The organism is Nocardia sp. NPDC050697, from assembly GCF_040654395.1.
Taxonomy (GTDB): Bacteria; Actinomycetota; Actinomycetes; order Mycobacteriales; family Mycobacteriaceae; genus Nocardia.
Map to the genome: position 1 here is coordinate 1 of NZ_JBFAHY010000006.1, position 115,343 is coordinate 115,343.

Annotated in this window: 96 protein-coding genes (1 of these 96 running past the window's edge); 40 read left to right on the forward strand and 56 right to left on the reverse strand. The window is 73.4% G+C overall.

The window, feature by feature from the left end:
* The first annotated feature begins 429 nt into the window (after positions 1-429).
* Positions 430-1,230: an SGNH/GDSL hydrolase family protein gene (locus AB0H71_RS20975; protein WP_357023334.1), complete on the forward strand. Its 801-nt coding sequence runs from the start codon at positions 430-432 to the stop codon at positions 1,228-1,230.
* Between the two features lie 234 nt (positions 1,231-1,464).
* Here the strand turns inward: AB0H71_RS20975 and AB0H71_RS20980 are convergent, their stop codons facing one another.
* Positions 1,465-1,815 carry a hypothetical protein gene (locus tag AB0H71_RS20980; protein ID WP_357023337.1) on the reverse strand — a complete coding sequence of 117 codons (351 nt, stop codon included), beginning with the start codon at positions 1,813-1,815 and terminating at the stop codon, positions 1,465-1,467.
* A gap of 34 nt (positions 1,816-1,849) precedes the next feature.
* A complete protein-coding gene (locus AB0H71_RS20985) occupies positions 1,850-2,440 on the reverse strand; it encodes an HdeD family acid-resistance protein (RefSeq protein ID WP_357023340.1) in 591 nt (196 codons plus the stop codon).
* 198 nt (positions 2,441-2,638) lie between these two features.
* Between AB0H71_RS20985 and AB0H71_RS20990 the strand changes: the two genes are divergently transcribed.
* Complete coding sequence (locus AB0H71_RS20990) at positions 2,639-3,625, forward strand: glycosyltransferase family 9 protein (protein WP_357023343.1); 987 nt, start codon at positions 2,639-2,641, stop codon at positions 3,623-3,625.
* A 3-nt stretch (positions 3,626-3,628) separates the two neighbouring features.
* Here the strand turns inward: AB0H71_RS20990 and AB0H71_RS20995 are convergent, their stop codons facing one another.
* Positions 3,629-3,925 carry a metalloregulator ArsR/SmtB family transcription factor gene (locus AB0H71_RS20995; protein ID WP_357024491.1) on the reverse strand — a complete coding sequence of 99 codons (297 nt, stop codon included), beginning with the start codon at positions 3,923-3,925 and terminating at the stop codon, positions 3,629-3,631.
* 208 nt (positions 3,926-4,133) lie between these two features.
* Here AB0H71_RS20995 and AB0H71_RS21000 point away from each other — a divergent pair, with 208 nt between their 5' ends.
* Both AB0H71_RS21000 and AB0H71_RS21005 read left to right on the forward strand, forming a co-directional pair.
* Complete coding sequence (locus AB0H71_RS21000) at positions 4,134-4,769, forward strand: M23 family metallopeptidase (RefSeq protein WP_357023346.1); 636 nt, start codon at positions 4,134-4,136, stop codon at positions 4,767-4,769.
* Between the two features lie 76 nt (positions 4,770-4,845).
* A complete protein-coding gene (locus AB0H71_RS21005) occupies positions 4,846-5,847 on the forward strand; it encodes a hypothetical protein (protein ID WP_357023349.1) in 1,002 nt (333 codons plus the stop codon).
* Here the strand turns inward: AB0H71_RS21005 and AB0H71_RS21010 are convergent.
* Entirely contained in the window at positions 5,798-6,118 is a 321-nt protein-coding gene (locus AB0H71_RS21010; RefSeq protein ID WP_357023352.1) for a hypothetical protein, read from the reverse strand. The genes AB0H71_RS21005 and AB0H71_RS21010 overlap by 50 nt on opposite strands.
* Positions 6,119-6,326: 208 nt before the next feature.
* On the opposite strand from AB0H71_RS21010, the gene AB0H71_RS21015 reads away from it, so the two are divergent.
* Positions 6,327-6,662 (forward strand): RNA polymerase-binding protein RbpA, encoded by a 336-nt coding sequence (locus AB0H71_RS21015; protein WP_067659014.1) that lies wholly within the window; start codon positions 6,327-6,329, stop codon positions 6,660-6,662.
* Between the two features lie 69 nt (positions 6,663-6,731).
* Positions 6,732-7,157: a hypothetical protein gene (locus tag AB0H71_RS21020; RefSeq protein ID WP_357023355.1), complete on the forward strand. Its 426-nt coding sequence runs from the start codon at positions 6,732-6,734 to the stop codon at positions 7,155-7,157.
* On the opposite strand, the gene AB0H71_RS21025 is transcribed toward AB0H71_RS21020, so the two are convergent.
* The 8 genes from AB0H71_RS21025 to AB0H71_RS21060 form a co-directional block, all read right to left on the reverse strand.
* Positions 7,154-7,936, reverse strand: coding sequence for an ABC transporter permease (locus AB0H71_RS21025; RefSeq protein ID WP_357024493.1), 783 nt, complete (start codon positions 7,934-7,936; stop codon positions 7,154-7,156). The two genes, AB0H71_RS21020 and AB0H71_RS21025, sit on opposite strands and share 4 nt — an antisense overlap.
* Positions 7,937-8,034: 98 nt before the next feature.
* A complete protein-coding gene (locus AB0H71_RS21030; RefSeq protein WP_357023358.1) occupies positions 8,035-9,030 on the reverse strand; it encodes an ATP-binding cassette domain-containing protein in 996 nt (331 codons plus the stop codon).
* Complete coding sequence (locus tag AB0H71_RS21035) at positions 9,027-22,610, reverse strand: amino acid adenylation domain-containing protein (RefSeq protein WP_357023360.1); 13,584 nt, start codon at positions 22,608-22,610, stop codon at positions 9,027-9,029. Before AB0H71_RS21035 ends, AB0H71_RS21030 begins: the two co-directional genes overlap by 4 nt.
* Before the next feature lie 371 nt (positions 22,611-22,981).
* A complete protein-coding gene (gene lnt, locus AB0H71_RS21040; RefSeq protein ID WP_357023363.1) occupies positions 22,982-24,541 on the reverse strand; it encodes an apolipoprotein N-acyltransferase in 1,560 nt (519 codons plus the stop codon).
* Between the two features lie 433 nt (positions 24,542-24,974).
* Entirely contained in the window at positions 24,975-26,573 is a 1,599-nt protein-coding gene (locus AB0H71_RS21045; RefSeq protein ID WP_357023366.1) for an amidohydrolase family protein, read from the reverse strand.
* A 39-nt stretch (positions 26,574-26,612) separates the two neighbouring features.
* Positions 26,613-27,101, reverse strand: coding sequence for an FxsA family protein (locus AB0H71_RS21050; protein ID WP_357023369.1), 489 nt, complete (start codon positions 27,099-27,101; stop codon positions 26,613-26,615).
* 62 nt (positions 27,102-27,163) lie between these two features.
* Positions 27,164-27,823: a response regulator transcription factor gene (locus tag AB0H71_RS21055; protein WP_357023372.1), complete on the reverse strand. Its 660-nt coding sequence runs from the start codon at positions 27,821-27,823 to the stop codon at positions 27,164-27,166.
* Positions 27,824-27,844: 21 nt separating this feature from the next.
* Entirely contained in the window at positions 27,845-29,005 is a 1,161-nt protein-coding gene (locus AB0H71_RS21060) for a sensor histidine kinase (RefSeq protein WP_357023375.1), read from the reverse strand.
* 42 nt (positions 29,006-29,047) lie between these two features.
* On the opposite strand from AB0H71_RS21060, the gene AB0H71_RS21065 reads away from it, so the two are divergent.
* Positions 29,048-29,815 carry a TSUP family transporter gene (locus AB0H71_RS21065; protein WP_357023378.1) on the forward strand — a complete coding sequence of 256 codons (768 nt, stop codon included), beginning with the start codon at positions 29,048-29,050 and terminating at the stop codon, positions 29,813-29,815.
* Position 29,816: 1 nt separating this feature from the next.
* Here the strand turns inward: AB0H71_RS21065 and AB0H71_RS21070 are convergent, their stop codons facing one another.
* Positions 29,817-30,443: a helix-turn-helix domain-containing protein gene (locus AB0H71_RS21070; RefSeq protein WP_357023380.1), complete on the reverse strand. Its 627-nt coding sequence runs from the start codon at positions 30,441-30,443 to the stop codon at positions 29,817-29,819.
* A gap of 109 nt (positions 30,444-30,552) precedes the next feature.
* On the opposite strand from AB0H71_RS21070, the gene AB0H71_RS21075 reads away from it, so the two are divergent.
* Positions 30,553-32,094 (forward strand): TldD/PmbA family protein, encoded by a 1,542-nt coding sequence (locus AB0H71_RS21075; protein ID WP_357023383.1) that lies wholly within the window; start codon positions 30,553-30,555, stop codon positions 32,092-32,094.
* Positions 32,091-33,494 carry a metallopeptidase TldD-related protein gene (locus AB0H71_RS21080; protein ID WP_357023386.1) on the forward strand — a complete coding sequence of 468 codons (1,404 nt, stop codon included), beginning with the start codon at positions 32,091-32,093 and terminating at the stop codon, positions 33,492-33,494. Before AB0H71_RS21075 ends, AB0H71_RS21080 begins: the two co-directional genes overlap by 4 nt.
* Here the strand turns inward: AB0H71_RS21080 and AB0H71_RS21085 are convergent, their stop codons facing one another.
* On the reverse strand, positions 33,495-33,890 hold the full coding sequence (locus AB0H71_RS21085; protein WP_357023389.1) for a PPOX class F420-dependent oxidoreductase: 396 nt from the start codon (positions 33,888-33,890) through the stop codon (positions 33,495-33,497).
* Between the two features lie 23 nt (positions 33,891-33,913).
* Positions 33,914-34,468 carry a helix-turn-helix transcriptional regulator gene (locus AB0H71_RS21090; protein WP_357023392.1) on the reverse strand — a complete coding sequence of 185 codons (555 nt, stop codon included), beginning with the start codon at positions 34,466-34,468 and terminating at the stop codon, positions 33,914-33,916.
* 74 nt (positions 34,469-34,542) lie between these two features.
* Between AB0H71_RS21090 and AB0H71_RS21095 the strand changes: the two genes are divergently transcribed.
* The 3 genes from AB0H71_RS21095 (at position 34,543) to AB0H71_RS21105 (ending at position 37,016) form a co-directional block, all read left to right on the forward strand.
* Positions 34,543-35,256, forward strand: a complete 714-nt coding sequence (locus AB0H71_RS21095) for a glyoxalase (protein WP_357023395.1) — start codon at positions 34,543-34,545, stop codon at positions 35,254-35,256.
* A 39-nt stretch (positions 35,257-35,295) separates the two neighbouring features.
* Positions 35,296-36,297 (forward strand): hypothetical protein, encoded by a 1,002-nt coding sequence (locus tag AB0H71_RS21100; protein ID WP_357023398.1) that lies wholly within the window; start codon positions 35,296-35,298, stop codon positions 36,295-36,297.
* A gap of 74 nt (positions 36,298-36,371) precedes the next feature.
* Positions 36,372-37,016, forward strand: a complete 645-nt coding sequence (locus tag AB0H71_RS21105) for a dihydrofolate reductase family protein (protein ID WP_357023401.1) — start codon at positions 36,372-36,374, stop codon at positions 37,014-37,016.
* 3 nt (positions 37,017-37,019) lie between these two features.
* Here the strand turns inward: AB0H71_RS21105 and map are convergent, their stop codons facing one another.
* The gene (map, locus tag AB0H71_RS21110; protein ID WP_357023404.1) at positions 37,020-37,784 is read right to left on the reverse strand and encodes a type I methionyl aminopeptidase; all 765 of its coding nucleotides are present in this window, start codon (positions 37,782-37,784) and stop codon (positions 37,020-37,022) included.
* 98 nt (positions 37,785-37,882) lie between these two features.
* Here map and AB0H71_RS21115 point away from each other — a divergent pair, with 98 nt between their 5' ends.
* On the forward strand, positions 37,883-38,146 hold the full coding sequence (locus tag AB0H71_RS21115) for a helix-turn-helix transcriptional regulator (RefSeq protein ID WP_357023408.1): 264 nt from the start codon (positions 37,883-37,885) through the stop codon (positions 38,144-38,146).
* A gap of 14 nt (positions 38,147-38,160) precedes the next feature.
* Here AB0H71_RS21115 and cobN read toward each other — a convergent pair whose 3' ends face one another.
* On the reverse strand, positions 38,161-41,937 hold the full coding sequence (gene cobN, locus AB0H71_RS21120) for a cobaltochelatase subunit CobN (RefSeq protein WP_357023410.1): 3,777 nt from the start codon (positions 41,935-41,937) through the stop codon (positions 38,161-38,163).
* A gap of 197 nt (positions 41,938-42,134) precedes the next feature.
* On the opposite strand from cobN, the gene cobG reads away from it, so the two are divergent.
* The 4 genes from cobG to AB0H71_RS21140 are packed head-to-tail and all read left to right on the forward strand — an operon-like array spanning position 42,135 to position 46,287.
* On the forward strand, positions 42,135-43,427 hold the full coding sequence (gene cobG / locus AB0H71_RS21125) for a precorrin-3B synthase (protein WP_357023413.1): 1,293 nt from the start codon (positions 42,135-42,137) through the stop codon (positions 43,425-43,427).
* A 25-nt stretch (positions 43,428-43,452) separates the two neighbouring features.
* The gene (locus AB0H71_RS21130) at positions 43,453-44,088 is read left to right on the forward strand and encodes a precorrin-8X methylmutase (protein WP_357023415.1); all 636 of its coding nucleotides are present in this window, start codon (positions 43,453-43,455) and stop codon (positions 44,086-44,088) included.
* Entirely contained in the window at positions 44,085-45,728 is a 1,644-nt protein-coding gene (locus AB0H71_RS21135; RefSeq protein ID WP_357023420.1) for a precorrin-2 C(20)-methyltransferase, read from the forward strand. Before AB0H71_RS21130 ends, AB0H71_RS21135 begins: the two co-directional genes overlap by 4 nt.
* A gap of 25 nt (positions 45,729-45,753) precedes the next feature.
* Positions 45,754-46,287 carry a PadR family transcriptional regulator gene (locus AB0H71_RS21140; RefSeq protein ID WP_357023423.1) on the forward strand — a complete coding sequence of 178 codons (534 nt, stop codon included), beginning with the start codon at positions 45,754-45,756 and terminating at the stop codon, positions 46,285-46,287.
* A 40-nt stretch (positions 46,288-46,327) separates the two neighbouring features.
* Here the strand turns inward: AB0H71_RS21140 and AB0H71_RS21145 are convergent, their stop codons facing one another.
* The 4 genes from AB0H71_RS21145 to AB0H71_RS21160 form a co-directional block, all read right to left on the reverse strand.
* A complete protein-coding gene (locus tag AB0H71_RS21145) occupies positions 46,328-47,059 on the reverse strand; it encodes a cobalt-precorrin-6A reductase (RefSeq protein WP_357024496.1) in 732 nt (243 codons plus the stop codon).
* Positions 47,056-47,661, reverse strand: a complete 606-nt coding sequence (locus AB0H71_RS21150; protein ID WP_357023426.1) for a hypothetical protein — start codon at positions 47,659-47,661, stop codon at positions 47,056-47,058. Before AB0H71_RS21150 ends, AB0H71_RS21145 begins: the two co-directional genes overlap by 4 nt.
* 78 nt (positions 47,662-47,739) lie before the next feature.
* Positions 47,740-48,990: a precorrin-6y C5,15-methyltransferase (decarboxylating) subunit CbiE gene (gene cbiE, locus AB0H71_RS21155; RefSeq protein WP_357023428.1), complete on the reverse strand. Its 1,251-nt coding sequence runs from the start codon at positions 48,988-48,990 to the stop codon at positions 47,740-47,742.
* Positions 48,991-49,015: 25 nt separating this feature from the next.
* A complete protein-coding gene (locus AB0H71_RS21160; protein ID WP_357023430.1) occupies positions 49,016-49,765 on the reverse strand; it encodes an SDR family NAD(P)-dependent oxidoreductase in 750 nt (249 codons plus the stop codon).
* A 52-nt stretch (positions 49,766-49,817) separates the two neighbouring features.
* On the opposite strand from AB0H71_RS21160, the gene AB0H71_RS21165 reads away from it, so the two are divergent.
* On the forward strand, positions 49,818-50,219 hold the full coding sequence (locus AB0H71_RS21165; protein ID WP_357023433.1) for a PPOX class F420-dependent oxidoreductase: 402 nt from the start codon (positions 49,818-49,820) through the stop codon (positions 50,217-50,219).
* Between the two features lie 5 nt (positions 50,220-50,224).
* Here AB0H71_RS21165 and AB0H71_RS21170 read toward each other — a convergent pair whose 3' ends face one another.
* Positions 50,225-51,346, reverse strand: coding sequence for a Xaa-Pro peptidase family protein (locus AB0H71_RS21170; RefSeq protein WP_357023436.1), 1,122 nt, complete (start codon positions 51,344-51,346; stop codon positions 50,225-50,227).
* Between the two features lie 142 nt (positions 51,347-51,488).
* On the opposite strand from AB0H71_RS21170, the gene AB0H71_RS21175 reads away from it, so the two are divergent.
* Positions 51,489-52,448 carry a 5'-3' exonuclease gene (locus AB0H71_RS21175; RefSeq protein ID WP_357023439.1) on the forward strand — a complete coding sequence of 320 codons (960 nt, stop codon included), beginning with the start codon at positions 51,489-51,491 and terminating at the stop codon, positions 52,446-52,448.
* 187 nt (positions 52,449-52,635) lie between these two features.
* Here the strand turns inward: AB0H71_RS21175 and AB0H71_RS21180 are convergent, their stop codons facing one another.
* The 11 genes from AB0H71_RS21180 to dop form a co-directional block, all read right to left on the reverse strand.
* Positions 52,636-53,310, reverse strand: a complete 675-nt coding sequence (locus AB0H71_RS21180; RefSeq protein WP_357023442.1) for a DUF4333 domain-containing protein — start codon at positions 53,308-53,310, stop codon at positions 52,636-52,638.
* Between the two features lie 117 nt (positions 53,311-53,427).
* Positions 53,428-56,133 (reverse strand): RNA helicase, encoded by a 2,706-nt coding sequence (locus AB0H71_RS21185; protein ID WP_357023445.1) that lies wholly within the window; start codon positions 56,131-56,133, stop codon positions 53,428-53,430.
* Positions 56,134-56,136: 3 nt separating this feature from the next.
* Positions 56,137-57,090: a twin-arginine translocase subunit TatC gene (gene tatC, locus AB0H71_RS21190; RefSeq protein WP_357023448.1), complete on the reverse strand. Its 954-nt coding sequence runs from the start codon at positions 57,088-57,090 to the stop codon at positions 56,137-56,139.
* An 88-nt stretch (positions 57,091-57,178) separates the two neighbouring features.
* On the reverse strand, positions 57,179-57,442 hold the full coding sequence (gene tatA / locus AB0H71_RS21195; RefSeq protein ID WP_357023451.1) for a Sec-independent protein translocase subunit TatA: 264 nt from the start codon (positions 57,440-57,442) through the stop codon (positions 57,179-57,181).
* A 93-nt stretch (positions 57,443-57,535) separates the two neighbouring features.
* Positions 57,536-58,516 carry a YafY family protein gene (locus AB0H71_RS21200; RefSeq protein ID WP_357023454.1) on the reverse strand — a complete coding sequence of 327 codons (981 nt, stop codon included), beginning with the start codon at positions 58,514-58,516 and terminating at the stop codon, positions 57,536-57,538.
* Entirely contained in the window at positions 58,513-59,508 is a 996-nt protein-coding gene (locus AB0H71_RS21205) for a YafY family protein (RefSeq protein WP_357023457.1), read from the reverse strand. Before AB0H71_RS21205 ends, AB0H71_RS21200 begins: the two co-directional genes overlap by 4 nt.
* A 24-nt stretch (positions 59,509-59,532) precedes the next feature.
* Complete coding sequence (gene pafA, locus AB0H71_RS21210; protein ID WP_357023460.1) at positions 59,533-60,891, reverse strand: Pup--protein ligase; 1,359 nt, start codon at positions 60,889-60,891, stop codon at positions 59,533-59,535.
* A gap of 433 nt (positions 60,892-61,324) precedes the next feature.
* Positions 61,325-62,095, reverse strand: coding sequence for a proteasome subunit alpha (prcA, locus tag AB0H71_RS21215; RefSeq protein WP_357023463.1), 771 nt, complete (start codon positions 62,093-62,095; stop codon positions 61,325-61,327).
* On the reverse strand, positions 62,092-63,009 hold the full coding sequence (gene prcB, locus AB0H71_RS21220) for a proteasome subunit beta (protein WP_357023466.1): 918 nt from the start codon (positions 63,007-63,009) through the stop codon (positions 62,092-62,094). Before prcB ends, prcA begins: the two co-directional genes overlap by 4 nt.
* Positions 63,006-63,200: a ubiquitin-like protein Pup gene (locus tag AB0H71_RS21225; protein ID WP_067659108.1), complete on the reverse strand. Its 195-nt coding sequence runs from the start codon at positions 63,198-63,200 to the stop codon at positions 63,006-63,008. Before AB0H71_RS21225 ends, prcB begins: the two co-directional genes overlap by 4 nt.
* A gap of 104 nt (positions 63,201-63,304) precedes the next feature.
* The gene (dop, locus tag AB0H71_RS21230; RefSeq protein ID WP_357023469.1) at positions 63,305-64,804 is read right to left on the reverse strand and encodes a depupylase/deamidase Dop; all 1,500 of its coding nucleotides are present in this window, start codon (positions 64,802-64,804) and stop codon (positions 63,305-63,307) included.
* 93 nt (positions 64,805-64,897) lie between these two features.
* Here dop and AB0H71_RS21235 point away from each other — a divergent pair, with 93 nt between their 5' ends.
* From AB0H71_RS21235 to AB0H71_RS21250, 4 genes are all read left to right on the forward strand, one after another.
* Positions 64,898-66,046 (forward strand): DUF418 domain-containing protein, encoded by a 1,149-nt coding sequence (locus tag AB0H71_RS21235; RefSeq protein WP_357023472.1) that lies wholly within the window; start codon positions 64,898-64,900, stop codon positions 66,044-66,046.
* 19 nt (positions 66,047-66,065) lie between these two features.
* Positions 66,066-66,362 carry a DUF6412 domain-containing protein gene (locus AB0H71_RS21240; protein WP_357023473.1) on the forward strand — a complete coding sequence of 99 codons (297 nt, stop codon included), beginning with the start codon at positions 66,066-66,068 and terminating at the stop codon, positions 66,360-66,362.
* Between the two features lie 68 nt (positions 66,363-66,430).
* Entirely contained in the window at positions 66,431-66,676 is a 246-nt protein-coding gene (locus AB0H71_RS21245; RefSeq protein WP_357023476.1) for a hypothetical protein, read from the forward strand.
* On the forward strand, positions 66,669-67,208 hold the full coding sequence (locus tag AB0H71_RS21250) for an NUDIX domain-containing protein (RefSeq protein WP_357023479.1): 540 nt from the start codon (positions 66,669-66,671) through the stop codon (positions 67,206-67,208). The genes AB0H71_RS21245 and AB0H71_RS21250 overlap by 8 nt, the downstream gene beginning before the upstream one ends.
* Here AB0H71_RS21250 and AB0H71_RS21255 read toward each other — a convergent pair.
* Both AB0H71_RS21255 and AB0H71_RS21260 read right to left on the reverse strand, forming a co-directional pair.
* Positions 67,192-67,872 carry a TIGR00266 family protein gene (locus AB0H71_RS21255; protein ID WP_357023482.1) on the reverse strand — a complete coding sequence of 227 codons (681 nt, stop codon included), beginning with the start codon at positions 67,870-67,872 and terminating at the stop codon, positions 67,192-67,194. The two genes, AB0H71_RS21250 and AB0H71_RS21255, sit on opposite strands and share 17 nt — an antisense overlap.
* Positions 67,873-67,883: 11 nt before the next feature.
* Positions 67,884-68,264, reverse strand: coding sequence for an arsenate reductase family protein (locus AB0H71_RS21260; RefSeq protein WP_357023486.1), 381 nt, complete (start codon positions 68,262-68,264; stop codon positions 67,884-67,886).
* A 182-nt stretch (positions 68,265-68,446) separates the two neighbouring features.
* Here AB0H71_RS21260 and AB0H71_RS21265 point away from each other — a divergent pair, with 182 nt between their 5' ends.
* Positions 68,447-69,145: a peptidylprolyl isomerase gene (locus AB0H71_RS21265; protein ID WP_357023488.1), complete on the forward strand. Its 699-nt coding sequence runs from the start codon at positions 68,447-68,449 to the stop codon at positions 69,143-69,145.
* A 121-nt stretch (positions 69,146-69,266) separates the two neighbouring features.
* Here the strand turns inward: AB0H71_RS21265 and arc are convergent, their stop codons facing one another.
* Positions 69,267-71,027 carry a proteasome ATPase gene (arc, locus tag AB0H71_RS21270; protein ID WP_357023491.1) on the reverse strand — a complete coding sequence of 587 codons (1,761 nt, stop codon included), beginning with the start codon at positions 71,025-71,027 and terminating at the stop codon, positions 69,267-69,269.
* Positions 71,028-71,235: 208 nt separating this feature from the next.
* On the opposite strand from arc, the gene AB0H71_RS21275 reads away from it, so the two are divergent.
* A complete protein-coding gene (locus AB0H71_RS21275) occupies positions 71,236-71,742 on the forward strand; it encodes a hypothetical protein (RefSeq protein ID WP_357023494.1) in 507 nt (168 codons plus the stop codon).
* A gap of 121 nt (positions 71,743-71,863) precedes the next feature.
* Here AB0H71_RS21275 and AB0H71_RS21280 read toward each other — a convergent pair whose 3' ends face one another.
* The gene (locus tag AB0H71_RS21280; protein ID WP_357023497.1) at positions 71,864-72,697 is read right to left on the reverse strand and encodes a tRNA (adenine-N1)-methyltransferase; all 834 of its coding nucleotides are present in this window, start codon (positions 72,695-72,697) and stop codon (positions 71,864-71,866) included.
* An 87-nt stretch (positions 72,698-72,784) separates the two neighbouring features.
* Between AB0H71_RS21280 and AB0H71_RS21285 the strand changes: the two genes are divergently transcribed.
* Positions 72,785-73,678 carry a PD-(D/E)XK nuclease family protein gene (locus tag AB0H71_RS21285; RefSeq protein ID WP_357023500.1) on the forward strand — a complete coding sequence of 298 codons (894 nt, stop codon included), beginning with the start codon at positions 72,785-72,787 and terminating at the stop codon, positions 73,676-73,678.
* On the opposite strand, the gene AB0H71_RS21290 is transcribed toward AB0H71_RS21285, so the two are convergent.
* The 10 genes from AB0H71_RS21290 to metH all read right to left on the reverse strand — a co-directional run bounded on the left by AB0H71_RS21290 (position 73,646) and on the right by metH (position 87,129).
* A complete protein-coding gene (locus tag AB0H71_RS21290) occupies positions 73,646-74,785 on the reverse strand; it encodes a putative sulfate exporter family transporter (protein ID WP_357023503.1) in 1,140 nt (379 codons plus the stop codon). The two genes, AB0H71_RS21285 and AB0H71_RS21290, sit on opposite strands and share 33 nt — an antisense overlap.
* A complete protein-coding gene (locus tag AB0H71_RS21295) occupies positions 74,785-74,913 on the reverse strand; it encodes a hypothetical protein (protein ID WP_357023506.1) in 129 nt (42 codons plus the stop codon). The genes AB0H71_RS21290 and AB0H71_RS21295 overlap by 1 nt, the downstream gene beginning before the upstream one ends.
* Positions 74,914-74,989: 76 nt before the next feature.
* Positions 74,990-75,841, reverse strand: coding sequence for an ATP phosphoribosyltransferase (gene hisG, locus AB0H71_RS21300; RefSeq protein WP_357023508.1), 852 nt, complete (start codon positions 75,839-75,841; stop codon positions 74,990-74,992).
* A gap of 64 nt (positions 75,842-75,905) precedes the next feature.
* The gene (locus AB0H71_RS21305; protein ID WP_067659283.1) at positions 75,906-76,169 is read right to left on the reverse strand and encodes a phosphoribosyl-ATP diphosphatase; all 264 of its coding nucleotides are present in this window, start codon (positions 76,167-76,169) and stop codon (positions 75,906-75,908) included.
* A 70-nt stretch (positions 76,170-76,239) separates the two neighbouring features.
* A complete protein-coding gene (locus AB0H71_RS21310) occupies positions 76,240-78,057 on the reverse strand; it encodes a choline/carnitine O-acyltransferase (protein WP_357023511.1) in 1,818 nt (605 codons plus the stop codon).
* Positions 78,054-78,881 (reverse strand): class I SAM-dependent methyltransferase, encoded by an 828-nt coding sequence (locus AB0H71_RS21315; protein ID WP_357023513.1) that lies wholly within the window; start codon positions 78,879-78,881, stop codon positions 78,054-78,056. Before AB0H71_RS21315 ends, AB0H71_RS21310 begins: the two co-directional genes overlap by 4 nt.
* A gap of 27 nt (positions 78,882-78,908) precedes the next feature.
* Complete coding sequence (locus tag AB0H71_RS21320) at positions 78,909-79,772, reverse strand: arpA protein (protein ID WP_357023516.1); 864 nt, start codon at positions 79,770-79,772, stop codon at positions 78,909-78,911.
* A gap of 114 nt (positions 79,773-79,886) precedes the next feature.
* Complete coding sequence (locus tag AB0H71_RS21325) at positions 79,887-80,576, reverse strand: HAD family phosphatase (RefSeq protein WP_357023519.1); 690 nt, start codon at positions 80,574-80,576, stop codon at positions 79,887-79,889.
* Between the two features lie 56 nt (positions 80,577-80,632).
* Complete coding sequence (locus AB0H71_RS21330) at positions 80,633-83,167, reverse strand: protein kinase (RefSeq protein ID WP_357023522.1); 2,535 nt, start codon at positions 83,165-83,167, stop codon at positions 80,633-80,635.
* A gap of 374 nt (positions 83,168-83,541) precedes the next feature.
* Complete coding sequence (gene metH, locus AB0H71_RS21335; protein WP_357023525.1) at positions 83,542-87,129, reverse strand: methionine synthase; 3,588 nt, start codon at positions 87,127-87,129, stop codon at positions 83,542-83,544.
* Positions 87,130-87,229: 100 nt separating this feature from the next.
* Between metH and AB0H71_RS21340 the strand changes: the two genes are divergently transcribed.
* Positions 87,230-88,114 (forward strand): PAC2 family protein, encoded by an 885-nt coding sequence (locus AB0H71_RS21340; protein WP_357023528.1) that lies wholly within the window; start codon positions 87,230-87,232, stop codon positions 88,112-88,114.
* A gap of 48 nt (positions 88,115-88,162) precedes the next feature.
* On the opposite strand, the gene AB0H71_RS21345 is transcribed toward AB0H71_RS21340, so the two are convergent.
* Positions 88,163-88,468, reverse strand: coding sequence for a hypothetical protein (locus AB0H71_RS21345; protein ID WP_067659166.1), 306 nt, complete (start codon positions 88,466-88,468; stop codon positions 88,163-88,165).
* A 353-nt stretch (positions 88,469-88,821) separates the two neighbouring features.
* Between AB0H71_RS21345 and AB0H71_RS21350 the strand changes: the two genes are divergently transcribed.
* The gene (locus tag AB0H71_RS21350) at positions 88,822-89,961 is read left to right on the forward strand and encodes an XRE family transcriptional regulator (protein WP_357023531.1); all 1,140 of its coding nucleotides are present in this window, start codon (positions 88,822-88,824) and stop codon (positions 89,959-89,961) included.
* Between the two features lies 1 nt (position 89,962).
* Here the strand turns inward: AB0H71_RS21350 and AB0H71_RS21355 are convergent, their stop codons facing one another.
* Together AB0H71_RS21355 and AB0H71_RS21360 are read right to left on the reverse strand one after the other, a co-directional pair.
* On the reverse strand, positions 89,963-90,376 hold the full coding sequence (locus AB0H71_RS21355) for a M15 family metallopeptidase (protein WP_357024499.1): 414 nt from the start codon (positions 90,374-90,376) through the stop codon (positions 89,963-89,965).
* A 208-nt stretch (positions 90,377-90,584) separates the two neighbouring features.
* On the reverse strand, positions 90,585-92,261 hold the full coding sequence (locus tag AB0H71_RS21360; RefSeq protein WP_357023534.1) for a fumarate hydratase: 1,677 nt from the start codon (positions 92,259-92,261) through the stop codon (positions 90,585-90,587).
* Positions 92,262-92,426: 165 nt separating this feature from the next.
* On the opposite strand from AB0H71_RS21360, the gene AB0H71_RS21365 reads away from it, so the two are divergent.
* The 3 genes from AB0H71_RS21365 (at position 92,427) to AB0H71_RS21375 (ending at position 95,469) form a co-directional block, all read left to right on the forward strand.
* Positions 92,427-92,891, forward strand: a complete 465-nt coding sequence (locus AB0H71_RS21365; RefSeq protein ID WP_357023537.1) for a MarR family transcriptional regulator — start codon at positions 92,427-92,429, stop codon at positions 92,889-92,891.
* A gap of 215 nt (positions 92,892-93,106) precedes the next feature.
* Entirely contained in the window at positions 93,107-94,219 is a 1,113-nt protein-coding gene (locus AB0H71_RS21370) for a ferredoxin reductase (protein WP_357023540.1), read from the forward strand.
* An 8-nt stretch (positions 94,220-94,227) separates the two neighbouring features.
* Positions 94,228-95,469 carry a fatty acid desaturase gene (locus AB0H71_RS21375; protein WP_357023542.1) on the forward strand — a complete coding sequence of 414 codons (1,242 nt, stop codon included), beginning with the start codon at positions 94,228-94,230 and terminating at the stop codon, positions 95,467-95,469.
* Here AB0H71_RS21375 and mftD read toward each other — a convergent pair whose 3' ends face one another.
* Together mftD and mftE are read right to left on the reverse strand one after the other, a co-directional pair.
* Positions 95,470-96,681, reverse strand: a complete 1,212-nt coding sequence (mftD, locus tag AB0H71_RS21380; protein ID WP_357023545.1) for a pre-mycofactocin synthase MftD — start codon at positions 96,679-96,681, stop codon at positions 95,470-95,472. It lies immediately after the preceding gene.
* Positions 96,678-97,373 carry a mycofactocin biosynthesis peptidyl-dipeptidase MftE gene (mftE, locus tag AB0H71_RS21385; RefSeq protein ID WP_357024502.1) on the reverse strand — a complete coding sequence of 232 codons (696 nt, stop codon included), beginning with the start codon at positions 97,371-97,373 and terminating at the stop codon, positions 96,678-96,680. Before mftE ends, mftD begins: the two co-directional genes overlap by 4 nt.
* A gap of 93 nt (positions 97,374-97,466) precedes the next feature.
* On the opposite strand from mftE, the gene mftR reads away from it, so the two are divergent.
* The 6 genes from mftR to AB0H71_RS21415 all read left to right on the forward strand — a co-directional run bounded on the left by mftR (position 97,467) and on the right by AB0H71_RS21415 (position 102,851).
* On the forward strand, positions 97,467-98,120 hold the full coding sequence (gene mftR, locus AB0H71_RS21390) for a mycofactocin system transcriptional regulator (RefSeq protein WP_357023547.1): 654 nt from the start codon (positions 97,467-97,469) through the stop codon (positions 98,118-98,120).
* A gap of 82 nt (positions 98,121-98,202) precedes the next feature.
* Positions 98,203-99,108 (forward strand): STAS domain-containing protein, encoded by a 906-nt coding sequence (locus AB0H71_RS21395; RefSeq protein WP_067659190.1) that lies wholly within the window; start codon positions 98,203-98,205, stop codon positions 99,106-99,108.
* A gap of 16 nt (positions 99,109-99,124) precedes the next feature.
* On the forward strand, positions 99,125-99,511 hold the full coding sequence (locus AB0H71_RS21400) for an STAS domain-containing protein (RefSeq protein WP_357023549.1): 387 nt from the start codon (positions 99,125-99,127) through the stop codon (positions 99,509-99,511).
* Complete coding sequence (locus tag AB0H71_RS21405; RefSeq protein ID WP_084505862.1) at positions 99,501-99,914, forward strand: ATP-binding protein; 414 nt, start codon at positions 99,501-99,503, stop codon at positions 99,912-99,914. The genes AB0H71_RS21400 and AB0H71_RS21405 overlap by 11 nt, the downstream gene beginning before the upstream one ends.
* Positions 99,907-100,539, forward strand: coding sequence for a SpoIIE family protein phosphatase (locus tag AB0H71_RS21410; protein WP_357023552.1), 633 nt, complete (start codon positions 99,907-99,909; stop codon positions 100,537-100,539). Before AB0H71_RS21405 ends, AB0H71_RS21410 begins: the two co-directional genes overlap by 8 nt.
* Positions 100,536-102,851 (forward strand): SpoIIE family protein phosphatase, encoded by a 2,316-nt coding sequence (locus AB0H71_RS21415; RefSeq protein WP_357023555.1) that lies wholly within the window; start codon positions 100,536-100,538, stop codon positions 102,849-102,851. The genes AB0H71_RS21410 and AB0H71_RS21415 overlap by 4 nt, the downstream gene beginning before the upstream one ends.
* On the opposite strand, the gene AB0H71_RS21420 is transcribed toward AB0H71_RS21415, so the two are convergent.
* From AB0H71_RS21420 to AB0H71_RS21435, 4 genes are all read right to left on the reverse strand, one after another.
* On the reverse strand, positions 102,839-103,660 hold the full coding sequence (locus AB0H71_RS21420) for a TIGR03619 family F420-dependent LLM class oxidoreductase (protein ID WP_357023558.1): 822 nt from the start codon (positions 103,658-103,660) through the stop codon (positions 102,839-102,841). The genes AB0H71_RS21415 and AB0H71_RS21420 overlap by 13 nt on opposite strands.
* A gap of 69 nt (positions 103,661-103,729) precedes the next feature.
* Complete coding sequence (locus AB0H71_RS21425; RefSeq protein ID WP_357023560.1) at positions 103,730-103,873, reverse strand: hypothetical protein; 144 nt, start codon at positions 103,871-103,873, stop codon at positions 103,730-103,732.
* Between the two features lie 151 nt (positions 103,874-104,024).
* Complete coding sequence (locus tag AB0H71_RS21430) at positions 104,025-104,843, reverse strand: mycofactocin-coupled SDR family oxidoreductase (RefSeq protein WP_357023562.1); 819 nt, start codon at positions 104,841-104,843, stop codon at positions 104,025-104,027.
* A 10-nt stretch (positions 104,844-104,853) separates the two neighbouring features.
* A complete protein-coding gene (locus AB0H71_RS21435; protein WP_357023565.1) occupies positions 104,854-105,513 on the reverse strand; it encodes a TetR family transcriptional regulator in 660 nt (219 codons plus the stop codon).
* Positions 105,514-105,631: 118 nt separating this feature from the next.
* Between AB0H71_RS21435 and AB0H71_RS21440 the strand changes: the two genes are divergently transcribed.
* The 3 genes from AB0H71_RS21440 to AB0H71_RS21450 form a co-directional block, all read left to right on the forward strand.
* Positions 105,632-106,051: a DoxX family protein gene (locus AB0H71_RS21440; RefSeq protein ID WP_357024505.1), complete on the forward strand. Its 420-nt coding sequence runs from the start codon at positions 105,632-105,634 to the stop codon at positions 106,049-106,051.
* 169 nt (positions 106,052-106,220) lie between these two features.
* On the forward strand, positions 106,221-106,622 hold the full coding sequence (locus AB0H71_RS21445) for an AMP-binding protein (protein ID WP_357023568.1): 402 nt from the start codon (positions 106,221-106,223) through the stop codon (positions 106,620-106,622).
* A gap of 42 nt (positions 106,623-106,664) precedes the next feature.
* A protein-coding gene (locus AB0H71_RS21450) for an amino acid adenylation domain-containing protein (RefSeq protein WP_357023571.1) crosses the window boundary here: on the forward strand, positions 106,665-115,343 show its 5' portion. 4,227 nt of this gene lie beyond the right edge of the window; the window shows 8,679 of its 12,906 coding nt (coding positions 1-8,679); the start codon lies at positions 106,665-106,667; the stop codon falls past the right edge of the window.

A 115,343-nucleotide genomic window follows, 5' to 3' on the forward strand; every position in this document is an offset into this window, starting at 1 on the left:
GACCCTCACACGGGGGTGCAAGAAGCCGGGCACCAAATAATCTTTGGCACTGACATTCATCGACACACTATTGAGTTCTCAAAGAACACACGCACCAACATCCGACACCGGCATTCAACCGGTTCTTCCGTAGGGCAACTGTTCCAGGCTAAACCCGAACATCCAAGATGTCAACCAGGCCAGCCAACCACCAGGCGCTCAACCGTCCAACCTCGTGTCCCGGTCTCCCGGGTCGGTGTCCGTGTCGCTCTGACGTTGAATAAGTTACGCGGCGGAAAACGCAACGTCAAATCGCCTGGTGGACACAGGGAATGCCCAGGTCAGAGCGGTGCAAACCGGGCCGAATCACAACCGTGTGACCCAGCACACGACGACTGACCGTCCCTATGGGTAAACCGCCTGTTCATCCGGTGCTCCTAGCCTCGGGACGTGCAGTGCTACACGCGCTTCGTCGCCATCGGGGACAGCCAGACCGAGGGGGTCGGCGACCCCGACGATTCCGGCGGGCTGCGGGGCTGGGCGGATCGCTTCGCCGACATGCTCGGCGGCGAGGCGCCGGAGTTCCGCTACGCCAATCTGGCGATCCGCGGCAGGCGCGCGGGGCAGATCCGCGCGGAGCAGCTGGAGCCGGCGCTGGCCATGCAGCCGGATCTGGCCGCGGTGCTCGCGGGGCTGAACGATCTGATCCGGCCGCGCTTCGACCGGGAGGCGCTGCTCGCCGATCTGGCGGCGCTGATCGAGCCGTTCCGGGCGGCCGGTTCGACGGTGGTCACCTTCACCTTCCCCGATATCGGGGCGATCGCGCCGGTGGTGCGGCCGCTGGCGGGGCGGATCCGGCAGTTCAATGCCGGTATCCGGGAGCTGGCGGCGCGCTACGAGGCGGTGCTGGTGGATTTCGAGCCGGTGCCGGTGGCCGCGCATCGGCTGCTGTGGGCGCAGGACCGGCTGCACCTGAGCCCGCTGGGGCACGAGATGGTGGCGCGGGCGGTGGCCGAGGCGCTGCGGGTGCCCGGCGCGGACGGGTCGTGGCGGCAGCCGCTGCCGCCGGTGCGGCAGCGGCGCGGTGAGCAGGTGTTCGACGAGATGCGCTGGGCGACGGTGCACATGGTGCCGTGGCTGGTGCGCCGGGCGCGCGGCATCTCGACCGGGGATCGGGTGACGGCCAAGCGGCCGCAGCTCTCCCCGCTGCGCGGCCAGGCCGAGCCGCTGCGGAGGTCCGCGGCGCGTTGATCTCTCACACGCGGTAGCAAGATTGCCGCCGCGCCGGATCGGAGGACGCCCGTCGCGCCGTTGCGCGGGGCCTTCGTCGGGTCCGGGGCGGCGGCGGCGGCGGGCCGGGCAACCCGGGGTCTGCGGAGCTGGACGGGCCGGCGTGCCTGCCCCCGGCGGCTGCCTGGGGCAGCCGCTCTTCGAGCGCTGGAACGGGCGCCGCTCCCGCCGGGCCGGCGGGGGCGGCATCCGGGCTCAGCTCCAGAGCGTGGCGACCAGGACGTTGACCACGGCGAGCCCGCCCGCCGCGTCCGACATCCAGGCGACCCGCTTCCCGCGCTCGGGATCGGCGTACCCGACCTCGGCGAAGCCGGCGACCGCGACGGCGATCACGAGCTTCACCCCGATCTTGACCATGTTCGGGTCCTTGCCGAGCGAGTCGATCGACTCGGCCAGCCCGACCAGGACGATGCCGGTGACGAGCTGGGCGCGGGCGCCCCACACCATCACCGAGTTCACCTCGGGGCGGCACGCCACCCAGCCGCCGACCACAGCGGCCATCCCGAGCAGGTGCGCGACGACGAGCACTTTGTAGACGAAATCCATGGATACGCAGCCTAGTTGACGCGGAGCACATCTACTACAGAGCGTCGTGCAACGCGGCGGAGCGCGCGCTGTCGCGCTTGACGCCGAACGCTGTGGCGATCTCCAGCAGACCGATCACCACCAGCCAGATCCCCGCCACCCAGGCCAGCGTGGCCACCGAGCCGACCGGCCAGATCACCAGCACCACCCCGGCGAGCGCGGTGATCACGCCGAAGAAGCCCTGGACGCCGCGGCCGGGCAGGTTCGGGTCGGAGACGGCGGCCATGACGGCGCCGATCCCGCGGAAGAGCCAGCCGATGCCGATGAAGATGCCGAGCAGCAGCAGCGAGGCGATCTCGTCGCGGAAGCAGAAGACGCCGAGCACGATCGAGAGCACGCCGCTGATGAAGGCGAGCACGCGCAGCCCGGTGCTCGCGGGCGCGCCGAAGGCCGCGAGCAGCTGCAGTACCCCGCTCACCACCAGGTAGATGCCGAAGAGCACCCCCGCGACGGCGAGCGTGGCGTGCGGCCAGACCAGGATGAGCACACCGAGGATCACCGAGAGGATTCCGGTGACGAGAATGGTTTGCCAGGCGGCGCGCGCGAGGGCCCGAGCCGGGCCGCCGACCGCTTCGGTAGTCGTCATGACGTGATGTTATGCCCGTTGTCGCAAGGCGCCGCGCAGATTTGCCGGGAGTTTCTCGTTCCGTGATCCGCGGCCCGGCGGCGGCGTTTACCCGAAGGCGGCGGCGGGTATTCGGGTGCGAGTGACTTCGGCCCGGCGGCTCCGCTTTCCCGCACCGGAGCCGTCCGGCGACCACGGTGGAACGAGGGGACTTCTCAGGTGGCGGTTGTACTCGCGGCGCAGGCAGGCGGGATCGGTGAGCTGCTCACCGCGGTCCCCGCGCTGCGTGCCCTGCGCCGGGCCAGGCCGGACGATCAGCTGGTGCTGGCCGCGCCGCGCAGGCTGAAGCCGATCGTCGACCTGATCGCCTCCGTGGACGCCATCGCCCCCACCGGCCCCGGCGGCGAGCTGCGCTGGGACGGCCCGCGCCCCGGCCTCGCGGTGCACCTGCACCGCCCGGCCCCGGCGAGCCTCCGCGCGCTGGCCGGGACCGGCCCGGACCGGCTGCTCACCTACCGCAGCGCCGCGCTGCCGCAGTGGGACGGCCCGGAGTGGGATCCGCTGACGCACCGGGTGGATCGCTGGTGCGCGCTGCTGGAGTGGGGCGGGATCGCCGCCGATCCGCGCAATCTGGGGCTGGTGCCGCCGGTCTCGACGGTGAGCAGGCGGGACTGCGTGGTGGTGCACGTCGGCGCGGGCGCCCCGGCCCGGCGCTGGCCCGCCGACCGGTTCGCCGCCGTGGTCCGGCACCTGCTGGTGCTGGACCGGGAGGTGGTGCTCACCGGCGACGAGCACGAGCGCGAGCTCGCGCTGCGGATCGCGGCCCGCGCCGGGCTGCCGATCGGGCAGGTGCTCGCGGGTACGCAGACCCTGCTGGAGTTCGCCGCCACGGTGGCCGAGGCCGCGCTGCTGGTCTGCGGCGATACCGGGGCGGCGCAGCTGGCCACCGCCTTCGGGACCAGGACGGTGCTGCTCTTCGGCCCGACCTCGCCGCGCACCGATGGCCCGCCGCCGCACCTGCTCGGCAGGCACGCCGTGCTGTGGGCGGGCGACAGCGGCGACCCGGAGGCGCCGGAGCCGGACCCGGGGCTGCTCCGGCTGGGCAGCACCGAGGTCATCGAGGCGGTGGACAGGCAGCTCGGCAAGCGGCGCTGGCCCGGGATCGGGCCGGAGCGCAGGCGGGCGCCGTACCGCCGGGTGGGCTGAGCGTCAGGGCTCGGCGCTCCACGCGTCGTCGATGGCGGCCGCGTAGGCGGCGAGCGCGCTCGGCCAGTACTGCTCCACGTAGTCCCTGACGTCGGCGAGGCCGCGCGGGTCCAGGTGGTAGAGGCGGCGGTTGCCGTCCGGCCGCATCCGCACCAGCCTGGCCTCGCGCAGCACCCGCAGGTGCTGGGAGACCGCCGAGCTGGTGACGCCGACCCGCTCGGCCAGCTCGCCGACGGAGCGCGGGGCGGCGGGCAGCGCCTCGAAGATGGCCCGCCTGGTGGGGTCGGCGAGCGCGACCATGGCGCGCACTCCATTAGTCGGCACTAATCCAGTGTGCGCGCCCGCGGCCGGTTCCGTCAACCGGAAGGGGTGCGGCGCAAAGCCAGGTCGTCCGGGAGCGCTGCGCGTGACCAAGATCGAGGGTAGGGTTTCTACCTGCGATTTCTCCGACCGTGAAGGTTGCCACAGGATTGCGGCCCGAGGTTTGCGCTGTCGTACGTTCGACGCCATGCCCGTAACCTCCTCGTTATCCGCGCGCCGCACCGTAACCCGGGCGGCCGCCGCTACCACCGCCGTGGGCGCCGCGCTCGCGGTGATCGCGGTGGCCGGCCACGACCCGGCCCCCGCCGCCGCCCCGCCCGCGCTCGCCGCCGCCGTGACGCCGTGGGAGGCGCAGCGGCCGCAGACCGTGCCCGCCGCGGTGGTCGAGGAGCAGCACCGCTTCGCGGTGGAGGCGGCGAGGCCGCGCACCGTTCGCCCGGTGGCGGGCAGCCTGACCTCGCTGTTCGGCGCACGCTGGGGTGCCGTGCACGCCGGGCTCGACTTCGGCGACCCGATCGGCGCGCCGATCGCCGCGGTCACCGACGGCACCGTGCTCGAGGCCGGGCCCGCCTCCGGCTTCGGGCTGTGGGTCCGGGTGCAGCAGGACGACGGGACGGTCGGCGTCTACGGCCACGTGAACGACATCCTGGTGACCGTCGGGCAGCCGGTGCGGGCGGGCGATGTCATCGCCACCGTCGGCAACCGCGGCTACTCCACCGGCCCGCACCTGCATTACGAGGTGCACGCGCCGGACGGCGCCAAGCTGGATCCGCTGCCCTGGCTCGCCGCGCGCGGCGTGGACGCGCACCGCCCCGCGGGCTGACCCCTACCCGGGTACGACAGCGGGATCACCCGCGAGCGGGAGGCCGGGCGGCGCCGCGCATTCCTACCGTCGACGCATGACGCAGCTCGAGCAAAGCTCCACGCTCCCGGCCGGATTCGCGGATCGGCGCCCGCACTACCCACTCCTGATCGCCTGCGGGCTGATGGCCGCGCTGCTGCTCTGGTCGCTGGCCGGGCTGGTCGTGGACGATCGGCTGATCGGCGGCGAACCCGCCTGGGCCAAGCCGGCGAAGTTCGCCGCGGCCTTCGTGCTCTACACCGCCACCCTGGCCTGGCTGCTGAGCCTGCCGCACCGCGGCTCGCGGCTGACCCGGTGGATGGGCACCGTCTTCGCGGTGACCACCGTGGTGGACGTGGGATTCGTGGTGGTGCAGGCCGCGCGCGGGACGTTCAGCCACTTCAATACCGAATCCGACGCGGTGAACACGGCGGGGCAGCTGATCTTCGCCTCCGGGGTGCCCGGGCTCTTCGCGGCGAACCTGGTGATCGCGGTGGTGGTGCTGTGGCAGCGGGTGGCGGATCGGCCGGTCACGCTGGCGATCAGGGCGGGGCTGGTGCTCGCCGTCGCCGGGATGGCGCTCGGCTACCTCATGGGGTTCACCGGGGGGCGTGATGCGGAGACCGCGGACGGCAGAACCGTCGAGCTGGTCGGCAGCCACACCGTCGGTGACCGGGGCGTCCGCGACGACCCGGCCGGGTTGCCGGTGACGCACTGGAGCACGGCCGGCGGCGACCTGCGGGTGCCGCACTTCGTCGGGCTGCACGGCATCCAGGTGCTGCTGCTCGCGGCCGTCGCGCTCGCCTTCGCGGCGCACCGCTACCCCGCACTGCGCGCGGAGCGCACCCGCGCCCGGCTGGTCGGGGTGCTGGCGGCGGCCTGGACCGGGCTGCTCGCGCTGACGCTGTGGCAGGCGCTGCGCGGGGTGCCGCCCGCCGCCCCGGACGGCCCGGTGCTGCTGGCGGGCGCGGCGCTGCTCGCGGCGACGGCGCTCGGGGTGGGGGCGGTACTCAGCGCAGCCGCTCGGCGTCCCGGGCCAGCGACACGAGTTTCGCACTGAGCGCGGCCAATTCGACCGCGCCGGCGCCCTCGTCGACGGCGGTCGCGACATCCTCGGCGGCGCAGCGGGCGGCGAACCAGCGGTCGGCGAGGGCGGCCGCCTCCTGGGCGCTGAGCACCACCGAGTCGGCCGGGATTCCGGTGCCCTTGAGGCTGTTCCGGTGTTCGTAGGCGCGCTGACGGCACGACTGACGGCAGTACCGGCGCCTGCGTCCGGCCTCCGACTCGACGATCTCCCGCCCGCACCACAGGCAGGACAGCAAGCGGCGCATGGGGCAGAACACTAGCCGCACGGCGGCCCCGGCGAGAACTCTTGGCCGGAGCGCGCGGTGCGGGCACGGGGCGGTGCGGGCACCGGGAGCGAGGCACTATCATGGAAGGGTTAGCCGGTTGCCCCGGGAACACCGGCTCGTCCCCGAGCGTTGTACCGTGCGGCACCGGCCACGTTCGACACGACTGGGACTCGAGGGAGAGGCACACATGGCAGATCGCGTACTCCGGGGCAGCAGGCTCGGAGCGGTGAGTTACGAGACCGATCGCGACCACGACCTCGCGCCGCGCCGGATCGCTCGCTACCGCACCGACAACAACGAGGAATTCGACGTCCCGTTCGCCGACGACGCCGAGATCCCGCCCACCTGGCTCTGCCGCAACGGCCAGGAGGGGGTGCTCCTCGAGGGCACCGCGCAGGAGGCCAAGAAGGTGAAGCCGCCGCGCACGCACTGGGACATGCTGCTGGAGCGGCGCTCCAAGGACGAGCTCGAGGAGCTGCTCAAGGAGCGGCTCGAGCTGCTGAAGACGCGCCGCCGGGGCTGAGGCAGGTCACGACGAAGGCTCCCACCCGCGACGGGTGGGAGCCTTCGTCGTCCCCTAGGCTCGGCGATCGTGAGCGTGTACAACGAGCGGCTCCAGCGGCTGGGGCAGCGGGCGGCGGAGCTGCTGGAGAATGCCGACGAACTCGACGAGTACCGCCGTGACCTGGCCTATCTCACCCTGCTGGCGGCGGAGTTCGACTACCAGGTGAAGAACGGCGGCTTCGCGCAGCTGATCTACAACTTGGGCGGCGAACGGCTGGAGGACCTGGACGGCATGCTTCGCGCGGTGGACGCGCCGGTCGCGCTCTCCTTCTACCTGCGCGCCGTCACCCGCTGCACCGAGCTGCTCGACGACTACCACCGGCTGATGGCCGACTTCACCGCGCCGACGCGGCTGGCGGTCGAGCTGACCGGGATCAGCGTCGACTACCTGCGCGGCGAGGTCGGCTTCGACACCGAGATCGCGCCCTTCCTCGCGGTCGCCGACGCGCTCTAGCGGCTCGCGACCTTGCGGTAGCGCAGCAGCGCCAGCGGCATGGCGACCGCGAGGATGGCGAGCGAGCAGCCGATGGAGTAGAGCACCGCGTTGTCCGCGACCCAGCCGGTGGCCGGGATGAAGGTCGGCGGCGAGCTGTTGTCGAAGAGCTGCCGCCCGGCGGTGGAGACCGCGGTGATCGGGTTCCACTCGGCGATGGTCTTCAGCGGGCCGGGCAGCGTCTCCCCGGAGATGAACGCCGAGGAGATGAAGGTCAGCGGGAAGAGCCAGATCAGCCCGGCGCTCTGCGCCACCTCGACGGTGGGCGAGAGCAGCCCGGTGAGCGCGCCCACCCAGGACATGGCGAAGGCGAAGAGCAGGATCACGCCGAAGGCGAGCACGGCGTCGCCGAACGACCCGTTGATCCGCCAGCCCACGATCAGCCCGCAGACCACCATGACGAACAGGCTGAGCACGTTCACCACGAGGTCGGAGAGGGTGCGGCCCATGAGCACCGCGAGCCGGGACATGGGCAGCGCCCGCATCCGGTCGATGATGCCCTTCTGCAGGTCGCCGGCGAGCCCGACGGTGGTGAAGGCGGCGTTGAAGGCGACGGTCTGGGTGAAGATGCCGGCCAGCAGGAACTCGCGGTACTGGTCGCCGCCGAGCGAGGCGCCGAAGATGTAGGCGAAGACGAAGACGAACATGAGCGGCTGGATGGTCGCGGTCACCAGCAGCGTCGGCACCCGCAGGATGGTGAGCAGGTTGCGGTAGGCGACGATCGCGCTGTCCCGGAAGATCCGGCCGCGGGGCTCCGGCTCGGCTGCCGGGGGCGCGGCGGAGGCGGGCTCGGTGCGGGCGTGCTTGCCCCGCTTCTCCAGGACCTGGGTACTGCTGGTCACGACAGGATCTCCTCGGGAACGTCGTCGGTTTCGGGCTCCGGCTCGCTCTCCGCGGCGGGCGCGGTGCCGGTCAGGGAGAGGAAGACGTCGTCCAGGCTGGGGCGGTGCACCTCGGCGTCGACCACGCAGACCCCGGCGTCGTCCAGCCGGCGCAGCGCCTCGACCATGGTGCGCGAGCCCTCCCCCACCACGATCGACACCTGGTCGGTGCCGGATTCGTGCTGCGGCTCGCCGAGCCCGACCTGCCCGAGCACGGACTTGGCCAGCGCGGTGGCCTGGCCCGCGGCCAGCGTGACGGTGAGCCGGTCGCCGCCGATCGCGGTCTTGAGCTCGTCGGCGGAGCCGCGCGCGATCACCCGGCCGCGGTCGATCACGGTGATCCGGTCGGCCAGCTGGTCGGCCTCCTCCAGGTACTGGGTGGTGAGCAGCACGGTGGTGCCGTCGTCGACCAGGTCGCCGATCACCTGCCACATGTCGAGCCGGCCGCGCGGGTCGAGGCCGGTGGTGGGCTCGTCCAGCACCACCACCGGCGGCCGCGCCACCAGCGCGCCGGCCAGGTCGAGGCGGCGGGCCATGCCGCCGGAGTAGGTGCCGGCGCGGCGCGCGGCGGCGTGCTCCAGGCCGAAGGCGCCGAGCAGCTCCGCGGCGCGGGCGGTGGCGCGCTTCCCGGACATGCCGTAGAGCCGGGCCACCATGCGCAGGTTCTCGAAGCCGGTGAGGTTGGCGTCGACGGCGGCGTACTGGCCGGAGAGCCCGATCAGTCTCCGCGCCGCGGCGGGGTCACCGAGCACGTCGACCCCGGCCACCCGCACGGTGCCCGCGGAGGGGCGGAGCAGCGTGGTGACGATCCGCACGGTGGTGGTCTTGCCCGCGCCGTTGGGGCCGAGCAGCCCCATCACGGTGCCGGCCGGGATCTCCAGATCGATCCCGTCGAGCACGCGGATCTTGCCGTAGCTCATGCTCAGGTCGCTGACTTCGACGGCGAGGCTCACCGGCTCACCTCTGCTCGGGCACTCATCGTTTCTCCTGTCCCCCCGCCGCCGCCGAGCCGGGCCCGCAGGACCGGGCCGATCACGGCGAGCGCTTCGGGTGTGGTCATGTCCGCGTGCCTGCACGGCAGCGCGTGATCGTGGATGTCGCCGGCCACGAACGGCCGCCAGGCCGCCGCGTTCCGGTCCGGGTCGGCGCGGTTGATCTCGTCCTCGGCGGCGGTGAAGAAGAGCAGGTCACCGTCGAAGACCCGCGGCCGGAAACCGTGCGCCATCACGGTTCCCGCGCGGTACCCCTCGTACAGCCGTTCCAGGTGCTCTCCGGTGAGCGCCGCGAACGGCCCGTTCTCCTCGCGCAGCAGCGCGGCGGCCCCGGCCAGGTCGAGCTCCGGGTCCAGGTCGCCGGCGGCGACGCCGCCGAACTCGGCGACGATCTCCGCCACGCTCGGCATGGCGAGGTCGAGCAGGTCGTCGGAGAGCCGGTAGCTGTCCAGCAGCCCGAGCAGCGCGACCTCCTCGCCCTGCTGCCGCAGCCGGGTCGCGATCGCGTGCGCGATGAGCCCGCCCAGCGACCAGCCGAGCAGGTGGTAGGGGCCGCTCGGCTGCACCGAGCGGATGTGCTCGATGTAGCGGTTCGCGGCCTCGGAGATGCTGCCGAACGGCTCGTCGCCGGTGACGTGCGGCGCCTGCAGCCCGTACACCGGGCGGTCGGCGTCCAGGTGCGCGAGCAGCCCGGAGTAGCACCAGGAGAGCCCGATCGCGGGGTGCACGCAGAACAGCGGCTCGGCGGCGCCGGTGCTCCGGATGGGCAGCAGCGGGGCCAGCGGGTCGATGCTCGCGCCGCCGGAGAGGCTCGCGGCGATGGCGGCCGGGGTGGCCGCGCCGAACATCTGCTGCACCGCAACCTCGATCCCGGCGTCGCGCAGCAGCCCGACCACCCGGGTGGCGAGCAGCGAGTTTCCGCCGAGCTCGAAGAAGCCGTCGTCGGCGCCGACCCGGTCCACCCCGAGCACCTCGGCGAAGGCGGCGGCGATCGCCGTCTCCAGCGGGCCGAGCGGGGCGCGGTAGCCGTGCGCGCCGCCGAAGACCGGCTCCGGCAGCCGGGCCCGGTCCAGCTTGCCGACCGGGGTCAGCGGCAGCTCGTCGAGCAGCATGATCGCCTGCGGCACCATGTAGTTCGGCACCCGGGCGGCCACGTGCGCGGTGAGCTGGGCCGCGGTCGGCGCGGCGCCCGCGCGCGGCTTGACGTAGGAGACCAGCGCGGTGGCGCCCGCCTCGGTGACGTGCCCGATGGTGAGCGAGTAGTCGACCTCGCCCTGGCTCGCCAGCGCGGCATCGATCTCGCCGAGCTCGATCCGGAAGCCGCGGATCTTGACCTGGTGGTCGGAGCGGCCGACGTACTCGATCTCCCGGCTGGAGCGCCTGCCGGGCAGCTCGGGGGCGCCGCTCTCGCGCCAGCGCACCAGGTCGCCGGTGCGGTACATGCGCTCGCCGGGCTTGCCGTACGGGTTGGCGACGAAGCGCTGCGCGGTGAGGCCGGGGCGGTTCAGGTAGCCGCGGGCCAGCGCGTCGCCGGCCAGCTGCAGCTCACCGGTGACGCCGACCGGCGCCGGGTGCAGCCGGGAATCCAGCACGGTGGCGGCGACGCCGCGGATCGGGCCGCCGATGGTGATCGGCGCGCCGGGCGCCATGGGCTGCGAGATGACGGTGACGATCGTCGTCTCGGTGGGGCCGTAGACGTTGTAGAGGTTGCGCCCCGGCGCCCAGCGGGTCACCAGGTCCGGCGGCAGCGCCTCGCCGCCGACCAGGATGTGCGCCAGGTCGACCACGCCGCCGGGGTCGACGGTGCCGAGCGCGGCGGTGGTGATGAAGGCGTGCGTGATGCGCTCGCCGATGAAGACCTCGCGCAGCCCGTCGCCGCCGACCACGTCCGGCGGTGCGATGACGAGGGTGGCGCCGCCGCCGAGCGCGAAGAGCAGGTCGAGCATGGCGGCGTCGAAGCTCGGGGTGGCGAAGTGCAGCACCCGGGAGCCGGGCCGCACGTCGAAGCGCTCGGCCAGCTCGGCGGCGAAGTTGGAGAGCCCGCCGTGCGTGACCACGACGCCCTTGGGGGTGCCGGTGGAGCCCGAGGTGTAGATGACGTAGGCCGGGTTCTCCAGCCGCAGCGGGGCGGGGCGCTCGGCCTCGGCCAGCGGGCTGTCCTCGGAGGCGAGGACCGCCGCCCTGGTGTCCGGGTCGTCCAGGACCAGCCAGTCGACCAGGTTCGGCAGGTCGTCGCGGTGCGCGGCCAGGGTGAGGCCGAGCGCCGCGCCGGAGTCGGCGAGCATGTGCGCGATCCGGGCGGCCGGGTAGCGCGGGTCGACAGGGACGAAGGCGGCGCCGGTCTTGACCACCGCCAGCACCGTCGCCACCGACTCCACCGAGCGCGCGATGCCGAGCGCGACCAGCGTCTCCGGGCCGACGCCGCGACGGATGAGCAGCCGGGCCAGCCTGCTGCTCCAGCGGTCCAGCGCCTCGTAGGTGACGTCGGTGCCGTCGGCGCGCAGCGCGACGGCGTCCGGCTCGGCGGCGACCGCGGTGGCGAAGACCTCGGGGAAGGTGAGCGGGCGGGCGGGCTCGGCGCCGTGCACCGGGGCCAGCCCGGACCACTCCGCCGGGTGCAGCAGGTCCAGGTCGCCGACGGCGGCGGCCGGGTTGGCCGCGACCGCGGTGAGCAGCCGGACCAGCCGCTCGCCGAGGCCGAGCGCGCTGTTGTGGTCGAAGAGGTCGGCGGCGTAGTTGACGCCGACGGTGATGCCGCCGGGCTCGGCGTCGCCGTGCTCGGTGAGGGTGAACTGCAGGTCGAACTTGGCGATGCCGGCGTCCAGGTCGACCGGCTCGATCTGCAGCCCGGGCAGCTCCAGCGGGCCCACCGGCTCGTTGCGCACCGAGAGCATGACCTGGAAGAGCGGGTGGTGCGAGCGCGAGCGGACCGGGTTGAGCACCTCGACCAGCCGCTCGAAGGGCAGCTCGGCGTGGTCGAAGGCGTCCAGGTCGGTCTCCCTGACCCGGGCGAGCAGGTCGTCGAAGCGCAGCCCCGGCTCCACCCTGGTGCGCAGCACGAGCGTATTGACGAACATGCCGATCAGCCCGTCGAGCTCGCGGTCGCCGCGGCCCGCGTGCGGGGTGCCGACGGTGACGTCGCCGGTGCCCGCCATCCGGTGCAGCAGCACCGCCAGCGCGGCGTGCAGCACCATGAACATGCTGACGCCGCCGCGCTCGGCGATCCGCCGCAGCTCGCGGTGGGTGAAGGCGTCCACCTCGACCTCGGCGGTGCCGCCGCGGTGGCTCGGCACCGGCGGGCGCGGCCGGTCGGCGGGGAGCGCGAGCAGCTCGGGCAGCTCGGCCAGGGTCTCCCGCCAGTAGGCGAGCTGGCGGTGCGCGGGCGCGGCCGGGTCGTCCTCGGCGCCGAGCGCGTCGCGCTGCCACAGCGTGTAGTCGGCGTACTGCAGCGGCAGCGGCTCCCACTCCGGCGCGGTGGCGAGCCGGGCCGCCCGGTAGGCGATCGCGATATCGGCGGCGAGCGGGCCGAGCGACCAGCCGTCCACCGCGATGTGGTGCACCACCACGGCGAGCACGTACTCCTCGATCGGCCCGCCCGCGGCGACGTGCAGCAGCGCGGCCCGCACCGGGACCTCGGTGGCGAGGTCGAAACCCGGTGCGGTGAACCGGGTTATCGCCGCGACCACCTCGGCGGGCCGCACCGAGTCGAAGGCGACCGGGACGGTGGTGGTGGCGGGCCCGAGGATGCGCTGCACCGGCTCGCCCTCGTGCTCCGGGAAGATCGTGCGCAGCGTCTCGTGCCGCTCCTGCACCGCGACCAGCGCGGAGGCGAGCGCCTCCAGGTCCAGGCTGCCGCGCAGCCGGAGCACCAGCGGCACGTTGTAGGCGCCGCGCGAGCCGCCCTCCTCGAACCGGTCCAGGAACCACAGCCGGCGCTGGGCGGCGGAGAGCGGAATGTGCGCCGGACGCACCGCCGCGACCGGGCGGGCCACCCGGCCGGCCGGTTCGGCGCGGTCGATGCGGGCGGCGAGCGCGGCGACGGTGGGCTCGGCGAAGACCGTGCGCACCTCCAGCCGGACCCCGGTCTGCTCGGCGAGCCGGGCGACCAGCCTGGTGGCGAGCAGCGAGTTGCCGCCGATGTCGAAGAAGCCGTCGTCGGCGCGCACGGTGTCCTGGCCGAGCAGCTCGGCCATGGCGGCGGCGACCAGCCGCTCGGTGCCGGTCTCGGCCGCGCGGCCGCTGCCGGTGCCCGGAAGCGGTTGCGGCTCCGGCAGTCTCGCGATGTCGAGCTTGCCGACCGGGGTCAGCGGGATCTCGTCGAGCACGGTGAGCGCGGAGGGGACCATGTGCGCGGGCAGGCTGCGGGCGACGTGGCCGCGCAGCGCCTCCACGTCGATCCCGGCGGCCGGGTCGGCGGGGTGCACGAAGGCGGCGATCCGGTCGGCGCCGGCGATCGAGCGCACCTCGGTGTGCGCGAACCGCACCGAGGGGTGCGCGGTGAGCGCGCCGGTGATCTCGCCGAGCTCGATCCGGAAGCCGCGCATCTTCACCTGGTGGTCGCTGCGGCCCAGGTAGCGCAGCGCGCCGTCGGGGGTCCAGCGCACCACGTCGCCGGTGCGGTAGAGCCGGGCGCCGGGCTCGGTGGGGTCGGCGACGAAGCGCGCCGCGGTCAGCCCGAAGCGGTCCAGGTAGCCGCGGGCCACGCCGTAGCCGCCCAGGTACAGCTCGCCGGGGACGCCGACCGGCACCGGCCGCAGCCGGTCGTCGAGCACCAGCGCGCGGGCGCCGCGCACGGGGGTGCCGATGTCGATCGGTCCGCCGACGGTGAGCGGGCGCGAGATGGTCGCCACCACCGTGGTCTCGGTGGGGCCGTAGACGTCGAACATGCGGCGGCCGGGGGCCCAGCGGGCGACCAGCTCGGCGCCGACCGCCTCGCCGCCGACCATCAGCGAGCGCAGCGCGGGCAGCGGCCAGCGCTCGTGGTCGACGGTGGCCAGCGCGGCCGGGGTGAGGAAGCAGTGCGTCACCCGTTCCCTGGTCAGCAGCGCGCCGAGCTCGTCGCCGCCGAAGACATCGGTCGGGCAGAGCACCATGGCCGCGCCCGCGTTGATGGTGAGCAGCAGGTCGAGCATGGCGGCGTCGAAGCTGGGGGTGGAGAAGTGCAGGGTGCGCGAGTCCGGGGTGACCTCGGCGCGGGCGCCGAACTCCGCGGCCAGCCCGGCCAGCCCGGTGTGCGTGACCGCGACGCCCTTGGGGGTGCCGGTGGAGCCCGAGGTGTAGATGACGTAGGCGAGGTCGTCCGGGCGGGCCGGGCGGTCGCGCTCGGCGTCGGTGAGCGGGCGGCCGGAGTGCGCGGCGAGCTCGGCGGTGAGCGCGGGGTCGTCGAGCAGCAGCCAGCCGGTGCCGCCGCCGTCCGCGGCGGCCAGCGCGGCCGCGTGCGCGGAGCGGGTGAGCCCGACCCGGCAGCCGGAGTCGGCGAGCATGTGCCGCAGCCGGTGCGGCGGGTAGGCGGGGTCCAGCGGGACGTAGGCCGCGCCCGCGGTGACCACGGCCAGCGCGGCGGCCACCGAGTCGATGGAGCGGGTCAGCCCGAGCGCGATCCGGTGCCCGGAGCCGATGCCGCGGGCGCGCAGCATGCGGGCCAGCTTGTTGACCCGCTCCGCGAGCTCGAAGTAGTCGAGGACGGTGTCCCCGGCCCGCACGGCGATGCGGTGCGGGTGCTCGTGGGCGGTGCGCTCGAAGTACTCGGCCAGGGTGACCGGGGCGTCGGCGGGGCCGCCGTGCGCCGGGCTCAGCGCGCTCCGCTCCCAGTCGGTGCGCAGGTCGATGCGGTGCACCGGGCGCTCCGGGTCGGCGGCGACCGCGGCGAGCACGGTGAGCAGCCGGTGCCCGACCGTCTCGACGGTGCCCGCGTCGAAGAGCTCGGTGGCATAGACCAGTTCGAGTTCGTCGCCGAGCCCGGCCGGGGCCCGCAACTCCAGGTCGAACTTGGCGCGGGCGATGTCGAGCGCCCGCGCGGTGACGGTGAGCCCGGGCAGCGCGAGGTCGGGGTGCGGCTCGTCCTGCACGGTCAGCGCTACCTGGAAGAGCGGGTGCCGCCCGCTGCCGCGCACCTCGGCGCCGAGCTCGGCGACCAGCAGGTCGAAGGGCAGGTCGGCGTGCTCCATGGCGGCCAGCTCGGACTCCAGGTCCGCGGCGAGCAGCGCGCCGAAGCCGGCGTCCGGGTCGACGTCCGAGCGCAGCACGACGGTATTGACGAACATCCCGACCAGCTCGTGCAGCTCCGGCGTGGAGCGGCCGGCGACCGGGGTGCCGATCACGACGTCGCGGCCGCCGGTGAGCCCGCGCAGCAGCACCGCCAGCGCGGAGCGCAGCACCATGAACGGGCTGACGCCGCGCTCCCTGGCCAGCCGCTCCAGCGCGGCGCGCAGCCCGGCGGGCAGCGGCACCCGCACGGTGCCCGCGCGCTGGGTGGGCTCGGCCGGGCGCGGCCGGTCGTAGGGCAGCGGGAGCTCGTCCGGCAGGTCGGCCAGCGCCGCGCGCCAGTGCGCGAGCTGGGCGGCGGCCGGGCTGGCCGGGTCGTCGGTGGCGCCGAAGCGCGCGCGCTGCCACAGCCCGAAGTCCGCGTACTGCACCGGGAGCGGTTCCCAGCTCGGCGCGTTCCCGGCCGCGCGGGCCAGGTAGGCGGTGCCGAGATCGCGGGTCAGCGGGGCGAGCGAGGCGCCGTCGGCGGCGATGTGGTGCAGCACCACGGCGAGCACGTGCTCGTCCGGGGCGGTGCGCAGCAGCGCGACCCGCAGCGGCGGCTCGGTGCCGAGGTCGAAGCCGCGCTGCGCGAGCGCGGTCAGCGCCTGGGTGGCGTGCTCGGCGTCGACCGCGTTCTCCGGCACCGGCAGCGCCGGGGTGGCCGCCACCGTGGGCAGGATGCGCTGGATCGGGCCGTGCTCGTCCTCCGGGAAGACGGTGCGCAGCACCTCGTGCCGCTCCACCAGGTCGCCGAGCGCGGAGCGCAGCGCGGCGACGTCGAGCGCGCCGCTGATGCGCAGCGCCACCGCGATGTTGTAGGCGCTGTTCGCGGGGTCGAGCCGATTCAGGAACCAGAGCCGCTGCTGCGGCAGCGCGAGCGGGAGCCGCTCCGGGCGCGGGCCCGCGGTCACCCGCTCCCGCTCGCTGCGCGGCGAGACCGCGAGCGCGGCGGCGATATCGGCGACCGTCGGCGCCTCGAAGACGGCACGCACCGGGAGTTCGACGCCGAACTCGTCGTGCAGCGCGGCCACCAGCCGGGTGGCGAGCAGCGAGGTGCCGCCGATCTCGAAGAAGCCGTCCTCGGCGCCGGTCACCGGCTGCCCGAGCACCTCCCCGAAGAGCGCCGCGACCCGGCGCTCGGTCTCGGTGCGCGGTGCGCGCGAGCCCGCGGCGGCGTCGAAGACCGGGTTGGGCAGGGCGCGGCGGTCCAGCTTGCCCGCGCCGGTGACCGGCATCCGGTCCAGGACCAGCAGCGAGGCGGGGACCATGTAGCCGGGGAGCCGGCCGCGCACGCCGGAGAGCACGTCGCCGGGGGTGAGGTGCTCGGCGCCGGTGACGTAGGCGGCGAGCCGGGTGTGCCCGGCGGAGTCGGTGTGCGGCACCGTGACCGCGGCGGTGACGCCGGGCTGGGCGCGCAGCGCGTGGTCGACCTCGCTGAGCTCGACCCGGAAGCCGCGGATCTTGATCTGGTCGTCGGCGCGGCCGAGGAAGCGCAGCGCGCCGGTGCGGTCGGCGACCACCAGGTCGCCGGTGCGGTACATGCGCTCGCCGCGCCTGCCGTACGGGTTGGCCGGGAAGCGCGCGGCGGTCAGGCCGTGCTTGCCGAGGTAGCCGCGGGCGACGCCGGGGCCGGAGAGGTAGAGCTCGCCGGGGGTGCCCGGCGGGACCGGGCGCAGCCGCCCGTCCAGCACGAACAGCCGCATGCCGCGCACCGGCATGCCGAGCGGCACCGGCGCGCCGGGCACCATGGGCGCGGAGGCGGTGGCGGCAACGGTGGCCTCGGACGGGCCGTACATGTTGTGCATGCGGTAGCGCGCGCCCCAGGTGCGCACCAGGTCGGCAGAGACCGCCTCGCCGCCGACGATCACGGTCCCGAGCTCGGCGAAGGGCTCGGTGGCCGGCACGGTGGCCAGCGCGGCCGGGGTGACGAAGGCGTGCGTCACCCGCTCGCCGCGCAGCAGCTGCGCCAGCTCGGCGCCGCCGTAGATGTCGTCGGGGGCGACGACGAGGGTGGCGCCCGCGGCGAAGCCGAGCAGCAGCTCCAGCACCGAGGCGTCGAAGCTGGGTGAGGAGAAGTGCAGCGTGCGGGAGCGGTCGGTGACGCCGAAGAGGTAGCGCTGCTCGGCGGCGAGCGAGGCGATCCCGGCGTGCGTGACCACCACGGCCTTGGGCTTGCCGGTGGAGCCGGAGGTGTAGATCAGGTAGGCGGGGTGCGCGCCGCGCAGCGGGCGCTCGCGGTCGGCGTCGGTGAGCGGGCGCGGGGAGGCGGCGGCGCAGGTCTGCTCCACCTCCGCGGAGTCGAGCACCAGCCACTCCATCTCGGCCCGGTGGTGCCTGCCCTGCACCGCGAGGGTGCGGCGCGGCAGCCCGTCGGCGCTGCGCGCGACGGTCAGCCCGAGCGCGGCGGCCGAGTCGGTGAGCATGTGCTCGATCCGGTCCGCGGGGTAGCGCGGGTCGACCGGGACGTAGGCGGCGCCGGTCTTGGCCACCGCCCAGATCGCCACGATCGCCTCCGGGCTGCGCGGGATGGCGACCGCGACCACCATCTCCGGTCCGGCGCCGTGCCCGGCCAGCACCCGGGCCAGCCGGTTGGCGCGGGATTCCAGCTCGCCGTAGCTCAGACCGGTGCCGCGGTAGCGCAGCGCGATCGACTCGGGGGCGCGCTCGGCGACCGCGCCGAACAGCCCGGCCAGGGTGATCGCGGGCTCGGCCGGGCCGCCTGCCAGCGGCAGGAAGCGGCCGGTCTCCCTGAGGTCGAGCAGGTCGATGTCGCCGACCGGGCGGGCGGGGTCGGCGACGGCCGCGGTCAGCACGGCGACGAAGCGGCGCGCGATCGCCGCGACGGTGGCGTGCTCGAAGACGTCGGCGGCGTAGCCGAATTCGCCGGTGAGCGGGGCGCCCTCACCGCCGTCGTGCACCTCCAGCCGGAGGTCGAACTTGGCGACGTCGGCATCGAGGTCGATGCGCTCGGTGCGCACCGCGGGCAGCTCGACGGTGAGCTCGGGGCCGTTGTCGTAGGCCAGCATCACCTGGAAGAGCGGGTGCCGCGCGGTCGTGCGCTCCGGGTTGACCAGCTCGACCAGCCGCTCGAACGGGACGTCGGCATTGGCGAAGGCATTGAGGTCGGTGTCGCGGGCGTGGTCGAGCACCCGGGTGAAGCCGGCGGCCGGGTCGACGGCGGTGCGCAGCACCAGGGTGTTGACGAACATGCCGACCAGCTCGTCCAGCTGCGGGTCGGAGCGGCCCGCGATGGGGGTGCCGACGGCGATGTCGCGGGTGGCGCAGATCCGGGCGAGCAGGGTGGCGAGCGCCGCGTGCAGCACCATGAACATGCTGACCCCGCGCTCGGCGGCGAGCGCGGCCGCGGCGGCCCTGGTCGCCGCCGGGACGGTGAACGGCACCCGGCCGCCCTCGGTGCCGCGCCGGCGCGGGCGCGGGCGGTCCAGCGGCAGGTCGAGCTGGTCCGGGAGCCCGTCGAGCGCCCCGCGCCAGTGCGTGAGCTGCCTGCTCAGCGCGCTGCCGGAGTCGGATTCCTCGCCGAGCAGGGCGCGCTGCCAGAGCGCGAAGTCGGCGTACTGCACCGGCAGCGGGCTCCAGCGCGGCGCCCCGCCCGCGGCCCTGGCCGCCACCGCGACGGTGAGATCGCGGGAGAGCGGCGCCAGCGACCAGCCGTCGCCGCAGATGTGGTGCAGCACCGCGACGAAGACGTGCGTCTCCGGCCCGGTGCGCCAGAGCGCGACCCGGATCGGGGCCTGCTCGCGCAGGTCGAAGCCGTACCCGGTGAACTCGGCGACCAGCGCGGCCACCTGCTCGGGCGGGGCCGGCACCGGGTCGAGGGTGAGCGGGATGTCGGCGGCGGGGTGCACCCGCTGGGCCGGGCCGTCCGGGGTCTCCGGGAAGGTGGTGCGCAGGCTCTCGTGCCGCTCCAGCACGTCGCGCAGCCCGGCGCGCAGCGCGGCGACGTCGAGCGGGCCGTCGATCCGCAGCGCCAGCGGCATGTTGTAGGCGGCGGCCTGCTCATCGATCCGGTTCAGGATCCAGAGCCGCTGCTGCGCCGGGGAGAGCGGCACGTACTCCGGGCGCGGACCGGCGGCGAGCACCGGCGCGGCGCGCTCGTCGGTGTGCCCGGCGCAGCGCTCGGCCAGCGCGGCGACGGTATCCGCCTCGAAGAGGTCGCGGATGGTGAGCCCGGTGCCGAGCAGCGCGTTGATCCTGGCGATGGCGCGGGCGGCGATGAGCGAGTTGCCGCCGAGCGCGAAGAAGCTCTCGGTGACGCCGATCTCGTCCAGCTCCAGCAGCTCGGCCACGATGCCGGCCACCGCGCGCTCGACCTCGGTGCGCGGCCGCGTGCCGCCGGCCGGGCGCTCCGGGGCGGCGGGCGCGGGCAGCGCCTTGCGGTCGATCTTGCCGTTGGCGCTGAGCGGCAGCTCGTCCAGCTCGACCAGCTGCGCGGGCACCATGTAGGCGGGCAGCAGCGCGCGCACCCCGGCCAGCAGCGCGTCCCGGTCCAGCGGGCGGGGCGCGCCGGGCGCGGCCACCACGTAGCCGACCAGCTCGGCCCCGACCCGGCCGGTGTGCGCGACGCAGACCGCGCGCGCCACCGCGGCGTCGGCGAGCAGCGCGGCCTCGATCTCGCCCAGCTCGATGCGCTGGCCGCGGATCTTCACCTGGAAGTCGCTGCGGCCCAGGTACTCCAGCGCGCCGTCGGCGCGCCACCGGGCCAGGTCACCGGTGCGGTAGAGCCGCTGCCCCGCGGTGAAGGGGTCGGCCACGAAGCGGTCGGCGGTGAGCTGCGGGCGGCCCAGGTAGCCGCGGGCCAGCTGCACCCCGGCCAGGTACAGCTCCCCGGAGACGCCGGGCGGCACCGGCCGGAGCCTGCCGTCGAGCACGTAGGTGCGGGTGTTCCAGACCGGCGAGCCGATCGGCACGCTCGCCGGGTTCGGCGGGCAGTCCCAGGCGGTGACGTCCACCGCGGCCTCGGTCGGGCCGTAGAGGTTGTGCAGCCGCACCCGCGGCAGCGCCGCGGAGAAGGCGCGCACGGTGGCGGCGGGCAGCGCCTCGCCGCTGCAGAACACCCGGCGCAGCCCGGCGCAGCCGCGCACATCGGTGTCGGTGACGAAGACCGAGAGCATGGACGGCACGAAGTGCGCCGTGGTGACCGACCGCTCGGCAATGGTCCTGGCCAGGTAGTCCGGGTCGCGGTGGCCGTCCGGCGCGGCGATCACCAGCCGCGCCCCCACCTGCAGCGGCCAGAAGAACTCCCAGACCGAGACGTCGAAGGTGGCCGGGGTCTTCTGCAGTACCGCGTCGGTGTGGTCCATCGGGTACTCGTGCTGCATCCAGCGCAGCCGGTTCACGATGGCGGCGTGCGTCACCGTGACGCCCTTGGGGCGGCCGGTCGAGCCGGAGGTGAAGAGCAGGTAGGCGGGGTTGCCCGGGCGCAGCGGCGACCGGCGGTCCCGGTCGGTGACCGGGGCCGGCGACTCGGCGCCGAGGTCGGCGGTGTCCAGCGCGATGCGGGGGGTGCCGGCGGGCAGCGGCACCGCGTCCCGCTCGGTGGTGAGCACCGCGACCGGCGCAGCCTGCTCCAGGATGCCCGCCAGCCGCTCGGCCGGGTGGTCGGGGTCGAGCGGCAGGTAGGCGGCGCCCGCCTTCATCGCCGCGTACATCCCGACCACCAGCTCCACGCTGCGCCGGATGGCCAGCGCCACCACGCGCTCCGGGCCCGCGCCGCGCGCGATCAGGAAGCGGGCCAGCCGGTTCGCCCTGCGGTCCAGCTCGGCGTAGCTCAGCAGCTCGTCGCCGAACTCCAGCGCGGGCGCCGCCGGGCTCGCGGCCACCGCGCCGTCGAAGAGCTCGGCGAGCGTGCCGGGCCGCAGCGGCATCGCGGTGTCGTTCCAGCCGTGCAGCACCCGGTGCCGCTCGTCGGCGGTGAGCGCGGAGAGCGCATCCGCCCCGGTCTCCGGGGGCGCGGCCAGGAAGCGGCCGAGGAAATCGCGGAAGCGGGTGTGCTGGGCGGCGACCTCGGCGGCCTGGTAGCGCGCCGGGTTGGCCTCGAAATCCAGGTGGATCTGGCCGTCGATGCCGTTGTAGACATTGATCGACAGATCCTCGACCGGCCCGGTGGCCAGCACGTGCATGGAGCCGAGCATCTCGCCGAGGCGCAGCTCGTTCTTGAACAGCATGATGTTGACCATCGGCCCGAAGAAGCCGCGCGATGCCCGCGAGTAGCCGCCGTCGCGGCGGATGTCGTCGTGCCGGTACAGCTGGTGCCGCAGCGCCGCGGTCACCTGCAGCTCGGTCGCCCTGACGACGTCGGCGAGCGTGGTCTCCGGCGTGAACTCGATGCGCAGCGGCACCACGTTCGAGACCACGCCCGCCGAGCGGCGCAGCGCCATCGTGGTGCGGCCGGAGACCGGCAGGCTGAGCAGCACATCGGACCGGCCGGTCACGGCATGTGCGTAGCAGGCGGCGGCCGCGACGAAGAGCACGGCGTTCTTCGCGTCGTGCGCGCTGCCCGCGGCGGCCAGCGCGGTGGCGGTGGGCTCGTCCAGCACGGCGGCGGTCAGGTGCCTGCCCGGCGCGTCCGGCACCTCGGCGAGCGGGTTGCCGTCCAGGCTCACCGGCTCGCCCACGCCGGCCAGCTGTGCGCGCCAGTGCTCGCGGTCGGCCAGGAAGCGCGCGGAATCGCGGTAGCGGGACTGGTTCTCGTAGATCTCGGTGAGCGGCGCGGCCCGCGAGACGGTGGGCTCGGTGCCGTCGGTCGCGGCGGTGTAGATCTCGGCCGCCCTGGTCAGCACGTTCATCGCGCCGTAGCCGTCGACCAGGATGTGGTGCGCGCGGACGTACCAGAGGTAGTGCGCGTCGCCGATCCGCAGCACCGCGTTGGTGGAGAGCGGATCCCGCTCGATATCCACCGGCGCGGCGGCATGCTCGGTCATCCAGCGGAAGGCGGCGGCGCGCGGGTCGGGCTCGCCGCGCAGGTCCAGCCGCAGCCACTCCGGCCCCACCTCGGGGTCGACCACCTGGTAGGGGACGCCGTCCTCCTCCAGCAGCCGGACCCGGCCGACCTCGGCCTCGGCGCCGCACCGCTCGATGGCGTAGTGCAGCCGTCCGGTGTCCAGCTCACCCCGGAGCTCGACGTACTGCGCGATGATCAGCGGCACGTCCGGGCGCAGCCGCTGCGCGTAGTAGAGCGCGCTCTGCGCGGGCGAGAGGGGGAACGGCTCGGCGCCGTCCCGGGTATCACAGGGGGAGGTGCATTGGTCGACCCGGTCGGTGGCCAATGAACTCATCAATCACTCCGTTCTGCCGCACATGTCGCATCTCCCCGAGCAGACCTTCAGCGGATGCATCGAGACGGTTCCCGAGGCCGCCTCGCCCGCCCATTGATTCGGTGCATCACATCCGGCGGATTGCCGACCGGATGGATGCGTTGCACTCCCGAGTCACCCGAACTGTCGTCGAAGTGCTCAGCAATGTTTCCGCAAACGTCGATTAGGTGCAGCTTTTTATCGAAAAAAGACCGGCAGTTCAGAATTCGCGCGCCAAGGCGGCGAGACACCCGCTAATAGCGGGTGAACCGGTTTGCTGGAAGTCTTCCAACCCCCGCGAAGTGGGTGCGGCGCAGCGATCTATACCTACAATGCCACCTATGTGGGGCTCGTCACACTCGCGGTGCGACGGCGTTCTCGCGGCGCCGGAGCACCGCGGCGGCGGCCAGGCCGAGCCCGCACAGCGCGACGGCGAGGTACTCGGGGGCGGGGCCGAGCCGGGTGGCGAGGGTGCGGTCGGTGCGCAGCGGGAGCCGGGCGGTGAGCGCGGCGGGCACGAAGAGCTCGCTCTGCTCGGTGACGGCACCGTCGGCGGCGACGACGGCGCTGACGCCCGAGGTCGCGGCCACCACCAGGGCGCGGCCGTGCTCCACCGCGCGCACCCGGCTCATGGCGAGCTGCTGGTAGGTCATCTCGCTGTCGCCGAAGGTGGCGTTGTTGGTCGGCACGGTCAGCAGCTGGGCGCCCGCGGCGAGGGAATCGCGGAAGGCGCGGTCGAAGGCGACCTCGTAGCAGGTGGCCACGCCGATCGGGATGCCGGCGGCGTGCACGACGCCGGTGCCGTCGCCGGGGACGAAGTAGCCGGCGCGGTCGGCGTAGTCGGAGAAGAGGCGGAAGAAGCCGCGCAGCGGCAGGTACTCGCCGAAGGGCTGGATGATCTTCTTGTCATGCCGCTCGCCGGGGCCGGTGGCGGGGTCCCAGACGATCACCGAGTTGGTGGTGGTCGTGCGGTCGGCGTTGACGAGCACCGCGCCGACCAGGATCGGGGCGCCGACCGCGCGGGCGGCGGCGGTGATCGCGGCGGCGGCGTCCGGGTTGCGCAGGGGGTCGATGTCGGAGGCGTTCTCCGGCCAGATCACCACGTCCGGGCGCGGGGCGCGGCCCGCGGCGATCTCGGCGGCGAGCTGCTCGGTGCGGCGCACGTGGTTGTCGAGGACGGCTCGGCGCTGGGCATTGAAGTCGAGGCCGAGGCGGGGGACGCTGCCCTGCACCGCGGCGACGGTGATCGTGCGGTCGCCGTCCGCCGGGGCGGGGAGGGTCGCGCGTAGCGCGAGGCCGATGAGCGGGAGGAGGACGACGGCGGTTGCCGCTGCCGCGAGGGCGGTCGTCCGGGGGCGCGGACTCGACGTGGGCCCGGCCTCGGCCTGCGCGGTCACGGCACGGCGGGCGAGGGCGGTGAGCAGGTAGGCGAGGCCGGTGCCGGTGAGGGCTACGGCGAAGCCGATGAGGGGGGCGCCGCCGAGGGCGGCCAGCGGGAGGTACCAGCCGTCGGCCTGGCCGAAGGCGAGGCGGCCCCAGGGGAAGCCGCCGAAGGGGAAGCTGGAGCGGGCCCACTCGCAGGCCGTCCAGGCCAGCGCGATCCAGAGCGGGCGCGCCGGGAGCGGCGCCGTCCAGCGGGTCAGCGCGCCGAAGAGCGCGAGGAAGGCGGCGCACGCGGTGGAGAGCGCGAGCCACGGCACCGGGCCGACGTAGATGCCGGTCCACGGCAGCAGCGGGAGGAAGAAGCCGAAGCCGGCCAGCAGCCCGTACCCCGCCGCGCCCCGCGCCGTCCCGGCGCGCTCGAGCACCAGGGTCAGCAGTGCGATGCCGAGCGGGGCCAGGAACCACAGCGGGCGCGGGGGGAAGGAGCCGAACAGGAGCACTCCGGCGAGCAGCGCCGCGGCGGCGCGCAACCAGAAGGAGCCGCCCGGAAAGCGGAACCGGCGGCCGCCGGTCGCGGAATCGCCGGTCCCCGCCGCAGCCGCGCTCGGCCCGCTACCACCGGGCTGGTCGGCGGCCCGATCGGCAGCGTCGGCCGCGGCTTCGCGTTTTACGGCAGCGTCCGGCCCGGCAGCGTCCGGCCCGGCAGCGCCCGACCCGGCAGCGCCCGACCCGGCAGCGCCCGACCCGGCAGCGCCCGACCCGGCAGCGCCCGACCCGGCAGCGTCCGGCCCGGCAGCGTCCGGCCCGTCGGCGTGCGGTCCGGCAGCATCCGGCCGAGCGGCGCGCGACTGGGTGGCGCCCGACTGCCGGGCGGGCTGCCCGGTCCGGGCCGAATCGGAGCGCTCGGGCGGGCCCGGCTCACTCCGCGAAGCGGTGGTTCCCGGGTCCTGGACCCGGACTTCCTCAGGCTTCATAGATCGTCACACCCCGGTGCACGGTCCGCAGGCAGCGCGGGAGCTTCGCGCCGGGGTCGAGGGGTGGCAACCCGGGGACCCGGGAGCGGGGGTCGGTGGACCAGCGCTGCACGGTGTCGGCGGCGGCCGCCACGACGAGCTCCTCCGCCTCCCAGACGGCGTAGGAGGCGGGGGCGCCGGGGACCAGCGTCCCGGCGACCCCGTCGCGGACCCCGCCCGCCCGCCAGGCCCCGCGGGTGGCGGCGGCGAAGGCGGCGCGCGGCGAGAGCCCGTGCCCCGGCGTCCGGTGGTGCACCGCGGCCCGCACCGCCGACCAGGGGTCGAGCGGCGTGACCGGCGCGTCCGAGCCGATGGCGAGCGCGACCCCGGCGGCGGCCATGGCGGCGAAGGGGTTGAGCGCGGCGGCTCGCTCGGCGCCGAGCCGGGTGGCGTACATGCCGTCCGGCCCGCCCCAGGCGGCGTCGAAGCCGGGCTGCACGCTGGCGATCACCCCCCAGCTCGCGAGCGCGGCGATCTGCTCCGGCGAGATCATCTCGGCGTGCTCCACCCGGTGCCCGCGGGCGGCGACGGCGGGCGCTCCGAGCTCGGCGGCGACCCGCCCGATCCCCTCGACCACCGCGTCCATCCCGGCATCGCCGATCACGTGGAACCCGGCCTGCACCCCGGCCACCGTGCAGGCCCGCACGTGCGCGGCGACCCCGGCGGCATCCAGGTACCCGACCCCGTGCCCGCCGCCGTCGGCGTAGGGCGCGCGCAGCAGCGCGGTGTGCGAGCCGAGCGAGCCGTCCACGAAGAGGTCGCCGCCGAGCGCGTGCACCCCGAGCTCGGCGACCAGCGCCCGCGCCTCGTCCGCGTCGTGCACCGCCTCGCCCCAGTAGGCGCGCACCGAGACGCCGTGTTCGAAGGCGAGCAGCTCGGCCAGGTCGGTGCGGCCCGCGATCTCCGGCCCGCCGCACTCGTGCACCTCGGCGACGCCGTGCGCGGCGGCGGCGTCCAGCGCCGCGGCGCGGGCCCGGTCGCGCAGCCCGCGGTCGGCGCGCTCCAGCGCGGCGGCGCGCACCAGGTGGTGTGCTTCGGCCCGGAGCGGCTCGCCCCGCACGAAGCCGGCGGCCGCGCGCACCCCGGGCACCGCGTCCAGCAGCGCGGTGGAGACGGCGGCGGAGTGCACGTCGACCCGGGAGAGGTAGACGGCCCGGCCCGGCCCGGCGGCTTCATCGATCTCGGCGGTGCTCGGCGGCCGCCGCTCCGGCCAGCCGGTGTCGTCCCACCCGTCGCCGAGCAGCACCCCGGACGGGTGCGCGGCGGCGAAGGCGGTGAGCAGCTCCAGGCAGTGCGCCAGCGAGCGGGCGGTGGAGAGGTCGAGCCCGATCAGCTTCAGCCCCAGCGCGGTCACGTGCACGTGCGGATCGACGAAGGCGGGGGCGACGAAGGCGCCGTCCACATCGATGATCTCCGCCCCCGGGTGCAGTGCCCGCCCCGGCCGCTCCGCGCCCAGCCAGACCACGGTGCCGTCGGTGACCGCCATGGCGGTGGCATCGGGCGAACTCGCGCTGTAGAACCGACCGCCGATCAGCAACTGCGTAGCCACGGAGCACCAGTCTGCCGTACCCGGCGGCACCGGGCGGGGTCAGCCCTTGGTGAGCGCGCGGCCGCCGGAATCGCCGGGCGCCGGTTCCCACACGGTGCGCACCACCGCGCCGTCGACCACGGTGCCGTCGGCGTCGATGATCACCCGATTCGCCCGCACGCCGTCGAGGACCCGCGCGGCCCGGCGGGCGGCGAAGGCGGTGAGCGCCGGGCGCAGCAGTGCGCGGGTGGGCGGCAGCAGCACGAGCAGCCCGAGCACCGAGGTGAGCAGCCCGGGCACCAGCACGAGCAGCGCGCCGGTGGCGACGAGCGCGCCGTCCGCGACGGCGCTGCCCGCGGTCAGCTCGCCGCGCCCGACCCGGCGGAACCCGTCCAGCACCTTCCGGCCCTGCCCGGCCACGAGCAGGACCCCGGCGGCGGAGCAGGCGATGAGCAGCAGGATGGCGGCCACCACTCCGGCGAAGTGTGCGACCGCGACGAACGTAGCGATCTCGGCGACGAGGTAGACGGCGAACAGTACGGCGGGCATGGCGTTCCTTCCGGGACGATCTACCGGTACCAACGCGCGAGCGCCCGATTTTTCTCCCGGCGCTACCCGCCCGGGCGTACCAGTCCGGTCTCGTAGGCCAGGACGACGGCCTGCACCCGGTCGCGCAGCCCGAGCTTGGTGAGCACCCGGCCCACGTGCGTCTTCACCGTCGCCTCGGAGAGGAAGAGCTCGCCGGCGATCTCGGCATTGGAGCGGCCCGCCGCGATCTGCTCCAGCACCTCGCGCTCGCGGGCGGTGAGCGCGTCGAGCAGCGCCGGATCGCGGGAGGGCACCGGGTCCTCGGCGATCAGCCGGTCCAGCAGCCGCTTGGTGACCTTGGGCGAGACCACGGCGTCCCCGGCGGCGACGCTGCGGATGGCGGAGACCAGGTCCTCCGGCGGGGTGTCCTTGAGCAGGAAGCCGCTGGCCCCGGCGCGCAGCGCGCCGAGCGCGTGCTCGTCCAGGTCGAAGGTGGTCATGACCAGCACCTTGCAGCCCGCCCCCGCCGCCAGGATGCGGGCAGTCGCGGTGACCCCGTCCACCACCGGCATCCGGACGTCCATGAGCACCACGTCCGGGCGCAGCTCCGCGGCCTTGCCGATGGCGGCGGCGCCGTTCTCCGCCTGCCCGACCACCTCGAGGTCGTCATGCGCGCCGAGCACCATCTTGAGGCCCATGCGCATGAGTTCCTGGTCGTCCACGACGAGCACGGTGATCGGCACGATCCCACTGTATCGGCGGTGTCACGGGGTTTCCCGGCTCACCGGGAGCTCCGCCACCACCCGCCAGCGCCCGGACGGCTCCCGCCCGGCCTCAATCACCCCGCCGAGCACCGCGATCCGCTCCCGCATCCCGACCAGCCCGAGCCCGCTGCCGGTGATCGCGGTGTGCACCGGGACGCCGCCGGTGTCCACCACCTCGATGTGCACCCGATCCCCGGTGCGGCGCACGGTGACCCACGCCTTGGGGTGCGCGCCGGCGTGCCGCAGCGTGTTGGTCAGCGCCTCCTGCACCACCCGGTGCACGCCGAGGCTGACCTCGGGCGGGACATCGTCGAGCTCGCCGCTGAGCTCTAGGTCGACCGCGAGCCCGGTGTCCCGCATCATCGCCACCACCGTGGCGATCCCGGCGGTGCCGTGCTGCGGCAGGTCGTCGGGGGCGTGCTCGGTGCGCAGCAGCGCGACGGTGCGGCGCAGCTCGCGCAGGGCGTCCCGGCCGGTGCCCGCGATGGTGGCGAGCGCGCGCTCGGCGGCGTCGGGGTCGCGGTGCAGGGTGTAGCGGGCGCCGTCGGCCTGCACGATCATCACGCTCACCGCGTGCGCCACCACGTCGTGCAGCTCCCTGGCGATCCGGGTGCGCTCGGCGGCGACGGCGTCGTGCGCGCGGCGCTCTCGGTCGTAGTCGGCGACCGCGAGCCTGGCCTGCACCTCGGTGTCGTAGGCGTGCCTGGCGCCGGTGAACTCGGCCAGCGTCCAGCACAGCGCGTAGAAGGTGAGCGTGAAGGCGACCACCGAGGCCGGGTCCTCGCCGAGGACCAGCATGGTGGTGACGCCGTCGGCGAGCAGCAGCGCGAGGTAGAACAGCCCCTGCCGCCTGCCCACGTACGCGACCAGCGTGTACAGCGCCAGCCCGAGCCCGAGCGAGCTGGGGTGCAGGGTGTGGTCGCCGAGCGCGCCGGAGACCCCGGTGCTCAGCTGGGAGAACACGAACAGCGCCAGCGCGGCGCTGCGCGGGTAGACCCGCCGCACCACCACCGGCAGCGGCAGCAGCAGCGCGAAGACCAGGAAGACCGGCTTCTGTGTGCTGTTCTGCAGCGCGGTCAGGTCGAGCAGGAAGAGCGCGAGGGCGAGCACCGAGTCGGCGACGACCGGGTTGTCTCGGACCCACAGGCTGAACCGGCGCACGCCGCCCACCCTAGGCCGGGCGGCGTCTGCTTGGCTGATGGCGTGCAGGCGACGGACTGGCTGGTGCTGCTGACGGCGGCCGCGGCCGCGGGCTGGGTGGACGCGGTGGTCGGCGGCGGCGGGCTCATCATCCTGCCGATGCTCTTCCTGGTGTCGCCGGGGATCGCGCCGCAGACCGCGCTCGCCACCAACAAGATGGCGGCGGTCGCGGGCACCTTCGCCTCGGTGCTGACCTTCGCCCGCCGGGTCCCGCTGCGCTGGCCGGTGCTGATCCCGGCGGCGCTGCTGGCCGCGGTGACGGCGGCGGCCGGGGCCGCGGCGGTCGCGCTGATCGACCGCGACCTGTTCATCCCGATCGTGCTGGTGGTGCTGGTCGGGGTGGCGATCTTCGTGACGCTGCGGCCCGCGATCGGCGTCACCATGGCGACCGACCCGCCGTCCCGGCGGCGCACGCTGCTGGTGATCGGGCTCGCGGCCGGGCTGATCGGCTTCTACGACGGCATTCTCGGCCCCGGCACCGGGACCTTCCTGATCATCACCTTCGCCACCCTGCTCGGCACCGAGTTCGTGCGCGCGGCGGCCATGGCCAAGGTGATCAACTGCGGCTCCAATGTGGGCGCGCTGCTCTACTTCACGCTCACCGGGCACATCCTGGTGGCGCTCGGCGCGGCCATGGCGGTGGCGAATATCGCGGGCGCGGTGGCGGGGTCGCGGATGGCGCTGGCCAGGGGCGCCGGGTTCGTGCGGATCGTGCTGCTGGTGGTGGTGATCGGGATGGTGCTGCGGCTGGGGTGGCAGCAGTTCGGCTGAGTCAGCGGTGCCCGGCCAGCCACGGGCGCAGCACCCGGGTGGTGGTCTCGTGGATGCGGCGCTGCAGCCGCTCGCCATCGGCCGGGTTGCCCTCCTGGAAGACCACGGTGAGCGCGCCGGAGACCGCCCCGACCACGCCGCCGACCAGCGCGGCGGCGCCCACCTCGTCCAGCTCGTCGGGGTAGGCGCGGTGCAGGTGCCTGGCGATCTCGCGCTGCGCCACCAGCTGGGCGTGCGCGGCGCGGCCGCTCACCGCCGGGACGGTGCGCGAGATCCGGGCGCGGAGCAGCGCGAGGCGGGCGGCGAGGTCGTCGATGAGGTGCTCGCCGGGGGTGTCGCCGACGGCGCGCAGCGCCCGCAGCACCACCTCGATCGGCTGCTCGCCCGGGCGGCGCGCGGCCACCGCGGCGATGGCGGCGCGCACCCGCTCCTCCGGGTCCGGGAAGAGCAGCTCCTCCTTGGAGCCGAAGTAGTTGAAGAAGGTCCTGGTGCCGACCTCGGCGGCGGCCGCGATATCGGCCACCGTCGTCTCCTCGTAGCCGCGCTGCTCGAAGAGCTCCGCGGCGGCGGCGAGCAGCGCGCGGCGGGTGCGTTCGCGTTTGCGGTCACGGAGGGCGGAGGGCGGCACGAGCGCACCGTACGACACCGTCCGGTCCGGACGCGGGAGGCGCGACACGGCGGCGGAACGCGGCGCGTTCGGATCGGCGGGAGCGCGACCTACCGGCTAGCGTGGGCGCGTGAGCATTTCGCCCTCCCCCGGCGCACCGCACGAGGTGGACGCCGAATTCCTGGCGCTGCCGCTGCGCCTGCTGGCCGACGCGGCGCTCGGCGCGGCCCGCGCCGCCGGCGCCGAGCACGCCGATCTGCGGGTGCACCGGCTGGTCACCCAGTCGATCCGGCTGCGCGACGGCCGGGTCGAGGCGATCACCGACGGCACCGAGCTCGGCTTCGCGGTGCGGGTGATCGTCGACGGCACCTGGGGCTTCGCCTCGCACGCCGTGCTGACCGCGGAGACCGCGGCCGAGGTCGCCCGGCGCGCGGTCACCGTGGCGACGGCGCTGCGGGCGCTGAATCGCGAGCGGGTCGAGCTCGCCGACGAGCCGGTGTACGCCGACGCGCGCTACGTCTCGGACTACGCCGTCGACCCGTTCGCGGTGCCGACCGGCGACAAGGTCACCCTGCTGCAGGAGTACTCGGAGCGGCTCGCCGCCGCCGACGGCGTCGACCACGTGACCGCCTCGGTGCTGCAGGTCAAGGAGCAGACCTTCTACGCCGACACCGCGGGCTCGGCGATCACCCAGCAGCGGGTGCGGCTGCATCCGCAGCTGGAGGCGGTCACGGTGGACGCGGGCTCGGGGGTCTTCGAGTCCATGCGCACCCTGGCCGCCCCGGCCGGGCGCGGCTGGGAGTACGTCACCGGCGCGGACGGGGTCTGGGACTGGGACGACGAGCTGGCCCGGATCCCCGGCTGGCTCGCCGAGAAGGTGAAGGCGCCGAGCGTGACCGCCGGCCCCGCCGACCTGGTGATCGACCCCACCAACCTGTGGCTCACCATCCACGAGTCGATCGGCCACGCCACCGAGTACGACCGCGCCATCGGCTACGAATCCGCCTACGCCGGAACCTCCTTCGCCACCCCGGACAAGCTCGGCACGCTGCGGTACGGCACCGAGGTCATGCACGTCACCGGCGACCGCACCGAGCGCTTCGGGCTGGCCAGCACCGGCTGGGACGACGACGGCGTGGCCGGGCAGCGCTGGGACCTGGTGCGCGACGGCATCCTGGTCGGCTACCAGCTGGACCGGGTCTTCGCGCCGCGGCTCGGGCTGGCGCGCTCGAACGGCTGCTCCTACGCCGACTCCCCGCACCACGTGCCGATCCAGCGCATGGCGAACGTCTCGCTGCAACCCGACCCCGAACGGGATACCAGCACCGCCGAGCTGATCTCCCGGGTCGAGGACGGCCTCTACATCGTCGGCGACCGCTCCTGGTCGATCGACATGCAGCGCTACAACTTCCAGTTCACCGGGCAGCGCTTCTTCCGGATCCGGAACGGCGAGCTCGCCGGGCAGCTGCGCGATGTCGCCTACCAGGCCACCACCACCGACTTCTGGGGCGCGATGGAGGCGGTGGGCGGGCCGTCCACGGTCCGGCTCGGCGGCGCCTTCAACTGCGGCAAGGCGCAGCCCGGCCAGATCGCGGCGGTGAGCCACGGCTGCCCGTCGATCCTGGTGCGCGGCGTCAATGTTCTGAACACCCGAGCGGAGGCGGGGCAGTGACCGCGAACGAGACCGTCCCCGGCGGCGACCTGGTGGAGCGCGCGCTCGCGCACTCCACCGCGGACGAGACCATCGTGCTGGTCACCGACGCGCACGAGGCCTCGCTGCGCTGGGCCGGGAACTCCATGACCACCAACGGCTCGTCCATCTCCCGGAGCTGGTCGGTGGTGGCGATCGTGCGCGAGGGGCCGAACGCGGCCCGCGTCGGCGTGGTCGGCTCGACCAGCATGGACCCGGCCGAGATCGCCCCGGTGGTGCGCGCCGCCGAGGCCGCCGCGCGCGGCGCCACCCCCGCCGGTGACGCGGTGCCGCTGCTCGAGGCCGCCGCCACCCGCGGCACCGGCGACGACGACTGGGCGGCCGACCCCGCCGGCACCGACATCGAGGTCTTCGCCGGGCTCGCCCGCGACCTGGCCACCGGCTTCGACGGCGCCGACCGGCTCTACGGCTTCGCGCACCACCAGGTGCACACCACCTGGCTCGGCACCTCGACCGGCGTGCGCCGCCGCTTCACCCAGCCCACCGGCTCGGTGGAGATCAACGGCAAGCGCGGCGACGGCGACGAGGTGGCCAGCGCCTGGGTCGGGGTCGGCACCACCGACTTCGCCGACGTGGACACCCCCGGGCTCCTCGCCGACCTGGGCCGCAGGCTGGACTGGGCGGGCCGCCGGGTCGAGCTGCCCGCCGGGCGCTACGAGACGCTGCTGCCGCCCTCGGCCGTCGCCGACCTCATGATCTACCTGGCCTGGTCCATGGAGGGCAGGGCCGCGCACGAGGGGCACACCGCCTTCTCCAGGGCGGGCGGCACCAGGATCGGCGAGCAGCTGACTCCGCTGCCGCTCACGCTCTACTCCGACCCGCGCGCCGCCGGGCTGGAGTACCGGCCCTTCGTGGCGACGCCCGCCTCCTCGGAGCTGCTCTCGGTCTTCGACAACGGGCTGCCCGCCGAGCGGGTGGACTGGGTGCGCGAGGGCGCCGTCCGCTCGCTGGTCTACCCGCGCGCCACCGCCGCCGAGTTCGGCACCGCGCCCACCGTGCCCGGCGACAACCTGCTGCTCACCGGCGGCTCGGCGGCCACGCTGGACGAGATGGTCGCGCGCACCGAGCGCGGCCTGCTGCTCACCACGCTCTGGTACATCCGCGAGGTCGACCCGGCCACGCTGCTACTGACCGGGCTCACCCGCGACGGCGTCTACCTGGTGGAGGACGGCGCGGTCACCGCGGCGGTGAACAACTTCCGGTTCAACGAGAGCCCGCTGGACCTGCTGCGCCGCACCGCCGAGGCGGGCGCCACCGAGATCACGCTGCCGCGCGAGTGGAAGGACTGGTTCACCCGCACGGCCATGCCGCCGCTGCGCATCCCGGACTTCCACATGTCCTCGGTGAGCCGGGCGACCTGATCAGGCCGGGGCCGGCGCCGGGGTGATGGCCAGCCCGATGGTGCCGTCCTTACCGCGCCGGATATTGCTGCCGAGGATGAGCAGCGGCGCGGTGAGCCAGTACTTGCGGCGCAGCAGCGAGCGCACCTTCTCGGTGCCCGCGGCATCCAGCACCCGGGCGGTGCCGTGCTCGATCGCGTCGCCGCTCGGCTTGCCCGTGGCCGAGCAGGGCTGCAGGGTGACGGTGCCGTCCCGGCGGATCCGCTTGACCTTGCCCGCGTTGGTCTCGGTCCACACGTAGAGCGTGTCGCCCTCGGAGACCGCCCAGACCGGCGTCGCCACCGGCGTGCCGTCCTTCCGGAACGTGGTCAGCAGAACGTAGTTCGCGGTGGCGACGGCGCCGAAGCTTGTGCTCATGCCCGGCAGCGTAGCCGGGAATGTCAGCGATCGTCCGCCATGCGGTACTCCCCCGCTTCGAGCCGCGCGATCACGCCGTCGGTCCAGCGGGTCAGGTTGCCGAAGACGCCGCTCCAGAGTTCCAGCAGGTCGGTGGTGTGCGGGGTCTCGTAGCGGCCGGGGAAATCCGGCACCATGCCGAGCAGCTCGCGCCGCACCTCGGCGCTGCGTGTTCGCTGCTCGCGTAATCGTGCGAGCACGTGCGCGCGGGGCAGCGCGTCCATGAAGGCGATGGCGGCCCCCAGCTCCTCCATGTCGATGCTGACCAGCGCCTCGTCCATGAGCGCGCGGAATTCCCGCTCCCCCGCCGGGGTCAGCGCGTAGAGGGTGCGGCCGGGGCCGCGGTCGCCCGGCTCGGTGCCGAGCTCGCGCAGCTTGCCCTCGCCGGTGAGCTGCTTGAGCGCGTGGTGGATCGAGCCGGGGCGCACATTGGTCCAGGTCTCGGCGCGCCAGTCGAGCAGCTCGCGGCGCACCGCGTAGCCGTGCGCCGAGCCGCGCGCGCGGATCACCCCGAGCACCAGCAGGCGTACCGCGGCCATCCGCGCCCCTTCCTTGACGAGCCGAGTGGCCTCACCCTAGCCTGGTAATCAAATTTGACTACCTAGGAGGGGTTGTGGCGGATTTCGCCGTACCGGTCATGTGGGCGGGCGAGCTGGGCGAGACGCTCGAGTTCTACAAGACGCTCGGATACGAGGTGACCCACGAGCAGAGCAGGCCGTACAGCTACGGTGCGATCCACCGGCCCGGCTACGACCTGCACTTCTTCGCCCCGCCGAAGGCCGGGGAGCGGAGCACCGAGAACGTCGGCTGCCTGGTGCTGGTCGCTGAGGTGGAGCAGCTGCACGCGGGCTTCAGCGCCGCGCTGCGCGCGAAGTACGGGAAGGTACCCGCGCGCGGCCTCCCCCGGATCACCCGGATGCGGCCCGGCCAGACCCGCTTCACCGTCTACGACCCGGCCGGCAATGGCGTCACCTACATCCGGCACGACGAGCCGGAGATGGAATACGGCGGCTCGTCGAGGCTCACCGGCCTCGCCAAGGTCATCGACAACGCCCGCATCCTGCGCTTCTCCAAGCAGGACGACAAGGCGGCGCGGCGTGCGCTGGAGTCCGGGCTGCGCAGGCACGGCGCCACCGCGACCGCGCTGGAGCGCGCGCACGCCCTCGCCGACCTGGTGGAGATCGCGGTGGCCGAGGAGGATTCGGCGCGCGCCGCCGAGCTGCGTGGGACGATCGCGGAGCTGCCGCTGAGCGCCGAGGAGCAGCGGGTGATCGCCGAACACCTGCGGATCGCCACCGACCTGGCGGAGTGGCTGGACGCCGACTGAGGTTTGCGCCCCGGCACCACGGCGGGGAGGATCGCGGCCATGGCCACGGATGTGCAGCTGATCGGTGACGCGCTGGAGTTGCCCGGCGGGGTCCGGGTGACCTTCGTCCGGACGCTGCGGCTCCCCGAGGAGGGCACCTTCCCGCTCCCGCCCGGGCTCGGGTCATTCCCGCTGCGCTGGGTGGCCGACTACCCGGAGACGGTGCCCGCCGAGTGGCGCGAGCGCGGCGGCGTGATGCTGCCGGTGTACCAGCGGGAGGCCATGTGGCTGCGGTTCTCGGCGGCCGCGCCCGCCGCGCTGCGGGTCGGGATCGGCAAGGTGTGCGCCGTCTCCGGGAAGCCGTGGCGGGACGCGCTGGACCGGAAGCCGCAGAACTACCTCGCGCTGCCGCGCCAGCCCTGGCTGGACGGGATCAACTCCGGCACCGGGACGGTGCGGCAGTTCGTCGCGGTGCCGCTCGGGCTCGGCGCCACCGTCGAGGGGCAGGTCACCGGGCGCGAGGAGTGGGGCGGGGTGCAGCTCGCGGTGCATCCGCTCACCGAGGCGGCGCGGGCCGCGTGGGACGCCGAGCAGCGGGCCCGGCCGCCGGTCGCCAGGGCGGGCGGGCCCATGCCCGCCATGCCCGCGGCGTACTCGGCACCCGCGCCCGCCGGTGGCGCGCCGAAGCGGCGGGCCATGGGGCTCGGGGCCGGCGGCACCATGCGGCAGGAGATCGTCGCCGACACCCGCCCGGTCACCGACTACCGCCCCGACCCCGCCGCGCGGGTCTTCGTGCACCTCGCCTCGGCGGCGGAGTGGCGGACGATCACCGGCGAACCGGCCCCCGCCACCCCGATCACCGCGCACGCCTACGCCGAGCACGGCCTGCCCTGGTTCGACTACTACGACGCCGACGCCGCCGACCTGCCCGCCGCCGGCACACTCGCCGGGGTCCGCCCCACCGGCGACTGGCTGGCCGACGAGGGCGCCGACCCCGCGCCCACCAAGCCGCTCCCGGTGATCCAGCTCGGGGACAAGCCGGTGGCCGACGGCGAGTGGTGACCGGCTTCCCCCGGGGTGTCACCGGGTCGCGGTAGCGTGCCCGCCATCGACGTCCCCGACCGGGAGGAGCCCCCGTGCCACCCATCGTGCGTGTCCAGAACTTCGGCGTCTCCGCCGATGGCTTCGGCGCAGGCGAGGGCCAGAGCCGCGACCGTCCCTTCGGCCACGCCGACCCGGGGAGACTCCTGGGCTGGGCCGGTGCCACCGCGCACTGGGTGAACCGCACCGACCCCGGCGGCAGCTACGGGCTGGACGACTACTTCACCCGCGATTTCGCCCGCAATATCGGCGCCGAGATCATGGGGCGCAACAAGTTCGGGCCGCAGCGCGGGCCGTGGGCGGATTACGAGTGGGAGGGGTGGTGGGGCACGGAGCCGCCGTTCCGCACCCCGGTCTTCGTGCTCACCCACCACCCCCGGCCGTCCATCACGCTCGGGGAGACCACCTTCCACTTCCTGGACGCCACGCCGCGGGAGGCGCTGGATCGCGCGCTCGAGGCCGCGGACGGGCGGGACGTGCGGATCGGCGGCGGCGTGCAGACCGTGCGCGAGTTCCTGGCCGCCGACCTGATCGACACCCTGCACATCGCCGTCGCGCCGATCGAGCTCGGCCGCGGTGAGCGGCTGTGGAGCGGGCCGGAGGAGCTCACCGACCGGTTCCACCTGGAGAAGGTGCCGAGCGCGAGCGGTATCGAGCACCACCTGTTCTGGCGGCGGTAGCGCTCAGGCGGCGGTGAGGATGCGCGGGCCGTCCGGGGTGACGGCGACGGTGTGCTCGGTGTGCGCGGTGCGGGAGCCGTCGGCGGAGCGGATGGTCCAGCCGTCCGGGTCGGTGACGATGCGGTCGGTGCCGCGGGCGAACCAGGGCTCGATGGCGATGGTCAGCCCCGGGCGGAGCTTGTAGCCGCGGCCGGGGCGCCCCGCGTTGGGGATGTGCAGGTCCTCGTGCATGGTGCGGCCGATGCCGTGGCCGCCGTACTCGGTGTTCACCGGGTAGCCGGCGGCCCGCGCGACCGCCTCGATGGCGGCGGAGACGTCGCCGATCCGATTGCCGGGCTCGGCGACCTCGATGGCGGCGGCCAGCGCCTCCTCGGTGGCCCGGATCAGCCGCAGGTCCTCGGCGTCCGCGGTGCCCACCGCGATGCTGACGGCGGCGTCGGCGGCCCAGCCGTCGATGGTGACGGCGAGATCGGCGGTGAGCAGGTCGCCGTCGCGCAGCGCGTAGTCGAAGGGGAGGCCGTGCAGCACGGCGTCGTTCACCGAGAGGCAGACGGTATTGCGGAACGGGCCGCGGCCGAAGGACGGCGCGTAGTCCCAGTAGCAGGAGACGGCGCCGCGCTCGGCGATCCGCTCGCGCACGTACAGCTCCAGGTCGAGCAGGTTCACCCCGACCCGGGCGCGGTCGCGGACCCCGGCCAGCACATCGGCGACGAACGCGCCGGTGACCCGCATGCGCGCGATCTCCGCGGGGGACTTCAACTCGACCATGGACACCTCCGGTATAGGAATACCGGGCCAACGGTAACCCAGCCGGTATTTGAATACCAATTCTTGCGGTATTTCAATACCGACTCTAGGGTGGCCGCATGGTTCGCCTCCCCCTGACCCCGGCCCAGCTCGAAGCGGGGCGCAGGCTCGGCGCCCGGCTGCGCGCGGCCAGGGCCGAGCGCGACCCCGCCGCGATCGCGCACGCCGCCGGGATCTCGCCGGAGACGCTGCGCAAGATCGAGACCGGGCGGCTGCCCTCGCCCGGCTTCGGCACCGTCGTCGCGCTCTGCCACGCACTCGACCTGCCGGTGCAGGAGCTGGCCGAGGTCTGGCGCTCGGCCGGGCTCGCGGAAACCGCCTGAGGCGGCCGCCCGCCCTACTCCAGTTCGCCCTCGGTCTCCAGGTAGACCTCGCGCAGCCGGTCCAGCGTCTCCTGCTCGGGCTGCGCCCACATGCCGCGCTCGGCGGCCTCCAGCAGCCGCTCCGCGATGCCGTGCAGCGCCCACGGGTTCGACTGCGTCATGAACTTGCGGTTCACGTCGTCGAAGACGTAGCTCTCGCTGAGCTTCTCGTACATCCAGTCGGCGACCACGTCGGTGGTGGCGTCGTAGCCGAAGAGGTAGTCGACGGTCGCGGCCATCTCGAAGGCGCCCTTGTAGCCGTGCCTGCGCATGGCCTCCAGCCAGCGCGGGTTCACCACGCGGGCGCGGAAGACCCGGGTGGTCTCCTCGGAGAGGGTGCGGGTGCGGACCGCGTCCGGGCGGGTGCTGTCGCCGATGTAGGCCTCCGGGTTCTTCCCGGTGAGCGCGCGCACGGTGGCGACCATGCCGCCGTGGTACTGGAAGTAGTCGTCGGAGTCGGCGATGTCGTGCTCGCGGGTGTCGGTGTTCTTCGCCGCCACCGCGATCCGCCGGTAGGCGGTGCGCATGTCGTCGGCGGCCGGGGCGCCGTCCAGGTCGCGGCCGTAGGCGAAGCCGCCCCACGCGGTGTAGACCTGCGCGAGATCGTCGTCGGTGCGCCAGCTCTTGGAATCGATGAGCTGGAGCAGCCCGGCGCCGTAGGTGCCCGGCTTGGAGCCGAAGATGCGGGTGGTGGCGCGGCGCTCGTCGCCGTGCTCGGCGAGGTCGGCCGCGGCGTGCGCGCGGACGTAGTTCTGCTCGGCGGGCTCGTCCAGCCCGGCCACCAGCCGCACCGCGTCGTCCAGCAGGGCGAGCACGTGCGGGAAGGCGTCCCGGAAGAAGCCGCTGATCCGGACCGTGACGTCGATGCGGGGGCGGCCCAGCTCGGCGAGGTCGAGCACCTCGAGCGCGGTGACGCGGCGGCTCGCCTCGTCCCACACCGGGCGCACGCCGAGCAGCGCGAACACCTCGGCGATGTCGTCGCCGGAGGTGCGCATGGCGGCCGTGCCCCACACCGAGATCCCCACCGAGCGCGGGTACTCGCCGTGGTCGGCCAGGTACCGCTCCAGCAGCGAGTCGGCCATGGCCTGGCCGGTCTCCCAGGCCAGGCGGGAGGGGACCGCCTTGGGGTCGACCGAGTAGAAGTTGCGGCCGGTCGGCAGGACGTTGATCAGGCCGCGCAGCGGCGAACCGCTCGGCCCCGCCGGGACGAAGCCGCCGTTCAGGGCGTGCAGGACGCGGTCCAGCTCGATGCCGGTGCCGCGCAAGCGGGGGACGACTTCGCTCGCCGCGAAGCGGAGCACGGTGCGCACCGGTCCGGTGTCGGTGACGCCCTCCAGCGCGGCGCGGATCGCGCCCGTGCCGGCCGGCGCGGCCGCTGAGACCGCGCCCACCGGCGTGGTGGTTGCGCTGCCCGCGGAGATCGCGCCGTTCGACGCGGTGGCGGGGGCGGGGGCGGGGGCGTCCGCCGTACCCGTCGGCGCGGCGGCGGTGTCCGTCGTCGTGACGGCGGCGGTGTCCGTCGTCGCGGCGTCGATGATGGCGTCGACCGCGTCGACGGACCAGTTCGCGGCTTGCAGCGCGGCGACCAGCGCACGCGCCCGCTCCTCGACCTCGTCCACGCGGGAGCGCGATTCACTCCCGGACTCGTCCAGCCCGAGCGCCTCGCGCAACCCGGGCACCGACTGCTCCCCACCCCAGAGCTGGCGGGCGCGCAGCATGGCGAGCACCAGGTCCAGCTCGGTCTCCCCGGCGGGCGCCTGCCCGAGAATGTGCAGCCCGTCCCGGATCTGCACATCCTTGATCTCGCAGAGCCACCCGTCGACGTGCAGCAGCATGTCGTCGAAGACGTCCTCCTCCGGACGCTCCGCCAGCCCCAGGTCGTGGTCCATCTTGGCGGCGCGCATGAGCGTCCAGATCTGTTGCCGGATGGCGGGCAGCTTGGCCGGGTCCAGCGCGGAGATATTGGCGTGCTCGTCGAGCAGCTGCTCCAGCCGGGAGATGTCGCCGTAGGTCTCGGCGCGCGCCATGGGCGGGATCAGGTGGTCGACCAGGGTCGCGTGCGCGCGCCGCTTGGCCTGGGTGCCCTCGCCGGGGTCGTTCACCAGGAACGGGTAGATGAGCGGCAGGTCGCCGAGCGCGGCATCGGTGCCGCAGGCGGCGGACATGCCGAGCGTCTTGCCCGGCAGCCACTCCAGGTTGCCGTGCTTGCCGAGGTGCACCACGGCGTCCGCGCCGAACCCGTCCGCCAGCCAGCGGTACACCGCCAGGTAGTGGTGGCTGGGCGCGAGATCCGGGTCGTGGTAGATGGCGACCGGGTTCTCGCCGAACCCGCGCGGCGGCTGCACGATCAGCACCACATTGCCGAAGCGCAGTGCGGCGATGACGATCTCGCCCGCCGGATCGGCCGAGCGGTCCACGTAGAGCTCGCCCGGCGGCGGGCCCCACGCCTCGATCACCGCCGCGCGCAGCTCGTCCGGGAGCGTCTCGAACCAGGCGGTGTAGGCGGCGGCGCCGATCCGCACCGGGTTGCCCTCCAGCTGCTCGGCGGAGAGCCAGTCCGGGTCCTGCCCGCCGGCCGCGATGAGCGCGTGGATGAGCGCGTCGCCGTCCCGCTCCTCGAGCCCGGGCACCTCGCCGGGGGCGCCGAGGTCGTACCCGGCGGCGCGCAGCTCGGTGAGCAGCCGGATGGCGCTGGCGGGCGTGTCGAGGCCGACCGCGTTGCCGATCCTGGCGTGCTTGGTCGGGTAGGCGGAGAGCACGAGCGCCAGCTTCTTCTCGGCGGCCGGGATGTGCCGGAGCCGGGCGTGCCTGGTCGCGATCCCGGCGACCCGGGCGGCGCGCTCCGGGTCGGGCACGTAGGTGGAGAGCCCGTCGGCGTCGAACTCCTTGAAGGAGAACGGGACCGTGATGATCCGGCCGTCGAACTCCGGCACCGCCACCTGGGTCGCGACATCCAGCGGGGAGAGGCCGTCGTCGTTCGCCGCCCACTGCGCGCGGCCGGAGGTCAGGCAGAGCCCCTGCAGGATCGGGACGTCCAGCGCGGCGAGCGCGGCCACGTCCCACGCCTCGTCGTCACCGCCCGCGGCGGCGGTGGCCGGGGTGCTTCCGCCCGCCGCGAGCACGGTGACGATCAGGGCGTCGGCGGCGCGCAGGGTGTCGAGCAGCTCGGGTTCGGCGGTGCGCAGCGAGGCGCAGTACACCGGAAGCGGCCTGGCGCCCGCGGCCTCGAGGGCCTCGCAGAGCGCGGCGATGTAGCCGGTGTTCCCGGCCAGGTGCTGGGCGCGGTAGTAGACCACCGCGACGGTCGGGCCGTCGACCGGGGCGGCCGCACGCTCCAGCACGCCCCAGGCGGGCAGCTGCACCGGCGGGGCGAAGCCGTGGCCGGTGAGCAGCACGGTGTCGGAGAGGAAGTGGTGCAGTTCGCGCAGGTTGTCCGGGCCGCCGGCGGCGAGGTAGTTGTGCGCGTCGGCGGCGACGCCGCCCGGCACCGTGGAGAGCTCCATGAGCTCGGCGTCCGGGGCGTTCTCGCCGCCGAGCGCGACCAGCGGCACGCCCGCGGCGCCGAGCGCCGCCAGCCCCTCCTCCCAGGCCCGCTTGCCGCCGAGGATGCGGACGATCACCAGGTCGGCGCCGTCCAGCAGCCCGGGCAGGTCGTCGACGAGCAGCCGGGCGGGGTTGGCCCACCGGTAGCCCGCGCCGCTGGCGCGGGCGCTCAGCAGATCGGTGTCGGAGGTGGAGAGCAGCAGGATCACGAACGACCTTCCTCGGGAGACGCGCCCAGCGGGATGTGGCGCTCGCCGGAGAGGGTCTGGCTGTGAACAGTGGCGCGACCGCACCGGAGTTGCACCGGTTTCCTCTGCGCTTCCCGCGAGCACCGGGGATGCTACCGGGGGCGCCCGGTCCCGCCCGAACCGGCGTCGGCGCGCGGATTTCGTAGGCTGGGGTGGTCATGACGCGATCGAATGCTGATTCCTGTCCCGGGGTGCTGCGGCTGCACGAGGCCGCCGACGGCCCGTTGGCCCGGGTGCGGGTGCCGGGCGGGCAGCTCGGCGCCGCCGGGTTGCAGGCGCTGGCCGAGGCGGCGGCGGAGCTCGGCGACGGCGCGCTGGAGCTGACCTCGCGCGGCAATATCCAGCTGCGCGGCATCCGGGACGCCGCCGCGCTCACCGAGCGGCTCGGCGCCGCCGGGCTGCTGCCGAGCGCCACCCACGAGCGGGTGCGCAATATCGTCGCCTCGCCGCTCTCCGGGCTGGCCGGCGGGGTGGCCGATGTGCGCGAGCTGGTCCCGGCGCTCGACGCCGGGCTGCGGGGAGCCCTGGAGCTGGCCGCGCTGCCGGGGCGGGTGCTCTTCACGCTGGACGACGGGCGCGGCGATGTCAGCGGGCTCGGTGCCGATATCGGGCTGCACGCGGTGGAGCCCGGGGTCTTCGCCATGCTGCTGGCCGGGGCGGACAGCGGGATCCGGGTGGCGGCCGGCGACGCGGTCGGGCTGGTGCTCGCCGCCGCGCGCGCCTTCGCGGAGATCCGCGGCGGCGGGTGGCGGCTCGCCGAGGTGCCGGACGGGGCCGCGCGGGTGCGCGAGCTGCTCGGGTTCGCGGGCACCGCCGCGGGTCCGGTGGTGCCGGATCCTGCGGAGCAGCCGCCGATCGGCTGGCTGCCGCAGGACGACGGGCTGGTCGCGCTCGGCGCCGGGGTCCGGCTCGGGGTGCTGCCCGCGCGCACCGCGCTCTTCGTGGCGGCGGTGGAGCGGGACGTTCTCGTCACGCCGTGGCGTGGGCTCGTCCTCCCCGGCCTGGACGAATGGACCGCCGAGCAGGTGGTGCGGGTGCTCGCCCCGATGGGGCTGATCTTCGACGCGGAGTCGCCGTGGGTGCGGGTCAGCAGCTGCGCCGGGGCGCCCGGGTGCGCGAAGTCGCACACCGATGTGCGGGCGGATGCCACCGCCGCCGTGGAGTCGGGTCGCGTGCTCGACGCCGCGCGGCAGGGCGATCGCGGTGGAGCCGACACCGCCGACGAACGAGCTTCGGCGCCGCAGGGGCGTGCCGACGTCGCCGCTGCCGCTGCGACCGCCCCTGCCTCGACGACCGACACTCCCGCGGCGACCGGCCCGGTACCGGCCGAGGAGGTCGAGGCATCCGGGCGCCAGCACTGGTCCGGGTGCGAGCGCCGCTGCGGGCACCCGCGCGGCCCGGCCACCGATATCGTCGCGGGCCCGGACGGCTACCGGGTGACCGAGCCGTGACCGGCCACGTCCTACTGTTGACCCCATGTCCGTAACCCGTGCCGGCTACCTCACCGATGGCGCCGAGATCTACCGGCGATCCTTCGCCACCATCAGGGCGGAGGCGAACCTGGACCGCTTCCCCGCCGACGTCGCGCAGGTGGCGGTGCGGATGATCCACGGCACCGGCCAGGTCGATCTCGCCGACGACATCGCCTTCTCCCCCGGCGTCGTCACCGCGGCCCGCACCGCGCTCCGGGCGGGCGCCCCCATTCTCTGCGATGCCACCATGGTCGCCGCCGGCGTCACCCGCAAGCGCCTCCCCGCCGAGAACGAGGTGCTCTGCACCCTCGGCGACCCGCGCACCCCCGCGCTCGCCGCCGAGCTCGGCACCACCCGCTCCGCCGCCGCGCTCGAGCTCTGGCGGGACCGGCTGGCGGGCGCCGTCGTCGCCATCGGCAACGCCCCCACCGCGCTCTTCCACCTCTTCGACATGCTCGACGCCGGCGCCCCGCGCCCCGCCGCGATCCTCGGCATCCCGGTCGGCTTCATCGGCGCGGCGGAGTCCAAGGAGGCGCTGATCGGCTACGGCGGGGTCGAGTACCTGACCGTGCGCGGCAGGCGCGGCGGCAGCGCCGTCACCGCGTCCGCGCTCAATGCCATCGCGAGCGAGGCGGAGTGAGCGGCAAGCTGTGGGGCATCGGGCTCGGCCCCGGCGACCCGGAACTCGTCACCGTCAAGGCGGCGCGGATCATCGGCGCGGCCGAGGTGATCGCCTTCCACAGCGCCAGGCACGGGCGCAGCATCTCGCGCGCGATCGCCGCGCCGTACATGCGGGCGGGCCAGCTCGAGGAGCACCTGGTCTACCCGGTGACCACCGAGACCACCGACCACCCCGGCGGGTACCAGGGCGCCATCGACGAGTTCTACGAGCAGGCCGCCGAGCGGCTCGCCGCGCACCTGGCCGCCGGGCGCTCGGTCGCGCTGCTCGCCGCGGGCGACCCGCTCTTCTACAGCTCGTACATGCACATGCACCGGCGGCTGGCCGACCGCTTCGAGGCCGAGATCGTGCCCGGCGTCACCTCGGTGAGCGCCGCCTCCGCCGCGCTCGGCACCCCCCTGGTCGAGGGCGAGCAGGTGCTCACCGTGCTCCCGGGCACCCTGCCCGCCGCCGAGCTCGCCGAGCGGCTGCGCGGCACCGAGGCGGCGGCCGTCCTCAAGCTCGGCCGCACCTACCCCGCCGTCCGGCAGGCGCTCGCCGACGCCGGCCGGCTCGGCGACGCCTTCTACGTCGAGCGCGCCAGCACCGGGCGCCAGCGCGTCCTGCGCGCCGCCGACGTGGACGAGGGCTCCGTCCCGTACTTCGCCATCGCCGTCGTACCGGGGCCGAAGCCGGAGACGCCCGTTCCGCTCACCGCGGAGGGGGTTCGCGCGGAGCCACCGCGCCCGGCGTCGAACGGTGTGGGCGACACCCGATCCGGTCCGGCAGCTCGGGCACGCACCACGACCGGCGGCGCGCTTACAGCGGATGGGGCCGGTCCGCTCGGCGCACCGGCGCGGAGCAGCGCCGAGCATTCCGCGATGGGCGAGGTCGTCGTCGTCGGCCTCGGGCCCGGCGATCCGAACTGGACCACCCCGGAGGTCACCGCCGCCCTGGCGGAGGCCACCGACCTGGTCGGCTACACCACCTACATCGACCGGGTCCCGGCCCGGCCGGGCCAGCACCGCCACGCCAGCGACAACCGGGTGGAGTCGGAGCGCGCCGCCATGGCACTCGACCTGGCCCGGCGCGGCGCCCGCGTCGCCGTCGTCTCCTCGGGCGACCCCGGCGTCTTCGCCATGGCCGCCGCCGTCCTGGAGGAGGCCGCCGACCCGCGCTGGGCGGGCGTCCCGGTGCGGGTCCTCCCCGGCGTCACCGCCGCGCACGCCGTCGCGTCGCGGGCCGGCGCCCCGCTCGGCCACGACTACGCGACCATCTCGCTCTCCGACCGCCTCAAGCCCTGGGAGGTCGTCGCCGAGCGCCTCGCCGCGGTGGCCGCCGCCGACATGGCCATCGCCGTCTACAACCCCGCCTCCTCGCAGCGCGCCTGGCAGGTCGCCGCCATGCGCGACCTGCTGCTCGAGCACCGCGCCCCGGACACCCCGGTGATCCTCGGCCGCGATGTCGGCGGCCCCGCCGAATCGGTCCGCATCGTGCCGCTCGCCGACCTCGACCCCACCGAGGTCGACATGCGCACCCTGCTGATCATCGGAGCCTCCACGACCGCGGTGCACGGCCCCCGGGTCTTCACCTCGCGCCGCTACGCCACCCTGCCGCGCTAAAATTCCACAAAGGAAGGTGCGCCGCATGAGTGAACCCAAGCCCAAGCCGCTGAACGCGACCGCCGCCTCGCTGCTCGGCTTCCTGCACGAGGGCCCGCGCTCCGGCTGGGACCTGGTGACCGAGGCCCAGCACCGGATCGGCGACTTCTGGACCGTCACCCAGAGCCAGGTCTACCGCGAACTCGCCGCCATGGACACCGCGGGCCTGGTCGAGAAGGGCGAGGCAGGCGCCCGCGAGCGCACCCCGTACCGGATCACCGAGGCGGGCAAGGCCGCCTTCGGCGCGTGGATCGCCCGCGACCCCGGCGCCGAGACCATCCGCGTCCCGCTGCTCCTCACCCTGAACTTCGGCGAGCACCTCGACCGCGCGCACGTGGACCGCATCGCCGCCGCCAACCGCGCCGTCCACCAGCAGCGGCTGGACGGCTACCTCGCCCAGGAGTGCCCCCCGCAGGCCCGCTACCAGCGCGCCACCCTGGAGTTCGGCATCCGCTACGAGCGCGCCGTGCTCTCCTGGTTCGACGATCTCGCCGCGATCCTGGACGGCCGACTGGAGTAGCCTGAATCTCCGCACCCGCTGCGGAGATGTCCGCACGACATCACCGCCCCCGCAGCCACGCGAGCGCGTCGTCCACGGCCGCGACGACCGGCGCGCCACCGGCGGGCAGCGGCGGCCGGTCGACCACGATCACCGGCACCCCCAGCTCGCGGGCGGCGATCAGCTTACCCTCGGTGTCCGGCCCGCCGCTGTCCTTGGTGACGAGCACCTCGATCCGGTGCGCGCGCAGCAGCGCGATCTCGTCATCGACGGCGAAAGGCCCACGGGCGAGCAGAATCTCGCGCGAAGCGGGCAGCGGCGGGTCCGGCGGATCGATGGCCCGGATCAGGAACCAGGCGTCCGCGACGCCGGCGAAGGCGGAGACGCCCTGCCTGCCGATGGTCAGGAAGACGCGGCCGCGCAGCCCGGCGGCGGCGGCCGGCAGCGACGGCACGCGGGTCCACGAATCACCTTGCGCGGCAACCCAGCCCGGGCGCCGCAGGTGCAGCAGCGGAACCCCGGCGGCAGCGGCCGCCGCGGCGGCGTGCGAACTCATGACCGCGGCGAAGGGGTGCGTGGCATCGACGAGCACGTCGATCGCATTGTCCCGCAACCACTCCCGCAACCCCTCGACCCCGCCGAACCCCCCGACCCGCACCTCCCCCTCCGGCAGTACGGGCGCACGAACGCGGCCGGCGAGCGAGGACACGATATCGAGTCCGCGCTCGCCGGCCGCGAGACGGGCGAGGCTCCGCGCTTCGGCGGTGCCGCCCAGGATCAGAACCCGGGTCAGGGCTGGCCGCTGAAGTAGGCGGCGCCCGCGTTCAGCAGGGACGGGCCGCCGGCCACGAGCAGGCCGATGACGCCGCCGATCACGGCGCCCGGGATGATGGTGACGATGCCGACCAGGCCGAGCAGCGCGCCGATCACGGCGCCGACGGCGGCACCGAGCGAGGCGCGCTGCAGCTCGGCGAAGAACCAGTCCTGCGAGGAGATGTCCTTGATGCCGCCGACCGATCCCGCGACCGGGGTCAGGGTGAGGGCGGTGCCGTCCGCGCTGACGGCGGCGCCGATCGCGACATCCTTGTCCTGCGCCTTGCCGCTGAGCGGGATGGTGGTGACGACCTCGCCCGCCGCGTTGGTCAGGGTGACCGCGCCCTTGTCGGCGTCCAGGCTGAACGCGCCGCCGGTGACCGTGGTGACGATCGACTTGCCCGCGTCCGCGAGCGCGACGGCGTAGTCGACGCCCCTGTCCTGGCCCTGCACCGAGGGCGAGGTGGCCTGCTGCTGCTCGGCCGGCGCGGCGGGGACCGGGGCGGCGTAGCCGGTGCCGGAGGCGATGCCGGTGGCGGCGGCGGCCAGCAGCGCGGTAGCGGCGAACTTGCTGTACTTCATCTGTCTCCCCATCAGGAAAATCCGGTTTCCGGGTGACCGGAACTCGGGGCCGACCCTACCCCGTCGCGCTCCCCGATTTCAGGGTCCCGCTGGTGATTCGCGGGTTTTCCGCGCCGCCCAGTGCGTCACCGGCAACTGTGGCGACCACGTGGTGAACCCGCCCAGCGGCTTCCCGCGATACACCTGGTAGCGGCGCAGCGTGCCACCGTACCGGTGGGAGTTCTCCAGGAGCAGGGCCTCGGATTCCGCCGTCACCGCCGCCGCGACCAGGCGGCCGCCGGGCGGCAGCGCGGCCCAGCACGCCTCCAGCAATCCGGGTTGGGTGATTCCGCCGCCGATGAAAACGGCGTCGGGGGTCCCGTCCCACGGCTGGAAATCGGGGGCGGCGCCGCGCACGGCGATGCCGGGGACGCCGAGTGCGCGGGCATTGGCGGTGATCCGGGCGCGGCGGTCGGCGTGCTGCTCGAAGGTGACCGCGCGGCAGCTGGGGTGGGTGCGGCACCACTCGATGGCGATGGTGCCGGAGCCGCCGCCGACGTCCCAGAGCAGCTCGCCGGGGGCCGGGGCGAGCGCGGCCAGGGTGAGCGCGCGGAGCTCGGCCTTGGTGAACTGGCCGTCGCCGCCGAAGACGGCGTCCGGGAGGCCGGGGGTCCTGGTCAGGCGGGGCTGGTCGCCGTCGGCGACGGCCTCGATCGCGACGATATTGAGCGGGTCGCAGGCCGGGTGCGGCCAGGCGGCGGCGGTGCCGGTGCGCCGGTGCTCCGCGGGGCCGCCGAGCTGCTCGAGCACGGTCAGCGTGGAGCCGCCGAAGCCGTTGTCGCGCAGTAGGTTCGCGAGTGCGTCCGGCGTGCCGCCGTCGGCGCTGAGCACGAGGATCCGGCGGCGGTCGGTGAGCTCGGGCAGCACCGTCTGCACGGGCCGCCCGACCGCGCTCACCACCGGAACGTCCTGCGCGGGCCAGCCGAGCCGGGCACACGCGAGCGCCACCGACGAGGGCTGCGGCCGCACCCGCAGCGCCTCCGGGCCGAAGAGCCCCGCGAGCGTGCTCCCGATCCCGAAGAACATGGGGTCACCGCTCGCCAGCACCCCGATCCGCGCCCCGGCGTGCTCGGCGAGCAGCCCGGGCAGGGCGGGCAGCAGCGGCGAGGGCCAGGCGATCCGCCGCGCCCGCACCTCGTCGGCGGGCACCAGCTCGAGCTGCCGGGCCGAGCCGAACAGCACCGCGCACGCCGCGAGTTCGGCGCGCACGCCGGGCCCGATCCCGGCCCACCCGTCCGCCCCGATCCCGGCGACCAGGATGGGCGCGCCGCGCCAGGCCGGGGCGCTCATGCCGCGCCCGCCGCCGCTGCGCGGCTCACCGCGGCATCCGCCGCCACACCGCCTGCGGCAGCTGCCTCATGACGGCGATCATCGGCCGCAGCACCCACGGCACCCAGACCCGCCCCCTTCCCTTCCGCAGCGCGCGCACGACGGCCGCCGCGACCTGGTCGGGCGTGCTGGAGAACGGCGCGGGGCGCATCCCCTCGGTCATCCGGCCGATCACGAACCCGGGCCGCACCAGCAGCAGCCGCACGCCGGTGCCGTGCAGCGCGTCGGCGAGCCCGGAGGCGAAACCGTCCAGCCCGGCCTTGGCCGAGCCGTAGACGTAGTTCGCGCGCCGCACCCGCGCCCCGGCGATCGAGGAGAAGACCACGAGCTCCCCCGCCCCCTGCGCGCGCATGAGGTTCGCCAGCGTGGTGAGCACCGAGACCTGCGCGACGAAGTCGGTGTGCACGACGGCGACCGCGTGCGCCGCCTCCCGCTCGGCGCGGGGCTGATCGCCGAGGACGCCGAAGGCGAGCACCGCGGTGCCGATCGGCCCGTGCTCGGCGGCGGCCTTCTCCAGCAGCGGCTGGTGGCTCGCGATGTCGTCGGCGTCGAACTCGATCGGGTGCACGGCGGTCGCGCCCGCCGCGGTCACCCGCTCGGCCTCGGCGGCCAGCTCGGTGCTGCGCCGGGCGGCGAGCAGCACGGTGCGGCCGGGCGCGAGCCGCTCCGCGACCTCGAGCCCGATCTCGCTGCGTCCCCCGAGCACCAGCACGGTTCCTTCTCCCATGCGGCCCATCCTGTCAGGCACCGGGCGCGGCGCCGGAGCGCGCCCCGGCTACCGTCGTGCCATGACGACCGGCATCACGCAGCTCTCCCCCGCCGCCAGCGAATTCGTCACCGAGCGGCACCTGGCCACGCTCACCACGCTCCGCGCCGACGGCACCCCGCAGGTGACCGCGGTCGGCTTCACCTGGGATCCGGAGGCCGGGCTGGTGCGGGTGATCACCGACGGCGGCTCGGTGAAGGCGCGCAATGCGCGCCGCTCCGGCTACGCCGCGGTGAGCCAGGTCGAGGGCCCGCGCTGGCTCACCCTGGAGGGGCCCGCCGAGGTGCTGGACGATCCGGCGAGCGTCGCCGAGGCCGAGCGGCGCTACGCCGTCCGCTACCGGGTCCCCCGGGAGAACCCGACCCGCGTCGTCCTGGTCATCCGGGTAGCGCGAGTGCTGTCGAGCCGCACCCTGCGCGAGTAGACCGCTCAGAGCACGGTGAGCCCGTGCGGCTGCTGGTTCACCGCTTCGCACCCGTCCGCGGTCACCACGACGATGTCCTCGATCCGCGCACCCCACTCGCCGGGGAAGTAGATCCCCGGCTCCACACTGAACGCCATTCCGGCCCGCAGTTCCAGCTCGTTTCCGGCCACGATGTAGGGCTCCTCGTGCACCGAGAGCCCGATCCCGTGCCCGGTGCGGTGCACGAACGCCTCCCCGAAGCCGGCCTCGGTGAGCGGGTTCCGCGCGGCGGCGTCCACCGATTCGGCGGTCACCCCCGGCCGCACCGCGGCCACCGCCGCCGCCTGCGCGGCTTCCAGCGCGGCGATCCGCTCGGCGACCTCGGCCCGCGGCTCGCCGAGCACGTAGGTGCGGGTGCTGTCGGAGTAGTAGCCGGGCTCCACCGGGCCGCCGATATCGATCACCACCACGTCGCCGCGCTGGATCACCCGGTTCGAGACCTCGTGGTGCGGATCGGCCCCGTGCGGCCCGCTGCCCACGATGATGAAGGCCGCCTCGGTGTGCCCCTCCTCCTGGATGGCCCGGTCGATATCCGCGGCGACCTGCGCCTCGGTCCGCCCGGCCATGAGGAAGTCGCCCATTCGGGCGTGCACCCGGTCGATGGCGGCGCCGGCCCGGCGCAGCGCCTCGATCTCCGCCTCGTCCTTGATCATGCGCAGCTCGCGCAGCACCGGGGTGGCCGAGACCGGCAGCCCGGAGAACGACTCGGCGAGCGGGATCAGGTGCAGCGCGGGCATGGCGTCGGCCACCGCGACCCGCGATCCGGCGTGCAGCGCGGAGCGGACCAGCTTATAGGGGTCGGTGCCGTCCACCCAGTCGAGCACGCGCAGCCCGAGGTCGGACACCGCGGAGCCGTGCAGCGAGGCCAGCTCCAGCTTCGGCACCACGACCGAGGGGGTGGCGCCGTCGGCATTGATCACCAGGCAGGTGAGCCGCTCGAAGGACTGCGCCGCCGACCCGAGCAGGTAGCGCAGGTCCGGACCCGGGGTGACCAGCAGGGCGTCCAGGTGCGCGGCGCGCATGGCCGCGACCGCCCGCTCCAGCCGGTCACCGTAGACCTCCGCCGCGAACCGCGTGTCCTCGCTCATGGGACGACCGTACCCGGCCCGCGCCCGCCCCGCGTGCAACGCCCGGAACGCCCACCCGCGCCCGCGACGCGCGCACCGCCCGCCGCCGGACCGGGCGCGCGTCGCACACCGGGTGTCGGAGCCGCCCGGTACCCTTCGGCGCGTGAGCGATCCCGACCGGCCCCTGCTGCTGCTCGACGGCGCGAGCCTGTGGTTCCGCGCGTTCCACGCCATCCCGGACAAGCTGACCGCGCCGGACGGCCGCTCGGTGAACGCGGTGCGCGGCTTCACCGACATGGTGGCCTCGCTGATCACCAAGCACACCCCGCGCCGGCTGGTCGTCGCGCTGGATTTGGATTGGCGCCCGGCCTACCGGGTCGAGCTGGTGCCGAGTTACAAGGCGCACCGGCTGGATACCGCGGCCGCCCCCGGCACCGAGGCGGTGCCGGACCGGCTGACCCCGCAGGTGGCGATGATCCTCGAGGTACTCGCCGCGGCCGGCATCGCCACCGGCGGCGCCGAGGGCCTGGAGGCCGACGACGTGCTCGGCACGCTCGCCGACCGCGAGCGCACCGACCCGGTGGTGGTGGTGAGCGGCGACCGCGACCTGCTGCAGCTGGTGCGGGACGAGCCGGAGCCGCGGGTCCGGGTGCTCTACGCCGGGCGCGGGCTGGCCAAGGCGGAGCTCTTCGGGCCCGCCGAGGTGGCGGCGAGGTACGGGGTGCCGGTGCCGAACGCGGGCCCGGCCTACGCGGATATGGCGACGCTGCGCGGCGACGCCTCGGACGGGCTGCCCGGCGTCGCCGGGATCGGCGACAAGTCGGCGGCCACGCTCATCCAGCGCTTCGGCTCGCTGGAGGCGCTGCGCGCCGCCGTCGAGGATCCGGCGGCCGATCTGGCCGCCGGCGTCCGCGCGAAACTCCGCGCAGCCGCCGACTACCTCACCGCCGCGGCCCCGGTGGTGCGCGTCGTGCGCGACGCCGACGTCGCGCTCTCCAAGGACGACGCCCTCCCCGCCGAGCCGGCGGATCCGGAGCGGCTGCGCGAGCTCGCCGCCACGTACAACGCCGAGAGCCCGATCGACCGGCTGATCAAAGCACTCGCCGCCGCGCACGCCGGCTGAGCCGGGCGGGCGCCCGCGCCGCGGCGTCGCTGCGCCGAGGCCAGGGCCGGGCACGGTCGACGGCGCTCGAGCTGCTACCGGACGGCGCGCCCGCGCCACGACTCCGGACATCAGAAACCGGGCGACGCCCCTCGTCGGCGCCGCCCGGAACCACCCGGACACCCGGCGGAACCCGCCGGGACCGGTCTCAGCTGGGGCGACCGACCTCGTAGGTCCCGTCGTCCCTGGTGATCTTGACCTGGACCGTCTTCTGCTCACCGCTCACATCGACGGTGCAGGAGAAGGTGGCGTCCACCTCGACCTTCTGCCCGGAGGGGCAGGAGACCGAGCCGACGTCGGAGATCCCGTAGGAATCGCCGAGCACCTTCTTGACGCCGTCCTGCACGGCCGCCTGGTCCAGCTTGTCGGTCGCGGTGACGGCGAGCACCAGCGCGGCGATCAGCCCGACGACGACGAGCCCGCCGAGGATCAGCCCGATCAGCAGCCCCTTGCCCTTGCCGCCCTGCTGCGGCTGCTGGGGCTGCCCCCACTGCTGCTGCGGCTGGCCCCACTGCTGCTGGGGCTGCTGCGGCTGCGGTTGCTGCCCCCACTGCGGCTGCGACTGCTGGGGCTGCTGGCCCCACTGCGGCTGGGACTGCTGCGGCTGCTGCCCCCACTGCGGCTGCGACTGCCCCCACTGCTGCTGCGGTTGCTGCGACTGGTCACCCCCGCCCCACTGCTGGGTCGGCTGGGCCTGCGAGGGAGGCTGACCGGTCCACTGCTGCGTCGGCTGCGCGCCGCTCACCGGCTGCTGTCCACCCCACTGCTGGGTGGGATCGTTGCGTCCCTGGTCGGGGCCGCTCGGTCCGTACGGGCCGCTCATCGGTTTGCCTCCACTCGCATCGTTGTACACACGGTAGCCCCCCGTGCGCGACCCGTCGCGTGGCGACGGCTGCGTACACGGTCGGTACGCGAGGAAATCAAATCACACACGGTTCGGTCACGCGGCGTCCACGGCGACGACACCCCGCCGGATGGCCCGCACCGCCTTGGCCGCGGTCGCCGCCACCTCGACATCGTCGGCGGTGCTGTGGATCTGGTCCAGCAGATCGATGACCTGCCTGCACCAGCGCACGAAATCACCGGCCGAGAGCGGCGAGCTCTGCTCGCCACCGGCCAGCAACGCGTCGGCCAGCCCGTCGCCGCGCGCCCACAGGTAGACGGTGCCGACGAAGCCGGGGTCCGGCTCCCTGGTCGGGGTGAGCCGGTGCGCCGCCTCGTCGGCGCGCAGCTCGGACCAGACCGCGAGCGTGGCGTTCAGCGCCCGCCGGATGGGCTGCGTGGGGCCGCTCGCCCCGATCACCCCGACCTCCTGGCGCGATTCGTACACCAGCGCGGAGACCACCGCGGCCAGCTCGGCCGGGCCGAGCCCGCGCCAGCTGCCCTGCCGCAGGCACTCCGAGACCAGCAGATCGCTCTCGGTGTAGATCCGGGCCAGCCGCCTGCCGTCCGCGGTGACCTCGCCGTCGGCGACGTACCCGCGTTCGGCCAGCAAACCGACGATCCGGTCGAAGGTGCGGGCCAGCGAGTTGGTGGTGGCGGCGACCTTCTGCCGCATGGACTCGGTCTCCCGCTCCAGCCGGCTGTACCGCTCCCCCACCCGGCACAGCTGCTCGCGGTCCGGGCGGTGGTGGGCCGGGTGCGCGCGCAGCGTGCGGCGCAGGGTGGCGAGCTCGCGGTCGTCGGCGGCGTCGGCCCGGTTGCCGTTGCGCCTGCCCCGGCCGGGCGCGGCGATGCCGGTGCTGCGCAGCGCCGAGGCCAGGTCGCGGCGGGTCCGCGCGGTGCGGTGGTCGACCCGGCGCGGCAGCCGCATGTGGCCGAGCGCCTCGGCCGGAACCGGGAAGTCGGCGACCGAGACCCGGCCCGCCCACTTGTCCTCGGTGAGCACCAGCGGGCGCGGGTCGCCGGGGGTGGCGTCCGGCTCCAGGATCACCGCGAGCCCGGCCCTGCGCCCGGTGGGAATCGCCACCACGTCGCCCCGGCGCAGCGCGACCAGCGCCTCCGCGGCGGCGCCGCGGCGATCGGCCCTGCGCTGCTGGTTGAGCTGCCGCTCGCGCTGCGCGATCCGCTCGCGCAGCTCGATGTACTCCAGCATGCCGCCGCCCGCGCCGCCGAGCTGCTCGCGCAGCTTGGCGAGCTGCCCTCGATTGCGCTCGATGCCGCGGACCAGCCCGACCACCGAGCGGTCGGCCTGGAACTGCGCGAACGAGCGCTCCAGCAGCTCCCGCGATTCGGCCGCGCCCATCCGGTCGATGAGGTTGATCGACATGTTGTAGCCGGGGCGGAAGGAGCTGCGCAGCGGGTAGGTGCGGGTGGAGGCGAGCCCGGCCACCGCGCTGGCGTCGACCTGCGGCTGCCAGAGCACGACCGCGTGCCCCTCGACGTCGATGCCGCGCCGCCCGGCCCGGCCGGTGAGCTGGGTGTACTCGCCGGGGGTCAGCTCGGCGTGCGCCTCGCCGTTGAACTTGACCAGCCGCTCCAGCACCACGGTGCGGGCGGGCATGTTGATGCCGAGCGCCAGCGTCTCGGTGGCGAAGACCGCGCGGACCAGGCCGCGCACGAAGAGCTCCTCCACGGTGTGCCGGAAGGCGGGCAGCATGCCGGCGTGGTGCGCGGCGAGCCCGCGGTGCAGCGCCTCGCGCCACTCCCAGTAGCCGAGCACCTCCAGGTCGCCGCGGGGCAGGTCGCCGGTGTGCCGCTCGATGATCCGGTCGACCTCCTCGAGCTCGTCCGGGCGGCCGAGGTCGAGGCGGGAGCGCACGCACTGCGCCAGCGCGCCGTCGCAGCCGGCCCGGCTGAAGATGAAGGTGATCGCCGGGAGCAGCCCCTCCTCGTCCAGCTGGGCCAGCACCTCGGGGCGGGGCAGCGGGCGGAAGTCGCGGCGCGGCCCGCCGCCGCGGCCGCGCGGGGAGCCCCAGTTGTTCATCCGGTCCGCGCTCTCCCGCTGCCGGATGTAGCGCACCAGATCCTCGTCCACGATGATCTTCTGCTCGCTGGACGAGGTGTCGAAGAGGTCGAAGAGCCTGCGCCCGACCATGACGTGCTGCCAGAGCGGCACCGGCCGGTTCTCGTCGACGACCACGGCGGTGTCGCCGCGCACCGTCTCCATCCAGGCGCCGAACTCCTCGGCGTTGCTCACCGTCGCCGAGAGGCTGACCAGCCTGACCTCGGCGGGCAGGTGCAGGATGACCTCCTCCCACACCGCGCCGCGGAAGCGGTCGGCCAGGTAGTGCACTTCGTCCATGACGACGTAGGAGAGGCCGCGGAGCGCGTCCGAGGAGGCGTAGAGCATGTTCCGCAGCACCTCGGTGGTCATCACCACCACCGGGGCGCCCGGGTTCACCGACTGGTCGCCGGTGAGCAGCCCGACGCTCTCCCGCCCGTGCCGCTCGACCAGGTCGGCGAACTTCTGGTTGGAGAGCGCCTTGATCGGCGTGGTGTAGAAGCACTTGCCGCCGGAGGCGAGCGCGAGGTGGACGGCGAACTCGCCGACCACGGTCTTGCCCGCGCCGGTGGGCGCGCAGACCAGCACGCCGTGCCCCGCCTCCAGGGCGGCGCAGGCATCCCGCTGGAAGGGGTCGAGCGCGAAGGAGAGGTGAGCGGCGAAGCGTGCCAATTCGCCCGTCAGCGACCGGTCGTGTGTCACTCCTCAGAGCGTATCGGAGTAGTCCGACACCGAGCGCGGAGTTTTTGCCGGCTGCGCGATGGGGCCCGCCACGTCCACGCCGGACGGCCCGTCGATGGCCGAGGCCTCCTCGTCGTCGAGCCCGGCCAGCCCGGCGTCGGACTCGCGGCGGGCCCGGCGGCCGTCGTTGAAGCGGGAGAGCTGCACCGCGACCTCGAAGAGCACCGTCAGCGCGAGCGCCAGCGCGAGCATGGAGAACGGGTCCTGCGGGGTGACGATGGCGGCGAAGACGAAGAGCGCGAAGACGATGCCGCGGCGCCAGGCCTTGAGCTTGACGTAGCTGAGCACGCCGACCAGGTTCAGCCCGAGGATCAGCAGCGGGAACTCGAAGCTCACCCCGAAGATGACGAGCAGCTGGATGATGAAGCCGAAGTACTGCGAGCCGCTCAGCGCGGTGATCTGCACATTGTCGCCGATGGTGAGCAGGAAGCTCAGGGCGTGCGCGACGATCACGTAGGCCAGCACCGCGCCCGCGGCGAAGAGCACGCTGCCGGTCACTACGAAGCCGACCGCGTAGCGCCGCTCCTTGGCGTAGAGCCCGGGGGTGATGAAGGCCCAGATCTGGTAGAGCCAGAGCGGCGCGGAGAGCACGATGCCCGCGGTCATGCCGACCTTGAGCCGCAGCATGAACTGCTCGAACGGCCCGGTGGCGAGCAGCCGGCAGGCGCCGTCGGTGGTCAGCGCGGCGCGCGCCTCCGGCGGCAGCGAGCAGTAGGGGCCGCGCAGCAGCTCGCCCAGGCTCTCCAGCCCGAAGACGGAGTGCGAATACCACAGGAAGCCGATGACGGTGCCGAGCGCGATGGCCGCGATCGCCTTGAGCATGCGGCTGCGCAGTTCGTGGAGGTGCTCGACCAACGACATGGTGCCGTCGGGGTTCGTCCGGCGTCGGCTGCGCCGCGGATCGAACGGGATTCGCATGATCGGTGAGGCCCCTGGCTGACCGCGCGGCGCGGCACCTGCCGGCTGCGTCGTGGATGCGGAGTGGTGCGGCGGCGCGTGCCCCCGCTCAGAGCGACTTGGACTGCGTCTTCGGCTCGGCGCTCGGCGCGGGCTGCGGCGCCGCGGCGGGCAGCTGCTGGGCCGGCTCGGCGGCCTGCTGCGGCGCGGCCTGCTGGTTCCCGCTCTCGTTCTGCATCTGGCTGACCTCGCTCTTGAAGATGCGCAGCGAGCGGCCCAGGCCGCGCGCGGCATCGGGCAGCCGCTTCGCGCCGAAGAACATCACGAAGAGCGCGGCGATGATCAGCCAGTGCCAAATGCTCAGACTGCCCATTGTTCTACCTCCCGAAGCTGTGGTAGGTCCGATGCTACCGGACCCGGATAACGGTGACCGCGTGTTGCGGCCACCAAATGAAGGCGACCGCCCTCAGATGTCGGAGCCGGCCAGCCCGGCCTCGGCGTACGCGGCGAGCGCGGCGGTGGAGCGCTCGCGCACGGCGGCCACCAGCTGCGGCGGGCCGAGCGCGGTGACCCCGGCCCCGAAGCCGAGCAGCAGCCGCGCCATCCAGTCCAGGGTGGCGAAGCGCATGGTGGCCTCCAGCCCGCCGTCGGCGTTCGAGCGCACCCGGTGCATGGGGTACTGGTCGAGCACCCAGGCGTGGTCGGCGCGGATGAGCAGCCGGGCCAGCGGCACCGAGGGGTCGTCCTGGAAGAGGTCGAGCCCGGCGGCCCGGTCGGTGGCGTCGCGCGGCGGCGCCGCGGGTTCGTCCAGCTCGGTGGCGCCCTCGATGCGGTCGAAGCGGAACAGCCGCACCCCCTCGGCCTGCCTGCACCACGCCTGCAGGTAGCTGTTGTCGTCCACCAGCACGATCCGGATCGGGTCGACCACCCGCTCGGCGACCTCGTCCCGGCTCGCCGAGTAGTAAACGAGCCGCAGCGCGCGGCCGTCGGCGAGCGCCGCGCGCACGGTGGCGACCTCCGGCGGCTCCACCGGCGGCTCGGCGCCGGGCAGCACCGAGGGCGCGGGCGCGGCGCCGGTGATGGCCGCCTCCAGCTTGGCGATGGCGGCGTAGGCGGCGCTCGGGTCGACCATGCCCGGCATGTCCACGATCGAGCGCAGCGCCACCAGCAGCGCGGTGGCCTCGGTGGAGGTGAGCCGGAGCGGGCGGTCCATGCCCGCGGAGAAGGTGACCTCGATACTCTCCTCGGAGAAGGAGAGGTCGATCAGGTCGCCGGGGCCGTAGCCGGGCAGCCCGCACATCCAGAGCTGGTTCAGGTCGCTCATCAGCTGCTTGGTGGTGACGCCGAGGTCGGCGGCGGCCTCGGCCGCGCTGATCCCCGGGTTGGCGATCAGGTACGGCACCATGTTCAGCAGCCGGGCGAGCCGCACGGAGAGCCTGCTGGTCACAGCGGTACCTCGGTGCGGTCGAGGACCGAGCGGAGCCGGGCCACCACATCGGTGCGCAGCTCCTCCGGGTCGAGCACCAGCGCGTCCGCGCCGAGCCCGGTGATCAGCCTGGCCAGCCAGCCCAGCGAGCGCACCGGCAGCTCCACCACCTCGCCCGAACGGCCCGCGAGCACCTTGGTGCCGGTCACGGTGCCACGCCTGCGCAGCTCCCGGCCGCGGCCAGCGGCCACCCACACCGTCGCGGTGCCGACCACCGGGGCATCCTCGGTGACCCGGCCGACCACCTCGCGCAGGTCGACCCCGTCCGGTTTGCGCACGGTGTTCTCCGCGCCGTACGCGGTGATGTCGTCGCCGATCCGGGAGAGCCGGAAGGTGCGCACGGCGTCCCGGTCGCGGTCGTGCCCGACCAGGTACCAGCGGCCCCGGTGCGTGACGACGCCCCACGGCTCGACATCGCGCATGAGGTAGGGGGCGTTGATCTGCGTCCGGTGCTCGAACCGCACCGCGCGCCCCGCGTCCACCGCGGCGAGCAGCTTGTTCAGCACCGGCTCGGAGCCGCGGGTGCGGGCGGGGACGGCGGGCACCGAGGCGATGGCGGCGTCGGTCTCCACGTGCACGCCGGCCGCGCGCAGCTTGAGCAGCGCGCCCTCGGCCGCGGCGGCCAGCTCCGGCGACTCCCACATCTGCACGGCGACCGCGACGGCCGCCGCCTCCTCACTGGTGAGGTCGATCTCCGGGAGCTCGTAGGCGTCGCGGTTGATCCGGTACCCCTCCACCGAGGTGAACCGGCCGACCGGCCCGACCTCCAGCGGGATGCCGAGATCGCGCAGCTCGTTCTTGTCCCGCTCGAACATCCGGCTGAACGCTTCGTCGCTGGCCGAGTCCTCGTACCCGGCGACGCTGGTCCTGATCCGCTCGGCGGTGAGGAACTGCCTGGTCGACAGCAGCGCGATGACCAGATTCATCAGCCGTTCGACCTTGGATATCGCCACCCGATAGAGGGTAATGGACGCCCGTCACATGGATGCGATGAGCCGATCCACGCGCTCGTCCACCGAGCGGAACGGATCCTTGCACAGCACGGTGCGCTGGGCCTGGTCGTTCAGCTTGAGGTGCACCCAGTCGACGGTGAAGTCGCGCCCGGCCTCCTGGGCGGCGGTGATGAAATCGCCGCGCAGCTTGGCCCTGGTGGTCTGCGGCGGGGTGTCCACCGCGGCGTCCACCGCCTCGTCCTCGGTGACCCGCTTCGCCAGCCCCTTGCGCTGCAGCAGGTCGAAGACGCCGCGGCCGCGCTTGATGTCGTGGTAGGCGAGGTCGAGCTGGGCGATCTTGGGGTCGGAGAGCTCCATGCTGTAGCGGTCCTGGTAGCGCTGGAAGAGCTTGCGCTTGATCACCCAGTCGATCTCGGTGTCGACCTTGGCGAAATCCTGCGCCTCCACCGCGTCCAGGGTGCGGCCCCAGAGGTCGACGACCTGGTCGACCTGCGGATCGCGGTCGCGGTTGCGCAGGTGCTCGACGGCGCGGGCGTAGTACTCGCGCTGGATGTCGAGCGCGCTGGCCTGCCTGCCGCCCGCCAGCCGCACCGGGCGGCGGCCGGTCAGATCGTGGCTGACCTCCCGGATGGCGCGAATCGGATTGTCCAGGGCGAAGTCACGGAAGGAGACGCCGGCCTCGATCATCTCCAGCACCAGCGAGGCGGTGCCGACCTTGAGCATGGTGGTGGTCTCGGCCATGTTGGAGTCGCCCACGATGACATGCAGCCGGCGGTACTTCTCCGCGTCGGCGTGCGGCTCGTCGCGGGTGTTGATGATCGGGCGCGAGCGGGTGGTCGCCGAGGAGACGCCCTCCCAGATGTGCTCGGCGCGCTGCGACAGGCAGAAGGTGGCCGCCTTCGGCGTCTGCAGCACCTTGCCCGCGCCGCAGATCAGCTGGCGGGTGACCAGGAACGGCAGCAGCACGTCGGAGATCCGGGAGAACTCGCCGGCCCGCACCACGAGGAAGTTCTCGTGACAGCCGTAGGAGTTGCCTGCCGAGTCGGTGTTGTTCTTGAACAGGTAGATGTCACCGCCGATGCCCTCCTCGGCGAGGCGCTGCTCGGCGTCGATGAGCAGGTCCTCCAGAACGCGCTCACCGGCCCGGTCGTGCGTCACCAGCTGGGCGAGGCTGTCGCACTCGGCGGTCGCGTACTCCGGGTGCGACCCGACGTCGAGATACAGCCGGGCGCCGTTGCGGAGGAACACATTGGAACTCCGGCCCCAGGAAACCACCCGGCGGAACAGGTACCGGGCCACCTCGTCGGGGGACAGCCGACGGTGACCGTGGAAGGTGCACGTGACACCGAACTCGGTCTCGATCCCCATGATTCGTCGCTGCACCCCATCGACATTACAGCTCTTTGTGCCGGTGGCGGGGGTGTCGCGAGAAGCCCGTTGCCTACGTTCTCGCAACGATGCCCCGGCTGGGGCGGGGAAAGAACGCCCCGTAGCGCCGTCGACACGAAAAATTTCCGGTGCGGAAACGGTCGCGGAGCGGCCGCCCGGCGGCTCCCGCTACCGCGGCCCCGGCGGGCCCGCTCGGCTCGGCGCCGGCCGCGGAGGGCGTACACGGCCGCCCGCTCCGCGCTCGATTTAACGCGGCCCGGCCGACCACCCGGGCCGGACGAACCGGGCCGACCACCCCGGCCGATTCTCCGGGCCAGGCGAACCAAGCCTGCCACTCCGGCCGATTTTCCGGGCCAGGCCAACCAGGCCGACAATCCGAGCCGGACGAGCCGGCGTGGGGACGCACCCGGGGTGCGTCCCCGCGCGGTCAGGACGGCGAGCCGTTGCCCTCGGCGGGCTTCTCGTCGCCCCCGGGAGCGGATTCCGCGGTGGCGGAGAGCAGTTCCTGGAGCGCCGCGTCGGCGATCCGGCGGAAGGTGCGGCGCGGCCGCGCCTGCTCCAGGCTGGCGACCTCGAGCGAGCTGACGCCGAGCACCCGCTTCTCCTTGTCGGCGCCCTCCGGCTGCCCGGCCTGCAGCGCGTTCACCGCGATCCGGACCGCGGCGGCCAGGTCGAGCCCGGCCCGGTACGACTCCTTGAGCGCGCCGACGATCGGCTCGGTGGTGCCGCCCATGACGACGAACTCGCGCTCGTCGACGATCGACCCGTCGAAGGTGACCCGGTAGAGCACCGACTGCGGGTGCTGCTCCGGGTAGCCGACCTCGGCCACGCAGAGCTCGACCTCGTACGGCTTGAGCTGGTCGGTGAAGATGGTGCCGAGCGCCTGGGCGTAGGCGTTGGCCAGGGCCCGGCCGGTGACGTCGCGCCGGTCGTACTGGTATCCGCGGACGTCGGCCTGCAGGATGCCCGCGCGCCGCAGGTTCTCGAACTCGTTGTACCGCCCGACGGCCGCGAAGCCGATCCGGTCGTACAGCTCGCTGACCTTGTGCAGCGTGGCGGAGGGGTTCTCCGCGACGAAGAGCACGCCCTTGTCGTAGACCAGCACGATGACGCTGCGCCCGCGGGCGATGCCCTTGCGCGCCAGCTCGGTCTTGTCCCGGACGATCTGTTCGGCGGAGGCGTAGTACGGCAGGGTCATGCCCCGGAGCTCCCTTCCCCGGCACCGCGGCCGGCCCCGTCCTCGATCGCGGCCCGCCCGGCGACCGACTCGGCGGCCTCCCTGGCGGCGACGATCTCCCTGGTGATCTCGGCCAGCCGTTCCTCGGTCACCTCGACGGCGCCCTCGGCGTCGATCACGACCGCGGTCGGGAAGATCCCGCGGATGAGATCGGGGCCGCCGGTGGCGGTGTCGTCGTCGGCGGCGTCGAAGAGCGCCTCCACCGCGATGCGCAGCGCCCGCGCCTGGTCGATGCCCTTGGCGTACAGCTTCTTCAGCGACGACTTGGCGAAGGTGGAGCCGGAGCCGACGGCGGCGTAGCCGAAGCGCTCGTCGCTGCGCCCGCCGACCACGTCGTAGGAGACGATGCGGCCGGCCCGGTCGGCGTCGGTGGCGTACTCGTCGAAGCCGACCAGCATCGGCACCACCGCGAGCCCCTGCATGGCGGCGGGCAGATTCTCCCGCACCATCTTGGAGAGCTTGTTGGCCTTGCCGTCGAAGGTGAGCGAGACGCCCTCGAGCTTCTCGTAGTGCTCCAGCTCGACGGCGAAGATGCGCACCATCTCGACCGCGAGCCCCGCGGTGCCCGCGATGCCGGCCGCGGAGAACGAGTCGGTGATGTGCACCTTCTCGATATCCCGGCTGGCCAGCAGGTTGCCCATGGTGGCCCGGCGGTCGCCCGCGATGAGCACGCCGCCGCGGAAGCTGACCGCGACGATGGTGGTGCCGTGCGGGGCGAGCTCCGACGCGCCGGTGCCACCGGCATGGCCGGTGGCACCGGTGGACGCGGTGAAGCCGTTGCCGGGCAGCAGCTCCGGTGCGGTCGCGCGCAGATGGTCGGTGAACGACGAGGTCACGTATCCGAGCCGGAGCCGTGACGGATCACCTGCGGTCACTGGCCACCTTTCTGCACGTAGGCGCGGACGAAGTCCTCGGCGTTCTCCTCGAGCACGTCGTCGATCTCGTCCAGCAGGTCGTCGGTCTCCTCCGCGAGCTTCTCGCGACGCTCCTGGCCCGCGGCGTCGACGCCGTCCGGGCCCTCGTCCTCGCCGCCGCCCCCGGCGCGCTTGGTCTGCTCTTGTGCCATGGCAGCCGACCTCCCTCTTCCTCGTCACGGCCGAAGCCGCCTCCGCACTGTGCGTGCGCGTGTCTCAACACTACCCAGCCCCGCCGACAGCAGGGACCTTTTACCTACGTGGTGAGCTGTTCCACCAGGTCGGCGGCGGTCTCCACGCCGTCGAGCAGCTTCCCGACGTGCGCCTTCGTACCGCGCCGCGGCTCCAGCGTCGGGATCCGGACCAGCGAATCGCCGCCCAGGTCGAAGATCACCGAATCCCAGCTCGCGGCGGCGATATCGGCGCCGAAGCGGCGCAGGCACTCGCCGCGGAAGTAGGCGCGGGTGTCGGTCGGCGGCTCGGTCATCGCGGCCAGTACCTGCTGCTCGGTGACCAGGCGCTTCATCGAGCCGCGGGCGACGAGCCGGTTGTAGAGCCCCTTGTCCAGCCGCACGTCGGAGTACTGCAGGTCCATCAGGTGCAGCTTGGGCGCGGCCCAGCCGAGCCCCTCACGGCTGCGCATGCCCTCCAGCAGCCGCAGCTTGGCCGGCCAGTCCAGCAGGTTGGCGCATTCCATCGGGTCGCGCTCCAGCAGATCGAGCACCATGGCCCAGTTCTCCAGGATGTCGCGCACCCGCGGGTCGTCGTCGCCGGTGTGCTCGACGAAGGCCGAGACCCGGTCCAGGTAGATCCGCTGCAGCGCGAGGCCGGTGAGCTCGCGGCCGTCCTGCAGCGCGACGGTGGCGCGCAGCGTCGGGTCGTGGCTGATGGTGTGCACGGCGGTCACCGGGCGGGCCAGCTGCAGGTCGGAGAGGTCGGCGCCGCTCTCGATCAGGTCGAGGACCAGCGCGGTGGTACCCACCTTCAGATAGGTCGACATCTCGGCCAGGTTGGCGTCACCGATGATGACGTGCAGCCGGCGGTACTTGTCGGCGTCGGCGTGCGGCTCGTCGCGGGTGTTGATGATGCCGCGCTTGAGCGTGGTCTCCAGCCCGACCTCGACCTCGATGTAGTCGGCGCGCTGCGACAGCTGGAAGCCGGCGTGGTCGCCGGACTGGCCGATGCCGACCCGCCCCGAGCCGGAGATCACCTGGCGGGAGACGAAGAACGGGGTGAGCCCGACGATGATCTGGTTGAACGGGGTGGCCCGGTTCATCAGGTAGTTCTCGTGGGTGCCGTAGGAGGCCCCCTTGCCGTCCACGTTGTTCTTGTACAGCTGCAGCCGCGGCGCGCCGGGGACGCTGGAGGCATGCCTGGCGGCGGCCTCCATGACCCGCTCCCCCGCCTTGTCCCAGATCACCGCGTCCAGCGGGTCGGTGACCTCGGGGGCGGAGAACTCCGGGTGCGCGTGGTCGACGTAGAGCCGGGCGCCGTTGGTCAGGATCATATTGGCCGCGCCGACCTCGTCGGCGTCGATGACCGGCGCCGGGCCGCTCATCCGGCTCAGGTCGAAGCCGCGCGCGTCCCGCAGCGGCGACTCCACCTCGTAGTCCCAGCGCGTGCGCTTGGCGCGGGGCACACCCTCGGCCGCCGCGTAGGCCAGCACGGCCTGGGTGGAGGTGAGGATCGGGTTGGCCGACGGCTCGGTGGGGGTCGAAATGCCGTACTCGACCTCGATTCCGATGATGCGCTGCATCCTTCGAGCGTAGGCGAGGAAACGCCGATCTCCTCCCGAGGGTCGTCCTTCCGGCGGTCGCGGTGGCACCGCAGCCCGCGGGATCGTCGAACCATGACGGAGACGGTGTACCCGCGCCGCGGCGCGGCCGTGGACCCGGCGCGCCGCCTGGTGGCGCTGGACGTGCTGCGCGGTATCGCGATCCTGGGGACGCTCGGCACCAATATCTGGATCTTCACCGATCCGGACGGGCTGCTCGGCTACCTGCACGGGATCGGCGCCGCGGGCTGGGTGGAGCGGGTGCTGCAGCAGCTCGCGCAGGGCAAGTTCCTCGGGCTGCTGACCGTCATGTTCGGCATCGGGCTCGCCATTCAGCAGGGTTCGGCCCGGCGCTGGCCGGGCCGGTACCCGGTGCGGGCCGGGCTGCTCCTCCTGGACGGGCTGGTGAACTTCGTCTTCCTGGCCGAGTTCGACGTGCTCATGGGGTACGCGGTGACCGGGCTGGTCGTGGCGTATCTGCTCGCCACCGGCGAGCGGGCGCGGCGGCGGTGGCTGGCGGGGGCCGCGGCGGTGCACCTCGCGCTGCTCACGCTGATCGCCGTCGCGCTCGCCACCGCGGGGCCGGCGGCGCCCGGCCCGGTTCCGCCGAACCCCTACGCCGATGGTTCGTTCCTCGAGCTGGCGGCGTTCCGGGTGCAGAACGCGCTCGCCTACCGCACCGAGACGCTGTTCATCTTTCCGCTCTCGATCGCGCTGTTCCTGCTCGGTGCGCGGCTCCACCGGGCGGGGGTGTTCGAGCCGGAGGGTGCCCGGCTGCGCCGCCGGTTGCTGCTGCTCGGATTCGGGATCGCAGCGCCGATCGACCTGGTCGCCGGGGTCTGGATCGGCGGGGACGCGGTGCTCTGCACCCGCTACGGGACCGCGCCGCTGGTGGCGCTGGGAATCCTGGCGCTCGGCGCCGAGCTGTACCTGCGCCGCCCGGCGCCCGGCTTCGCGGGCAGGCGGCTGGCCGAGGTCGGGCGCACCGCGCTGAGCTGCTACCTGCTGCAGAACCTGCTGGCCTCGGCGCTCTGCTACGGCTGGGGGCTCGGGCTGGCGGCCCGGGTCGAGCCGGGGGCGCGGGTGCCGTTCACCGTCGGCCTCTACCTGGCGGTGGTGCTGGCGGTGCTCGCGGGCGCGCACCTCTGGCTGCGGTTTTTCGCGCGCGGGCCGGTGGAGTGGCTGTGGCACAGCGGGTACCGCGCGCTCACCGGTGCGCGCTGAGCGGCCGTACACTGTGCGCATGCGCTCCGACCACCGTGTGCTGCCCGCGTTGCTCGCGGCGCTCGCCACCGTGGCCGTGCTCGTCCTGCCCATCGGGCTGAGCTCCCCGGCCCCGCAGGTCGCGGCGCTGCTGGCCGCGGTGCTGGTGGTGGCGCTGCTGGTCACCCGCGGTGACCGCGCGCCGCTCCTGCCGATCCCGCGCACCGGTCCCCCGCCCGCCGCGCAGCAGCGCAGGCGCGGCGATTTCCTGCGCCAGAGCAACCCCGGCACCCCCGGCCGCCCGCGGCCACGGGCACCGGGAGCGGCGCGCGCCTGAGGTTCGGCGCCCCGCTCTCGGCGGCGCTCGCCGGTGCCGCGGCGCCGCTGACGATCGCACTGGTCGCCGTGCCGCTGGCGCTGATCGCGGCGATCGCGGCGCACGGCACCGCGCGGATGACGCTGCGCCGCGGCGCGGGTCAGCCCACGCTGCCGATGCTGCGCCCGCTCACCCTGTGGGTGCTGCCCGGCACCGCGTTGGCCGGTGCGGCGCTGCTGCCGGTCGTCGTGCTGGTCTACCTGACGACCAATGCGCTCTGCACGGTGGCGCTGCAGTTCCTCGCGTACCGCGGGCTACCCTCGATCGGTGGGTGAGGGAGCGGGAGCCGAGCGGATCGCGGTGTACGACGCACAGGGCCGGGTCACCGGCGCCGCCGACCGGGCCACCGTCTACCGGGAGGGGCTCTGGCACGCCAGCGCGGGCGTGCTGGTGCGCTCCGGCGACGGCAGGCGGGTCTACGTGCACCGCAGGACCGACAGCAAGCTGGTCTTCGCCGGTCTGCACGACTGCCTGGCCGGGGGCGTGGTCGGGCCGGGCGAGACCCCGGCCCGCACCGCCGAGCGGGAGCTGGCCGAGGAGCTCGGCATCGTGCTCGCTGGCGGCGTCGGGGCGCAGCCCGCGGCCCGGGTCTCCTGGGACGGGCGGTGGCGGGGCGCGCCGATGCGCTGCCACCTCTTCGCCTACGCGGTGCGCTGGGACGGCCCGATCCGGCACCAGCCGGAGGAGGTCGCCGACGGCTGGTGGTGGACCGATGCCGAGCTCCGCGCGCACCTGGCCGATCCGGCCTGGCCGTTCGTCCCAGACACCCGGCTGCTCGTCGACGACCTGCTCAGGACGCCGAGCTGACCGACCCGGCCCAGGCCGCGAAGGCGCCCGGGTTGCGGGTCTGCAGCAGCACCCGGCCGGGGCCGACGAAGTCGAAGACGAACCCCTCGCCGGACTTCAGCGACTGGATGGAGCGACCGGAGACCGCGCGCCGGATGGTGAAGTTCATCGCCAGGTCGTAGGCGACGACGTGCCCGGTGTCGATGGTCACCGGCTCGCCCGGCTGCAGGTCGATGATGTCGATGGCGCCGAAGACGCCGACCACCACCTCGCCGTCGCCGTGCGCGCGCAGCCCGAAGCCGCCCTCGCCGCCGAAGAGGTTGGCGAAGCCGCCCCACTTGCTCTCCACCTGCACCGCGTGCGAGTTCGCGATCCAGCCGCCGCGGGAGATGAAGTACGGCCGCTCCGGGGTGATCTGCAGGTTCAGCACGTCACCCGGGAGCGCGGGCGCCACGTCCACCCAGCCGCCCTGCTGCGGGGCGGTGAAGGTGGAGATGAAGAACGACTCGCCCGCCAGCACCGATCGCTTGAGCCCGGCCATGATGCCGCCCTCCGCCTTGGCCTGCAGCGCGACCCCCGCCGAGTGCGCGACCATGGCGCCGCTCTCCACCCGCATGGGCTCGCCGCCGGCCAGGAAGCACCGCGCGACGGCGGAGGCGGGGCTGTGGCGCAGTTGTACCTTCATGGTCGGCGACCCTACCGCCCGGCGGCGGAGCCGAGGCGGGCCAGCGCCTCCGGCGTCCTGGCGACGACCGCGCCGCCGTCCGCGGTGAGCACGATCGGGCGCTCGATCAGCACCGGGTGCTCGGCCAGCGCCGTGATCCAGCGCTCCCGCGCCTCGTCGGTGCGCGGCCAGTCCTTCAGCCCGAGCTCCTTCGCCACCGCCTCGCCGGTGCGGGTGATCTCCCACGGCTCCCGGCCCAACCGCGCCAGCACCGCGCGCAGCTCCGCCGCGGTGGGCGGGTCGTCCAGGTAGCGGCGCACGCGGTACTCGGCGCCGATGCCGTCCAGGTGTGTGGTGGCGGCGCGGCTCTTGGAGCAGCGCGGGTTGTGCCAGATCTCGGGTGTGGCGGCCATGTCCGCGAGCGTACCGCTGTCGGGTGCGGCCCGATCGCCGCGCTGCGCGCCCGCCGCTGCGGGCGGCTCAGCGCTCCGCGCCGCACGGCGAACTCGGCGAAGCGCGGCGCCACGCCGGGGCGGGGTGGCAAGATGCGGGCCGCATCGATCGACCCGCGACACCCCGAAAGTGAGCCCGCCCGGTGAGCTGCGTTCCGCCGCCCGTTTCCCCCGCGACCTCCCCCCGGCCCGCGCCGGGCCGACCCCGATTCCGCGCCGCCCTGCTGGCCGCGCCGCTGCTGGCCGCGCTGCTCGGCGCGGGCCCCGCGCAGGCCGCGCCCGCCCCCGCGGTGTGCGCAGCGCCCGGCCCCGCGACCCCGACCGGCCAGCAGTGGCAGGCCGAGCCGCCGCTCACCATCGAGGCGGCCACCTACACGGCGACGCTGAACACCACCTGCGGCCCGCTCACCCTGGAGCTGGACGGCGCCGCCGCGCCGCGCACGGTGAACTCGTTCGCCTTCCTGGCCGGGCAGAGGTACTTCGACCACACCGCCTGCCACCGGATCACCACCGACGGCATCTTCGTGCTGCAGTGCGGCGACCCGACCGCCTCCGGCACCGGTGGGCCCGGCTACCGGTTCCCGGACGAGAACCTGGCCGGCGCCGTCTACCCGGCCGGCACCGTGGCCATGGCGAATGCCGGGCCCGGCACCAACGGCAGCCAGTTCTTCCTGGTCTACCGCGACTCCCAGCTGCCGCCGAACTACACCCCGTTCGGCCGGGTCACCGCCGGGCTGGAGTTGCTGAACGGCATCGCCGCGGCGGGCGTGCTCGGCGGTGGTGGCGACGGCGCCCCGGCTGTTCCGGTCGTGCTCGACAACGTCGTGGTCGCCAAGGGCTGAGCGTCGGGCAGCGTTCCCGGCCTCCCGGCCCGCGGGCCGTCCGGGCCTCCCTGTCCTGACGACGAGGGCCGCGATCCGTTGGATCGCGGCCCTCGTCGTCGTACGACTCGGTTCGCAGGACCTACAGGTACTGCCCGGTATTCGACTCGGTGTCGATGGCCCGGCTGGCACTGGCGTTCTTGCCGGTGACGAGCGTGCGGATGTAGACGATCCGCTCCCCCTTCTTGCCGGAGATCCGCGCCCAGTCGTCCGGATTCGTGGTGTTGGGCAGGTCCTCGTTCTCGGAGAACTCGTCCACGATCGAATCGTAGAGGTGCTGGATGCGCAGGCCGGGGTTGCCGGTGTCGAGCACCGACTTGATGGCGTACTTCTTGGCCCGGTCCACGATGTTCTGGATCATGGCGCCGGAGTTGAAGTCCTTGAAGTACAGGACCTCCTTGTCACCGTTGGCGTAGGTGACCTCCAGGAAGCGGTTGTCCTCGCTCTCCGCGTACATCCGGTCCACGACCCGCTCGATGGTGGTGCGGATGCAGAGCGACTTGTCCCCGCCGAACTCGGCGACGTCGTCGGCGTGCAGCGGCAGCGTGTCGGTCAGGTACTTGGAGAAGATGTCCTGCGCGGACTCCGCGTCCGGCCGCTCGATCTTGATCTTCACGTCCAGCCGGCCGGGCCGCAGGATCGCGGGGTCGATCATGTCCTCGCGGTTGGAGGCGCCGATCACGATGACGTTCTCCAGCCCCTCCACGCCGTCGATCTCGCTGAGCAGCTGCGGGACGACGGTGGTCTCCACGTCCGAGGAGACGCCGGAGCCGCGGGTGCGGAAGATCGAGTCCATCTCGTCGAAGAACACGATCACCGGGGTGCCCTCGGAGGCCTTCTCGCGCGCCCGCTGGAAGATGATCCGGATGTGCCGCTCGGTCTCACCGACGAACTTGTTCAGCAGCTCCGGGCCCTTGATGTTGAGGAAGAAGGACTTGGCCTCCTTGGCGTCCTCACCGCGGGCCTCGGCGATCTTCTTGGCCAGCGAGTTCGCCACCGCCTTGGCGATCAGTGTCTTGCCGCAGCCGGGCGGGCCGTAGAGCAGCACGCCCTTGGGCGGGCGCAGCGCGTACTCGCGGAACAGGTCCTTGTGCAGGAAGGGCAGCTCGACCGCGTCCCGGATCTGCTCGATCTGCCTGCCGAGGCCGCCGATGTCGGTGTAGTCGACATCCGGCACCTCCTCCAGCACCAGATCCTCGACCTCGGCCTTGGGGATGCGCTCGAAGGCGAACCCGGCCTTGGTGTCGACCAGCAGCGAGTCGCCGGGGCGCAGCCTGCGGATCGGGGAGTCCGGGTCGTCCAGGTCGTCGGCCTCGGAGAGCTTGCTCAGCGGGCCGGAGAGCCACACCACCCGCTCCTCGTCGGCGTGCCCGACGACCAGCGCGCGGCGGCCGTCGTCCAGCACCTCGCGGAGCGTGCCGATCTCGCCGATGGCGTCGAAATTGCCCGCCTCGACCACGGTGAGCGCCTCGTTGAGCCGGACCGTCTGGCCGTACTCGAGTGTATCGGTGTCGATATTCGGCGAGCAGGTCAGCCGCATCTTCCGGCCGGAGGTGAAGACGTCGACCGTCTGGTCCTCGTAGGCGCCGATCAGGATGCCGTAGCCGCTGGGCGGCTGGCCGAGCCGGTCGACCTCCTCGCGGAGCGCGATCAGCTGCTGACGGGCCTCCTTGAGGGTGTCCATCAGCTTCGTATTGCGAATGGTGAGCGAATCGATGCGGGCCTCGAGTTCCCGCCCGCGATCAGGCGAGTCGGCGAGTTGCCTGCGGAGTGCAGCCGCCTCGGCGCGAACCGCCTCGAGCTCTCTCCAGGCCGCCGAATCCGAATTCTCGATGGGGCTCATGTGCTGCTCCTCCCAGTCCCGGTCTATCAACGCTACCGGGCGCGAACCGTTCTCGCTGTCCGACATGGTTTCGTCGTGATCACATCTCTGCTGTGACCGGCCGCCGAGTCACCATGTTAGCCTGCCCTAACAACCCCGGCGGGTCCTCTCGCCGATAAGCCGAAAGGTTGCCGAGATGCTCCTTCCTTCCCGTGCACTGCGTGTGTCCGTGGCTACCGTCGCGGCGGCCGCCGCCGTTACGCTCGGCCTCGCCGGCTGCGGTTCGGACGACTCGTCCGACTCCGCCGCCGCGAGCACCAGTGCCGTCGCGAGCAGCGCCGCCGCCACGTCCTCCAAGGCGGCCGCGTCCAGCTCGCAGGCGGGGGCGGACAGTGCCGCCCAGCCGACCCCGGCGCAGCTGCAGGCCACCCTGGACACACTGGCCGATCCGGCCACGCCGACCGCCCAGAAAACCGCGGTGGTGGTGGACGGCGAGAAGCGCGCCGCCGCCATCGAGCAGCTGACGCAGGCGCTCGCCGGGTACGGCAAGCTCACCTTCACCGTGTCCGACGTCACCGTCGCGGGCACGACCGCGACCGCGCCGACCGTGATCACCTCGCCCAACGGCGCCGCCCCCGCCATCCCGCTCACCTGGGAGAACGTCGGCGGCAGCTGGAAGCTGTCGGATGCGACCGCGTGCACGTTGCTCGGCTTCGCGCAGATCCCCTGCGCCTGATCGCCGCGCGGGTGCCGGGTACGAGCTCCGAGCACGTACCCGGCACCACCCGCACCGCGTTTCCACGCTGCCATTGTTCCCCGGCGGGCGGATTCCGACACCGGAATTTCACGGATGCGATTCAGCCCTTCGACGGGCGGCGCTGCGGTTTGGGCGCCACCGTGCCCTCGGCGAGCCTGCGCGCGCTGACCAGGAACGCCGTGTGCCCCTGCATCCGGTGCTCCGGCCGCACCGCGAGCCCGACCACGTGCCAGGGCCGCACCAGCGACTCCCAGGACCGCGGCTCGGTCCAGCACTGCTGCTCGCGCAGCGCCTCCACCACCTTGGAGAGCTGGGTGACGGTCGCCACATAGACGATGAGCACCCCGCCGGGCACCAGCGCGCCGGAGACCGCGGGCAGCGCGTCCCACGGCGCCAGCATGTCCAGCACCACCCGGTCCACCGGCGGGCCGTCGTAGGCCGCCACGTCGGCGATGGTCAGCGACCAGTTCGCCGGGCGTTCGCCGAAGAAGCGCTCGACATTGCGCACCGCGTGCTCGGCGTGGTCGTCGCGGATCTCGTAGGAGATCACCTCGCCCTCCGGCCCGACCGCGCGCAGCAGCGAGCAGGTCAGCGCGCCGGAGCCGGCCCCCGCCTCCAGCACCCGCGCGCCGGGGAAGACGTCGCCCTCGTGCACGATCTGCGCCGCGTCCTTGGGGTAGATGACGGCGGCGCCGCGCGGCATGGAGAGCACGTAGTCGACGAGCAGCGGGCGCAGGGCCAGGTAGGGCGTGCCGTTGGTGGAGTTCACCACGCTGCCCTCGGGCGCGTCGATCAGGTCGTCGTGCTTGATCGCGCCGCGGTGGGTGTGGAACTCCTTCCCCGGTTCCAGGATCACCGTGTGCAGCCTGCCCTTGGCGTCGGTCAGCTGCACCCGGTCCCCGATGGTGAATGGCCCGGTCCGTCTGGCCGTCATGGATCTCCGTTCGCTGGTCGTTGTCCGGCCCCCGCCGCGCGGTCTGCGGCCGCCGGGGTGTCGGTACCGCCGGATAGCCTGCCAGGTATGTCGCTGCCGGTGTCCACGCCCCCTGCCGGTCCGCCGCCGGAGCAACCCGGGGCGGGCCCGGCCGCGCCCGCCGGGCTCGCGCTCTCCCCGTCGCGCGCCGCGGATTTCAAGCAGTGCCCGCTCAAGTACCGCTTCCGCGCGGTGGATCGGCTGCCGGAGGCGCCGTCCCGGCAGGCGGTACGCGGCACGGTGGTGCACGCGGTGCTGGAGCGGCTCTTCGAACTGCCTGCCGCCGAACGCGTTCCGGAGACGGCCGAGGCGCTGCTGCCCGCGGCCTGGGAGCGGGTGCGCACCGAGCGGCCGGAGGCGGGCGAGCTGATCCCGGAGGCGGAGTTCCCGGCCTTCGCCGCCGAGGTGGCCGCGCTGCTGGCGAGCTACTACCGGCTGGAGGATCCGACGGCGTTCGACCCGGAATCCTGCGAGCTGCGGCTGGAGGCGGAGTCGGCGGACGGGGTGCCGCTGCGCGGCTTCGTCGACCGGATCGATGCCGGGCCCGGCGGCGCGCTGCGGGTGGTGGACTACAAGACCGGTAGGGCGCCGGGCGTCACCCAGGAGACCAGGGCGCTCTTCCAGCTGAAGTTCTACGCGCTCATGATGTTCCGCACCCGCGGCGTCGTCCCGGCCGAGCTGCGCTTGATCTATCTGGCCGACGAGCAGGTGCTCTCCTACACCCCCGACGCGGCCGAGCTGGAGCGCTTCGAACGCACCCTGGCGGCGCTCTGGCGCGCGGTGGCCGAGGCGGTGCGCACCGGCGATTTCCGGCCGAGCACCGGATGGCTCTGCGCCTACTGCGATTTCAAGCCGCTCTGCCCCGCGTACGGCGGCACCCCGCCGCCGTACCCGGGGCCTCCGGCGGCGTCAGACCTGGAAATCGCGGAACAGCAGGATTGACAAGCCGAGTCCGGCAGCGAGATTCACGATGACCGCGGAGCCGAAGACGAGGATGGGGCGGCGGCCGGCCTCGCGGAGCCCGCGCAGCGAGAACTCCAGGCCGATGGAGACGAAGGCCAGGATCAGGAAGTCGGTGCGCAGGTCGTTGACGAGCGTGATGTGCTCCTTGCCGGTCGCGGCCGAGACCTGCTGCAGGTAGAGCGTGCCGATCACCGACGCCGCGAGGAAGCCGAGCACGAACTTCGGGAAGCGCGCCCAGAACTCGCCGAGCTTCGGCCGGGCCGCGCCCGCGGTGCGCTCGACGCGCAGCGTGAAGTACGCGGTGAGCGCGATGGCGACCAGCCCGATCAGCGCGTTCTGCGTGGTCTTCACGATGGTCGCGATCTGCAGCGCCTCCTCGCCCGCCAGCGCGCCGGAGGCGGCGACCGCGGCGGTGGTGTCGATATTGCCGCCGATCCAGGCGCCCGCCACCGCGTCGGGCAGCCCGAACACATCGGCCAGCCAGGGCAGCAGGAAGATCGAGGGCAGCGCGAAGAGGATCACCAGCGAGGCGGCGTAGGCGATCTGCTCGCGCCTGGCCTGCACCGCGCCCGCCGCCGCGATGGCGGCGCTCACCCCGCAGATGGAGACCGCGGAGGCGAGCAGCGCGCGCAGCTTGTCGTCGATGCCGAGCCGCCCGGCGAACCACCAGGTGAAGCCGAAGACGATGGTGATCAGCAGCAGCGCCTGCAGGATCGCCGGGCCCGCCGCGGTGACCAGGAGCTTCAGGTTGATGGAGGCCCCGAGCAGCACCACGCCGGTCTTGATGAAGAACTCGGTGCGGAACCCGGCGGCGAGCCGGTCGCGCAGCCCGAGGCTGCTCAGCACCACATTGCCGATGAGCCCGAGCGCGATGGCGTACACCGGGAACTCGACCGCCTTGGCGACCCGGGAGAACGTGCCATCGGCCGCCCACTTCGGCACGTTGATCTCCAGGTACCGGGTGAGCGCACCGAGTACCAGCACCACGGCGAGGCCGAGCAGCACGTCCGTAGCCCGCACGGGCTGCTCGGCACCGGCGATGGCCTCGGTCTCGGTCGCCGCCTCCTGCTTCTCCAGGTCGCTCATCAGGGCACCAGCCATCCGGGGACGACGCCTGCCAGGATCAGGACCAGCAGGACCAGCCCCACGATGGTGGCGAGCCAGTCCTCGTTCAGCGGAAAACGGCGCTCGGGCCGCGGTATTGGTGACGACACGGCGGCACCGTAGCAACGCCGCGCCCGCCCGCACACGGATTGCCGTTTCGGAGAACGCAATCCTTGACGAGCCCGCTCAGAAGGCTCGGCAGGACCTGATGTCGGTGGCGAGGATGGCCTTCGCGCCCAGCTCGGCGAGCCGGTCCATGAGCTCGTTGCCCTGCTTGCGCGGCACCAGCGCGCGCACCGCCACCCAGTCCGGGTCGGCCAGCGGGGAGACCGTCGGCGACTCCAGGCCGGGGGTGATGAGCACCGCCTCGTCCAGCAGCTTCTTCGGGCAGTCGTAGTCCAGCATGAGGTACTGCTGGGCGAAGACCACGCCCTGGATCCGGGCGACCAGCTGGTTGCGGGCCCGGTCCTCGGTGCCGGAGTCGGCCTGCTCGACCAGCACGCCCTCGGAGTCGCAGAGCGAATCGCCGAAGGCCACCAGGTTGTGCTGGCGCAGCGTGCGGCCGGAGCCGACCACGTCGGCGATGGCGTCGGCGACGCCGAGCTGGATGGAGATCTCCACCGCGCCGTCCAGCCGGATGACCTCGGCGGTCAGCCCGCGCGCGGCCAGGTCGGCCCGGACCAGGTTGGGGTAGGAGGTGGCGATCCGCTTGCCCGCCAGTTGCTCGACCGACCACTGCGGGCCCTCCGGCGCTGCGTAGCGGAAGCTGGAGCGGCCGAAGCCGAGCGCCAGCCGCTCCTTCACCGGCGCGCCGGAATCCAGGGCCAGGTCGCGGCCGGTGATGCCGAGGTCGAGCTCGCCGGAGCCGACGTAGATGGCGATGTCCTTGGGGCGGAGGAAGAAGAACTCGACCTGGTTGGCCGGGTCGAGCACGGTCAGGTCGCGGGAATCGGTCCGGGTGCGGTATCCGGCCTCGGCGAGGATCGAGGAGGCGGATTCGGACAGCGAGCCCTTGTTGGGTACGGCGACGCGCAGCACGGTGGGGTCCTTTCGGGGTGGGGTGAGTGCTCTCGACGGTCGACGGGGTGCCGGCGGGGTGCCGTCACAGATGTCGGTAGACGTCGTCCAGCGTCAGCCCGCGGCCCACCATCAGCACCTGTACCCAGTACAGGAGCTGGGAGATCTCCTCGGCGAGGGCGTCGTCGCTCTCGTGCTCGGCGGCGATCCAGACCTCGCCGGCCTCCTCGAGCACCTTCTTGCCCTGGGTGTGCACCCCCGCGTCCAGCGCGGCCACGGTTCCGGACCCCTCGGGGCGGGTGGCGGCGCGGTCCTGCAGCTCGGCGAACAGGGCCTCGAAGTTCTTCACGCGGGTCATTCTTTCAGACCCGGCCGCTCCGGTGCCGCGACGGGTACGCCCGCCGCGGCACCGGCCGGGCTCAGCCGGCGTCGGTCGCCAGCAGTTCGCGCAGGTCCGCGACGGCGGTGCGGAGGTGCTCCGCGAAGGCGTGCATCTCCCCGGCCACCGGCTGCGGGGTGGCGAGGTAGAGCTTCCAGCGATCCGGCAGCAGCACGTAGGCGACGCCGATGCAGGTCGGGCTGGTGGAGCCGAACCCGAACTGGCGGATGTACACCGACGGCGCCGAGCTGGTGCTCAGGTAGTCGTCGCGCAGGATTCGCCAGCCCGGGCTGCTGTACAGCGGCAGCGGCTCGGTGACGCCGAGCTCGGCGCCCCGGCGGCGCTGGATCCACTCCAGCTCCCAGAGGTGCTGCTCGGGCGCGGCGCCGGCCTGGCACTGCTTGGCCCGCTCCACGTGCGCCGCCGCGGCGGCCCGCGCGGCAGCCAGCTTGGCCTCGGTGGAGGCGCCCGCGTCCTCGAAGGCGTCCACGAAGGCGATGATCTCCGGGGTGATCACCCGCATGGCCTCGGTGCGGCCGTTGCGCCACTGCCGCGTCGCGATGGACTCGTAGGTGGCGCCGGTGAAGCCCTTGCTGCGCCGGTGCGCGATCTGGTAGCTGAGCTGCGCGAAGGCATCCGGGCTGATCTTCAGCTTCTTGGCGGCCTCGGTGCCGAAGTCGTCGAACGAGACCACCTGGGTGGCGTTCGCCGCGGCGTAGGCGGCGAAATCGGCGGCGGCCGCCGCGATATCGGCGCGCTGCGCGGCGCTCAGGGTGAACTCGATCGGCTCCACCGGCGGCAGCCCCTGGCCGCGCGCGCCGGAGCGCTCCGCGTGCCCGGCCAAAGGGGTGCCGAGCAGGGTGTCGACGAAGGACAGGATGGTGGTGCCGTCCAGCCCGCAGTGCTCGACATTGATCCCGGCCTGCCCGTCGGCGAAGACCACGAAGGTCACCGCCTTGTCGAAGTACCGGTTGCCGCTGTCGCCGTGCAGCAGCTGGTCGCTGGCCTGCTGCTCGTCGCGCGGGGCGAAGTCCTCCAGCGCGACCACGAAGAGCGCGGACTCGATGGTCTCGATCGAAGCGGCGTTGCCCGGGTCGGCCAGCAGCTCGGCCCGGCTGGCCGCCCACTCCGCGCGGGCCTTGGTGGTCAGGTGCCCGACGGCGGTGTCGGTGGCCGCGGCCTTCGCACCCGCCTTGAGCACCGCGCGCAGCCCGTCGGCGAGGTCCTCGGCCGAATACGGCGCCCCGTCCGGGCCGACCACGTCCAGCCGGAAGGCATTGCCGCGGTGGAAGACCAGGATGTGCCGCGCGGTGGAGGGGCCGGGGTGCTCGTCGGAGTACGGCACCCGCACCGAGTCCTGCTCCGCGCCCGGGATGCGGGTCTCGGAGAACAGGTACTTGTTCTGCCACATGGAGAGCTGGTTACCGCGCTGGGTGACCGGCGGGATCTCCTCGGCGTCCAGCGCGAGCTTGTAGTCCACCGCGGCCAGCGTGATGGCGGCCGCGCGCTCGGCCTGGTCGGCCGAGGTGGAGGCGGCGAGCGGGGTGTCGTCGCGGAACAGGAAGAAGAAGTTCGCGTTCAGCGCGATGCGGTCGCGGCGGCCCAGGTAGCGGGAGGGCCAGAAGAGGTCCAGCCAGCTGCCGACGCCGGGGGTGGCGTCGTACTCGGCGAGCGCGGCGTGCAGGGTGCGGCCCGGCCCGTCCGGGCGGAGCAGGTCGGCCACGGCGGCCTCGGTGGCGGCGCGCTCGTCGTCGGTGAGGAGCGGGGCGCTCCACTCCAGGAACCGGGCGGCGCTGTCCTCCAGGGTGGGCAGCGGCACCCTTGGCAGCTGATCCTCGGCGGCGAAGGTGCGTGTCACGAGTGGTCCTCGGGGTCGGCGGAGTGTTCCGGTAGCGGTCGGGAGAGATGAAGGGTCGCATACAGCGACCCGTCGGCCTCGTACCCGGTGGTGTCGATGCCCTTGTCCGCCAACGTCTTCAACACCTGCGCCTGCTCGTCGGCGGAGGCGAAGCGCCGCTGTGCGTGGAGTCCGGGCACCTGCTCGGTGCGGTACCCGAGCGCCGCGAGCTCCGCGGCGACGGGACCGTAATCGAACATGCGCAGCACGAAGTGTGCCATCCACGGCCTGCGGCGCGGATGCGCGGTGGCCACCCGCACCAGCGTCTTCTCGGTGACATAGCCGATGCACCCGGTGGAGATCACCAGGTCGGCGCGGGCCAGCACCTCGCGCTGGTCCTCGTCCGGATCAGCCGCCTCCAGGTCGGCGTGCACCACCTCGTCCAGCAGCCCGGCCTCGGCCGCGTACTCCAGGGCGGGCCGCGACGCGTCGATCCCGAGGAAGCGGGCGTCCACGCCCGGCACCTCGGCCCTCCCCTTGTCGAGCGCGAGCGCGGAATCCCGGTCGGTGGTGCCGGCGTAGCTCTCGGCGAGCTCGGCGACGCTGGTGCCGAAGCGCAGCAGTGCCGCGTTCACCCCGTAGGAGCAGCCGATGTCGAGCACCGTCGGCACCGCGACCCGGGCCGAGGCCCGGTACTCGCGGAGCTGCTGCTGGAAGAAGGGTGCCGCCGAATCGGGAATCGAGTAGCCCAGCTCCGACATCCGCCGGTAGTACTCACGGGGATCGGGGCGGTCGTAGATGTGGTCGAAGGAGGCTTTCCCGGTCGTGTGCAAGGGTACCGGCACTGTGCGTTCCTCTCGGTCGAGCCAGGATCAATCGAGTAATCGGTCACCGCGGACGGCGGAGGCCGCCGCGGCGACGTGGTCCGGCAGCACCCGGCCGAAAAGCTGCCGGGTCCGTTCAACGGTGCCGATCACACCGGGCCGGTCGGTGTAGGCGAAGATCGCCGAATGCCGTTGCACCGCGCCGGAAACCGGGGAGACGCGGTGCAGGGAGAAGCGCCCCTGGAAGAGCTGCAGATCGCCGGGGCGCAGCTCGAGCCGCTGTACCGGGTAGTCGCCGGTGCCGGTGAGCACGGCGCGCACGTCGTCCAGGTTCTCCGCCTCGGCGCTGCGGATATTCGGGCAGAACTCGAAGACCCCGCCCGCCTCGGCGGGCTGGGTGAGCATGCTGACGGTGAACTCGTTGGTGTCGAAGTGCCAGGGGTGCGACATGCCGGGCGCCACCACGTTCAGGCAGAGCCCGGCCAGCGGGTCGGCGAACTCGTGCAGCCCGGGCAGCCCGAAGCAGTCGGCGACGAAGCGCTGGAAGACCTCGCTCACGTACAGCCGGTGGATGAGCGCGTCGGCGGGGATCAGATCCCGCGGCACGAAGGCATTGCCGCGCTCCAGCACGATGGCGCCCGGATGATCCTGCGGCAGTTCGGAATCGAGCGGGATGTTGTAGGCATTGACCCGCTCGACCTTGTAGTAGGCGTCCGGTGCGATGGCCTCGCCCTGCGCCCGCAGCGTCTCGACCAACTCCGGCCGGACGAACTCGCGCAGCACGTGGCAGCCGGTGGCGGCCAGCTCGGCCCTGGCGGCGCCGACCGCGGCGCGCCACCCCTCCCCCTCCGGATCGGCCAGCGGATACCGTGCGGTATCGACGATTTCGTCGAGGACCCCCATCACCGTCATGGCGATATTGTGACGGGGCGCGCCGGGAACACGCCCGGGATTCGCCGAGATCGCCGGTGACTACTGTCACACCCCCGACGTGCGGATATTCCTGTTGCCGCGCAGTAACTCTCGCTACCGGCGGGCGGCGGGCTCACGTTCCGCCGCGGTGAGCACCGCGGCCAGATCGGCCATCGAGAGCCCCGTCAGCGATTCCCGGAAGATCAGCCCGGGCGCGGCGGGAACGGCAATCTCGCAGGGCACGACCAGGACCGCGCAGCCCGCGGCGGCGGCCGCGGCGGAACCGGTCGGCGAGTCCTCGACGGCGACGCAGGCGCGCGGGTCGGCGCCGAGCAGCTCGGCGGCGCGCAGGTAGACATCCGGCTCCGGTTTGCCGTGCGGCACCTCGTCGCCGCAGACGGTGACCGCGAAATTCTCCCGGCCGAGCGTATTCAAGGCGAGTTCGGTCAGTGACCGCTTGGTGTTGGTGACCAGCGCTGCGGGCACCCCGGCGGCGTGGATCACCGCCAGCGCCTCCCGCGCGCCGGGACGCCACGGGATCGGGCCGGTCATGAGCTCGGTGACGCGGCGCTCCAGGAACTCCCCCGCCGCCGTGAGCGCCGCCCGGGTCGGCTCGATGCCGAGGCCGGTGAACATGATGCGCAGCGCGTTCGGGCCGGAGGCGCCGATGAGCGCGTGCCGCAGCTCGTCGGTCATCTCGTGGCCGTGCTCCCTGGCCAGCTCCCGCACCGCGACGTCCCACAGCTTCTCGGAGTCGAGCAGGGTGCCGTCCATGTCCCAGAGCACGCCCGCCGGTCGGGTCATCGTGGTCCGCCTCTCCCCGGCCGTCCGGCCGCCGCGGCCAAGCCTATCGGGCCGGGTCAGAGCCCGGAGCCCGAGATCACGAAGCGGCCACCCTCGCTGCTCACCCGGAACCAGCGGTTCTCCGAGCTGGTGCCGCCGCCGGCGAGGGTGTAGGTCAGGTTCGCCACCACGGTGTCCGGGCCGGAGGGGGTCACGGCGCCGACCCGCACCCCGCGGATCGTCGACCAGAACTGCGAGTACGCGCCGAAGCCGCCGGTCTGCGCCTGGTACCCCGGGGAGAGCTGGGCCCAGGCGCCGTTGATATCGCCCGGCAGCATGCCGTAGTAGCCCTGCACGAACTGGGCCTGCTGCTCCGGGGTCGGCGGGCCGTTCTGCGGGGCGGGGGCGTTCGAGGTGGGCGGCTGGGTCGTCGTCGGGGCTTCCGTGGTGGGGGCGGGGGCCGAGGTGCTCGGGGGCGGCGGGGGCGCGGCCTGCTGCTCGTCGCCGGTGCCGTTGGCGATCAGGGCGATGAGGACGCCCGCGAGGACGATCACCGCGACCGCGATGGCGCCGAGTGCGGTGAGCTGGAGCCGCTTGCCCGCGGCGGGGTCGCGGCGGGGCGGGGTGTATTCGAGGGGGGTGGGGGCCGGGCGGGCAGCTGCCGCGAAGGCGGCGTAGTCCGGGGTGTACGGGAGGGCCGTGGTGGGGTCGGGGGTCGGGGTGTCCGAGGGGGTGGGGCCCGAGGGCGTGGGGCTCGAGGGCCTGGAGCCCGAGTGTGCGGGACCTGCAGGAGCGGGGCCGCTCGAGGCGGCGGCGCTCGAGGCGGCGGCGCCGAGACTCGTAGCGGAGTCGCTCGGCGCGGCGGTGCCGGGGCTCGGAGCGGAGTCGCTCGACGTGGCGGTGCCGAGATTCGGGGCGGAGTCGCTCGACGTGGCGGTGCCGAGACCCGGAGCGGCGTCGCTCGACGCGGTGGTGCCGAGGTTCGCCGTGGTGGCGGGAGCCGGGGTCGCACCCGGGCCGCCGGAGCCCGCCGCGGGCGCGCCCGAAGCCGCAGAGCCGGCGTCGGCCGTACCCGCATCGGCGGAGGTGCTGCCCGCTGCGGGGCCGCCTGCCGCCGCCGAGCCCGCGATGGCGGCGCTGTCGTCCGCACCGCTTCCCGACGCCTCGGAGCCCGAAGCGGCAGCATCGGCTGCCTTGCCGCCGGTGCTTCCGGCGTCACCGAGCTTCGAGGCGGAGGCGGCGCCGACCGCCGCACCGGCGATCGCACCGTCCCGCTTGCTCAGCTCGACGGCCTCCCCGGAGCCCTTCGCCTGCGCGCCCGCGACCTCTTTCGAACCCGAGGCACCGCTCGCCGAAGACGAGCCGCCACCGGCGGCGGGCACCGAGTTCGCGCCGCCTCCGCGCTGCCCACCGTCCGGTGCCGGACCACTCAGCGGCCCCTGCGGCACCTGGGCGGGGCCGGATCCCGGAGCCCCCGGCTCGAAGCCCGGCGCACTACCCGGAGTCCCCGGCCCGTACCCCGGCGTCCCCGGCGAATGCCCCGAACCTCCCGGCCCGAAGCCCGGCGTCCCCGGCCCGTACCCCGGCGTCACCGGCCCGTACGCCCCCGGCGCCCCGGACCCCGGCCCATACGCGGGCCGGAAGGCATTGACCCGCGGCCCCGGCGGAACACTCCGCGGGTCGTTCGGCGGCGGCCCGCCGAACCGGTTCGGATCGGGCAGGACGGTGGTCCCGCCCGGCCCGGCGAGCACCGCGGTCCGCGGATATCCCCCGGGCGGCAGCACCGAGGCGGGCCGCCCGACGGCAACCCCTTCGAGCACCTCGGCGGCCTGCCGCATGGTGGGCCGCGCCTCGGGCGTCGGCGCCAGCAACTGCATGAGCACCGGCCCGAGCGCCCCCGCGTGCTGCGGCGGCTGCACCTGCCCGCGCGCGACCGCGTGCAGCACGGCCAGCGGATTGTCGCCCTCGCCGAACGGCGGACTCCCGGTCACCGCCGCGTACAGCGTCGAGCCGAGCGCGAACACGTCGGAGGCGGGCTCCCCGTCCTCCCCGCGCGCCACCTCGGGCGCCAGGTACGCGGGCGTCCCCGCGAGAAAACCGGTCGCGGTGACGGTCACGTCACCGACGGCCCGCGAGATCCCGAAGTCCGTGATCTTGACCGTGCCGTCGTCGGCGACGAGCAGATTCCCCGGCTTCACATCCCGGTGCAGAATCCCCGCCTTGTGCGCGGCGGCGAGCGCGGCGGCCGCCTGCGCCCCGATCCGCGCCACCTCCATGGGCGGCAGCGTCCGACCCCCGGAGATCCGCGCGGCGAGGCTCGGCGCGTCCATGAACTCCATGACGAGCCACGGCCGCCCGTCCTCCTCGGCGACGTCGAAGACGGTGATGGCGTTCGGGTGGTGCAGCCGGGCCGCGATCCGCCCTTCGCGCATGGCCCTGGCCCGCGCCTCCACGGCCTGTGAGGGCGTCAACCCGGGGTCCAGCCGCAGCTGCTTGACCGCGACGGTCCGCTGCAACCGGACGTCGGTCGCCTTCCACACGACGCCCATGGCGCCGGTGCCGATCGGATCGGAGAGCCGATACCGTCCCGCGATCAATCGGTCCGACGTCATCTGATCGTGCTCCTTTCCGCCGAGCAGCACCGCAACTCGGCGCACGAGCCCCGGAGCCCGGCGAAAATCCTACGCCCCGAGCCGCTTCGACTCCGGGCGGGCCGCACGCCACCGGGTGCGGCATACGACGAGCGCTCCGGTGCGCGAGGTCCGACAGTTGGCATACCCGAAACGGGCCGTTCCATCGGCGGACTCGAGCACGGTACGCCACGGCGGCGCGCGCTCCGCGTCGAGCGCGCGCCGGCCCTGTTCCCGGTGCCGCGGCGAATCCCTTCCCCGGCATCCGGTTTCGGGCACGGCACGCCCGCGCCATGATCCGGCACGAACCCCGCCGGTGTGCGCGATTTCGCCGTGAAACCGCTCACACCCGCGTTTCAGGCGTTGAAGTACTTGGCCTCCGGGTGCAGCAGCACGAACGCGTCGGTGGACTGCTCCGGGTGCAGCTGCAGCTCCTCGGAGAGCCGGACCCCGATGCGCTCGGCCTCCAGCAGGTCGACCAGCTTGGCCCGGTCCTCCAGCTCCGGGCAGGCGCCGTAGCCGAAGGAGTAGCGCGCGCCGCGGTACCCGAGCTTGAAGAACTCCTGCACGTCGTCCGGGTCGGACTCGGCGACCGTGTGGCCCTCCAGCACCAGCTCCTCGCGGACCCGGCGGTGCCAGTACTCGGCCAGCGCCTCGGTGAGCTGCACGCCGATGCCGTGCACCTCGAGGTAATCGCGGTAGTTGTCGCCGGCGAAGAGCTGGTTGGCGAAGTCGGCGATCGGCTGCCCCATGGTCACCAGCTGGAAGGGCAGCACGTCCACCTGCCCGGTGCGCTCCGCGTGCTCGCGCGAGCGGATGAAGTCGGCGATGCAGAGGAAGCGGTCGCGCTGCTGGCGCGGGAAGGTGAAGCGGTAGCGCTCGGGGGCGTCCGGGCGCGGCTCGGTGAGCACGACCACGTCGTCGCCCTCGGAGACCGCGGGGAAGTACCCGTACACCACCGCGGCGTGCTGCAGCACGTTCTCGGTGCTGAGCCGCTCCAGCCAGGCGCGCAGCCGCGGCCTGCCCTCCGACTCCACCAGCTCCTCGTAGCTGGGCCCGTCGCCGCCGCGCTGCCCGCGCAGCCCCCACTGCCCGAGGAAGAGCGCGCGCTCGTCCAGCAGCCCGGCGTACTCGTGCAGCGCCAGCCCCCTGACCACCCTGGTCCCCCAGAAGGGCGGCACCGGCACCGGCAGCTCGGCGGCGACGTCGGAGCGCGCGGGCACCTCGACCGGGGTCTCCTTGGCCTTGCGCTCCTCGGCGATCCGCTTGGAGCGCTCGTGCCGCGCCTTGCGCTCGGCCGCCTTCTCCCGCTCGGCGATCGCCTCCGGGCTGTCCGGGTCGGGGCCGCCGCCGCGCTTGCGGGTCATGATGGTGTCCATCAGCCGGAGCCCCTCGAAGGCGTCCCTGGCGTAGTGCACATCGCCCAGGTAGACCTCGGTGAGGTCGTTCTCCACGTAGGAGCGGGTGAGCGCGGCGCCGCCGAGCAGTACCGGGAACTGGTCGGCCACGCCCCTGGTGTTCAGCTCCTCCAGGTTCTCCTTCATGATCACGGTCGACTTCACCAGCAACCCGGACATCCCGATGACGTCGGCCTTCTTGTCGACGGCGGCGTCGAGGATGGTGGCGATCGGCTGCTTGATGCCGAGGTTGACCACCTCGTAGCCATTGTTCGAGAGGATGATGTCGACCAGGTTCTTGCCGATGTCGTGCACATCGCCCTTGACCGTGGCGAGCACGATCCGGCCCTTGCCGCTGTCGTCGGTGGCCTCCATGTGCGGCTCCAGGTAGGCGACCGCGGTCTTCATCACCTCGGCCGACTGCAGCACGAAGGGCAGCTGCATCTGCCCGGACCCGAAGAGCTCGCCGACGGTCTTCATCCCGGCCAGCAGCGTCTCGTTGACGATCTGCAGCGGCGGCACCTCGCGCATGGCCTCGTCCAGATCCGGCTCCAGGCCGTTCCGGTCGCCGTCCACGATGCGCCGCTCCAGCCGTTCGAAGAGCGGCAGCGCCGCCATCTCCTCGGCCCGCGAGGCCCGCGACGACGCGGTGGAGACGCCCTCGAACAGCTCCATCAGCTTCTGCAGCGGGTCGTACCCCGCGCGCCGCCGGTCGTAGACCAGGTCGAGCGCGGCCTCGCGCTGATCCTCCTGGATGCGCGCGATGGGCAGGATCTTGGAGGCGTGCACGATCGCCGAGTCCAGCCCGGCCTGCACGCACTCGTGCATGAAGACCGAGTTCAGCACCTGACGCGCGGCCGGGTTCAGGCCGAAGGAGATGTTCGACAGCCCGAGCGTGGTCTGCACCTCGGGGTGGCGGCGCTTGAGTTCGCGGATGGCCTCGATGGTCTCCAGGCCGTCCCGGCGCGACTCCTCCTGGCCGGTACCGAGGGTGAAGGTCAGGGTGTCGACGATGATGTCGGACTCGTGCAGCCCCCAGTTGGTGGTGATGTCGGTGATCAGCCGCTCGGCGATCTCCACCTTCTTGGCGGCGGTGCGGGCCTGCCCCTCCTCGTCGATGGTCAGCGCGACCACGGCGGCGCCGTGCTCGGCGACCAGCGCCATGGTCTGCTGGAACCGCGACTCCGGCCCGGCGCCGTCCTCGTAGTTCACCGAGTTCACGGCGCAGCGCCCGCCGAGGTGCTCCAGCCCCGCGCGCAGCACCGGCGTCTCGGTGGAGTCGAGCATGATCGGGAGCGTGGAGGCGGTGGCGAGCCGGCTCGCCAGCTCGCTCATGTCGGCGGTGCCGTCCCGGCCGACGTAGTCGACGCAGAGATCGAGCATGTGCGCGCCGTCGCGGGTCTGGTCCTTGGCGATCTCCAGGCAGCGCTGCCAGTCGCCGGCCAGCATGGCGTCGCGGAAGGCCTTGGAGCCGTTGGCGTTGGTGCGCTCGCCGATCATCAGGACGCTGGCGTCCTGCTCGAACGGGACCGCGGTGTACATGCTGGAGACGCTCGGCTCCGGCTCCGGGTGCCTGCGCTCCGGGATCGGCGGCAGCGCCCGCTCCACCTCGTGCACCGCCGCGCTGACCTGCCGGATGTGCTCCGGCGTCGTCCCGCAGCAGCCGCCGACCAGCGCCAGCCCGAACTCGCTGACGAAATCGCGCAGCGCGATCGCCAGCTCCTCCGGGGAGAGCGGGTACTCGGCGCCGTTCGCGCCGAGCACCGGGAGCCCGGCGTTCGGCATGACCGAGACCGGCAGCCGCGCGTGCCGGGAGAGGTGGCGCAGGTGCTCGCTCATCTCGGCCGGGCCGGTGGCGCAGTTCAGGCCGATCATGTCCACCCCGAGCGGCTCGATCGCCGTCAGCGCGGCGCCGATCTCGCTGCCGACCAGCATGGTGCCGGTGGTCTCGACGGTGACGTGGGTGATGATCGGGATCCGCCTGCCCGCGCTCGCCATGGCGTGCCTGCTGCCCACCACCGCGGCCTTGACCTGGAGCAGGTCCTGGCAGGTTTCGATGAGGATGGCGTCGGCGCCGCCGTCCAGCATGCCGAGCGCGGCCTCGGTGTAGGCGTCGCGCAGCGCGGCGTAGGGGGCGTGACCCAGGGTGGGGAGCTTGGTGCCCGGCCCCATCGAGCCGAGCACGTAGCGCGGCGTGCCGTCGGCGCCGGGCCCCATCTCGTCGGCGACCTCGCGGGCCAGCCTGGTGCCGCGCTCGGAGAGGTCGCGGATGCGGTCGGCGATGTCGTAGTCGGCGAGGTTGGGCAGGTTGCAGCCGAAGGTGTTGGTCTCGACCGCGTCGGCGCCCGCCTCGAAGTACGCCCGATGGATATGGCGCAACACGTCCGGCCTGGTCTCGTTGAGGATCTCGTTACAGCCCTCCAGACCGCGGAAGTCGTCGAGCGTGAGATCGGCGGCCTGCAGCATGGTGCCCATGGCGCCGTCGCCGATCACGACGCGGCGCGCGAGGGTATCCAGCAGGGTGGTGTCGAACCGGGGCGCAACCATGAGACCAGGGTAGTGGGCTGGTCCGACGCCATCCGCCGCGCGCCCGGACGCGCCCTCACCGGACGCCGCGTCCCGGCGCGCCACGCCGTAGGCTGACCGGGTGAACCGCAGTGAAACTCCCGATTCGGAACTGCCGACGTTGCGGGATCCGGTGCTCGTCGCGGCCTTCGAGGGCTGGAACGACGCGGGTGATGCCGCCAGCGGCGCGGTCGAGCACCTGGAACTGATCTGGGACGCCGAGCCGCTCGCCGAGCTGGACTCCGAGGACTACTACGACTACCAGGTGAACCGCCCGACGGTGCGCCAGGTGGACGGGGTGACCAGGGAGATCCAGTGGCCGTCGACCTCGCTGTCGGTGTGCTCGCCGCCCGGCAGCGACAAGGACATCGTGCTGCTGCGCGGCATCGAGCCGAACATGCGCTGGCGCAGCTTCTGCGGCGACCTGCTCGAGTTCATCGAGCAACTGGGGGTGCAGACCGTGGTGATCCTCGGCGCGCTGCTCGCCGACACCCCGCACACCAGGCCGGTGCCGGTCACCGGCTCGGCCTACAGCCCCGAGGCCGCCGAGCGCTTCGCCCTGGAGCAGACCCGCTACGAGGGCCCCACCGGCATCACCGGCGTGCTGCAGGACCAGTGCGTCCGGGCCGGCGTCCCCGCCGTCTCCTTCTGGGCCGCGGTGCCGCACTACATCTCGCAGCCGCCCAACCCCAAGGCCACCATCGCGCTGCTGCACCGGGTCGAGGAGGTGCTCGACATCGAGGTGCCGCTCGGCGAGCTGCCCAAGCAGGCCGAGGAGTGGGAGGAGACGGTCAACGAGATGACCGAGGGCGACGAGGAGATCAGCGAGTATGTGCGCTCGCTGGAGGAGCGCGGCGACGCCGCGGTGGATCTGAACGAGGCCATCTCGAAGATCGACGGCGATGCCATCGCGGCCGAGTTCGAGAAGTACCTGCGGCGGCGGGGGCCGGGGAACTTCGGGTTGTGAGGCGCGCCGGCCCCGCCGGGGATGGGGCGGGGCCGGGCGCCGGGCCGCTCACCCGTCCAGGGTGAGCACGAGCGCGGCGGCATCGCGCGCCAGCCGGGCGATCAGGATCTCGCGCGGGATGGTCTGGCCGCCCAGGTGGTCGAGCGAGGGCGTGAGCACGTGGTGCGCGTCGGCGCGCTGGAGCTCGTGGGTGAGCTCCGCCAGCGCCGTGCCGTCGCCGTCACAGGACTCGTGGAAGGTCGCGGCGAAACAGAGGCCGCGGGATCGGGCCAGATCACGCAGCGCGTGCTCCAGCTCCTCCCCCCGCCCGTCGGCCAGATCGTCCCGCACGTACCCGTAGGTCAACGCTTGCACCGAAACCTCCATTGGATCGGTAAACCTTCGCGTCTCGCGGTCCCCGGGAGCGCCTCCAGGGATCACCCGCCGGCTCCTACCCCTGCGCGTGCCTCCGCAGCAGCGGATGCACAACCATCTGCACTTACAGGAACCTTTGGGCAAACTTCCCGCTCCCCTACAGGATGCCGAACGACATAGTGCGAATGCAGATGTCAACCCGGTGACATCGGGTTGCCCTATCGAGGACGCCGAAGGTTAACTGGTGCGATACTGGCGGCGTGGCCATAGCCGACGATCGACCCGTCTGGGCAGTCCGCATGCGCTCCGAACGCGACGCGAGGGGGTGGTCCCAATCCGACGCGATCCGGGTGATGCGCGCCAAGTCCGCGCACAATCTGCCGACCGACAGCACGCTGCTGCGCAATTGGCGCAGGTGGGAGGCTGGTGAGTCGAAGCCGGACGACTTCTACGCCCCCATCATCGCGGCCGCCTTCGACTCCGCCGCGGCCTCCTTCTTCCCCAAGGCCAGGCCGAACCGGGACGACGAGCTGCTCTCCGCGACCGGCATGGACACCCTGGAATTCGTCGGCAGGCTGCGGATCTCGGATGTCTCCGGCTCCACGCTGGACGCGGTGCGGATCACCGCGGAGCGGCTTTGCTGCGAGTACGCCTACGCCGACCCGATCGAGCTGCACAGCGAAGGCACCGCCTGGCTGCGCCGGATAGCCGCCTTGCTCGACGGCAGGCTCACCCTCGCCCAGCACCGGGAGATCCTCTCGCTGGCGGGCTGGGTGGCGCTGCTGGTCGGCTGCGTGGAGTACGACCTCGGCAAGCGGGCCGCGGCGGAATCCACCCGGCAGGCGGCGCTCTCGCTCGGTACCGAGTCGGAGAACCCGGAGATCATGGGCTGGGCCGCCGAGATGGCGTCGTGGTTCGCGCTCACCCAGGGCAACTACCGCGGCGCCATCGAGGCCGCGGAGCCGCTCATCGACGCCTGCCGCGGCTACGGCGTCGGCGTACAGCTGGCCGCGCAGCAGGCCAAGGGCTGGGCCCGGCTCGGCGACCGGGCCAGGGTGGAGACCGCGCTCGAGCGCGGCCGCGCCATCCTCGACCAGCTCGAGCACCCCGCCGACCTGGACAACCACTTCGTGGTGGACCCGCAGAAGTTCGACTTCTACGCCATGGACTGCAGCCGGGTGGTCGGCGACGACCGGGCCGCGCGGGCCTACGCCAGGGAGGTCATCCGGGATTCGTTCCGGGTGGACGGCACCGTGCGCAACCCCATGCGCGCCGCCGAGGCGCACCTGACGCTGGCGGTGCTCGCCGCCCGCGAGCGCGACCTGGAGTGCGCGCTCGCCGAGGCGGAGGCGGCGTTCGGGCACGATCGCCGCTCGCTGCCCTCGCTCGGCTGGATCGCCGGGGAGCTGGCGCGCGAGATCAACGACCGGTTCCCCGGCGATCCGCGCGGACAGGACTACCTGGACCAGCTCCGGGCGCTCGCCCGGGTGTAGGTCAGTTCCTGGCGCTCGCGTCCGGGATGCGCGCCGGGCACGGCGTGCCCGGCGCGGTGGCGAGTTCGAAGTGCCACCACTCGTTGTCGAAGGTGCGGCAGAGGCCCCAGCGGAACCCGTTCGCCTCCAGCCACTGCGCCCCCTGCTGCGGCCCGACGTCGATGGCGTCGCCGCTGACGTGCGTGGACTCGTCGGGCGGGAGCACCCAGCGCCGCGCCTCGTCCGGGCTGCCGTAGGTGGCGAGCCCGTCGTCCCAGAGCGCCTGCTGCTCGGCCGGGTCGCGGTAGCCGGAGGTGATCGAGAGCGGCACGCCCTGCGCGTGCGCCTCGCCCTCGGCCAGCGTGTAGGCGAGGGCGAGCGCCGGGTTCAGCCCGTCGGTGCCGGCGGCCGAGCCGATTCCCTCGCGCTGATCGATCGCGGTCGCGGGCGGTGCGGGCGCGGCGTACGCGACCGGTGCGGTCAGCGCCAGCCCCGCGGCGAGCAGCAGCGCCGCCGAGCCCCGGCGCGCACCCGCCGGGAGCCCGCGGGCACCGCCGGGTCGTGCGCATACGGCGGGCGCACGCCGAACGTCCTGGATATCGGCACCGCGCTCCGCTTCGACCATGCCGCGATCGTAGGCGCGCTCAGACCCGCTCGGCGGACCGGGTCCGCACCCGCAGCGCGATCGGCTTCTGCGTCTCCGCGAAGAAGTCGTTCCCCTTGTCGTCGACCACGATGAAGGCCGGGAAGTCCTCGACCTCGATCTTCCACACCGCCTCCATGCCGAGCTCCTGGTACTCCAGCACCTCGACGGACTTGATGCAGTCCAGCGCCAGCCGTGCCGCGGGCCCGCCGATCGAGCCGAGGTAGAACCCGCCGTGCTCCTTGCACGCCCTGGTCACCTGGGCGGACCGGTTCCCCTTCGCCAGCATGACGTGCGACCCGCCCGCCGCCTGGAACTGGTCGACGTAGGAGTCCATCCGCCCCGCGGTGGTCGGCCCGAACGAGCCGGAGGCGTACCCGTCCGGCGTCTTGGCCGGGCCCGCGTAGTAGACGGCCATGTCGCGCAGGTACTGCGGCATCGGCTCGCCGGCGTCCAGCCGCTCCTTGATCTTGGCGTGCGCGATATCCCGCGCCACCACCAGCGGCCCGTTCAGCGAGAGCCGGGTCTTCACCGGGTACTTGGCGAGCTCCGCGCGAATGTCCGCCATCGGCCGGTTCAGATCGATCCGCACCACGTCGCCGCCGAGGATCTCGTCGGTCTGCTCCGGCAGGTACTGCGCCGGCTCCCGCTCCAGCTGCTCCAGGAACACGCCCTCCGCGGTGATCTTCGCGAGCGCCTGCCGATCCGCCGAGCAGGAGACCGCGAGCGCCACCGGGCAGCTGGCTCCGTGCCGCGGCAGCCGCACCACCCGCACGTCGTGGCAGAAGTACTTGCCGCCGAACTGCGCCCCGATCCCGAAGGACTGGGTGAGCTTGAAGACCTCCTCCTCCAGCTCCAGGTCGCGGAAGGCGTGCCCGGCCAGCGAGCCCTCGGTGGGCAGCGAGTCCAGGTAGTGCGCGGAGGCGTACTTCGCGGTCTTGAGCGCGAACTCCGCGCTGGTCCCGCCGATCACCACCGCCAGGTGGTAGGGCGGGCAGGCCGCGGTGCCGAGCGAGCGGATCTTCTCGTCCAGGAACTCCAGCATCCGCGTGGGGTTCAGGACGGCCTTGGTCTCCTGGTAGAGGAAGGACTTGTTGGCCGAGCCGCCGCCCTTCGCCATGAAGAGGAACTTGTAGGCCGGGTTCGCCGGGTCGCCGGGCGCCGAGTACAGCTCGACCTGCGCGGGCAGGTTGGACCCGGTGTTCTTCTCGTCCCACATGGTGATCGGCGCGAGCTGCGAGTATCGCAGGTTCAGCTTGGTGTAGGCGTCGAAGACGCCGCGGCTGATCCACTCGGCGTCGTCCGCGCCGGTCAGCACGCCCTCGGACTTCTTGCCCATGACGATGGCGGTGCCGGTGTCCTGGCACATGGGCAGGATGCCGCCCGCGGAGATGTTCACGTTCTTGAGCAGGTCCAGCGCCACGAACCGGTCATTGCCGCTGGCCTCCGGATCGTCGATGATCCGCCGCAGTTGCCGCAGGTGTGCCGGGCGCAGGTAGTGGCTGATGTCGTGCATCGCCTCCGCGGTCAGCAGCCGCAGCACCTCGGGCTCCACCTGGAGAAAAGTGCGACCGCCGAGCTCGACGGTCGAGACCCCCTCGGTGGTGAGCAACCGGTACGGCGTCTCGTCGGCGCCGATCGGCAGCAGGTCGGAATAGCGGAACTCGGGCGCGGTCACGGAACGCACTCCTTCGGGCGGGCTGTCTGCGAAGTCACCGGAGCGTAACGACCGCGATCCGGCCGACCGTTGCTTAGGCTCCCCTATGCGAACCGGGAAACCCGGAAGTTGTACCTTCAACTCGAGCGCGACGACAGCAGACCGGCGAGGATGGGAACACAGGCGGTGACCGACCCACAGTGGCTCGACGACCTGGAGATGCGGGCGTGGCTCGGGTACGTGCGCACCCGGGACCTGGTCGCCGCTGCGGTCGGGCGGGACTCCACCCGGGAGTCGAACCTGACCTTCGCCGAGTACTCGGTCATGGCCTACCTCTCGCTCAACGGCGAATCGCTGACCTTCGCGGAGCTGGCGGCGAAGTTGGAGTGGTCGCAGAGCCGGTTGTCGCACCAGATCACGCGGATGGAGCGGCGGGGGCTGGTCGCCCGCGAGCCGCTTCCCGACGACGCTCGGCGCACCGCCGCACGGCTCACGCCGGACGGGATCCTGGCCCTCGGTGAAGCGGCGCCCATGCACGTCGGGAGCGTGCGGCGGAACATGATCGACGTGCTGGACCGCGACCAGCTGGCCGCGCTGGCCGATATCTACGACACCCTCCTCGCCCACCACCGGCGCTCCGCCAACCCCTGATCCCCGTCTCAGCGCGGCTATTTCGGCGTACAGGCGTCCACTGAATAGTGAAAAGTCACAGCCGTGCATAGAGCGATGGCAATGGTGGTATACCTCACGCATATTGTCAGTGACGACGATCTGCCGAGCTGAATCGACCGCCGTCCGCTGATCCATGATCACCGCACCCTGAACAGAGTGGGTGTACGGTCGTGCACAGAAGTTAGGGGCTGCCGATGGAACTGCTGAAGTGGAGTAAACGGCCGGCCGCGGACGTCGACGCGACGAATCCGCCGGTCAATATCGTGCGCGGGCTGGTTGCCCGGGCTACGACACCGCTGCTCCCCGACGACTACCTGCGGCTGATCAACCCGCTCTGGACCGCCCGTGAGCTGCGCGGCAAGGTGGTCGACGTGGTCAAGGAGACCGCCGACTCGGCCACCGTCGTCATCCGGCCGGGCTGGGGCTTCCCGGCGACCTATCGGCCGGGGCAGTACATCGGCATCGGCCTGCAGATCGGGGGCCGCTGGCACTGGCGGTCGTACTCACTCACCTCGATCGGCGATACCGGAGACCGGACGCTGTCGATCACCGTCAAGGCCAATCCGGACGGGTTCCTCTCGACCCACCTGGTCGACGGCGTCGAGCCTGGCACCATCATCCGGCTGGCGGCGCCGAAGGGCGACTTCCACCTGCCGGAACCGGTGCCGGGCAAGCTGCTGTTCGTGACCGCGGGCAGCGGGATCACGCCGGTGATGGCGATGCTCCGGTCGCTCACGGCCAAGGGGCAGGTGCCCGACATCCGGCACATCCACTCCGCGCCGACCCGGCACGACGTGATCTTCCTCGACGAGCTGGAGAGCAAGGCGTCCGAGGCCCCCGGCTACGACCTGACGCTGCAGCTCACCCGCGAGATGGGCAATTTCGACGCCGCGCGGCTGGACGAGTGGGTGCCGGACTGGCGGGAGCGGGACTGCTGGGCCTGCGGGCCTGCCGGGCTGCTCGACGCCATGGAATCGCACTACGAGGCGGGCGGGCTGCGGCACCGGCTGCACACCGAGCGGTTCACCATCGCGCGCACCGATCACGGCGGGGAGGGCGGGACGGTGCAGTTCGCCGTCTCCGGCAAGGAGGCCGAGATCGACGGCGCGACAACGCTTCTCGAAGCCGGGGAGAATCTGGGCATCCAGCTGCCCTTCGGGTGCCGGATGGGCATCTGCCAGACCTGTGTCGTCCCGCTGACGGGGGGATACGCGCGCGATCTCCGCACCGGCGAGGAGCGGCGCGAAGGAGAACGAATCCAGACCTGCATCAGCACCGTGTCCGGAGAATGCACGCTCGACCTGTAGGAGGTCCGGTGGCCATCACCGATATCGACGTCTATGCCCATCTGACCGCCGAGGATGTCGAGGCGCTCGGCGCCGAACTCGACGCCATTCGCCGCGATATCGAGGAGTCCCGCGGCGAACGCGATGCCAAATACATCCACCGCACCATCGCCCTGCAGCGGGCGCTGGCCGCCGGGGGGCGCGCGACGCTCATGTTCAGCAATCGCAAGGTCGCGTGGGTGGCGGGGACCGCCATGCTCTCGGCCGCGAAGATCATCGAGAACATGGAGCTCGGGCACAATGTCATGCACGGGCAGTGGGACTGGATGAACGATCCGGAGATCCACTCCTCGTCGTGGGAGTGGGACACCACCTGCCCGAGCGTGCAGTGGAAGCACTCGCACAATTTCGTGCACCACAAGTACACGAATATCGTCGGGATGGACGACGACGTGGGCTACGGGATCCTGCGCATCACCCGCGACCAGAGGTGGCTGTGGTGGAACGCCGGTAACCCGCTCTACAACTTCCTGCTGGCGACCTTCTTCGAATGGGGGGTCGCGCTGCACCACCTCGAGGTGGAGAAGATCCGCAAGAAGGAGAAGAGCTGGCGGCAGGTCTTCCGTGATCTGCGCATCATCGGGACCAAGGTCGGCAAGCAGGCCGCCAAGGATTACCTGATCTTCCCCGCGCTGGCCGGGAAGAACTGGAAGACGACGCTCACCGCGGATGCCACCGCGAATATCGTCCGCAACTACTGGGCGTACATGGTCATCTTCTGCGGCCACTTCCCGGACGGTGCCGAGAAATTCACCAGGGAGGAGTTCGCCGAGGAGGATCAGCCGCGCTGGTACCTGCGGCAGATGCTCGGCTCCGCGAATTTCCACGCGGGCCCGCTCATGCGGTTCATGAGCGGGAACCTCAGCCACCAGATCGAGCACCACCTCTTCCCCGATCTGCCCAGCAATCGCTACGAGGAGATCGGGGTGCGGGTCCGCGCGCTCTGCGACAAGTACGACCTGCCGTACACGACCGGCTCCATCGGCCACCAGTACTGGCAGACCTTCCGGACCATCGCCAAGCTCTCGGTACCGAACGGCCTGCTCTCCGCCACCGCCGACGATGCGCCGGAGACCGCGTCCGAACTCCGGTTCGCCATCCGGGAGGGGCTGTCGGACCACTTCGGGGTCGACCCGGTCACCGGGCGGCGCCGGGGCCTGCGCACCGCTCTGCGCGAGCTGAACGAGGCCCCGGTCCGGGCGGGACGGTGATCAGGCCGAGGTAGCGGCGTCCAGGGTGCGGGTGGGCGCGACCGGGGAGCCGAGGTCGCGGACGAAGCCCTGGGGGATGACGATGTCGTCCCGGTCGAGGTCGTGGATGCTGGTCTTGCGCAGGCCGAGCAGGGCGGAGTCGATGCCGCCGCGCAGGATGTCGAGCACGTTCTCGACGCCGGCCTGGCCGTTGGCGGCGAGGCCCCAGAGGTAGGCGCGGCCGATGAGAACGGCGCGGGCGCCGAGCGCGACGGCCTTGACCACGTCGCTGCCGCGGCGGATGCCGCCGTCCAGGAGCACCTCGATCTGGTCGCCGACCGCGTCCGCGATCACGGGCAGGGCGCGGATGGCGGCGGGGGTGCCGTCGAGGTTGTTGCCGCCGTGGTTGGAGACGGAGATGCCCGCGACGCCGGCGTCCACCGCGCGCTGCGCGTCGTCGACCCGGATGACGCCCTTGAGCAGCACCGGGCCGTCCCAGTTGTCGACGACCCACCGCACGTCGGCCCAGTCCGGCGGCGGGGTGCCCATCCACTCGCCGTAGGCGGCGAAGAAGCCGGGGGCCTGCGCGTCGCCGGTGACCAGGTTGGGCACGGTGAGGTCGGGGAGCGTGCCGGACTTCAGGTAGGTGGTGAGCCAGCGCGGCTTGATCACGGTGGCGGGGGCGAACTTGAGCATGGTGCGGAAGTCGATGCTCTGCGGGATCTCCGGGCTGCCCCAGTCCCGCCCGTGCGAGAAGGACCAGTCCAGGGTGAGGATGAGCCCGACGGCGCCGGCCGCCTTGGCGCGGGCCATGCGGGCGAGGATGTCGTCCTTGGAGCCGCACCAGTAGAGCTGGAAGAAGGTCGAGGGGTTGGCCGCGATGACCTCCTCGACCGGCTTGCTCGCGAACGAGCTGAGCCCCATGGCGACGCCGCGCGCGGCCGCGGCGCGGGCGACCGCGACCTCGCCGTCGGGGTGCACGGCCTGGACGCCGGTGGGCGAGATCAGCACCGGCATGGAGACGCTCTGCCCGAGCACCGTGGTGGCCTGCGAGCGCTCGCCGATGGACCCGGCGACGTGCGGGGCGAAGCCGAGCTCGGTGAAGGCCTTCTGGTTGTCCTCGATGGTCTGCCCGCGCTCGGACCCGGCGATCAGCGCGCCGTACACCGGCTTGGGCAGCCGCTTCTTCGCTCGCCGCTGGGCCTCGGCCACGGTCTCGAACCAGGGATTCATCGTCGGATCCTTTCCGGGGAGGACACCGGCCACCAGCGGCCGGCGTGCTCGATCAGGTCTGTCACTATCCGGTCCAGCAGGGCCGTGCCCTCGGCGGCGGTCGCGCCGGCGGGGTCGCCGAGGACGCCGTTGGCGCTGACCGCGCGGACACCGCCGGACCGCAGGGCGGGAAGCAGCTCGCGCAGCGCCCGCGTCTCCCCCGGTTCGGCGCGGTCGAGCCGCACCCGCGCGGGGTCGAGCGCGAGCTGCAGCGCGGTCTCGCTGCGCCCGGCGTGCGCGTCGCCGGGGTACTGCGGCAGGAAGAACCGCACGTCGCGGCCCTCGCCGCGCAGCAGCGCGCAGGCCCGCCGCAGCGGCTCGGCATTGCCGCCGTGGCCGCTGACCAGCAGCACCCGATCGAGCGAGTCGGTAGCCGACCTGCACAGCTCGACCAGCACCAGCTCCAGCGCCGCCTGTCCGATGGAGAGCGTTCCGGGAAACCCCGCGTGCTCCCCGCTGGACCCGTACGGCAGCGCGGGCGCCACCAGCACATCCGGCCGGGTAGCGGCCAGCCCCGCGCACACCGCGACGGCGAGGTCGGTGTCGGTCGAGAGCGGCAGGTGCGGCCCGTGCTGCTCGGTCGCCCCCAAAGGGACAACCAGAACGGCCGAGCGGCCGAGCGCGCCCACCTCAGGCCAGGTGAGCGCGGCCACTGATGCGTCCGCGCGACCCGGTGATGTGAGTTCGGCCACGGCGAAAACATTATCGTCACCGACTGACATAATCAAGCCTGCGATAATCGCCTCGTGACCGAGCAGGCGAACACCCGCACCCGCGGCAGGCCGCGGGGGACGAGCCGGCGCCGGCTCGAGCTCATCGCGCTCGAGCTGTTCACCGAGCGCGGCTTCGAGGACACCACGGTGGAGCAGATCGCGGCCGCGGCCGGGATCAGCGAGCGCACCTTCTTCCGCTACTTCCCGAGCAAGGGCGAGCTGCTCTGGTACCAGTTCGACGACGAGGTGGCGGCGCTGCGCGGGCTCTTCGCCACCGTCGCCGACGACGTGCCGATGATGACGGCGGTGCGCCGGGTGGTGGTCGCGGCCAATGCCTATCGCGCCGAGGACGTCCCGGAGCTGCGCACCAGGATGCATCTGCTGGCAACGGTTCCCGGCCTGGCCGCGACGGCGGGTGCGCACTACGACGCCTGGGAGCGCGCGGTCAGCGAGTTCGCGGCGCGCAGGCTCGGCGGCGCCCCGGACGACCTGGTGCCGCTCGCGATCGGGCGGGCGACGCTGGCGACCGCGCGCGCCGCCTTCGACGCCTGGCTCGGCCGCGCCGACGACGACCTCACGGTCTACCTGGACCGGGCGCTCGCCGCGCTCGCCGCCGGCTTCGCGCCGCCCGGCCCGGTAGCCGCCGAGCTACCCGCAGGTTTGGGCGGCGGTGGAGATGGGGTATGAGTAGGCTCGGTGTCGTCGCGCGCCGACCTGTCCGACCGGCAGAACTACTCCGCCCAACCGATGAGAAAGGGCCTGGAAATCCATGTCCGAGGTGTCCATGAGCCTTTCGGCGGATCCGCTGGTAGCGGGGCCGGTCGACAACCTGTTGCCCCAGCTCGTGGAGCACCTGCGGCAGAATCGCACCGCGCTGCGCGAGGAGTGGGCGCGCCGCATCACCGACGCGCAGCTGCTCACCGCGATGACGCCGGAGGAGATCTTCTCCGAGATCACCTCGGTCTACGACAATTACGTGGCGGTGCTGGAGACCGGCAGCGTCGAGGCGCTGCAGGCCTACGCCCGCGATCTCTCCGAGCGCATCATCCCGCGCGGGGTCGAGACCGACGAGGTGCTCGGCATCGTGCTGCTGCTGCGAGATGTGCTGGCCCGCTCGCTCTTCGAGAAGTACCAGTCCGACTTCAACCTGCTCAACCACGTGCTCGACGCCTACGAGCCGGCCGCCAACCGGATCGCCAGCACGGTGGCCATCTCCTTCGTGCAGGAGCGCGAGCGCGTCATCCGGCAGCAGCAGGAGGCCATCCGCGAGCTCTCCACCCCGGTGCTGCAGGTCCGTGAGCAGCTGCTCATCCTGCCGATCATCGGCGTGCTGGACAGCCAGCGCGCGCGCCAGCTCACCGAGCAGCTGCTCCGCGCCATCCGGGCCAATCGCGCCAAGGTGGTCGTCATCGACATCACCGGTGTGCCCGATATCGACTCCACGGTGGCGAACCACCTGGTGCAGACGGTCGACGCCTCCGGGCTGATGGGCGCCAACGTCATCATCACCGGCCTCTCCTCGGATATCGCGCTCACCCTGGTCACCATCGGGCTCGACCTGTCCAAGATGAACGCGGTCGGCGACCTGCAGGGCGGCATCGAGGAGGCGGAGCGGCTGCTCGGCTACGAGGTCACCCGGGTCACGGACCGGCTCACCGAGCGCGACGGCCGCTGAACGGGCGGGCGGGCAGATGCCGGTTCCGATTCTCAAGCAGGGCACCTACCTGATCGCGTCGGTGCAGTCCGCGCTCACCGACGCCGACACCGAACGGCTGCAGGACGACCTGATGCGGCAGGTCAGCAAATACCGCGCCAACGGCATCATCGTCGACGTCACGGCGATCGACATCATGGATTCGTTCGCCGCACGCTCGCTGCGTACCATCGCGCACATGACGCAGCTGCGGGGGGCCGAGACGGTGATCGTCGGGCTGCAACCCGAGGTCGCGTTCGCCATGGTGCAGCTCGGGCTGACCTTCGAGGACATGCACACCGCGCTCGACCTCGAAGAGGGGCTCGCCTGGTTGAACGCGAAAACCTCCCGGCGCCAGCGAGACGGCCGTGACAGTGGCCGCTGAGAGCCACGTGATCCTGGTCAAGGTGTCGGGGGACATCGTGATCGCGCGTCAGGCCGGCCGTGAGCTCGCGGCCGAGCTCGGGTTCTCGCTCACCGACCGCACGATGATCTCCACCGCCATCTCCGAGATCGCCAGGAACATCACCAGTTACGCCGGCACCGGCGAGATCCGGCTGCTGGTGGACGAGCGCGAGGGCAGGCGCGCGCTCATCGTGCAGGCCGAGGACCAGGGGCCGGGCATCCGCGACATCACCCGCGCGCTGGAGGACGGCTACTCCACCGGCCGCGGGCTCGGGCTCGGGCTGCCCGGCGCGCGCCGGCTCATGGACCGGCTCACGGTCGACTCGAATCCCGGGCAGGGCACCCTCATCGAGATGTGGAAGTGGGTGCCGGAGAATGTTTGACCACGGTTTCGTCAACCGGGTCGAGTGGGCGGTCGCCGGGCGGGCCTACCCCGGCCACGATGCCTCCGGTGATCGCGGCGTCGTGCTGGACGCGGGCGGCGGCCGGGTGCTCTTCGGGGTGCTGGACGGGCTCGGGCACGGCAGCGGCGCCGCCGAGGCGGCGGATCGGGCGGCGCGGGTGCTCGCGGAGAACCGCTCCGAGCCGCTGGACGTGCTGCTGGTGCTGTGCCACCGGGCCATGGCCGACACCAGGGGCGCCGCGGTCTCGCTGGCCTCCTTCGGCGCCGACGAGACGGTGCACTGGCTCGGCGTCGGGAATGTGGAGTCGCGGGTGCTGACCGCGGGCCCGGCCGGGATCGCGGTGCGCGCCACCATGCTGCTCACCGCGGGGATCGTCGGCTACCGGCTGCCGCCGACGCTGCAGCCGCAGAGCATCCCGGTGCGCCCCGGCGACCTGCTGCTCATGTCCACCGACGGCATCCTCGCCGACTCCGACGGCGCCATCGACCTGGCCCGCTCCACCGCCGACATCACCGCCGCCATCCTGGACAGCTACGCCAAGGACACCGACGACGCCCTGGTGCTGGCGGCGCGGCACCGCGGCGCCACCGACCCGGTGGCATGACGATGGCGGACGGGGAGCACAGCGACGACGCCGGGGCGGTGCTCACCGCCTTCCTCGACGACTACGCGGCCGTGCTGCGGCGGCACCTCGCCGCGCCGGAGCAGGGCGGGCTCGGTGAGGGGTACGAGCTGGGCAGGCGGGCCCTGGTGGAGCGGATCAGCCTGCTCGACCTCACCGAGAACCACTACCGGGTGGCGCAGGCGGCGCAGCGCTCGCCGGACGCGCAGGACCAGCGGATCGCGGAGAACGCGCTGGAGTTCCTGCTGCAGACGCTGGCCGCGCTGGACATCGCCACCCGCGGCTACCTGGACGGCACCAAGCGCTACGAGCAGCAGCGCACCCGCGCCGACGACCTGGCCGGCCGCGACGCCTTCCGCACCGCGCTGGTGGAGTCGCTGCAGGACGGCTTCTTCGTGGCCGAGGCGGACGGCACCATCGTCGAGGTGAACTCGGCCTTCGGCGCGCTCACCGGCTACGGCCCCGGCGACGTGCCGTTCGCGCTGCCGCACCCGTGGTCGCCGCCGGACACCCCGCGCTACCCCGACCTCGGCACCGAATCGCTGCGCTGGGTGATGCCGGTGCAGCACCGGGACGGCCGCAAGGTCTGGCTCGCGGTGAGCACCAGTTCGCTGGTGAAGCCGGAGAACGACGAGCGCATCTTCGTCGGCACCATCCGCGATGTCACCGCCGAGCACGACGCGCAGGCCCGCGACCAGGCCGCCTCCCGGCTGGCGACCGCGGTGGGCGCGGCCACCAGCGTGGCCGAGGTGCTCGCCGTCGGGCTGGACGAGCTGCGCCGCACCGCGGGCGCGGCGGCCGCCGTGGTGGCCGTGTGGCCGACGCGGACCACGGAGCCGGAGATCTACACCTCCGGCCCGGACCGCCCGGACGAGGACGAGTTCGCCGAGGTCCCGGCGCGCGCGGTGCCGGACGGGCCGGACCGGGAGACCAGGGCGCTGCTGGAGCGGGCCAGGCGCCGCCCGCCGCGCTCGCTGCAGGTGCTGCCGGACGGCCTGGACAGCGCCGCGGGCATCGTGGCCCCGCTCGGCGAGACCGGGGACGCCGCGCTGCTGCTGCGCTTCGCCGCCCCGCGCGTGGTCGCCGCCGCCGACCGCACACTCTTCTCGCTGCTCATCGGGCATCTGAGCCTGGCGGTGCAGCGGGCCCGCAACTTCGACCAGGCTCGCGCCACCTCGCTCACGCTGCAGCGCGCCATGCTCGGCCCGATCGAGTTGCCGCCGCGCTTCTCGGTGCACTACGAGCCGGCGCTGCCGCCGCTGGAGATCGGCGGCGACTGGTACGACGTGGTGCCGCTGCGCGACGGCACCATCGGCGTCGTGGTCGGCGACTGCGTGGGCCGTGGCCTCTCCGCGGCCGTGGTCATGGGGCAGCTGCGCACCGCCGCGCGGGCGCTGCTGCTGCGCGGGGCCGGTCCGGCGCAGCTGCTGGCCGAGCTGGACACGGTGGCGGCGCGGATTCCGGGCGCCATGTGCACCACGGTCTGCGCGGCGGTGCTCGACCCGGTGCGCGGCGTGGTGCGGTACAGCAGCGCCGGGCACATGCCGCCGATCCTGGCCGATGTCGGTGAGGTCGGGCGGCTGCTGGAGGGCGGGCGCGCGGTGCCGCTGGCCACCTTCGACATGCCGCGCCGGCCGGAGGCGACCACCGCGCTGCCCCCCGGCGCGACGCTGGTGCTCTTCACCGACGGCCTGGTGGAGCGCAAGGGCGTCGATATCGACGACAGCTTCGCGCAGATCGCCGACGTGCTGGCCGGGACCCCGGGGCGGCTCCCGCGCGAGGTCGCGGACGCGGTGCTGAGCAGGCTGCGCCCGGCCGCCGGGTACGACGACGACGTCGCCATGGTGGTCTACCGGCAGCCGCCCGCTCCCCTGCTGCTCGACGTGCCCGCCGCCGCCGAGCAGCTCACCGTGCTGCGCCGCACGCTCAAGGCCTGGTTCGCCGCCGCCGCGGTGCCGCACGACCTCGCCGCCGACCTGGTCGCCGCCGCCAACGAGGCCTGCAGCAACAGCGTCGAGCACGCCTACCTGCACAAGCGCGCGGGCCGGGTGGTGCTGGCCGCCGAGTGCGACACCGAGACCGTGGTCATCGTGGTCCGCGACGACGGCGACTGGAAGCCGCGCGCCGCGGACCCCGGCTACCGCGGCCGCGGCATCGAGATGATGAAGGCGCTCACCGAGGACGTGGAGATCGAGCACACCGAGGCGGGTACCAGGGTGCGCATGTGGGTCACGCTGCCCGCCATCACCTTCCCCACCGCGAACCCGATCCGCAGCGCCGGTCAGCCCGCGTAGCGGGCGGCCAGCTTCGCGAGATCGTCCAGGACGCGCAGGGTCTCGTCCTCGGGCAGGGTTTCGAGTTTGAGCGTCGCGCGGACCGCGCCCGCCTCGGCGTAGGCGTCGAGCACCGCCGGGTCGGCCGGGGCCGGGGTGACCGCGATCGACAGCCCGCTCGCCCGGAAGGGCGCGAGCTGCTCGGCCACGGCCGCCGGGCTGCCGACGCCATTGGGAATCCAGCCGAACCCGAGCCGCCGCGCCCGCTGCGCCGCCGCCTCCGCACCGCCGATGAAGATCGGCGGGTGCGGCCGCTGCACCGGCTTCGGCCACGCCTGGAACGGCGCGAAGTCCAGGTGCTCGCCGTGGAACTCGACCGTCTCCTCGGTCCAGGTCCTCGTGATGACCGCGAGTTGCTCGTCGAGCAGCGCGCCCCTGGTGCGCGGATCGGTGCCGTGGTCGGCCATCTCCTCGCGGTTCCAGCCGACACCGACGCCGAAAACCACCCGGCCGCCGGAGATCCGGTCCAGCGTGGCGACCTCCTTGGCGGTGTGCAGCACATCGCGCTGGATCAGCAGCGTGACCCCGGTGCCGAGCACCAGCCGCTCGGTGACGGCCGCGATGGCGGCGAAGGCCACGAACGGGTCGAGCGTCCGGTAGTAGACCCGGGGCAGCTCACCCCCGGCCGGATAGGCCGTCTCCCGGCTGAGCGGGATGTGCGAATGCTCCGCGAGGAACAGCGATTCGAAGCCGCGCTCCTCGAGCGCCCGCCCCAGCTCCAGCGGGCCGATCCCCTCGTCGGTGAGGAAGGTGTTGATTCCGATCTTCATACCGATGCGGAACTGCGCTCCGCGCGGGGAAATTCCGTTTCGCGCGCGCTGCGCGAGACCCTTGCCCCGCTACCGGGTGCGGCCGTCCTCGCGGGCGACGGTGCGCTCACCGCTGCTGAACACCGGCAGCGGAACCGCGGTCTCGGGGGCCGTGCCGGTGGCGACTGCGGCCTCGGCGTGGCTGAAGAGCGGGGTCTGATCGATATTGCTCACGACGGACTCCTTCGGGCGGAACAGGGCGATCGGGCACAGCATTACCCAACCCGCCGACATTATTCTCCCCGAAAAGCCGACCCCGTGGTGACGAATTCGCCCGGCACGGGTGAACATCTCGCCCGCACCCGGGGTAGCGCGAGGGTAGCGGTCAGTAGTGCGATGCCCCGCCGTCGATCGAGAGCGGGATCGAGGTGATGTACTTCGATTCGTCGCTGACCAGGAAGAGCACCGCGTCGGCGATCTCCTCGGCGGTGGCCGCCCAGCGCGGCAGGAACGGGGTGCCCATATTGCCCAGCAGCGGGTTGGTCTCGCCCGCGGCGGCGATGGCGGCCTGCATATTGCCCGAGCCCATCGGCGTGTTCACCCCGCCCGGGTGCACCGAGTTGACCCGGATGTCGTGCTTGCCGAGCTCGGCGGCGAAGGCGCGGGCCATGCCGGTGACCGCGTGCTTGCTGGCGGTGTAGTGCACCATGAACGGCTGCATCTTGACCCCGGCGTAGGAGCTGATGAGCGCGATCGAGCCGCCCTGCCCGCCCGCGATGAGGTGCGGGGCGGTGACGGTGACGGTGTTCCACACGCCGATGACGTTGGTGTCGATGACGTCGCGGAACTCCTGCGGGCTGATGGCGTCCCAGGCGTTCGGGATGCAGATGCCGGCATTGGCGATCACGATGTCGAGCCTGCCCAGCTCGGCCACCCCGGCGTCGGTGGCGGCGCGCAGGGCGTCGATATCGCGGACGTCGGCGATGCTCGCGACGATCCGGCCGCCGGCCTTCTCCACCAGCCGCACGGTCTCGTCCAGGTCGTCGGGGGTGGGCGAGTCGTAGGGCACGCCGGGCAGCGGGCCGGCGAGGTCGACGGCGATGATGCCCGCGCCCTCCTCGGCGAGCCGCACCGCGTGCGCGCGGCCCTGTCCGCGGGCGGCGCCGGTGATCAGCGCGACCTTGCCTGCTATACGTCCGGTCATGGGGGTCCTCTCAGAGATGGATGAGCGTGGGGTCCGGGGCGAAGCCGCCGGGGGCGGTGACGGGGGCGGCGAGCATGCCCGCCGCGGCGTCGGTGAGGAAGCAGCCGAGCGCGGCCCAGTCCGGGGCGCGCTTCCCCGCCGCGACCTCGGCCTCGTAGGCGGCGCAGACCTCGAAGACCATGCGGGTGAGCACCCAGCCGCGGCCGTCGAGCACCTCCGGGTCGACGTGGCGCAGCTGTTCCCGCGTGGCGGCCATGATCGCGGCGGTGGCGGTGCGCCCGGCGACCGGGCGCTCCAGCAGCGCCGCGGTGGACGGGGTGGCGCGCACCTGGTTCACGAAGCGGGCACGCCAGCCCGGCGCGGGCCGGTCGGCGAGGCTGCGCACGGCGGGCAGGACCAGGCAGCGCAGCAGCTCCACCAGCGTCGGCTCCGGGCCGAGCGCGGCGAGCAGCTCGGCGCGCAGCGGCTCGGACTGCTCGGTGTAGCGGTCCAGCATGGCGGTGATCAGGCCGTCCCGGTCGCCGAAGTGGTAGGCGACCGCGGAGTGGTTGGCGTGGCCCGCGCGCTCGGCGATGCGCCGGTTGGAGACCTGGTCGATGCCGTCCCGGCCGTACAGCTCCTCGGCGGCGTCCATGAGCGCGCCCCGCGCCACCTCGCTGTGCCCGGCCATCTCGCTCCGATCCCTCGACCGCGAGATTAAGTCAGCTGGCGTAATTTGTCGACATCGCTCTGCGCGACCCGGCGGGATATTGTCATGGCGAGTGGCTATCAGCGACGGAAGGACCGACATGTACGGCTCACGCGACGCGGCGCTCTTCCTGGCCCGCCTGATCCTCGGCTTCATCTTCGTGATGCACGGCTGGCAGAAGCTGCACACGAACGGAATCTCGAACGTGGAGAAGGGCTTCGACGCCATGGGGATCCCCGCGCCCGGGATCGCCGCGCAGTACGCCACCTGGGTCGAGTTCCTCGGCGGCATCTTCCTGATCATCGGGCTGCTGCTGCCGATCGTCTCGCTGCTGCTCATCCTGGACATGCTCGGCGCCATCTACTACGCGCACTGGGACAGCGGCTTCTGGAACAGCGACGGCGGCTACGAGCTGCCGCTCGCCCTGATCGCCGGGCTGCTCGCGGTCGGGCTCTCGCACGCGGGCCGGGCCGCCGCCGACCACTACCTCACCCGGCGGCGCGGGGCGCGGGTCGACTGACCGGCGCGGTGGCCGCTCGCCGGGCGGCCACCGCCGGATCGCCCCACCAAGGGTGGGGATTCGCCACCCCTCGGAGGTGCGCACACACTCGCTGGGGTCATATCCGGATGGCCGCCGTGGGCGGAGTATTTGAGGTACCCCTCGTACGCTCGATCCGAAGGACCCCCTCATGCCTTCCTCCGCGCCCCGGCACCCCGCCGACAAGAACGCCGTCGTCGTCTCCGGCCCCGATACCGACCTGACCGCCGAAGAACTGCACCGCTGGTCCAACCGGCTGGCCCGGATGCTGCTCGGCATGGGCGCGACGGCGGGCGCGCCGATCGCCATCGCCATCGACTCCCCGGTCGAGGCCGCCGTGGCCGAGCGCGCGATCACCAAGGTGCGCGGGATCCCGCAGCCGATCGAGAACGGCGTGCTGCCCGCGGGCGCGGTGCTCGGGATCACGCATCGGGCGCGCCGGACCTCGCTCACCGACGAGGTGCGCTGGCTGATCCTGGACGAGCCCGCCACGCTGCGCCGCTACCTGGTCGGGTCGGATTCCACGATCACCGTGGCCGACCGCTCCGCCTGAACTCGATCGCCCGCCCGCGGTCGCGGGTAGAAGGACGTCTCCATGCAGCAGCTCACTCCCCCGGTGACCGGTGCCCCCGACGGCTCGTTCGAGCTCTCCGCGGCCCAGCTCGGGATCTGGTTCGCGCAGCACATCGCCGGCGCCACGCCCATCTCCATCGCGCAGTACGTCGAGCTGAGCGGCGCCGTCGACGTCGCCGAGCTGGAGCGCGCGGCGCAGCGGGCCGGCCGCGAGTTCGGCACCGGCTACCTGCGCATCGGGGAGGCCGACGGCAGGCCGTACCAGCTGGTCGACCCGACACTGGACGACAGCATGGAGCTGCTCGACCTGCGCGCCGAGCCGGACCCGGAGGCGGCGGCGCAGGCGTGGATGCGGGCCGAGTACCGGGCCCCGCTGGATCCCGCCGCCGACCGGCTGGTGCGGGTGGCGGTGCTGCGGATCGCGGAGGACCGCTGGTACTGGTACTCGCGCATCCACCACCTGGTGCTGGACGGCATGGGCGCGCTGGCCATGGTGCAGCGCACCGGCGAGCTCTACAACGCGGCGGTGGAGGGCGTCGAGCCGCCCGCCGCCAAGGCCGACGACCTGCGCAGCATCGTCGCGGCGGACCGCGCCTACCGGGAGTCCGGCCGCTTCGCCACCGACCGCGAGTACTGGCTGGAGCACCTGGCCGGGATGGCCGACCCGGTGAGCCTGGCCGGGCGGGTGGCCGCGGTGGACGGCCACCCCGCGCTGGTCTCCGGCGCGCTGCCGGAAAGCACCGCCGCGCTGCTGGATTCGGTGGCGGCGGCGGTGAACTCCGGGGTCGCCCCGACCGTGGTCGCCGCCTTCGGCGCCTACCTGGCCGCCATGACCGGCGCGCCGGAGGTGGTGCTCTCGCTGCCGGTCTCGGCGCGCACCACGGCGAGCCTGCGCCGCTCCGGCGGCATGATCGCCAATGTGGTGCCGCTGCGGCTCGCGGTGACGCCCGCGACCACGGTCGGCGATCTCGTCCGGGCCGCGCAGGGCGAGCTGACCGGTGCGCTGCGCCGCCAGCGCTACCGCCAGGAGGACATCTTCCGCGATCAGGGCCGCGCCATGGACGAGGCGGTCTCGTTCGGGCCGTCGGTGAACCTCATGATGGTGGACACCAGGATCCGGCTCGGCAGCGTCACCGGCAGGCTGCACGTGCTCACCTCCGGGCTCATCGACGACCTCTTCGTGAACCTCTACCCCGGCGTCGGCGGCGAGAGCACGCACATCGACTTCCAGGGCAATGCCAATCTCTACAGCGAGACCGAGCTGGCCGCGCAGCACCGCCGCTTCCTGCTCTTCCTGCACCGCTTCCTGGCCGCCGGGCCGGAGGCGCCGCTGGCCGTGCTCACCGTGCTCACCGACGCCGAGCGCGCCGAGCTGGCGCCGCGCCGCGGCGCCCCCGGCCCCGCCGTGCGGACCCTGCCCGAGATCATCGCCGCCGGAATCGATCTCGACCGGGACGCGGTCGCGCTCACCGGGGAGGGCACCACGCTCACCTACGCCGAGCTGGACGCGCGCACCGCGCGGCTGGCCCGCGAGCTCATCGCCCGCGGCGCCGGGCCGGAACGCGCGGTGGCGGTATCGATTCCGCGCTCCATCGAGTCCGTGCTCGCCACCCTGGCGGTGGCCCGTACCGGCGCCGCCTTCGTCCCGATCGACCCCACCTACCCGGCCGACCGGATCGAGCACATGCTCTCCGACAGCGGCGTGGTGACCGGCGTGACGATCGCCGCCGCGCTGCCGGGGCGGATCGAGTGGCTGGTGCTGGACGACCCGGCCACCGCGGCCCGGATCGCCGGGCACAGCGCCGAGCCGCCCGCCGTCCGGGTGCACCCGGACCAGGCCGCCTACGTCATCTACACCTCGGGCTCCACCGGGTTGCCGAAGGGCGTCGTTGTCACCCACCGCGGGCTGGCCGGGCTGGTCACCGGCTCCGGCGACGGCTTCGGCGTCACCGCGGACGCGGTCGTCGCGCACGCCGTCTCGCCGAGCTTCGACATCTCGGTGGAGGAGATCCTGGTGACGCTGGCGCGCGGCGCCACGCTCGCCGTCGTCCCGCCCGCGGCCTACGCGGGCGAGGAACTGGCCGCGGTGCTGCGCGGGAGCGGCGTGACGCACCTGAACGTCACCCCGACCGTGGCCGGCTCGCTCGACCCCGCCGCGCTGCCCGCGCTGCGCACCGTCGTGGTCGGCGGCGACGCCTGCCCGCCCGAGCTGGTGACCCGCTGGGCGGGCCGCACCCTGCTGAACGGCTACGGCCCCACCGAGACCACGGTCACCGCGACGCTCACCGGCCCGCTCGACCCGGATGCCCCGGTCACCATCGGCACCCCGCAGCCCGGGGTGGCCGCGGTGGTGCTCGACCCCTGGCTGCGCCCGGTGCCCGCGGGCACCACCGGCGAGCTGTACCTGGCCGGGCCGGGGCTGGCGCGCGGCTACCACCGGCGCACCGGGCTCACCGCGGCCCGCTTCGTGGCGAATCCGTACGCCGCGGGCGAGCGCATGTACCGCACCGGCGACCTGGTGCGCTGGACCGAGCGGCACGAGCTGGAGTACCTGGGCCGCGGCGACTTCCAGGTGAAGGTGCGCGGCTTCCGGATCGAGCTGGGCGAGATCGACGCCGCGCTGCACCGGCACCCGGAGGTCGAATTCGCGCTCACCGTCGGCGCCGAGACCCCCTCCGGCGCCACCGCGCTGGTCTCCTACGTGCTGCCGCGGCCGGGCACCGCGCCGCACCCGGAGGCGCTGAAGGTGGCCGCCGGGGAGACGCTGCCCGCGTACATGGTGCCGTCGGTGATGATGCTGCTGGAGAGCGTCCCGCTGACCCCGCTCGGCAAGGTGGACCGCAGGGCGCTGCCCGCCCCCGATTTCGGCGCCCGCGCGAGCACCGGCCGCGCGCCGTCCACGCCGCGCGAGGAGCTGCTGGCGCGGCTCTTCGCCGAGGTGCTCGGGCTGGAGTCGGTCGGGGTGGACGAGAGCTTCTTCGCGCTCGGCGGCGACAGCATCGTCTCCATCCAGCTGGTGTCGCGGGCCAAGGCGGCCGGGCTCGGCTTCGGCGCCCGCGACGTGTTCGAGCGCAAGACGGTGGCCGCGCTGGCCGCCGTCGCCACCGAGGTCGCCGCGGTCGCGGTGCGCGAACTGCCCGGCGGCGGCACCGGCCGGGTCGAGCCGACGCCGATCGTGCACGCCATGTTGGAGCAGGGCGAGCACTGGCGCCGCTTCGGCCAGGCCGTGCTCATCGGGCTGCCCGCGGGCACCGACCTGGCGCCCGCGCTGCAAACCCTGCTCGACCACCACGACCTGCTGCGCTCGGCGCTGCGGCGCGCCGACGATGGCTGGACCTGGGAGGTCGCCGCCCCCGGCAGCGTCGATGCCGCAGCGCTGATCGAGACCGTGCCCGCCGGGACCGATCCGGACGCCGCGCTGGACGCCGCCGCCGACCGGCTGGACCCGGAGCACGGCGTGGTCGTCCGGGTGGTGGTGATCGACGGGGACGAGCCGCTGGCCTGGCTGGTGCTGCACCACCTGGTCACCGACGGCGTCTCCTGGCGGATCCTGCTCCCCGACCTGGCCACCGCCGCGCTCGGCGGCGCGCTCGCCCCGGTCGGCACCTCGTTCCGGCGCTGGGCGCACGGCCAGCGCGAGCACGCCGCCACCCGGACCCCGGAGCTGCCGGTCTGGCAGCGCATCACCGGCACCGACGACCCGCCCATCGGCTCCGCGCCCTTCGACCCCGCGCTCGACGTGGTCGGCACCATGGCGCAGGAGCACACCGTGATCGCGCCGGAGCTGGCCGACGCCGCGCTCGGCGCCACCGCGGAGCGCTTCCACTGCGGCCCCGACGACGTGTTGCTCGCCGCGCTCGTGCTCGCCGTCGGGCGCTGGCGGGACCGCCGCACCGCCGTGTTCACCCTGGAGGGCCACGGCCGCGCCGAGTCGATCCTGCCCGGCGCCGACATCACCCGCACCGTCGGCTGGTTCACCACCGTGCACCCGGCCGCGCTCGACCTCACCGGCATCGACCCCGCCGACCCCGGCGCGGCGCTCAAGGCCGTCAAGGAGCAGCTGCGCGCGGTGCCGGAGAAGGGCATCGGCTACGGCATGCTGCGCTACCTGAACCCGGAGACCGCGCCCGCGCTCGCCGGGCACCCGGAGCCACAGATCAGCGTGAACTACCTGGGCCGGGCGGACACCGACGGCGGCGGCCCCTGGCTGCCGCGCCGCTTCGCCGCCACCCAGGACGACCGCGCGCCGCTGGCCGCCGTGCTCGACATCAACGCCGTGCGCACCGCGGCCGGGCTCGAGGTCACCTGGGCCTACGCCGCCCGGCTGCTCACCGCCGCCGAGGTCGCCGAGCTGGCGGGGCTGTGGGCCGAGGCGCTCGGCGCGCTCGCCGCGACCGGCTCCGGTGGCCGCACCCCGTCGGACTTCCCGCTGGTCACGACGGACCAGCCGCAGATCGAGGGCTGGGAGCGCGAGTACCGGGCGCTCACCGATGTCTGGCCGCTCTCGCCGCTGCAGTACGGGCTGCTGTTCCACGCCGTCTACGACACCGACACCGCCGACGGCTACACCGTGCAGTCGCTGCTCACCCTCGCCGGCACCGTCGACGCCGCCCGGCTGCGCACCGCGGCGCAGGCGCTCATCGACCGGCACGAGAACCTGCGGGTGGCCTTCGTGGAGACCGCCGACGGGCCGCGGCAGCTGGTGCTCGGCACCGCCGAGGTGGGCTGGCGCGAGCTCGACCTGCGGAGCGTCACCGACCCCGAGGCCAGGCAGCGCGAGCTGGACCGGATCGTCGCCGTCGACGCCCGCACCCGCTTCGAGCTGACCCGCCCGCCGCTGGTCCGCTTCACCCTGGTCCGGCTGCCGGGCGACACCTACCGGCTGATCCTCACCAACCACCACCTGGTGCTGGACGGCTGGTCCACCCCGCTGCTCGTCCGCGAGCTGCTCACGCTCTACGTCACCGCGGGCGACGCCGCCGCGCTTCCGCCCGCGCACTCCTACCGCGAGTTCCTGACCTGGCTGGCCGAGCGCGACGACGCCGCCTCGCTCGCCGCCTGGACCGAGTCGCTGGCCGGTATCGACACCCCCACCCGGGCGCTGCCCAGCCTCGCCGGCATCGAGTCCGCCGAGACCGGCGCCGTCACCCTGGCGCTGCCGCGGGCGACCGTGGCGCGCTGGGAGCGCGCGGCCCGCGGCTCCGGCGCCACGGTGAACACCCTGGTGCAGGCGGGCTGGGCGCTGCTGCTCGCCATGCTGACCGGCCGCACCGACGTGGTCTTCGGCGGCACCGTCTCCGGGCGGCCGCCGGAGCTGGCCGGGGTCGAGGAGATGATCGGGCTCTTCATCAACACGCTGCCGGTGCGGATCCGGCTGGACCCGGCGGAGAGCGCGGCCGCGCTGCTGACCCGGGTGCAGGCCGAGCAGGCGCGGCTGCTGGACCACCAGCACATCGGGCTGGCCGCGATCCATCAGGCCGTCGGGCTGGCGGAGCTCTTCGACACCCTCACGGTCTTCGAGTCCTACCCCATCGACCGGGCGGCGCTCTCCCAGGCGCTGGATATCGCCGGGATGCGGGTGCTCGACGTCGAGGGCACCGACGCCACCCCGTACCCGCTCAACCTCATGGTGATCCCGCAGCGCGGCGACGACGGCGACACCCTGGAGGTCACGCTCAAATACCTCACCGGGCACCTCGCCGCCGACGCCGCGCGGCCGTTGCTGGAGCGCTTCGTCCGGCTCACCGACCAGCTCGCCACCCGCCCGGAGGCCCCGCTCGCGCACCTGCGCACCTGCGACGACGCCGAGCTCGCCGCGCTGGCCCCGGTCCGCGGCCCCGATGCGGTGCCGGTGCGCACCCTGCCCGAGCTGCTCACCGCGGGCGCCGCGCTCGACCCGGACGCCGTCGCGGTGCGCGCGGGCGACCTGAGCATGACCTACCGCGAGCTCGACACCTGGTCCAACCGGTTCGCGCGGATGCTGCTGCGCCGCGGCATCGGCCGCGAGGTCTTCGTGATCCTGGCGCTGACCCGCTCGCTGGAGTCGGTGGTCGCGGTCTGGGCACTGGCCAAGACCGGCGCGGCCTTCGCCCCGCTGGACCCGAACCACCCGGTGGAGCGGATCGAGCACATGCTCGCCGATTCCAGGGCCCCGATCGGCGTCACCGTCACCGCGACCGGCGAGACGCTGCCCGGCACCATCGACTGGCTGCTGCTGGACGACCTGAACACCATCCGCCGGGTCATGACGGTCTCCGCCGCCCCGATCACCGACGCCGAGCGCGGCGGCCCGATCTTCCCGGACCAGACCGCCTACCTCATCTACACCTCCGGCTCCACCGGCAAGCCGAAGGCGGTGCTGCTCAGCCACCGCGGCATTGCGAACCTCATCGAGCACCAGCGGGACACCCTCGGGGTCGGCCCCGACGTCCGTGCGCTGCAGGTGGCCTCGCCCAGCTTCGACGCCTCGGTGTACGAGCTGCTCACCGCGCACGCCTCCGGCGGACGGCTGGTGGTCGCGCCGCCGGAGGTCTACGGCGGCGCCGCGCTGGCCGAGCTGCTCCGCACCGAGCGGGTGACGCACGCGGTGATCACCCCGTCCGCGCTGGCCACCATGGAGCCGGCCGGGCTGGACGAGCTGCGGCTGCTCGCGGTGGCCGGTGAGGCCGCGACCCCCGAGCTGCTGGAGCGCTGGGCGCCGGGCAGGCGCATGGTGAACGAGTACGGCCCCACCGAGTTCAGCATCTGGGCCACCGGCCCGGCCGAGCTGGTCGCGGGCGAGCGCATCACCATCGGCGGGCCGATCCGCGGCGCCGCGGCGGTAGTGCTGGACGGCTGGCTGCGCCCGGTGCCGGTCGGCGTGCCCGGCGAGCTGTACCTGGCCGGGCCCGCGCTGGCCCGCGGCTACTTCAACCGCTTCGGCATGACCGCGGCGCGGTTCGTGGCCGACCCGTACGGCACGCCCGGCAGCCGCATGTACCGCACCGGCGACATGGTGCGCTGGACCGCGCGGCACGAGCTGGAGTACCTGGGCCGCAGCGACTTCCAGGTGAAGATCCGCGGGCTGCGGATCGAGCTGGGCGAGATCGACGCGGTGCTCTCCCGCGACGAGCAGGTGGAGTACGCGGTCACCATCGGCCGCTCCGGCCCCGCGGGGGCGACCGTGCTGGTGTCGTACGTGCTGCCCGCCGCGGATACCGCGCTCGATGTCGAGCTGCTGCGCGAGCGGGTGGCTGCGGTGCTGCCGGGGTACATGGTGCCCGCACACGTGGTGGTGCTGGACTCGATCCCGCTCACCCCGGTCGGCAAGCTGGACCGGGCCGCGCTGCCCATCCCGGACTTCACCGGCGCCACCCGCCCGTACCTGGCCCCGCGCACCCCGGTCGAGGAGGCGGTCGCCGCCGTCTTCGCCGAGGTGCTGGCGGCCGAGCGGGTCAGCGCCGACCAGTCCTTCTTCGAGCTGGGCGGCAACTCGCTGAGCGCCACCAAGGTGGTGGCGCGGGTGAACGCGGCGCTCGGCGCCCGGATCGCGCTGCGCGACCTCTTCGACGCCCCGACCGTCGCGCAGCTCGCGGCGCGGGTGGTGCCCGCCGTCGAGCCGGGCGGCGGGGTCGCGCTCGCCGCCCGGGTGCGGCCGGACCGCATCCCGCTCTCCCCCGCGCAGCAGCGCATGTGGGTGCTGAACCGGATGGATCCGGGCTCGCCCGGCTACAACATCGCGGTGGCGCTGCGGCTCACCGGCGCGCTGGACGTCGCCGCGCTGCGCGCCGCCTTCGGCGCCCTGGTGGCCAGGCACGAGAGCCTGCGCACCGTCTACCCGGCGGATGCCGAGGGCGCCCGCCAGGTGGTGCTCGACGCCGCCGACGCGATCCCGGAGGTCGCGCTGCGCGACGTGGCGCCCGGCGCGCTGCGCGCCGAGCTCACCGCCGCGGCGGCCGTCGGCTTCGACCTGGCCGACCAGACCCCGCTGCGCGCCACCGTCTTCCGGCTCGATCCGGAGACACACGTGGTGCTGCTCGTCGTGCACCACATCAGCGCCGACGGCGCCTCCATGGCCCCGCTCGCCACCGACCTGGTCACCGCCTACGCCGGGGGCGCCGCGGCGCCGCTGCCGGTGCAGTACGCCGACTTCGCGCTCTGGCACCGCGAGCTGCTCGGCGCCGAGTCCGACCCGGAGTCGCTGGCGGCCGGGCAGCTCCGGTTCTGGACCGAAACGCTCACCGGCGCCCCCGATGTCCTCGAGCTGCCCGCCGACCGCCCGCGCCCCGCGGTGCAGTCGCTGCGCAGCGCCGACCTGGACTTCACCCTCGACCCGGCGCTGGCCACCGCGCTCCGCGAGCTGGCGACCGCGCACGGCGCGAGCCTGTTCATGGTCGCGCACGCCGCGCTCGCGGTGCTCACCGCGCGGCTGAGCGGCACCGGCGACATCGTGATCGGCACCCCGGTCGCGGGCCGCGGCGACCGCGCCCTGGACGACCTGGTCGGCATGTTCGTGAACACCCTCGCCCTGCGCACCCCCGTCGACCCGGCCGCCACCTTCGGCGAGTTCCTCGGCACCGTGCGCGGCGTCGACCTGGATGCCTTCGCGCACGCCGACGTGCCGTTCGAGCGGCTGGTGCAGGTGCTCGACCCGGCCCGCTCCACCGCGCACCACCCGCTCTTCCAGGTGACGCTGAGCCTGCAGAACTACGTGGCGCCGGTG

Excerpts from the sequence above, each read along its gene's own strand:
- AB0H71_RS20980 (WP_357023337.1), bottom strand. The coding sequence starts at position 1,815 with ATGGATTTCGTCTACAAAGTGCTCGTCGTCGCGCACCTGCTCGGGATG.
- AB0H71_RS20985 (WP_357023340.1), bottom strand. The coding sequence starts at position 2,440 with ATGACGACTACCGAAGCGGTCGGCGGCCCGGCTCGGGCCCTCGCGCGC.
- AB0H71_RS20995 (WP_357024491.1), bottom strand. The coding sequence starts at position 3,925 with ATGGTCGCGCTCGCCGACCCCACCAGGCGGGCCATCTTCGAGGCGCTG.
- AB0H71_RS21000 (WP_357023346.1), top strand. The coding sequence starts at position 4,134 with ATGCCCGTAACCTCCTCGTTATCCGCGCGCCGCACCGTAACCCGGGCG.
- AB0H71_RS21005 (WP_357023349.1), top strand. The coding sequence starts at position 4,846 with ATGACGCAGCTCGAGCAAAGCTCCACGCTCCCGGCCGGATTCGCGGAT.
- AB0H71_RS21010 (WP_357023352.1), bottom strand. The coding sequence starts at position 6,118 with ATGCGCCGCTTGCTGTCCTGCCTGTGGTGCGGGCGGGAGATCGTCGAG.
- AB0H71_RS21015 (WP_067659014.1), top strand. The coding sequence starts at position 6,327 with ATGGCAGATCGCGTACTCCGGGGCAGCAGGCTCGGAGCGGTGAGTTAC.
- AB0H71_RS21035 (WP_357023360.1), bottom strand. The coding sequence starts at position 22,610 with ATGAGTTCATTGGCCACCGACCGGGTCGACCAATGCACCTCCCCCTGT.
- AB0H71_RS21050 (WP_357023369.1), bottom strand. The coding sequence starts at position 27,101 with ATGCCCGCCGTACTGTTCGCCGTCTACCTCGTCGCCGAGATCGCTACG.
- AB0H71_RS21085 (WP_357023389.1), bottom strand. The coding sequence starts at position 33,890 with ATGAGCACAAGCTTCGGCGCCGTCGCCACCGCGAACTACGTTCTGCTG.
- AB0H71_RS21090 (WP_357023392.1), bottom strand. The coding sequence starts at position 34,468 with ATGGCCGCGGTACGCCTGCTGGTGCTCGGGGTGATCCGCGCGCGCGGC.
- AB0H71_RS21100 (WP_357023398.1), top strand. The coding sequence starts at position 35,296 with ATGGCCACGGATGTGCAGCTGATCGGTGACGCGCTGGAGTTGCCCGGC.
- map (WP_357023404.1), bottom strand. The coding sequence starts at position 37,784 with ATGGTCGAGTTGAAGTCCCCCGCGGAGATCGCGCGCATGCGGGTCACC.
- AB0H71_RS21115 (WP_357023408.1), top strand. The coding sequence starts at position 37,883 with ATGGTTCGCCTCCCCCTGACCCCGGCCCAGCTCGAAGCGGGGCGCAGG.
- cobG (WP_357023413.1), top strand. The coding sequence starts at position 42,135 with ATGACGCGATCGAATGCTGATTCCTGTCCCGGGGTGCTGCGGCTGCAC.
- AB0H71_RS21130 (WP_357023415.1), top strand. The coding sequence starts at position 43,453 with ATGTCCGTAACCCGTGCCGGCTACCTCACCGATGGCGCCGAGATCTAC.
- AB0H71_RS21140 (WP_357023423.1), top strand. The coding sequence starts at position 45,754 with ATGAGTGAACCCAAGCCCAAGCCGCTGAACGCGACCGCCGCCTCGCTG.
- AB0H71_RS21150 (WP_357023426.1), bottom strand. The coding sequence starts at position 47,661 with ATGAAGTACAGCAAGTTCGCCGCTACCGCGCTGCTGGCCGCCGCCGCC.
- cbiE (WP_357023428.1), bottom strand. The coding sequence starts at position 48,990 with ATGAGCGCCCCGGCCTGGCGCGGCGCGCCCATCCTGGTCGCCGGGATC.
- AB0H71_RS21160 (WP_357023430.1), bottom strand. The coding sequence starts at position 49,765 with ATGGGCCGCATGGGAGAAGGAACCGTGCTGGTGCTCGGGGGACGCAGC.
- AB0H71_RS21165 (WP_357023433.1), top strand. The coding sequence starts at position 49,818 with ATGACGACCGGCATCACGCAGCTCTCCCCCGCCGCCAGCGAATTCGTC.
- AB0H71_RS21170 (WP_357023436.1), bottom strand. The coding sequence starts at position 51,346 with ATGAGCGAGGACACGCGGTTCGCGGCGGAGGTCTACGGTGACCGGCTG.
- AB0H71_RS21180 (WP_357023442.1), bottom strand. The coding sequence starts at position 53,310 with ATGAGCGGCCCGTACGGACCGAGCGGCCCCGACCAGGGACGCAACGAT.
- tatC (WP_357023448.1), bottom strand. The coding sequence starts at position 57,090 with ATGCGAATCCCGTTCGATCCGCGGCGCAGCCGACGCCGGACGAACCCC.
- tatA (WP_357023451.1), bottom strand. The coding sequence starts at position 57,442 with ATGGGCAGTCTGAGCATTTGGCACTGGCTGATCATCGCCGCGCTCTTC.
- prcA (WP_357023463.1), bottom strand. The coding sequence starts at position 62,095 with ATGACCCTGCCGTACTACGCCTCCGCCGAACAGATCGTCCGGGACAAG.
- AB0H71_RS21225 (WP_067659108.1), bottom strand. The coding sequence starts at position 63,200 with ATGGCACAAGAGCAGACCAAGCGCGCCGGGGGCGGCGGCGAGGACGAG.
- dop (WP_357023469.1), bottom strand. The coding sequence starts at position 64,804 with ATGCAGCGCATCATCGGAATCGAGGTCGAGTACGGCATTTCGACCCCC.
- AB0H71_RS21235 (WP_357023472.1), top strand. The coding sequence starts at position 64,898 with ATGACGGAGACGGTGTACCCGCGCCGCGGCGCGGCCGTGGACCCGGCG.
- AB0H71_RS21240 (WP_357023473.1), top strand. The coding sequence starts at position 66,066 with ATGCGCTCCGACCACCGTGTGCTGCCCGCGTTGCTCGCGGCGCTCGCC.
- AB0H71_RS21255 (WP_357023482.1), bottom strand. The coding sequence starts at position 67,872 with ATGAAGGTACAACTGCGCCACAGCCCCGCCTCCGCCGTCGCGCGGTGC.
- AB0H71_RS21260 (WP_357023486.1), bottom strand. The coding sequence starts at position 68,264 with ATGGCCGCCACACCCGAGATCTGGCACAACCCGCGCTGCTCCAAGAGC.
- arc (WP_357023491.1), bottom strand. The coding sequence starts at position 71,027 with ATGAGCCCCATCGAGAATTCGGATTCGGCGGCCTGGAGAGAGCTCGAG.
- AB0H71_RS21280 (WP_357023497.1), bottom strand. The coding sequence starts at position 72,697 with ATGACGGCCAGACGGACCGGGCCATTCACCATCGGGGACCGGGTGCAG.
- AB0H71_RS21285 (WP_357023500.1), top strand. The coding sequence starts at position 72,785 with ATGTCGCTGCCGGTGTCCACGCCCCCTGCCGGTCCGCCGCCGGAGCAA.
- AB0H71_RS21290 (WP_357023503.1), bottom strand. The coding sequence starts at position 74,785 with ATGAGCGACCTGGAGAAGCAGGAGGCGGCGACCGAGACCGAGGCCATC.
- AB0H71_RS21320 (WP_357023516.1), bottom strand. The coding sequence starts at position 79,772 with ATGACGGTGATGGGGGTCCTCGACGAAATCGTCGATACCGCACGGTAT.
- AB0H71_RS21325 (WP_357023519.1), bottom strand. The coding sequence starts at position 80,576 with ATGACCCGACCGGCGGGCGTGCTCTGGGACATGGACGGCACCCTGCTC.
- AB0H71_RS21330 (WP_357023522.1), bottom strand. The coding sequence starts at position 83,167 with ATGACGTCGGACCGATTGATCGCGGGACGGTATCGGCTCTCCGATCCG.
- metH (WP_357023525.1), bottom strand. The coding sequence starts at position 87,129 with ATGGTTGCGCCCCGGTTCGACACCACCCTGCTGGATACCCTCGCGCGC.
- AB0H71_RS21350 (WP_357023531.1), top strand. The coding sequence starts at position 88,822 with ATGCGCGCCAAGTCCGCGCACAATCTGCCGACCGACAGCACGCTGCTG.
- AB0H71_RS21370 (WP_357023540.1), top strand. The coding sequence starts at position 93,107 with ATGGAACTGCTGAAGTGGAGTAAACGGCCGGCCGCGGACGTCGACGCG.
- mftD (WP_357023545.1), bottom strand. The coding sequence starts at position 96,681 with ATGAATCCCTGGTTCGAGACCGTGGCCGAGGCCCAGCGGCGAGCGAAG.
- AB0H71_RS21395 (WP_067659190.1), top strand. The coding sequence starts at position 98,203 with ATGTCCGAGGTGTCCATGAGCCTTTCGGCGGATCCGCTGGTAGCGGGG.
- AB0H71_RS21400 (WP_357023549.1), top strand. The coding sequence starts at position 99,125 with ATGCCGGTTCCGATTCTCAAGCAGGGCACCTACCTGATCGCGTCGGTG.
- AB0H71_RS21410 (WP_357023552.1), top strand. The coding sequence starts at position 99,907 with ATGTTTGACCACGGTTTCGTCAACCGGGTCGAGTGGGCGGTCGCCGGG.
- AB0H71_RS21415 (WP_357023555.1), top strand. The coding sequence starts at position 100,536 with ATGACGATGGCGGACGGGGAGCACAGCGACGACGCCGGGGCGGTGCTC.
- AB0H71_RS21420 (WP_357023558.1), bottom strand. The coding sequence starts at position 103,660 with ATGAAGATCGGAATCAACACCTTCCTCACCGACGAGGGGATCGGCCCG.
- AB0H71_RS21430 (WP_357023562.1), bottom strand. The coding sequence starts at position 104,843 with ATGACCGGACGTATAGCAGGCAAGGTCGCGCTGATCACCGGCGCCGCC.
- AB0H71_RS21435 (WP_357023565.1), bottom strand. The coding sequence starts at position 105,513 with ATGGCCGGGCACAGCGAGGTGGCGCGGGGCGCGCTCATGGACGCCGCC.
- AB0H71_RS21440 (WP_357024505.1), top strand. The coding sequence starts at position 105,632 with ATGTACGGCTCACGCGACGCGGCGCTCTTCCTGGCCCGCCTGATCCTC.
- AB0H71_RS21445 (WP_357023568.1), top strand. The coding sequence starts at position 106,221 with ATGCCTTCCTCCGCGCCCCGGCACCCCGCCGACAAGAACGCCGTCGTC.